Origin of the sequence: Variovorax sucrosi (assembly GCF_051216635.1) — a bacterium.
Taxonomy (GTDB): Bacteria; Pseudomonadota; Gammaproteobacteria; order Burkholderiales; family Burkholderiaceae_C; genus Variovorax.
On the sequence record NZ_JBPJZU010000003.1, the window covers coordinates 436,200 to 550,103 of the forward strand.

General features: G+C 67.9%; 96 protein-coding genes and 1 pseudogene (2 of these 97 running past the window's edge). 55 read left to right on the forward strand and 42 right to left on the reverse strand.

Translation table 11 applies throughout. The features are described from left to right. From cysM to ACSFBE_RS08225, 4 genes are all read left to right on the forward strand, one after another. Positions 1-503, forward strand: the 3' portion of a protein-coding gene (cysM, locus tag ACSFBE_RS08210) for a cysteine synthase CysM (protein WP_435489884.1). The gene continues 400 nt to the left of window position 1, outside the view; only the last 503 of its 903 coding nucleotides appear in the window; its start codon lies off the left edge, out of view; it ends in the stop codon at positions 501-503. A gap of 22 nt (positions 504-525) precedes the next feature. Continuing rightward, entirely contained in the window at positions 526-1,065 is a 540-nt protein-coding gene (locus ACSFBE_RS08215) for an NUDIX domain-containing protein (RefSeq protein ID WP_435489885.1), read from the forward strand. Positions 1,066-1,091: 26 nt separating this feature from the next. Further along, positions 1,092-1,319: a sulfurtransferase TusA family protein gene (locus ACSFBE_RS08220; protein WP_435489886.1), complete on the forward strand. Its 228-nt coding sequence runs from the start codon at positions 1,092-1,094 to the stop codon at positions 1,317-1,319. A gap of 67 nt (positions 1,320-1,386) precedes the next feature. Next, entirely contained in the window at positions 1,387-2,505 is a 1,119-nt protein-coding gene (locus tag ACSFBE_RS08225; protein ID WP_435489887.1) for an SGNH/GDSL hydrolase family protein, read from the forward strand. On the opposite strand, the gene galU is transcribed toward ACSFBE_RS08225, so the two are convergent. Next, the gene (galU, locus tag ACSFBE_RS08230; RefSeq protein WP_435489888.1) at positions 2,486-3,373 is read right to left on the reverse strand and encodes a UTP--glucose-1-phosphate uridylyltransferase GalU; all 888 of its coding nucleotides are present in this window, start codon (positions 3,371-3,373) and stop codon (positions 2,486-2,488) included. The two genes, ACSFBE_RS08225 and galU, sit on opposite strands and share 20 nt — an antisense overlap. Before the next feature lie 56 nt (positions 3,374-3,429). Beyond that, positions 3,430-6,318, reverse strand: coding sequence for a valine--tRNA ligase (locus tag ACSFBE_RS08235; protein WP_435489889.1), 2,889 nt, complete (start codon positions 6,316-6,318; stop codon positions 3,430-3,432). Positions 6,319-6,437: 119 nt separating this feature from the next. On the opposite strand from ACSFBE_RS08235, the gene yaaA reads away from it, so the two are divergent. The 6 genes from yaaA (at position 6,438) to ACSFBE_RS08265 (ending at position 10,963) form a co-directional block, all read left to right on the forward strand. Then, complete coding sequence (yaaA, locus tag ACSFBE_RS08240) at positions 6,438-7,223, forward strand: peroxide stress protein YaaA (protein WP_435489890.1); 786 nt, start codon at positions 6,438-6,440, stop codon at positions 7,221-7,223. Beyond that, positions 7,220-8,068, forward strand: a complete 849-nt coding sequence (locus tag ACSFBE_RS08245) for a 2OG-Fe(II) oxygenase (protein ID WP_435489891.1) — start codon at positions 7,220-7,222, stop codon at positions 8,066-8,068. Before yaaA ends, ACSFBE_RS08245 begins: the two co-directional genes overlap by 4 nt. A gap of 10 nt (positions 8,069-8,078) precedes the next feature. Next, entirely contained in the window at positions 8,079-8,978 is a 900-nt protein-coding gene (locus tag ACSFBE_RS08250; RefSeq protein WP_435489892.1) for an alpha/beta fold hydrolase, read from the forward strand. A gap of 9 nt (positions 8,979-8,987) precedes the next feature. Continuing rightward, on the forward strand, positions 8,988-9,845 hold the full coding sequence (gene queF / locus ACSFBE_RS08255) for an NADPH-dependent 7-cyano-7-deazaguanine reductase QueF (protein WP_435489893.1): 858 nt from the start codon (positions 8,988-8,990) through the stop codon (positions 9,843-9,845). A 69-nt stretch (positions 9,846-9,914) separates the two neighbouring features. Next, positions 9,915-10,283, forward strand: a complete 369-nt coding sequence (locus tag ACSFBE_RS08260) for a response regulator (protein WP_435489894.1) — start codon at positions 9,915-9,917, stop codon at positions 10,281-10,283. Further along, a complete protein-coding gene (locus tag ACSFBE_RS08265; protein ID WP_435489895.1) occupies positions 10,280-10,963 on the forward strand; it encodes a hypothetical protein in 684 nt (227 codons plus the stop codon). Before ACSFBE_RS08260 ends, ACSFBE_RS08265 begins: the two co-directional genes overlap by 4 nt. On the opposite strand, the pseudogene ACSFBE_RS08270 reads toward ACSFBE_RS08265, so the two are convergent. Next, positions 10,909-11,418: pseudogene (locus ACSFBE_RS08270) on the reverse strand (DNA topoisomerase IB); the annotation flags it as partial. The gene ACSFBE_RS08265 and the pseudogene ACSFBE_RS08270 overlap by 55 nt on opposite strands. A gap of 184 nt (positions 11,419-11,602) precedes the next feature. On the opposite strand from ACSFBE_RS08270, the gene ACSFBE_RS08275 reads away from it, so the two are divergent. Further along, positions 11,603-12,676, forward strand: a complete 1,074-nt coding sequence (locus ACSFBE_RS08275; RefSeq protein ID WP_435489896.1) for a purine-nucleoside phosphorylase — start codon at positions 11,603-11,605, stop codon at positions 12,674-12,676. Positions 12,677-12,715: 39 nt separating this feature from the next. On the opposite strand, the gene ACSFBE_RS08280 is transcribed toward ACSFBE_RS08275, so the two are convergent. Then, on the reverse strand, positions 12,716-13,174 hold the full coding sequence (locus tag ACSFBE_RS08280) for an Lrp/AsnC family transcriptional regulator (protein WP_435489897.1): 459 nt from the start codon (positions 13,172-13,174) through the stop codon (positions 12,716-12,718). Between the two features lie 105 nt (positions 13,175-13,279). On the opposite strand from ACSFBE_RS08280, the gene ACSFBE_RS08285 reads away from it, so the two are divergent. Together ACSFBE_RS08285 and ACSFBE_RS08290 are read left to right on the forward strand one after the other, a co-directional pair. Further along, a complete protein-coding gene (locus ACSFBE_RS08285) occupies positions 13,280-13,906 on the forward strand; it encodes a LysE family translocator (RefSeq protein ID WP_435489898.1) in 627 nt (208 codons plus the stop codon). Positions 13,907-13,969: 63 nt separating this feature from the next. Beyond that, a complete protein-coding gene (locus tag ACSFBE_RS08290; protein WP_435489899.1) occupies positions 13,970-15,262 on the forward strand; it encodes an aspartate carbamoyltransferase in 1,293 nt (430 codons plus the stop codon). A 16-nt stretch (positions 15,263-15,278) separates the two neighbouring features. Here ACSFBE_RS08290 and ACSFBE_RS08295 read toward each other — a convergent pair whose 3' ends face one another. Both ACSFBE_RS08295 and ACSFBE_RS08300 read right to left on the reverse strand, forming a co-directional pair. Next, the gene (locus ACSFBE_RS08295; RefSeq protein WP_435489900.1) at positions 15,279-15,956 is read right to left on the reverse strand and encodes a TIGR02117 family protein; all 678 of its coding nucleotides are present in this window, start codon (positions 15,954-15,956) and stop codon (positions 15,279-15,281) included. 7 nt (positions 15,957-15,963) lie between these two features. Continuing rightward, the gene (locus ACSFBE_RS08300) at positions 15,964-17,163 is read right to left on the reverse strand and encodes a Y-family DNA polymerase (protein ID WP_435490005.1); all 1,200 of its coding nucleotides are present in this window, start codon (positions 17,161-17,163) and stop codon (positions 15,964-15,966) included. A gap of 226 nt (positions 17,164-17,389) precedes the next feature. Here ACSFBE_RS08300 and ACSFBE_RS08305 point away from each other — a divergent pair, with 226 nt between their 5' ends. Further along, positions 17,390-18,748: a dicarboxylate/amino acid:cation symporter gene (locus ACSFBE_RS08305; protein ID WP_435489901.1), complete on the forward strand. Its 1,359-nt coding sequence runs from the start codon at positions 17,390-17,392 to the stop codon at positions 18,746-18,748. A gap of 141 nt (positions 18,749-18,889) precedes the next feature. Here the strand turns inward: ACSFBE_RS08305 and ACSFBE_RS08310 are convergent, their stop codons facing one another. Then, positions 18,890-20,215: an MFS family transporter gene (locus ACSFBE_RS08310; RefSeq protein ID WP_435489902.1), complete on the reverse strand. Its 1,326-nt coding sequence runs from the start codon at positions 20,213-20,215 to the stop codon at positions 18,890-18,892. A gap of 132 nt (positions 20,216-20,347) precedes the next feature. Next, the gene (pbpC, locus tag ACSFBE_RS08315; protein WP_435489903.1) at positions 20,348-22,564 is read right to left on the reverse strand and encodes a penicillin-binding protein 1C; all 2,217 of its coding nucleotides are present in this window, start codon (positions 22,562-22,564) and stop codon (positions 20,348-20,350) included. A 134-nt stretch (positions 22,565-22,698) separates the two neighbouring features. On the opposite strand from pbpC, the gene ACSFBE_RS08320 reads away from it, so the two are divergent. Then, entirely contained in the window at positions 22,699-22,914 is a 216-nt protein-coding gene (locus tag ACSFBE_RS08320) for a hypothetical protein (RefSeq protein ID WP_435489904.1), read from the forward strand. Between the two features lie 9 nt (positions 22,915-22,923). On the opposite strand, the gene ACSFBE_RS08325 is transcribed toward ACSFBE_RS08320, so the two are convergent. Together ACSFBE_RS08325 and ACSFBE_RS08330 are read right to left on the reverse strand one after the other, a co-directional pair. Further along, positions 22,924-23,205 (reverse strand): DUF2164 domain-containing protein, encoded by a 282-nt coding sequence (locus tag ACSFBE_RS08325; RefSeq protein WP_435489905.1) that lies wholly within the window; start codon positions 23,203-23,205, stop codon positions 22,924-22,926. A gap of 25 nt (positions 23,206-23,230) precedes the next feature. Beyond that, on the reverse strand, positions 23,231-29,251 hold the full coding sequence (locus ACSFBE_RS08330) for an alpha-2-macroglobulin family protein (protein ID WP_435489906.1): 6,021 nt from the start codon (positions 29,249-29,251) through the stop codon (positions 23,231-23,233). 133 nt (positions 29,252-29,384) lie between these two features. Between ACSFBE_RS08330 and ACSFBE_RS08335 the strand changes: the two genes are divergently transcribed. Continuing rightward, entirely contained in the window at positions 29,385-30,629 is a 1,245-nt protein-coding gene (locus tag ACSFBE_RS08335) for a glycosyltransferase family 4 protein (protein WP_435489907.1), read from the forward strand. Between the two features lie 19 nt (positions 30,630-30,648). Beyond that, complete coding sequence (gene opgC / locus ACSFBE_RS08340) at positions 30,649-31,818, forward strand: OpgC domain-containing protein (RefSeq protein WP_435489908.1); 1,170 nt, start codon at positions 30,649-30,651, stop codon at positions 31,816-31,818. Here the strand turns inward: opgC and ACSFBE_RS08345 are convergent. After that, positions 31,802-32,602, reverse strand: coding sequence for an SGNH/GDSL hydrolase family protein (locus ACSFBE_RS08345; protein WP_435489909.1), 801 nt, complete (start codon positions 32,600-32,602; stop codon positions 31,802-31,804). The genes opgC and ACSFBE_RS08345 overlap by 17 nt on opposite strands. Positions 32,603-32,782: 180 nt before the next feature. Between ACSFBE_RS08345 and ACSFBE_RS08350 the strand changes: the two genes are divergently transcribed. Further along, positions 32,783-34,117 (forward strand): hypothetical protein, encoded by a 1,335-nt coding sequence (locus tag ACSFBE_RS08350; protein ID WP_435489910.1) that lies wholly within the window; start codon positions 32,783-32,785, stop codon positions 34,115-34,117. 38 nt (positions 34,118-34,155) lie between these two features. Here the strand turns inward: ACSFBE_RS08350 and ACSFBE_RS08355 are convergent, their stop codons facing one another. The 5 genes from ACSFBE_RS08355 to argH all read right to left on the reverse strand — a co-directional run bounded on the left by ACSFBE_RS08355 (position 34,156) and on the right by argH (position 40,533). Continuing rightward, entirely contained in the window at positions 34,156-35,643 is a 1,488-nt protein-coding gene (locus ACSFBE_RS08355; RefSeq protein ID WP_435489911.1) for a rhomboid family intramembrane serine protease, read from the reverse strand. 18 nt (positions 35,644-35,661) lie between these two features. Beyond that, positions 35,662-37,038, reverse strand: a complete 1,377-nt coding sequence (locus tag ACSFBE_RS08360) for a UDP-glucose dehydrogenase family protein (RefSeq protein WP_435489912.1) — start codon at positions 37,036-37,038, stop codon at positions 35,662-35,664. Between the two features lie 7 nt (positions 37,039-37,045). Then, positions 37,046-38,017, reverse strand: a complete 972-nt coding sequence (locus tag ACSFBE_RS08365) for a UDP-glucuronic acid decarboxylase family protein (protein ID WP_435489913.1) — start codon at positions 38,015-38,017, stop codon at positions 37,046-37,048. 29 nt (positions 38,018-38,046) lie between these two features. After that, positions 38,047-38,886, reverse strand: a complete 840-nt coding sequence (locus tag ACSFBE_RS08370; RefSeq protein WP_435489914.1) for a glycosyltransferase family 2 protein — start codon at positions 38,884-38,886, stop codon at positions 38,047-38,049. A gap of 231 nt (positions 38,887-39,117) precedes the next feature. Then, a complete protein-coding gene (gene argH / locus ACSFBE_RS08375) occupies positions 39,118-40,533 on the reverse strand; it encodes an argininosuccinate lyase (protein WP_435489915.1) in 1,416 nt (471 codons plus the stop codon). 49 nt (positions 40,534-40,582) lie between these two features. Between argH and ACSFBE_RS08380 the strand changes: the two genes are divergently transcribed. The 3 genes from ACSFBE_RS08380 to ACSFBE_RS08390 are packed head-to-tail and all read left to right on the forward strand — an operon-like array spanning position 40,583 to position 43,666. Further along, positions 40,583-41,650 carry a sensor histidine kinase gene (locus tag ACSFBE_RS08380; protein WP_435489916.1) on the forward strand — a complete coding sequence of 356 codons (1,068 nt, stop codon included), beginning with the start codon at positions 40,583-40,585 and terminating at the stop codon, positions 41,648-41,650. A gap of 31 nt (positions 41,651-41,681) precedes the next feature. Continuing rightward, positions 41,682-42,431, forward strand: a complete 750-nt coding sequence (locus tag ACSFBE_RS08385; protein ID WP_435489917.1) for a LytR/AlgR family response regulator transcription factor — start codon at positions 41,682-41,684, stop codon at positions 42,429-42,431. Further along, the gene (locus tag ACSFBE_RS08390; RefSeq protein ID WP_435489918.1) at positions 42,428-43,666 is read left to right on the forward strand and encodes an AI-2E family transporter; all 1,239 of its coding nucleotides are present in this window, start codon (positions 42,428-42,430) and stop codon (positions 43,664-43,666) included. The genes ACSFBE_RS08385 and ACSFBE_RS08390 overlap by 4 nt, the downstream gene beginning before the upstream one ends. 12 nt (positions 43,667-43,678) lie before the next feature. Here the strand turns inward: ACSFBE_RS08390 and ACSFBE_RS08395 are convergent, their stop codons facing one another. The 3 genes from ACSFBE_RS08395 to ppc form a co-directional block, all read right to left on the reverse strand. Then, positions 43,679-51,856 carry a glycoside hydrolase family 94 protein gene (locus ACSFBE_RS08395; protein ID WP_435489919.1) on the reverse strand — a complete coding sequence of 2,726 codons (8,178 nt, stop codon included), beginning with the start codon at positions 51,854-51,856 and terminating at the stop codon, positions 43,679-43,681. 3 nt (positions 51,857-51,859) lie between these two features. Next, a complete protein-coding gene (locus tag ACSFBE_RS08400; RefSeq protein WP_435489920.1) occupies positions 51,860-52,078 on the reverse strand; it encodes a hypothetical protein in 219 nt (72 codons plus the stop codon). Between the two features lie 168 nt (positions 52,079-52,246). Further along, a complete protein-coding gene (gene ppc / locus ACSFBE_RS08405; protein ID WP_435489921.1) occupies positions 52,247-55,123 on the reverse strand; it encodes a phosphoenolpyruvate carboxylase in 2,877 nt (958 codons plus the stop codon). A 98-nt stretch (positions 55,124-55,221) separates the two neighbouring features. Between ppc and hemC the strand changes: the two genes are divergently transcribed. The 7 genes from hemC to ACSFBE_RS08440 are packed head-to-tail and all read left to right on the forward strand — an operon-like array spanning position 55,222 to position 63,360. Continuing rightward, on the forward strand, positions 55,222-56,127 hold the full coding sequence (hemC, locus tag ACSFBE_RS08410; protein ID WP_435489922.1) for a hydroxymethylbilane synthase: 906 nt from the start codon (positions 55,222-55,224) through the stop codon (positions 56,125-56,127). A 13-nt stretch (positions 56,128-56,140) separates the two neighbouring features. Next, on the forward strand, positions 56,141-56,914 hold the full coding sequence (locus ACSFBE_RS08415; RefSeq protein ID WP_435489923.1) for a uroporphyrinogen-III synthase: 774 nt from the start codon (positions 56,141-56,143) through the stop codon (positions 56,912-56,914). A 56-nt stretch (positions 56,915-56,970) separates the two neighbouring features. Further along, the gene (locus ACSFBE_RS08420; RefSeq protein ID WP_435490006.1) at positions 56,971-57,993 is read left to right on the forward strand and encodes a uroporphyrinogen-III C-methyltransferase; all 1,023 of its coding nucleotides are present in this window, start codon (positions 56,971-56,973) and stop codon (positions 57,991-57,993) included. 14 nt (positions 57,994-58,007) lie between these two features. Then, positions 58,008-59,288, forward strand: coding sequence for a heme biosynthesis protein HemY (locus ACSFBE_RS08425; RefSeq protein ID WP_435489924.1), 1,281 nt, complete (start codon positions 58,008-58,010; stop codon positions 59,286-59,288). Between the two features lie 56 nt (positions 59,289-59,344). Continuing rightward, positions 59,345-60,655, forward strand: a complete 1,311-nt coding sequence (locus ACSFBE_RS08430) for a polysaccharide biosynthesis/export family protein (protein ID WP_435489925.1) — start codon at positions 59,345-59,347, stop codon at positions 60,653-60,655. 12 nt (positions 60,656-60,667) lie between these two features. Next, complete coding sequence (locus tag ACSFBE_RS08435; RefSeq protein ID WP_435490007.1) at positions 60,668-61,105, forward strand: low molecular weight protein-tyrosine-phosphatase; 438 nt, start codon at positions 60,668-60,670, stop codon at positions 61,103-61,105. Continuing rightward, positions 61,105-63,360, forward strand: coding sequence for a polysaccharide biosynthesis tyrosine autokinase (locus tag ACSFBE_RS08440; RefSeq protein ID WP_435489926.1), 2,256 nt, complete (start codon positions 61,105-61,107; stop codon positions 63,358-63,360). Before ACSFBE_RS08435 ends, ACSFBE_RS08440 begins: the two co-directional genes overlap by 1 nt. A gap of 124 nt (positions 63,361-63,484) precedes the next feature. Here ACSFBE_RS08440 and ACSFBE_RS08445 read toward each other — a convergent pair whose 3' ends face one another. The 6 genes from ACSFBE_RS08445 to ACSFBE_RS08470 form a co-directional block, all read right to left on the reverse strand. Then, complete coding sequence (locus tag ACSFBE_RS08445; protein WP_435489927.1) at positions 63,485-64,717, reverse strand: glycosyltransferase WbuB; 1,233 nt, start codon at positions 64,715-64,717, stop codon at positions 63,485-63,487. 42 nt (positions 64,718-64,759) lie between these two features. After that, positions 64,760-66,124, reverse strand: coding sequence for an O-antigen ligase family protein (locus ACSFBE_RS08450; RefSeq protein WP_435489928.1), 1,365 nt, complete (start codon positions 66,122-66,124; stop codon positions 64,760-64,762). A gap of 10 nt (positions 66,125-66,134) precedes the next feature. Then, positions 66,135-67,163 carry a hypothetical protein gene (locus ACSFBE_RS08455; protein WP_435489929.1) on the reverse strand — a complete coding sequence of 343 codons (1,029 nt, stop codon included), beginning with the start codon at positions 67,161-67,163 and terminating at the stop codon, positions 66,135-66,137. A gap of 25 nt (positions 67,164-67,188) precedes the next feature. Continuing rightward, a complete protein-coding gene (fcl, locus tag ACSFBE_RS08460; RefSeq protein WP_435489930.1) occupies positions 67,189-68,157 on the reverse strand; it encodes a GDP-L-fucose synthase in 969 nt (322 codons plus the stop codon). Positions 68,158-68,316: 159 nt separating this feature from the next. After that, entirely contained in the window at positions 68,317-69,039 is a 723-nt protein-coding gene (locus tag ACSFBE_RS08465; RefSeq protein ID WP_435489931.1) for a sugar transferase, read from the reverse strand. 446 nt (positions 69,040-69,485) lie between these two features. Then, entirely contained in the window at positions 69,486-72,512 is a 3,027-nt protein-coding gene (locus ACSFBE_RS08470) for an Rne/Rng family ribonuclease (RefSeq protein WP_435489932.1), read from the reverse strand. A gap of 547 nt (positions 72,513-73,059) precedes the next feature. On the opposite strand from ACSFBE_RS08470, the gene ACSFBE_RS08475 reads away from it, so the two are divergent. The 4 genes from ACSFBE_RS08475 (at position 73,060) to ACSFBE_RS08490 (ending at position 76,254) form a co-directional block, all read left to right on the forward strand. Further along, a complete protein-coding gene (locus tag ACSFBE_RS08475) occupies positions 73,060-74,088 on the forward strand; it encodes an RluA family pseudouridine synthase (protein WP_435489933.1) in 1,029 nt (342 codons plus the stop codon). Further along, positions 74,085-74,753, forward strand: coding sequence for an HAD family hydrolase (locus tag ACSFBE_RS08480; protein ID WP_435489934.1), 669 nt, complete (start codon positions 74,085-74,087; stop codon positions 74,751-74,753). Before ACSFBE_RS08475 ends, ACSFBE_RS08480 begins: the two co-directional genes overlap by 4 nt. Positions 74,754-74,786: 33 nt before the next feature. Next, on the forward strand, positions 74,787-75,152 hold the full coding sequence (locus tag ACSFBE_RS08485; protein ID WP_435489935.1) for a Rieske (2Fe-2S) protein: 366 nt from the start codon (positions 74,787-74,789) through the stop codon (positions 75,150-75,152). 61 nt (positions 75,153-75,213) lie between these two features. After that, positions 75,214-76,254 (forward strand): S49 family peptidase, encoded by a 1,041-nt coding sequence (locus ACSFBE_RS08490; protein WP_435489936.1) that lies wholly within the window; start codon positions 75,214-75,216, stop codon positions 76,252-76,254. 11 nt (positions 76,255-76,265) lie between these two features. Here the strand turns inward: ACSFBE_RS08490 and ACSFBE_RS08495 are convergent, their stop codons facing one another. Both ACSFBE_RS08495 and ACSFBE_RS08500 read right to left on the reverse strand, forming a co-directional pair. Continuing rightward, positions 76,266-77,060 (reverse strand): SAM-dependent methyltransferase, encoded by a 795-nt coding sequence (locus ACSFBE_RS08495; RefSeq protein ID WP_435489937.1) that lies wholly within the window; start codon positions 77,058-77,060, stop codon positions 76,266-76,268. Continuing rightward, on the reverse strand, positions 77,057-77,638 hold the full coding sequence (locus ACSFBE_RS08500) for a Maf family nucleotide pyrophosphatase (RefSeq protein ID WP_435489938.1): 582 nt from the start codon (positions 77,636-77,638) through the stop codon (positions 77,057-77,059). Before ACSFBE_RS08500 ends, ACSFBE_RS08495 begins: the two co-directional genes overlap by 4 nt. A gap of 37 nt (positions 77,639-77,675) precedes the next feature. On the opposite strand from ACSFBE_RS08500, the gene ACSFBE_RS08505 reads away from it, so the two are divergent. From ACSFBE_RS08505 to nagZ, 22 genes are all read left to right on the forward strand, one after another. After that, positions 77,676-78,224 carry a YceD family protein gene (locus ACSFBE_RS08505; protein WP_435490008.1) on the forward strand — a complete coding sequence of 183 codons (549 nt, stop codon included), beginning with the start codon at positions 77,676-77,678 and terminating at the stop codon, positions 78,222-78,224. 144 nt (positions 78,225-78,368) lie between these two features. Next, positions 78,369-78,551, forward strand: a complete 183-nt coding sequence (gene rpmF / locus ACSFBE_RS08510) for a 50S ribosomal protein L32 (protein ID WP_435489939.1) — start codon at positions 78,369-78,371, stop codon at positions 78,549-78,551. Positions 78,552-78,612: 61 nt separating this feature from the next. Then, entirely contained in the window at positions 78,613-79,701 is a 1,089-nt protein-coding gene (plsX, locus tag ACSFBE_RS08515; RefSeq protein WP_435489940.1) for a phosphate acyltransferase PlsX, read from the forward strand. After that, positions 79,701-80,678: a beta-ketoacyl-ACP synthase III gene (locus ACSFBE_RS08520; RefSeq protein ID WP_435489941.1), complete on the forward strand. Its 978-nt coding sequence runs from the start codon at positions 79,701-79,703 to the stop codon at positions 80,676-80,678. Before plsX ends, ACSFBE_RS08520 begins: the two co-directional genes overlap by 1 nt. A gap of 59 nt (positions 80,679-80,737) precedes the next feature. Beyond that, entirely contained in the window at positions 80,738-81,694 is a 957-nt protein-coding gene (fabD, locus tag ACSFBE_RS08525) for an ACP S-malonyltransferase (protein WP_435489942.1), read from the forward strand. Further along, on the forward strand, positions 81,691-82,434 hold the full coding sequence (gene fabG, locus ACSFBE_RS08530; RefSeq protein ID WP_435489943.1) for a 3-oxoacyl-ACP reductase FabG: 744 nt from the start codon (positions 81,691-81,693) through the stop codon (positions 82,432-82,434). Before fabD ends, fabG begins: the two co-directional genes overlap by 4 nt. 100 nt (positions 82,435-82,534) lie before the next feature. Next, positions 82,535-82,774: an acyl carrier protein gene (gene acpP / locus ACSFBE_RS08535; RefSeq protein ID WP_140843300.1), complete on the forward strand. Its 240-nt coding sequence runs from the start codon at positions 82,535-82,537 to the stop codon at positions 82,772-82,774. Positions 82,775-82,870: 96 nt separating this feature from the next. Beyond that, positions 82,871-84,115 (forward strand): beta-ketoacyl-ACP synthase II, encoded by a 1,245-nt coding sequence (gene fabF, locus ACSFBE_RS08540; protein WP_435489944.1) that lies wholly within the window; start codon positions 82,871-82,873, stop codon positions 84,113-84,115. Positions 84,116-84,128: 13 nt separating this feature from the next. Next, positions 84,129-84,608, forward strand: a complete 480-nt coding sequence (locus tag ACSFBE_RS08545; protein WP_435489945.1) for a hypothetical protein — start codon at positions 84,129-84,131, stop codon at positions 84,606-84,608. Then, the gene (gene rpoE, locus ACSFBE_RS08550) at positions 84,605-85,273 is read left to right on the forward strand and encodes an RNA polymerase sigma factor RpoE (RefSeq protein ID WP_435489946.1); all 669 of its coding nucleotides are present in this window, start codon (positions 84,605-84,607) and stop codon (positions 85,271-85,273) included. The genes ACSFBE_RS08545 and rpoE overlap by 4 nt, the downstream gene beginning before the upstream one ends. A gap of 13 nt (positions 85,274-85,286) precedes the next feature. Beyond that, positions 85,287-85,955 carry a sigma-E factor negative regulatory protein gene (locus ACSFBE_RS08555; protein ID WP_435489947.1) on the forward strand — a complete coding sequence of 223 codons (669 nt, stop codon included), beginning with the start codon at positions 85,287-85,289 and terminating at the stop codon, positions 85,953-85,955. Positions 85,956-85,997: 42 nt separating this feature from the next. Continuing rightward, positions 85,998-87,038 (forward strand): MucB/RseB C-terminal domain-containing protein, encoded by a 1,041-nt coding sequence (locus tag ACSFBE_RS08560; protein WP_435489948.1) that lies wholly within the window; start codon positions 85,998-86,000, stop codon positions 87,036-87,038. Between the two features lie 114 nt (positions 87,039-87,152). Then, positions 87,153-88,637: a DegQ family serine endoprotease gene (locus ACSFBE_RS08565; protein WP_435489949.1), complete on the forward strand. Its 1,485-nt coding sequence runs from the start codon at positions 87,153-87,155 to the stop codon at positions 88,635-88,637. 522 nt (positions 88,638-89,159) lie between these two features. Further along, positions 89,160-90,971, forward strand: coding sequence for a translation elongation factor 4 (lepA, locus tag ACSFBE_RS08570; RefSeq protein ID WP_435489950.1), 1,812 nt, complete (start codon positions 89,160-89,162; stop codon positions 90,969-90,971). A gap of 140 nt (positions 90,972-91,111) precedes the next feature. Beyond that, a complete protein-coding gene (gene lepB / locus ACSFBE_RS08575; RefSeq protein ID WP_435489951.1) occupies positions 91,112-92,083 on the forward strand; it encodes a signal peptidase I in 972 nt (323 codons plus the stop codon). Between the two features lie 25 nt (positions 92,084-92,108). Continuing rightward, positions 92,109-92,483: a DUF4845 domain-containing protein gene (locus ACSFBE_RS08580; protein WP_435489952.1), complete on the forward strand. Its 375-nt coding sequence runs from the start codon at positions 92,109-92,111 to the stop codon at positions 92,481-92,483. A 2-nt stretch (positions 92,484-92,485) separates the two neighbouring features. Further along, on the forward strand, positions 92,486-93,181 hold the full coding sequence (gene rnc, locus ACSFBE_RS08585) for a ribonuclease III (RefSeq protein WP_435489953.1): 696 nt from the start codon (positions 92,486-92,488) through the stop codon (positions 93,179-93,181). After that, positions 93,178-94,155 (forward strand): GTPase Era, encoded by a 978-nt coding sequence (era, locus tag ACSFBE_RS08590; RefSeq protein ID WP_435489954.1) that lies wholly within the window; start codon positions 93,178-93,180, stop codon positions 94,153-94,155. The genes rnc and era overlap by 4 nt, the downstream gene beginning before the upstream one ends. 7 nt (positions 94,156-94,162) lie before the next feature. Beyond that, on the forward strand, positions 94,163-94,933 hold the full coding sequence (recO, locus tag ACSFBE_RS08595) for a DNA repair protein RecO (protein WP_435489955.1): 771 nt from the start codon (positions 94,163-94,165) through the stop codon (positions 94,931-94,933). A gap of 5 nt (positions 94,934-94,938) precedes the next feature. Further along, positions 94,939-95,715 (forward strand): pyridoxine 5'-phosphate synthase, encoded by a 777-nt coding sequence (locus tag ACSFBE_RS08600; RefSeq protein WP_435489956.1) that lies wholly within the window; start codon positions 94,939-94,941, stop codon positions 95,713-95,715. Then, positions 95,712-96,119: a holo-ACP synthase gene (gene acpS, locus ACSFBE_RS08605; RefSeq protein WP_435489957.1), complete on the forward strand. Its 408-nt coding sequence runs from the start codon at positions 95,712-95,714 to the stop codon at positions 96,117-96,119. Before ACSFBE_RS08600 ends, acpS begins: the two co-directional genes overlap by 4 nt. Then, positions 96,116-97,186 (forward strand): beta-N-acetylhexosaminidase, encoded by a 1,071-nt coding sequence (gene nagZ, locus ACSFBE_RS08610; protein WP_435489958.1) that lies wholly within the window; start codon positions 96,116-96,118, stop codon positions 97,184-97,186. The genes acpS and nagZ overlap by 4 nt, the downstream gene beginning before the upstream one ends. On the opposite strand, the gene ACSFBE_RS08615 is transcribed toward nagZ, so the two are convergent. From ACSFBE_RS08615 to ACSFBE_RS08630, 4 genes are all read right to left on the reverse strand, one after another. Continuing rightward, positions 97,171-97,713, reverse strand: coding sequence for a YgjP-like metallopeptidase domain-containing protein (locus ACSFBE_RS08615; protein ID WP_435489959.1), 543 nt, complete (start codon positions 97,711-97,713; stop codon positions 97,171-97,173). The two genes, nagZ and ACSFBE_RS08615, sit on opposite strands and share 16 nt — an antisense overlap. Then, complete coding sequence (locus ACSFBE_RS08620) at positions 97,710-98,981, reverse strand: Hsp70 family protein (protein WP_435490009.1); 1,272 nt, start codon at positions 98,979-98,981, stop codon at positions 97,710-97,712. The genes ACSFBE_RS08615 and ACSFBE_RS08620 overlap by 4 nt, the downstream gene beginning before the upstream one ends. After that, on the reverse strand, positions 98,975-100,507 hold the full coding sequence (gene lysS / locus ACSFBE_RS08625; protein WP_435489960.1) for a lysine--tRNA ligase: 1,533 nt from the start codon (positions 100,505-100,507) through the stop codon (positions 98,975-98,977). Before lysS ends, ACSFBE_RS08620 begins: the two co-directional genes overlap by 7 nt. Before the next feature lie 94 nt (positions 100,508-100,601). Next, entirely contained in the window at positions 100,602-101,252 is a 651-nt protein-coding gene (locus ACSFBE_RS08630) for an LON peptidase substrate-binding domain-containing protein (RefSeq protein ID WP_435489961.1), read from the reverse strand. Between the two features lie 140 nt (positions 101,253-101,392). On the opposite strand from ACSFBE_RS08630, the gene ACSFBE_RS08635 reads away from it, so the two are divergent. After that, positions 101,393-101,953, forward strand: coding sequence for a YggT family protein (locus tag ACSFBE_RS08635; protein ID WP_435489962.1), 561 nt, complete (start codon positions 101,393-101,395; stop codon positions 101,951-101,953). Positions 101,954-101,968: 15 nt separating this feature from the next. Here the strand turns inward: ACSFBE_RS08635 and accD are convergent, their stop codons facing one another. From accD to ACSFBE_RS08690, 11 genes are all read right to left on the reverse strand, one after another. Continuing rightward, a complete protein-coding gene (gene accD, locus ACSFBE_RS08640; RefSeq protein ID WP_435489963.1) occupies positions 101,969-102,841 on the reverse strand; it encodes an acetyl-CoA carboxylase, carboxyltransferase subunit beta in 873 nt (290 codons plus the stop codon). A 22-nt stretch (positions 102,842-102,863) separates the two neighbouring features. Continuing rightward, positions 102,864-103,709: a tryptophan synthase subunit alpha gene (gene trpA, locus ACSFBE_RS08645; protein WP_435489964.1), complete on the reverse strand. Its 846-nt coding sequence runs from the start codon at positions 103,707-103,709 to the stop codon at positions 102,864-102,866. After that, a complete protein-coding gene (gene trpB, locus ACSFBE_RS08650) occupies positions 103,706-104,971 on the reverse strand; it encodes a tryptophan synthase subunit beta (RefSeq protein WP_435489965.1) in 1,266 nt (421 codons plus the stop codon). The genes trpA and trpB overlap by 4 nt, the downstream gene beginning before the upstream one ends. Positions 104,972-105,024: 53 nt before the next feature. Then, positions 105,025-105,717 carry a phosphoribosylanthranilate isomerase gene (locus ACSFBE_RS08655; protein ID WP_435489966.1) on the reverse strand — a complete coding sequence of 231 codons (693 nt, stop codon included), beginning with the start codon at positions 105,715-105,717 and terminating at the stop codon, positions 105,025-105,027. A 23-nt stretch (positions 105,718-105,740) separates the two neighbouring features. Further along, positions 105,741-106,535 carry a tRNA pseudouridine(38-40) synthase TruA gene (gene truA / locus ACSFBE_RS08660; protein WP_435489967.1) on the reverse strand — a complete coding sequence of 265 codons (795 nt, stop codon included), beginning with the start codon at positions 106,533-106,535 and terminating at the stop codon, positions 105,741-105,743. 43 nt (positions 106,536-106,578) lie between these two features. Beyond that, entirely contained in the window at positions 106,579-109,209 is a 2,631-nt protein-coding gene (locus ACSFBE_RS08665) for a FimV/HubP family polar landmark protein (RefSeq protein ID WP_435489968.1), read from the reverse strand. A 144-nt stretch (positions 109,210-109,353) separates the two neighbouring features. After that, positions 109,354-110,523: an aspartate-semialdehyde dehydrogenase gene (gene asd, locus ACSFBE_RS08670; protein WP_435489969.1), complete on the reverse strand. Its 1,170-nt coding sequence runs from the start codon at positions 110,521-110,523 to the stop codon at positions 109,354-109,356. 89 nt (positions 110,524-110,612) lie between these two features. Then, complete coding sequence (gene leuB / locus ACSFBE_RS08675; protein WP_435489970.1) at positions 110,613-111,701, reverse strand: 3-isopropylmalate dehydrogenase; 1,089 nt, start codon at positions 111,699-111,701, stop codon at positions 110,613-110,615. Positions 111,702-111,738: 37 nt separating this feature from the next. Further along, the gene (gene leuD / locus ACSFBE_RS08680; protein ID WP_435489971.1) at positions 111,739-112,395 is read right to left on the reverse strand and encodes a 3-isopropylmalate dehydratase small subunit; all 657 of its coding nucleotides are present in this window, start codon (positions 112,393-112,395) and stop codon (positions 111,739-111,741) included. 15 nt (positions 112,396-112,410) lie between these two features. Continuing rightward, positions 112,411-113,832, reverse strand: a complete 1,422-nt coding sequence (gene leuC / locus ACSFBE_RS08685) for a 3-isopropylmalate dehydratase large subunit (protein ID WP_435489972.1) — start codon at positions 113,830-113,832, stop codon at positions 112,411-112,413. Between the two features lie 41 nt (positions 113,833-113,873). Beyond that, positions 113,874-113,904 carry the end of a LysR family transcriptional regulator gene (locus ACSFBE_RS08690; RefSeq protein WP_435489973.1) on the reverse strand. Its footprint extends 926 nt past the window's final position, so only the last 31 of its 957 coding nucleotides appear in the window; the start codon falls outside the window, past its right edge; it ends in the stop codon at positions 113,874-113,876.

A 113,904-nucleotide genomic window follows, 5' to 3' on the forward strand; every position in this document is an offset into this window, starting at 1 on the left:
AGATGGTCGTGCAGGGCAAGGGCCGGGTGCTCGACCAGTTCGCCAACCCCGACAACCCGCGCATCCACTACGAGACGACCGGCCCGGAGATCTGGGACGACACGAAAGGCAAGGTCACCCATTTCGTGAGCGCCATGGGGACCACCGGCACCATCACCGGCGTGTCGCGCTTCCTGAAGGAAAAGAACCCTGCGATCCAGATCGTCGGTGCCCAGCCGGAAGAGGGTTCGCGCATTCCGGGCATCCGCAAGTGGCCGCAGGAATACCTGCCCAAGATCTACGATCCGAGCCGGGTCGACCAGGTAGTGAACGTCAGCCAGGACGATGCCGAGGAGATGGCGCGGCGCCTGGCGCGCGAGGAAGGCATCTTCGGCGGCATCTCGGCAGCCGGCGCACTGTGGGCGGCCCTGCAGATCGCGAAGACGGTGGAGAACGCGACCATCGTCTTCGTGGTGTGCGACCGCGGCGACCGATACCTCTCGACCGGCGTGTTCCCGGCCTGATGTCCCCCCACTGAGCTCGACCGTGTTCCAGCCCACCTTCTGCCCGGCCTGCGCCACACCGCTGGCGCACATCGAACGGGTCGAAGACAGCGGCCCGACGATGCGCCTGCGCTGTCCGTCCTGCGACTGGACGCACTGGAACAACCCGACGCCGGTGCTGGCGGCCATCGTTGAATACCGCGGCCAGGTCCTGCTGGCGCGCAACGCGGCCTGGCAGCACAAGATGTACGCGCTCATCACCGGCTTCATGGAGGCCGGCGAGACGCCGCAAGCCGGCATCGTCCGTGAGGTGAAGGAAGAGACGGACCTGGAGGCCAGCGCGGTGCACCTGGTCGGCGTCTACGATTTCCAGCGCATGAACCAGGTGATCATTGCCTACCATGTGGTGGCCGACGGCGAGGTGCGCCTGTCGCCGGAACTGGTCGATTACCGCCTTTACGATCTGCAGGACCTCCGATGCTGGCCGGCGGGCACCGGTTATGCATTGGCCGACTGGCTGCGCAGCCGCGGCCACGAACCCGAATTCGTCGAGTGGCCTCGACCGGCGCCCTCGGACGCATGACAATCTCAGCCGATTCCAGGAACGCCATGCACATCCACCAAGATCTCGACACGCGCGGCCTCAATTGCCCCTTGCCGATCCTCAAGGCCAAGCGCTCGCTCAACGAGATGCAGAGCGGCCAACTGCTGCGGGTGGTGTCGACCGACGCCGGCTCGCTGCGCGACTTCCAGGCCTTCGCGCGACAGACCGGCAACGACCTGGTCGAGCAGCAGACGGTCGGCACCGACTACATCCACGTCCTGCGTCGCCGGTGAGGCGACCCATGCCCCCGCCGCAACCGTCCGCGCTGCCCGTCGCTTCGTCGGCCGCGGAGGCCGTGCCATGCTGAGGATGACCCTCCAGATCGGCTTCGTCGTCCTCGGCATCGCGGCCGCGGCGGCTCTGATGCTGTGGGACAACGGCGTGCCCGATGCCGTCGACGAGCGCGTGGTGTCGCCCACGGCGATACCGCTCGCCGTCATGGGCGACTCGAACAGCCATTCCTACCAGGACCGCCTGAACTTCTCGGTCGAGTCCGGGCAGCGCGGCGGCCTCAACCAGGACCGCAGCTTCAGCTGGGTCGAGGTGCTCGCGCGCCTGCGGGGCGAGGAGATCGACGTCGGGCCCTGGGTCACCTGGGGCCGCTCCGGTGTGATCATCCGGCTGCTCGACCTGCTCCACCTGCCGGTCGGCCGTGCGCCCCGCAAGGAAGACTACCTCTACAACTTCGCTTTCTCGGCCATGGGCTGCGAACAGCTGATGCAGGGCAAGTTCAGGCAGGCGCCGCGGCTGGTGGCGCTGATGGACAAGGAGCCCGAGCGCTGGCGCCGGGGGGTGGTGGTGATCCGCACCGGGCTGGGCGAGTGGTCGCAGTTCATGGACGTGCAGGCGAAGGATCCGAACGCGCCGGAACTGCAGCCGGTGATCGACGGCTGCACGAAGCACATCGGCGATGCCATCCGGCTGATCCACGCATCGCATCCTGCAACGCGGGTCGTGGTGGTGGGCGTGGTGAACGAGGCGTCCGATCCGCTGTACCTCGACCGCTGGCAGAGTGGGGTCGAGTTCGGCAACATCGAGGCGGCACTGGCCCGCTTCAATGGTGCGCTCCGGCAGGTCGCGGCGGCGCAGCCGAACACGCTCTTCTTCGATGACCAGGCCTGGATGCTCGAACGCTGGGGGTCGCGCGACGCCACCGGTGCCCCGGCCTATCGGACCGTCACCCTCGGCGGGCGGCTGCAGGTGACGAACACCGCCGGCAACGACCCCATGCATGCCATGATGGAAGACCACCACGCCGGCCTGGCCTACAACGCGCTGTGGGCGCAGTCGCTGGTCGCGCGGCTCCATGCCGACTTCGGCCTGTCGATCACGCCGATTGGCGACGAGGAACTGGCGCGCTTCGTGTTGCCGCTGGCCGATGCCTCGCTCGGCGCCGCGCTCAGAGTTCCAGGGTCTTGAGGTATTCGCGGAACTGCGCACCGACCTCGGGGTGGGCCAGTGCGAGTTCCACGGTGGCCTGCAGGAAGCCTTCCTTGCTGCCGCAGTCGTAGCGGGTGCCCTTGTAGGCGTAGGCGTAGACCGCTTCCTTCTTCATCAGCGAGGCAATGCCGTCAGTGAGCTGGATCTCGCCACCGGCGCCCTTGGGCTGATTGCGGATCTCGGCGAACACGCCGGGCGTGAGCACGTAGCGGCCGGCCACGCCCAGGCGCGACGGCGCCGCTTCGGGCGAGGGCTTCTCGACCATCTTGTTGACCTTGACCAGACCTTCGTCGATGGTGTCGCCGGCCACGATGCCGTAGCGCTTCACCTGGTCGAGCGGGACTTCCTGCACGGCCAGCAGCGAGCGGCCCAGCTGGGCGAAGGCGGCGGTCATCTGGGCCATCACCGGCTGACCGTCGACCGGGCCGACCATCAGGTCGTCCGCCAGCAGCACGGCGAAAGGCTCGTTGCCCACCAAGTGCTCGGCGCACAGCACCGCATGGCCCAGGCCCAGCATGCGCGGCTGGCGCACGTAGGAAACGGTCATGTCATCGGGCATCACCGAGCGGGCAATGTTGAGCAGGGCGGTCTTGCCGCTGGCCTCGAGCTGGCTTTCCAGCTCGTAGGCGGTGTCGTAGTGGTCCTCGATGGCGCGCTTGTTGCGGCCGGTCACGAAGATCATGTCGCGGATGCCGGCCGCGTAGGCTTCCTCGACGGCGTACTGGATCAGCGGCTTGTCCACCACCGGCAGCATCTCCTTGGGTTGCGCCTTGGTGGCGGGAAGGAAACGGGTGCCGAAACCGGCCACGGGGAAAACGGCTTTGCGGATGCGCGTGGTATTGGACATTGGATAGGCAGGGAAGTGAATACGGAATAGTACGTTGTTCCCGAGGCGGGGCCGTGTCAGCCGAGGCGCACAAGCTGGTCCGCCAGGCGAGCCACCAGGGCGTTGAAGTCCGCCAGCCGTTGACGTTCCTGGGCGATCACGGCCGGCGGCGCCTTGGCCACGAAGGCCTCGTTGCCGAGCTTGCCGTTAACCTTTGTGATCTCGCCCTCGACCCGGGCAATCTCCTTGCCGATTCGGACTTTTTCCGCGGCCTTGTCGATTTCCATGTGCAGGCACAGGCGGGCGGCGCCGACGACCGCCACTGGGGCGGCCTCGGCGGCCGCGGCCCAGCTGGCTTCGTCGTCGAAGACGCGCACTTCCTTGAGTTTGGCCAGTGCCTGAAGCACCGGTGCCACGTCCCGCAGGAACTCGCCGTCGGCTGCGCTGTCGGCCACCGCGTAGAGCGGCAGCCGCGTCGCGGGCGACACGCTCATCTCGCCGCGCAGCGTGCGGCAGGCGTCGACCAAGGCCTTCAGACGCGCGACGTGGGCTTCGGCGGCCTCGTCGATCTTCTCCGGCTGGCTCTGCGGGTAGGCGGCGACCATGATCGATGCGCCTTCGCGCCCCGCCACGGGGGCGACCTTCTGCCACAGTTCTTCCGTGATGAACGGGATCACCGGATGCGCCAGACGCAGCAGCGTCTCGAGCGTGCGGATCAGCGTGCGGCGGGTGGCGCGCTGCTGTGCGTCGCTGCCGGTCTGGATCTGCACCTTGGCGATCTCCAGGTACCAGTCGCAGAACTCGTCCCAGGCGAACTGGTAGATCGAGGTGGCGACGTTGTCGAGCCGATAGTCCTCGAAGCCCTTGGCGACGTCGGCCTCGACGCGCTGCAGGCGCGAGGCGATCCAGCGGTCGGCCCGGCTGAACTGAAGGTATCCATGCGCCGAGCCGCCCGGCGCGCAGTCGGCCTTGGTGTGTTCCGCCAGGCCGCAATCCTGGCCCTCGCAGTTCATCAGCACGAAGCGCGTGGCATTCCAGAGCTTGTTGCAGAAGTTGCGGTAGCCCTCGCAGCGCTTGCTGTCGAAGTTGATGCTGCGGCCCAGCGAGGCGAGCGAGGCGAAGGTGAAGCGCAGCGCGTCGGCGCCGAAGGCCGGGATGCCCTCGGGAAATTCCTTCTGCGTGTTCTTGCGCACGGCCGGTGCCGTCTCGGGCTTGCGCAGGCCTTGACTGCGCTTGTCGAGCAGCTCGGGCAGCGCGATGCCGTCGATCAGGTCGACCGGATCGAGCACGTTGCCTTCGGACTTGCTCATCTTCTTGCCCTGCGCATCGCGCACCAGGCCGTGAATGTAGACGTCCTTGAACGGCACCTGGCCGGTGAAGTGCTTGGTCATCATGATCATCCGGGCCACCCAGAAGAAGATGATGTCGTAGCCGGTGACCAGCACGTTCGACGGCAGGTAGCGCGCCAGGTCGTCGGTCTTCTCGGGCCAGCCGAGGGACGAGAAGGGCACCAGCGCCGCCGAATACCAGGTGTCGAGCACGTCCTCGTCGCGGCGCAGCGTCTTGCCCGGTGCCTTGGCTTGGGCTTCGGCCTCGTCGTGCGCCACGTACACCTTGCCGTCCCCGTCGTACCAGGCCGGAATCTGGTGGCCCCACCAGAGCTGGCGCGAGATGGTCCAGTCCTGGATGTTCTCCATCCAGTGGTTGTAGGTGTTGACCCAGTTCTCGGGCACGAAGCGCACCTCGCCCGACTTCACGACGTCGATCGCCTTCTGCGCGATCGAGCTGCCGTCGGCGCCGGCCTTGGTCATGGCCACGTACCACTGGTCGGTCAGCATCGGCTCGACCACCGCGCCGCTGCGCGCGCAGCGCGGCACCATCAGCTTGTGCTTCTTCACCTCGACCAGCAGGCCGAGCGCGTCGAGGTCGGCGACGATGGCCTTGCGCGCCACGAAGCGGTCCATGCCGCGGTATTTCTCGGGCGCGTTCTCGTTGATGGTCGCGTCGAGCGTGAGCACGCCGATCATCTCGAGTTGGTGGCGCTGGCCGACGGCGTAGTCGTTGTAGTCGTGGGCCGGCGTGACCTTCACCACACCGGTGCCGAAGGCCTTGTCGACGTAGTCGTCCGCGATGATCGGGATGAGCCTGTCGACCAGCGGCAGCTTCACGCTCTGGCCGATCAGATGCTTGTAGCGCTCGTCCTCCGGATGGACCATCACGGCCGTGTCGCCCAGCATGGTTTCGGGGCGTGTGGTGGCCACGACCAGCGTGCCGCTGCCGTCTTCCAGCGGGTAGGCGATGTGCCAGAGCGAGCCGTCTTCCTCCTCGCTCTCGACTTCCAGGTCGCTCACCGAGGTCTTCAGCACCGGGTCCCAGTTGCCCAGGCGCTTGCCGCGGTAGATGAGGCCTTCGTCGTAGAGCTTGACGAAGGTGTCGGTGACGACGGCCGACAGGTCCTCGTCCATCGTGAAGTACTCGCGGCTCCAGTCGACCGTGTCGCCCATGCGGCGCATCTGGCCGGTGATGGTGTTGCCCGACTTCTCCTTCCACTCCCACACCTTGGCGACGAAGTTCTTGCGCGCCTCGGCGGGCGTCGGGCCCATGGCGTGGCGGCTGATCTTCTGTTCCTGCAGCTGGCGTTCCACCACGATCTGCGTGGCGATGCCGGCGTGGTCGGTGCCCGGCACCCACAGCGTGTTGTCGCCCTTCATGCGGTGGTAGCGCGCGAGGCTGTCCATGATCGTCTGGTTGAACGCATGGCCCATGTGCAGCGTGCCGGTCACGTTCGGCGGCGGCAGCTGGATGGCGAACGAATCGGCGCCGTCCTTGGGCTGCTGGGTGCCGCGGAAGCCGGCCTTGGCGTAGCCGCGCAGTTCCCATTCCGGCCCCCAGTGCGCCTCGATGGCGGCAGGTTCGAAGGATTTGGACAGGCTCTCGAGGCCGGGCTGGGAGATGGGTTCGCTCATGGCGTGGCAATGAAAAACGGCACGCGGGGTGCCGTCGGGTTACGGTTGTCGTTTGGGCTGACTACTAGGCTGGATTTTACCGGCGCACCCTGGTCATCGCCGCTGGCGATAATTGTTTGATGCTCTTCCTGCTCTCGCCCGCCAAGTCGCTCGACTACGACAGCCCCCTTCCCGAGGACCTGCCCGCCACCCAGCCCGTGTTCGAAGGTGCCAAGGGCCCGGCCGCCGCCCTGATCGCGCTGATGCGCCAGAAGTCGCCGCAGCAGATCGCCGAGCTCATGCACCTGTCGGACAAGCTGTCCGCGCTGAATTTCGCCCGCTATGCGGCCTGGTCGCCCAAGGGCACGGCGAAGAACGCCCGGCAGGCCGCGCTCGCCTTCGACGGCGACGTCTACGGCGGGCTCGACGCCAAGACCCTGAACGCCAAGCAACTGGAATGGGCGCAGGACCATGTCTGCATCCTCAGCGGCCTGTATGGCGTGCTGCGTCCGTTCGACCGCCTGCAGCCCTACCGCCTGGAGATGGGAACGCAACTGGTCAACCCGCACGGCAAGGACCTCTATGCCTTCTGGGGCAGCCGCATTGCCGAGCACCTGAACGAGCGCCTGGTTGCCGACCGCACGCCGGTGGTGATCAATCTGGCCTCGCAGGAATACTTCAAGGCCGTCGACCCACGCGTGCTCAAGGCGCGCGTGATCGAATGCGTGTTCCAGGAATGGAAGGGCGGCCAGTACAAGATCGTCAGCTTCTACGCGAAGCGGGCCCGTGGCCTGATGGCGCGCTGGGCGGTGCTGCACAAGGCCGCCACGCCCAAGGCGCTGGAGAAGTTCGACCTGGAAGGGTATGCCTTCGACGCAGCGGCTTCGCTGCCGGAAAGGCTGGTGTTTCGAAGGAGAATGGCATGACGCAACCGGTGACCCCCGAATTGCGGGAATGGATCGTGTCGCAGCTCGCCGCGGGGCATTCCGTGGCGGCGCTTCGCCAGTCGATGCGGGCTGCGGGGTGGCAGGATGCCGCCACCGAGGCGGCGCTGGCGGAACTCGAGCGGGGTGCCATCCCGACATCGCTGCCCGCTGCGGCACCCGCGCCGCTTCGGCCGATGCCGGGGCCCGACCTTGAAGGCTCGCCGCTCTATCTGGAGGCCGGCGACCGCCGCGTGCATGTGCTGCACACCGTGAAGCAGCCGCGCCTGGTGGTGTTCGGCGACCTGCTCGCCGACGACGAATGCGAAGCGCTGGTCGCGGCGGCAGCGAAGCGGCTCGCGCGTTCGCTCACCGTCGAGACCCAGACCGGCGGCGAGACGCTCAACATCGACCGCACCAGCGACGGCATGTTCTTCGAGCGAGGCGAGAACGAGATCGTCGGCCGCATCGAGCAGCGCATCGCGACGCTGCTGCGCTGGCCGCTCGCCTTCGGCGAAGGCCTGCAGGTCCTGCGCTATTCGCCGGGCGCCCAGTACCGACCGCACTACGACTACTTCGACCCCGCGGAGCCCGGCACGCCGACCATCCTGCGCCGCGGTGGGCAACGCGTCGGCACGCTGGTGATGTACCTGCAGGAGCCCGAGCGCGGCGGCGGCACCGTCTTCCCCGACATCGGTCTGGAGGTGGCGCCCAAGCGTGGCACGGCGGTCTTCTTCAGCTACGACCGGCCCGACCCCGGCACGCGCACGCTGCACGGCGGCTCGCCGGTGCTGGCCGGCGAGAAATGGGTCGCGACCAAATGGCTGCGCGAGCGAGAGTTCGTCTGATGCAGGGCCGATGAAAGTCCAGGCCAATGGCATCGACATCGAGGTCGAAGACTCCGGAGGCGACGGCCGCCCGGTGGTGCTGCTCGTCATGGGCCTCAACATGCAGCTCATCGCCTGGCCCGATAACTTCGTGAAGGGGTTGGTCGGTGCCGGGTTCCGGGTGGTGCGCTTCGACAACCGCGATGCCGGCCTGAGCACGCAGTTCGACGACGCCGGGACCCGCAGCCTGCTGTGGCAGGGTCTGCGCCACCGCTTCGGGCTGCCGGTGCAGTCGGCCTACACCCTGCAGGACATGGCCGAGGACGCCGTGGGCGTGCTCGATGCATTGGGCATCCGTCGCGCGCATGTCGTCGGCGCGTCGATGGGCGGCATGATCGCGCAGCGCGTCGCGGCCACCGCGCCCGAGCGCGTCGCCAGCCTCGTCAGCCTGATGAGCTCCAGCGGCGCGCGCGGCCTGCCCGGGCCCCGACGCGACGTGGTGGCGCTCATGATGCGGCGCCCTGTGAGGCAGGACGAAGCCTCGCTGGTGGCGCACAGCATGCGACTGGTGCGCCTGATCGCCGGCCCCTACTACCCCCCGGACCAGGCTGCACTGCGCGAGCGCCTCACCCATGCCTTTCGACGCGCCTACCGTCCACGCGGCCTGATGCGCCAGATCACCGCGGTCGCTGCCGACACCGACCGCGCCAAGCTGCTGGCGCGCATCCAGTGCCCGACGCTGGTGCTGCATGGCGACGTCGATCCGCTGGTGCCGATCGCCTGCGGGCAGGACACCGTGCGGCGCATTCCCGGCGCGCGCTTCAGTGCCATTCCCGGCATGGGTCACGACCTCACGCCGCAGATCACCGAAATCCTGCTGTCGCAAATGGTTCCTTTCCTGAAGACGGCAGAAAAGGGCTGCAGCGCTTAGAAAGAGCCGATGAGTCTCGACAACACCCCTGAACAATCGCAGCTCGGCCGCGCCTCTGCCTATGCCGACCAGTACGACCCGACCCTGCTGTTTCCGATCGCCCGCGCCACGCAGCGCGCGGCCATGGGCATCGCCGAGGGCGCCTTGCCCTTCTTCGGCGCCGATCTCTGGACCGCGTTCGAGCTGAGCTGGCTCAACCCGCGCGGCAAGCCGCAGGTCGCCATCGCGCAGTTCATCGTGCCCTGCGAAACGCCCAACATCATCGAGAGCAAGTCCTTCAAGCTCTATCTCAACAGCTTCAACAGCAGCGTCTTCGCCGACGCCGATGCGGTGCGCGAGCGGCTCAAGGCCGACCTTGCCGAAGCCGCCTGGCGCGGCGGCGACCGCAGCGGCGGCATCGGCGTGAAGCTGCTGGCACCGCAGGCCTTCGAGCGCGAGAAGGTGCAGGAGCTCGAAGGGCTCGACCTCGACCGGCTCGACATCGAATGCACGCACTACCAGCCGGCGCCCGAGCTGCTGCAGAGCGACGCCAGTCAACCGCCGGTCGAGGAGACGCTGAGCAGCCGGCTGCTCAAGAGCAACTGCCTCGTCACCGGCCAGCCCGACTGGGGGAGCGTGCAGATCCGCTATGCGGGCGCGCCGATCGACCAGGCCGGGCTGCTGGCCTACATCGTGAGTTTCCGCAACCACAACGAGTTCCACGAACCCTGCGCCGAGCGCATGTTCTGGGACATCTGGCAGCGCTGCAAGCCGACCCAGCTGAGCGTCTATGCGCGCTACACCCGCCGCGGGGGACTGGACATCAATCCACTGCGCGCCAGCTGGCCGCAGGCGCTGCCTTCCAACATCCGCACGGCACGACAGTAGGCTTGCGCCTACATCTTCGGCGTCGGCTCACATCGATACTCGTCACCTTTGTGGCCTGGGACTCCGAACGTGAACGTGTTGATCGTCGACGACAACGAAGCAGCAGCCGACCTGCTGCAGGAACTGCTCTCGCTGCAGGACCATACGGCCCGCTGTACCTATTCCGCGACCCAGGCGCTCGAAGCCTGCCTGGGCGAAACCTTCGACGTTGCCCTGGTGGACATCACGCTGCCGGATCTGCCCGGGACGGAAGTGGCGCGCCGCTTGCGGGCCCGCGGCCGACCGCCCCTGCTGGTGGCCGTGACCGGCCTGTCGGCGCAGGATGCCGGTGCCTCCGAGGCCGGCCTGTTCGACCACCATCTGCAGAAACCCATCGACTTCGATGCCCTCGACCGCATCCTGGAGCGGGCGGGCAACCGGTCTTCCGCGGCCTCATGAAGTCGTCGCCCGGCGCGCGCAGCTGGATTGCCGCCGGCGTGCGTCACGAACTGCTCACCCGCGCGCTTCCGGCCTTGCGCCACGACATGGCGGCACCGGTGTCGGTCATGCGCATGGGCCTGCTGATGCTCAAGCGCCAGGTCGCTGCGCCGACCATCGACCCGGCCGCCTGCGAGGAGCGGGTGGCGTTGATCGACCACCAGATCGTCGAACTGGTGGGCGCGGTGCGCTCGCTGCGCGACTGGGAACTCGCCACCGACAACGAAGGCATCAGCCGGCGCGATCTGGTGGTGCAGTGCGTCGGACTGATGCGCGCAGCCTTCGACCTCCATGGCATTCGCCTGCAGGTCGACGAAGCGCTGACCACCGATGCCGACCCGAGCGCCCCGACCTGGCCCTCGGGCGCATCGCTGCGCTACCTGTTGCTCGGCGTGCTCGGCTATCTTCACGACACGCCGCCCGAAGTCGCCGCCATCACGGTGGCTTCCGAGGGCCACGATGCCCTGGTGCTGCGTGCGGTGGCCGGCTCGCCCGACGCGGCTGATCCGGTGGCCGGCGCCCACCGCGCGCCGCGCAAGCTGGCCATCGATGCCATCGCTTTGCAGTCGCTGGCCGAAGACCTCGGCTATGCGCTCATCATCGAGCGCGACATGGTGCGCTTGCCCTTGACGCTCGGCTGAGCCGGCGGCAGCCGCCGGGCTGCGCTGGCGCCGATGGCGGCATTCATCTCGCGCGCCAGCCGATGGCGGTGCGTCTTCAGGAAGGCCAGCAGCCGGGCCTCCGCCGCATACAGGCGCCGCGTGCTCTTGGTACTGCCGGCGATCTTCTGCCACCGCTCGGCCATCGTTTCCGCGTCGCGCGCGAGCGTGGTGCCGAGCGCCAGCACGGCGGGATGCACATAGGCCTTCTTGCAGACGGCCGGCGTGTTGCCCAGCTGCCGCGCCACCGCCGCGATGATCTCCTTGGCGCTGTAGCGCGCCACCGGCGACGCGTCGCCGGGCGCATGGGCGCTGCAGGCCAGGCGTGTCAACTCGAGCGCCTGCACCGTGCCGTGCCAGGTCCGGAAGTCCTTGGCGGTGAAGTTGTCGCCGGCGGCCTCGCGCAGGTAGTCGTTCACGTCGGTGGACGACAGGGTTGACGTAGACGAGACCGTTGGCCAGGGCGCGTGGCGTGGCGTTTTTTTCGTGGGCATGGCGGACGGCAAAGTGCAGGCATCGACAATGCAAGGCCCGGTGCGCAGCGGGTGTAGGACGCCGCAAGCGCGCCGAGTGCGCACCGTGCGCTTCGTGTCGTTCATTCGCTTCTTTCGAAAGCTCCGCATGTTCTTCGCTTCCTCCTTCCGCCCCTTTTGGCTCGCACTCGGCGCGGCCGTCGTGCTCGCCACCGGCTGCGCCAGCGCACCGGCGCCGGTGGCAGCGCCCGCCACCGCCCCCGCCCCCGCCACCGCCACCGCAGCCGTTGCCTCACCCATCCGCGTCAAGGTCTTCGTCGCCGCCATGTTCGAGATCGGCCAGAACACCGGCGACCGCGCCGGCGAGTTCCAGCACTGGTACGAGCGCTACTGGAAGGGCGCCAAGCCGATGGCCGTGCCCGGCGCGCTGCAGCCGGTGTACTGCAACACCGACGGCGTGTGCGGCGCGGTGCTCGGCATGGGCAAGGTCAACGCGTCGTCGTCGATGCAGGCCATCCTGCTGAACCCGCAACTCGATTTCTCGCAGGCCTACTACGTGATCTCCGGCGTGGCCGGCACGCCGCCTTCGCGCGGCACCATTGGCGAGGTGAGCTGGGCCACCTGGCTGGTGGACTACGACCTTGGCCATCGCTGGGCGCCCGAAGAAAACAAGGCCGGCGAGCCCACCTTCATGCCGCGCAAGGGCTACGAGGACTACCGCCGCTTCAGGCTCAACCCCGACCTCGTGGGCTGGGCGATGAAGCTCTCGGCCGACACGCCGCTCAAGGATTCGGAGTCGGCCCGCCAATACCGCCTGCGCTACGCCGACGCCGCGGCCCGCCGTGCACCCTTCGTCGGCACCGGCACCCACATGACCGGCGACACCTTCTTCCACGGCCCCGGCATGTCGAAGCAGGCGCAGTACATCGCCAAGTTGTACGGTGCCGACGACTACGTCATCACCGAGATGGAAGCCGCCGCCATCACCCTCGTGATCAAGCGCAGCCACGGCACCGACCGCGTGATGAGCCTGCGCGGCGCGGTGAACTTCGACCAGGGCAGCCCCAAGGAAACCACGCTGCAGCACCTGGACCCGGCACCGGGCGAGACCGCGGGCGGCTTTGCCGAGACGGTGGAAAACATCGCGCTCGTGGGCACCCGGGTGGTCGACCACATCGTGGCGAACTGGCCGCAATGGCAGGGCGGTGCGCCCAAGCCCTGAGCGCCGCTTCGAGCGCATGCCGACCGACGTGTGTTGCCGCTACCGAGCGGGTCTGGCCACGCCGCGGCGCGGCACCGGTGTCGAGAAAACGATGGACGTGCGCGTTTCCCCGTACACGTTGATCGACGCGATCAGCGCTTCCAGGTGCGGTAGATCGATGGCGACGACGGTCATCAGGTAGGAGTCGGCACCGCTCACGTGGTGGCACTCCAGCACTTCCGGCATCGTCGTGAGCTTGTGGATGAGCTTCTTCTTGCCCGGTTGCGACACGTTGATGCCGATGATCGCCCGCACCGCATAGCCCACCGCTGCCGGAGGCACCTCGGCATGCACGCCACCGATCACGCCAGCTTCCTCCAGGCGCTTGAGCCGCTCGGCAGTCGCGGGCAGTGAAAGACCCGCTGCCTGGGCCAGCACCTTGAGCGATTGACGGCCGTCGGCCTGCAGGGCCTGGATCAGGCGCCACGCTTTGTCATCGAGAGCTGGGGCCGGTTTCATTTTTCTCCTTGAGGGCCGATTTACTCTGATTATTTCCCGTGAATCTGCCCGTTTACCTGAATTCCGGTATTCGGCAAACCCAAGCGGAAACCTAGCATCTGTCTCATGGACACGGATGCACTGACTCTCTTCTTCAAGGCGCTGGCGGTGGGGCTCCTGATTGCCGCACCGGTTGGCCCGATCGGCTTGCTGACCATCAAGCGCACGCTGGACCAGGGCATGGCCGCCGGTCTGGCCACCGGCCTGGGCGCAGCGTTTGCCGACGCGATCTACGGCGCCATCGGCGCCTTCGGGATCACCCAGGTCATCGGCTGGCTGGTGGGCGCGCGCGTGTGGCTGGCGTGGGTGGGCGGTGCGATGCTGTTGTGGATGGCATGGCGCATCTTCAGCCAGCCGCTCGCTTCGGATGCTGCGCCCTTGCCGTCTCGCGCGGACCTGGTGCGCTGCTTCGTGGGCACCTTCGTGCTGACGCTCTCCAACCCGGCCACCATCCTGTCGTTCATTGCCGTGTTCGCATCGATGGCCGGCACAGGCACGCAGGCGCTGTCCGCCATTCCGATGATCGCGGGTGTCCTGATCGGCTCCTCGGCCTGGTGGCTCACCCTGTCGTTCGGTGTCGGTCACTGGCGCCACCGGTTCGACACGACGTGGAGAAAGAGGATCAACCACCTGTCGGGCGTGTTCCTGGCCGGATTTGCCCTCTGGCAGTGGGGAGGCGTCCTAGGACGCTGAAAAATGTACGCAACGAGCGATCTCTTGTGAAGTACTTCTACGCATGGCGTATATTCTTCGCCCATGAGCCAGCAACAAGACATCCTGCGCGACGCCATGCGCCGCCTCAACCTCACCCGCGACGCGTTCTCCGAACGGCTGGGTGTTCGCCGCCGGGCGCTCGACACCTGGCTGCTGCCGGCCGACTCGGGCGAGTCGCGGGCCATGCCGGAGATGGTGGGCAAGTTCGTTGCCGAGATCCTGCAGCGCGAAGCCTCCAGCGCGGCGGCTGCCGGGTTGGCGGCGGACGAGCGGCCCCTCGGCCAGCGCATCGGCGCCGAGGGCAAGCCGCAGCTGCTTTCGGTGGCCCAGTTCGACCGCGGCAGCCTGGAGGACCTGTTCCAGGTCGCGGACATGATGCAGCCCATCGCGCGGCGCCAGAAGGTCACGCGCGTGCTCGAGGGCGCGGTGCTCGGCAGCCTGTTCTTCGAGGCCAGCACCCGCACCCGCGTGAGTTTCGGCGCGGCCTTCTGCCGACTCGGCGGCACGGTGTGCGACACCACGGGCTTCACCTTCTCGTCGATGGCCAAGGGCGAGTCGATCTACGACACCAGCCGCGTCATGAGCGGGTACGTCGATGCGCTGGTGGTGCGCCATCCCGAGCAGGGGTCGGTGGCCGAGTTCGCGCGGGCCACCAACATCCCGGTCATCAACGCCGGCGACGGGCCGGGCGAGCATCCGAGCCAGGCGATCCTCGACCTGTACACCATCCAGCGCGAGTTCTCGCGCATGGGCAAGCTGGTCGACGGCACGCATGTGGCGATGGTCGGCGACCTGAAGTACGGCCGCACCGTGCATTCGCTGATCCGGCTGCTGGCGCTTTACCGCGGGCTGAAGTTCACGCTCATCGCACCGCCGTCGCTGGAGATGCCGGCCTACCTGCTGGAGCTGGTGGCGCGCAATGGCCATGTGATCGAGCAGACGCAGTCGCTCGAAAGCGGGTTGCGCGGCGCCGATGTGGTCTACGCCACCCGCATCCAGAAGGAGCGCTTCGAGGGCGAGGCCATCGAGGGCTACACGCCCGAGTTCCAGATGCGCAAGGCGCTGGTGGACGCCGTCTGCAAGCCCGACACCATCCTGATGCACCCACTGCCGCGCGACGGCCGACCGGGTGCGAACGACCTGAGCGTAGACCTCAACCACGACCCGCGGCTGGCGATCTTCCGCCAGACGGACAACGGCATCCCGGTGCGCATGGCCCTGTTCGCGGTGCTGATGGGGGTGGAAAAGCAGGTGGCGCGCTCGATGCGCGACGCCGGCTGGCGCTCGCCGGCCCACATCGGGCCGGACGACGCCGATTTCGACGGGCTGGACTGATGGATGCCGGCGACGCTCAGGGCGTTGCCGGCTCCAGGTGCCACACCACGTTGAAGTCGAACGGCGTCCAGCGGCTCACGGTGACGCCCGCCTGCCGCAGGCCGCGGCCGGTCCAGGTGTTGCAGGTTTCGAAGAGGTGGTAGCCGCCTTCGGCTTCGTAGAAGGCATCGTCGTTGCCGTAGTGCGCGCCCGCAATCGGCGCCGCGCGTCCCGCAGGCAATGAAGCACGCACGTAGCCGACGAGTTGCGCGTACTGCGCCTGCGAGAGCGGCAGCTTGTAGGCGCCGCGTCTCAGTTGCGCGCGCTGCAGGTAGGTCACATGCATGAGCGCGCGGTTGCCGCCCAGCAGCGCACCGAAGGCGCGTGCGGCCGTCAGGTCGCCCCGGGTGGGTGTGTTCAGGTAGAACTCGCGGTCTCCCCAGCCGATGGCGATGAACTCGGCATCGGGCGGCACGGCCTTGAAGTCCGCGTGCGGAAAGAGCTGCAGCCAGTCGATCGTGGCCGAGCGGATCGGAAACACGAGGTCGGTGTGCACCCCGTTGCTCAGGACCCAGGCCTCCACGGCGGGCGCTTCCGCAGCCGGCCTCGCATTGGCAGGCCACAACATCAGCGCACAGGCCACGGCCACGTACAGCCCCACCGCAAGCACCAGGCCCAGCAACGTGAGTGCCAGGTGCCGCAGCCCGCGTTTCATCGCGGCTTCAGAAGAGCGACGCGGTGGTCGATGCCGGCACCACCGCCGACCCCGAGCGTGATCCGCCCGCAGCAGCCGGCGCCAGCGCCTCGGGGCTGCCCGCCTTCGCCAGCGCGCCCACGCGCACGCCGAGCAGGCGCAGCGGCCGCTCGAGCGGCACGCGCTTCAGGCACAGGCCGCCGACCTGCCGAAGGGTCCTGCCGTCGTCGGTGAAACGGTCGATGGTCTGGTCGCGCGTGGCGATCCTGAAGTCGTCGTAGCGCAGCTTGATGCCGATGGTCTTGCCCACATAGCCCTTGCGCTGCAGGTCCTCGGCGAGCTTCTCGCACAGGTGGGTGAAGATCGCGCCCAACTCGGCACGGTCGCGCACCGCGTGCAGGTCGCGGTCGAAGGTGGTCTCGCGGCTCATCGAGACCGGCTCGCTCTCGGTCACCACCGGGCGGTCGTCGCGGCCCCAGGACACCTCGTGCATCCAGGCGCCGGTGGCCTTGCCGAAGTGGGCGATCAGCCAGTCGCGCTCGCGCGCCGCAAGCTGGCCGACGGTCTCGATGCCGAAGCCCTTGAGCTTCTCGTCGGCCTTGGGGCCGATGCCGTTCACCTTCCGGCAGGGCAAGGGCCAGATGCGCGTCTGCAGGTCCCCTTCGTGCACGACCGAGATGCCGTTGGGCTTGTCGAACTCGCTCGCCATCTTGGCGATGAGCTTGTTGGGCGCCACGCCGATCGAGCAGGTGAGGCCGGTGGCGTCGAAGATGGATTTTTGGATCAGCCGCGCCAGCACGCGGCCGCCTTCGCGCTGGCCGCCGGGCACCTCGGTGAAGTCGATGTAGACCTCGTCCACGCCGTGGTCCTGCATGACCGGCGCGATGTCCAGGATGATCTGCTTGAACTGCCGCGAGTACTTGCGGTATTCGTCGAAATCCACCGGCAGGATGATCGCCTGCGGGCACAGCTTGGCGGCCTTCATGAGGCCCATGGCCGAGCCGATGCCGAACTGGCGCGCCGGGTAGGTCGCGGTGGTGATCACGCCGCGGCCGGCGTAGTCCTTCAGCAGCGGGAAGGCCGCCACCGGAATGTCGGCCAGCGTGCGGCCCTCGGGCAGGTCGCGGATGGCCTCGTCCACCTTGCGCCGACCGCCGCCGATCACGACCGGCAACCCCTTGAGCTGCGGGTAGCGCAGCAGCTCGACGGAGGCGTAGAACGCATCCATGTCGAGGTGGGCGATACGGCGCACGGGGGGGGTGGAAACGGTCACGCCGTGGATTTTCGCCTCGCGCTGGCTTTGCGGCGCGCCCTCCCGTTCCGGGGTTGCTGACCGGAGGGTGACTACGTACGTACTCCCACTTACACCGACGCTGCCCCATCGCATCGAGACGGCGTTAGCATGCGCCCCGCGCTTTCGCCATCATCCCTAAAACAACTCGCTGGCAGAGACCATGACAACCACATTGCCTACCCCTTCGAAGCGCCCGATCTACCGATCGCTCTACGTTCAGGTCATCGTCGCCGTCGTCATCGGCATCGCGCTCGGCCACTTCTATCCGCAGCTGGGCGAGTCGATGAAACCGCTGGGCGACGGTTTCATCAAGCTGATCAAGATGCTGATCGCGCCCATCATCTTCTGCACCGTCGTGGTCGGCATCGCCGGCATGGAGGACATGAAGAAGGTCGGCAAGACCGGCGGCCTGGCGCTGCTGTACTTCGAGGTCGTGAGCTCGATCGCGCTGGTGGTCGGCCTGGTGCTGGTCAATCTGCTCAAGCCCGGCGCCGGCATGAACATCGACCCCGCCACGCTCGACACCAAGGCGCTCGCCGCCTACACCGGCCCGGGCAAGATGCAGGGCACGGTCGACTTCCTGCTGAACGTCATCCCCAACACGGTGGTCGACGCCTTTGCCAAGGGCGAGATCCTGCAGGTGCTGCTGATCGCGGTGCTGTTCGGCTTCGCGCTGCACAAGTTCGGCGGCCGCGGCACGCTGGTGTTCGACGTGATCGAGAAGGGCTCGCACGTGCTGTTCACCATCGTCGGCTACGTGATGAAGCTGGCCCCCATCGGCGCCTTCGGCGCGATGGCCTTCACCATCGGCAAGTACGGCGTGGGCTCGCTCTTCTCGCTGGGCAAGCTGATGGCCGTGTTCTACATGACCTGCCTGCTCTTCATCTTCGTGGTGCTGGGGCTCATCGCGCGCTTCCACGGCTTCAGCATCTGGAAGTTCATCAAGTACATCAAGGAAGAACTGTTGATCGTGCTGGGCACCTCTTCGTCCGAATCGGTGCTGCCGCGCATGATGGAGAAGATGGAGAACCTCGGCGCCAAGAAGACCGTGGTGGGCTTGGTGATTCCCACCGGCTATTCCTTCAACCTCGACGGCACCTCGATCTACCTCACGATGGCGGCGGTGTTCATCGCGCAGGCCACCAACACCGACATGACGCTCACGCAGGAGCTCACGCTGCTGGGCGTGCTGCTGCTCACGTCGAAGGGCGCCGCCGGCGTGACCGGCAGCGGCTTCATCGTGCTGGCGGCCACGCTGTCGGCGGTCGGCCACGTGCCGGTCGCCGGCCTGGCGCTGATCCTCGGCATCGACCGCTTCATGTCCGAGGCGCGCGCGCTGACCAACCTGATCGGCAACGGTGTCGCCACCCTCGTGGTCGCGAAGTGGACCGACGAACTCGACGAGAAGCGCCTGCACGCGGGCCTGAACAACGAGAGCTGGGTCGAGTCCGACGAGCCCGAGGAACTCGTGAACGCGAAGACCGAACACATGGCGGGCGGCGCCTCACCTCGGCACTGAGCGTGTCGCCGGAAAACCGGCGCGGCAAATGCGAGGCAAATGCCAGGGCACCCGCGGAGCTGGCTCTGCCAGGCCGCTGGGTGCGCCCCCTTGAGGGGGAGGCGGCGACACGCAGTGCGCTGTTTCGGGGGTGGGCCTACTTCAGTGGTCGTGATGCAGGTAGCTGGCCTGCCGCGGCAGGCGCCAGCTCACTGCGAAGGCGATGACCATCATCGCCGTCACGTACCAGTAGAAGACCGACTCGTGGCCGATGGACTTCAGGCCCAGGGCGACGTATTCGGCCGAGCCGCCGAAGATGGCGTTGGCCACGGCGTAGGCCAGGCCCACGCCCAGCGCACGCACTTCGGGCGGGAACATCTCCGCCTTCACGATGCCGCTGATCGAGGTGTAGAAGCTGACGATGGCCAGCGCCAGGATGATCAGCAGAAAGGCCACCACCGGGTTCGTCACGTGCTGCAGCGCGGTGAGGATGGGCACGGTGGCGATCGCGCCCAGCGCGCCGAACAGCAGCATGTTGTTGCGCCGGCCGATGCGATCCGACAAGGCCCCGAACACCGGCTGCATCAGCATGTAGACGAACAGCGCGCCGGTCATGACGTAGCTGGTGGTCTTGATCGGCAGGTGCACCGTGTTCACCAGGTACTTCTGCATGTAGGTGGTGAAGGTGTAGAAGATCAGCGAGCCACCGGCGGTGTAGCCGAGCACCGTGAAGAAGGCCGCCTTGTGGTGTTTGAAAAGCCCGGCCATGCTGCCGGCTTCCTTGTTGGCCTTGGCTTCGGCCGTCTGCGTCTCGTGCAGCGTGCGGCGCAGCAGGAGCGCGACGACGGCAGCGACCGCGCCGATCGCGAAGGGAATGCGCCAGCCCCAGGCCTTCAGTTCGGCCTCGGACAGGAACAGCTCCATCACGACGATCACGAGCACGGCGAGCAGCTGGCCGCCGATCAGCGTGACGTACTGGAAGGACGAGAAGAAGCCGCGCTGGCCGCGCAGCGCGACCTCGCTCATGTAGGTGGCGGTGGTGCCGTACTCGCCGCCGACGGACAGGCCTTGAAACAGGCGGCACACCAGCAGCAGGAAGGGCGCCCAGGCGCCGATCTGCGCGTAGGTCGGCAGGCAGGCGATGACCAGCGAGCCGCCGCACATCATGGCGACCGAGATCAGCAGCGAGGTCTTGCGGCCCATCCGGTCGGCGATGCGGCCGAACAGCCAACCGCCGATGGGGCGCATCAGGAAGCCCGCTGCGAACACGCCGGCGGTGTTCAGCAACTGCGCGGTCGGGTCGGACTTGGGGAAGAACGCGGGCGCGAAGTAAAGCGCCGAGAAGGCGTAGACATAGAAGTCGAACCACTCGACCAGGTTGCCGGACGAGGCCGCCATGATGGCGAAGATGCGGTGGCGCTTTTCTTCGGTGGTGTAGGCGCGGGGCGCGCCCGATTCGCCCGAGACGGGAGGAGCAGTGACTGACATGAATCGCCTTGTTATGTGGATCTGGGCGTTCACTATTCTGCTGCGTTGCAGCAGCCCTTGCTGTCGGTCAAAAACGCATCCGACCCCGGGAAGGGGGTATGTCGCTACCGCGGGGTAGGTCCGCGGCGCCGGTCAGGGGTGCCGGGCGACAGGCGCCAGCACGCCCGCGCCGCGCACTTCGACGCGCACCCGGTCGAGCACCTCGCCGCGCGCGTCGGCCAGCTCGATCACATGGCGGCCGGGCCAGGGCATCCACTGCGCCTGGTTGCCGCGTGCGAACACCTTGCCGTCGATGCGCCACTGCAGGCCCTGGCCTTGCGCCTCGAAGCGCACGCGCTGGCGGTTGGGCGGGATGTCGGGGTCGATCGCGATGACCGAGCCGTCGGCCGGTGAGGTGATGCGGTTGCCCGTGTCTGCGGCCGCGGCGTCGGGTGCGAACACCTTCTGCTCGGTGCCGGCGAGGAACCATTCGCTGCGCGGTGCTTCCAGGTCATTGCCGAAGCGCACCGGCACTTGCACCACGCCAGGCGGCGTCGCCGGTGCACGGCTCGGCTCGCGCGCATGCAGGAAGCCCATCACTTCGGCCCACACCGGCGCGGCGCCGCTGGTGCCGCTCACGTCCCACATCGGCGCGCCACCCGCGTTGCCGACCCACACGCCGACCGTGTAGCGCTGCGACCAGCCGACGGCCCAGTTGTCGCGCATGTCCTTGCTGGTGCCGGTCTTTACCGCCGTCCAGAAGCGCGTGCCCAGCACGCTGTCGACGCCGAAGGTGCGGGTGCGCGCGTTGGCATCGGACAGGATGTCGCCGACGATGAACGCGGCGCGCGGGTCGATGGCGGGCAGCGTGTGCGGCGCGGGTGTTGCTGCGGTCGCCGGGAGCATGCGGCTCTCGCCGTAGCGCCCGCCGTTGGCCAGCGTGCGGTAGGCATTGGTCAGCGCCAGCAGCGACACCTCGGCACTGCCCAGTGCCAGGCTGTAGCCGTAGTAGCCGCCGCTCTCGCGCAGCGGCAGCCCGGCCGCCTGCAGTTGGCGCGCGAAGGATTCGGGCGAGACCATCACCAGCGTGCGCACCGCCGGCACATTGAGCGACGCGGCCAGCGCGGTGCGCACCGAGACCGGCCCCTTGAACTGGCGGTCGTAGTTCTGCGGGATGTAGAGGCCGCCGGCCGTGGCGATCTGCGCCGACGAGTCGTCGAGCAGCGACGCCGCGGTCAGGCGCCGCTCGGCGATGGCCTGCGCATAGAGCAGCGGCTTCAGCGTGGAGCCGGGCTGGCGCTGCGCGAGCACCGCATCGACCTCGCCGGCCCGGCTGAGCGCGCCCGACGAGCCGACCCAGGCAAGCACCTCGCCGCTGGCGTTGTCGAGCACCACCAGCGCAGCGTCTTCGACATTGCGGCCGCGCAGTTCGCGCAGATGGCGCTGCAGGGTGTTCACCGCGAAGCGCTGCAGCGGTGCGCGCAAGGTGGTGCGCAGCGTGGTGTCCGCCGTGTTCGCGCCGGGTGCCCTGGCGGCATCACGGCGCAACTGCAGCGCGCGGCGCGCGGCATGCGGCGCGATGCCCTCGCTCGGGTCGAAGGCGCGGCGCTGCAGGGCCGCGCTCGCGAACATGTCGACCGCGTCGCAGTCGATGCGGCGGCGTTCGGCCTCGGTGGCTTCCATCGCCTTCATCACCTCGCAGGCGCGCTGCGCGACGAGCGCGGGCTTGGCGTTCGGTGCGCGCACCAGCGCCGCGGCCACCGCCGCCTCGCGCGCATCGAGCCCGTGCGGCGCCTTGCCGAAGAGGGTGCGCGACAGCGCGTCGATGCCGACGATCTCGCCACGGAAGGGCACGGTGTTGAGGTACGCCTCCAGCACCTGGTCCTTGCGCCAATTCCGCTCCAGTTGCGTCGCCGTGATCGCTTGGCCGATCTTCTCGCTCACGCTGCGTCCACCGGTCCGGCGGCGCAGGTCTTCCTCGATCAGCCCGGCGAGCTGCATCGTGATGGTCGATGCGCCGCGCGTGCGCGTGTTCCACAGGTTGCCCCAGGCCGCGGACGACACGGCGCGCCAGTCGACGCCGCTGTGCTCGTAGAAGCGCCGGTCTTCGCTGAGCACCATGGCGGTCCGCAGGGCGGGCGAGACATCGGCCAGCGCGATCCATTGACCGCGGCGCACGGTGGCGTCGGTGCGCACGCGCTGCAGCAGGGCGCCGTCGCGGTCGAGCACCGCCGTGTCCGACGGGCGGAAGTCGCGCCGCACTTCGTCGAAGGAGGCCAGGGCGAAGGCCGGCCCTGCCCAGGCCACTGCGATCGCCAGCGCAAGAAGCGGCGGGCGAAAGGCGTGTCGGGACAGGGCGGCGAGCAGCATGGGTGAAAGACGGGCAACCTGCCTACTTTAAGTCGCGCGGACGGGCCGACGCAGGCGGTCTTGCACCGCACCGACCATGCGGTTCGGAACAGGCCCGAACCGTCGTGCCTGCCGAAAAACTGGAGGACATCACCATGAAATCACTTCTCGTCGTGCTTGCTGTGACCGCCACCCTGGCGGGCTGCGTGGTCGCTCCTTACGACAACCGCCCGCCGCCGCCGGGCCCGAGCATGCGGGGCGATCGCGATCGCGACCGCGACGGCGTGCCCAACCGCTACGACCGGGACCGCGACGGCGACGGCGTGCCGAACCGCTACGACAGCCGCCCGGGCGACCCGCGCCGCAACTGACCGGACGGGTCAGCGCCGCGGCTTCTGCTGCTGCTTGTCGTACTTGCGCCAGTAGTCGAACTCTTCCTCGTGCACTTCGATGTCGAGTTCCGACACGCGCCCCTGCATGCGCTCCTGCGCATCGGCCACGCCGCGGTTGTAGAGCGTCGGCCCGATCTCCTCGAGGAAGAAGCCCAGCAGCGCGCCGGCCGCGATGTTGCCGATCTTGGGGTCGTCCATGTGCTCGCGGAAATAGCGCTCGATGGACGCGATGGCTTGCTGGCGCACCTCGCGGGGCAGTTCGATGGTCATCGGATTCCTTTCCAGACGAAGGGGCTCAACGTCCCGCTTCGACCTTTACCCGCGCGTTCGGCATCTCGCCGAACATCTCGGGTGCATACATCGCCTCGACACGGCTCGGCGGCAGTGCGAAGTCGCCGACGTTGTTGAGGCGCACCGTGTACTCCATTTTCACCACGCCCTTGGGCAGGTACTCGTAGTAGCTGCGGAAGGACTCGAAGCTGCGCTCCTCGAAGGCCGGCCAGCCGGCACCGCTCTTCTTCTCGCCCTGCGTCGCGATCTGCGAATCGCGGCCCAGGCCGCTGCCGAGGATCGTGGCGCCGCCCGGGACCGGGTCGGTGATCGCCACCCAGGTCATGTCGGTGCTGGCGTTGACTTCGAGCGTGATGCGCAGCACGTCGCCGCGCGTGTACTTCCCCGCGGTGGCCTGCTCGACCGGCGTGATCGTCTTCTTGATCGCGTAGCCCGCCGCGAACGGCGCCTTGAGCTGGATCGCCGCCACCGACTGCAGCGTCAGCCAGGGCTTGCCCGCGCCGTCGTGCGTGACGGTCAGCGTTTCCTTTCGCGGCTGGCCCCAGGGCAGGAACATCGTGTTGTTGCGCAGGTTGCCCGGCGAGGCCGGCACACCGAACCAGGTCGTCTGGTTGGGGGCGCCCGCCGCGTCGCTGGTCTTCACGCGCTCGACGCGGCTCCAGTCGACGCTCTGCGCGCGCGCCGCCGCATCGGCGCCGCCGACCGGTGGCGCACGCAGCACCGAGGTCGTGGTGCCGGCCACCGGCACGCTTTCGAACACCTTCGAGAAGCGGTCGAGCGCCAGCCCGCCCCACAAATTGGCGGTGGTCGTGTGCCAGGCGCCGTTCTGCTGCCGGCCGATGAAGCCGTTGGCGAGTTTGCCGATGTCGTCCTTCCACGCCGGGTCGTCCATCACGGCCAGCAGCAGGCGCGCGGTGTTCACGTCGCCGTTGGTCATCAGCCACCACCAGTAGTCGTCCTGCTCGGTGCTGAAGAGCACCTTCGTGCCCTGGTAGCTCAACCGCGCCTTCAGCACGTTGCTGGCTTCGTCCAGGCGCTGCTGGCGCTGCGGCACGTCGTTCACGCGCTTCAAGATCTGCATCCAGTCGATCACCGCACTGGTGGGCCACTGGTTGGGCGCGATGGTGATGCTCGCCACCATGCTGCCGCGTGCCTTGCCGTAGCGCGAGAGCGCCTCGAGTGCGGCCAGCTTGCGCACGTCCAGGTCTTTGCGCGGGCTCCAGAACTCGCGCTGGATGCGGCCTTCGACGAAGGCGATCAGCCCCTGTTCCATCGGCGCACGCGCCTCGTCGGGCAGCGCGAAGGCCGGGTCGATGGCCGCCGCTTCGTTCGTCGCCGCGAGCAGGTACGACGTGAGGATGTCGCTGCCGCGGTTCGACTCGCCGTCGCGCGGCGGGAAGTAGCTGGCCAGCCCGTCGCTGTCGAGGTAGCTCGGCAGCTGCGCCACCACGCCTTGCCACAGCTTGCCGTCGCGCAGGCCGATCGACTTGCTGGTCTTCTGCTCCAGGCAGGCGAAGGGGTAGTTCGCGAACCAGTCGCGCACGCCCGGCATGCCCTCGGCCAACTTGGGCTGCAGCGACATTTTCAGGCCGCCCCGGCCAGGCAGCGCATCGGCCGGCGAGGCGACTTCGAGCGTGAAGCTGCCATCGACCTGCACCAGCGTCGCCTGCTGCACCGTGAGCGGCACGGCCGGCACGATGCGCTGGCGCACCTTGAGCGCGTCGCGTGCGCCGCTCACCGTGTCCTTCGCCTCGATCTCCCACAGGATGGCTTCGGCACGCGTCTGCGCGAGCTGCGCCGGGGCGGTGACGTTCCATGCCACCTCGCGGGCTTCGCCAGGCGGGATGTCGATGGTCTGCGTCTCGAGCGTGAGCAGGGTCGCGCGCGGCGTGGCCTCGACCTTCATCGCCTTCTGCGTCGTGTTGCGCAGCGTGATCTGCGCGCGGAACTGGTCGTCCTCGCGCACCAGCGGGGGCAGGCCACTGATGATCTGCAGGTCCTGCGTGGCCTGGATGCTGGCTTGGCCGGTGCCGAACAGGCCGGTGCCCATGTCGGCCACCGCGACGATCTTGAAGGTGGTCAGCGCGTCGTTCAGCGGCACCGTCACCACGGCCTGGCCGGTGGCGTCGAGCACGATGGACGGGTTCCACAGCAGCAGCGTCTCGAGCAGCTCGCGGGTCTGGCCCTTGCCGCCGCCACCGCCCGCGGGCACGGCCTTCTTGCCGTAGTGCCGGCGCCCGACGATCTCCATCTGCGCCGTCGAGGTGCTCACGCCCCAGCTGCGCCGCTGCAGCATGGCTTCGAGCAGGTTCCAGCTGTCGTTGGGCATCAGCTCCAGCAGCGCCTGGTCGACCGCGGCCAGCGCCACTTCGGCGCCCGCTGCCGGCTTGCCGTCGGGCAGCTTGCCGGTGATGGTGATCTGTGCCTTGCCGCGCACCGGGTAGCTCGGCTTGTCGCTCGCCACCTTCACGTCGATGCGGTGCGCCGCCGTGCCCACGCGGATCTCGGCCAGGCCGAAGCGGTAGGCCGGCTTGCTCAGGTCGACCAGCGCGGTCGGCGCGACGTATTCCTTGCCCTCGACCCAGAAGGCGGTCCACCATTCGCGCGGCGCCTTGAAGCCCCAGGTGAAGAAGCTGTACCAGGGCACGTCGCGCAGCCGGCCGCGCAGCGCCAGCACGCTCACGTACGCGTTCGGCCCCCAGTCGGCTTTGACCTGCAGGCTCACGGTCGGGTCCTGGCCGTTGAGCTGCACCACGTGCGTCTCGATCACGCCTTCGCGCTCGACGGCGATCAGCGCGGTCGAGAAGCGGAAGGGGCTGCGCACCTGGAACTTGGCGACCTCGCCCGGCTGGTAGTTCTTCTTTTCCGGCAGCACGTCGATGCGGTCGTGGTCTTCGCCGCCGAACCACAGCTCGCCCTGCTTGGTCACGTAGACCGAGCTGGCGGCCTGGCTTTCGCGGCCTTCCTTGTCGGTGGCGGTGGCGATGAGTTCGACCTGCCCGGCCTCCTTCAGCGCCGCTTCGCACAGCACCAGGCCGCGCGAGTCGCTGTTGCCGCTGCACACGGTGCCCAGTTCCTTCACCTCGGTCTTGTTGTCGTAGGTGTAGAAGCCGCCCACCATGCGCTTGCGGCTGGTGGTGGTGATGCGGGCGACGGCGTTCACCTTCACCTTGGCGTCGGCCACCGGCTTGCCGCCGAGGTCGAGCGCCAGCGCCTGGAACTTGAGCTTCTTGTCGGTCGAGATCCAGCCTTCGGTCTTGAGGCCGGCGACGACCGACGCGGGCCACAGCGTCTGCGTGCTGCGGATCGTCTGCACCTCGCCGTTCGGGTCGGAATAGGTGGCTTCGATCAGCAGTTCGCGCGGCGTCGCCTTGGCCAGCGGCACCTTGTCGATGGTGAGCTTGCCCGCACCGTTGCGGTCGAGCGTGAGCGGCAGCTTGTCGGCGATCACGCGGGTGTCGGTGGCCGACGAGGCTTCTTCGTCGGCGTCGGCCGCCGCCTGGTCGTCGCGCTTGCGCGGCGGCGAGAAGTTGAAGCTGTCGTAGTCGGCGAAGTCCAGGCGCTTGCCGCGCACCATGGCCGACACACGCACCGGCAGGTTGGCGGCGCCGCCGCCGGCCACGTAGTTGATCTGCACGTCGGTCGGCAGCGAGGTGATGGCGACCAGCGGCTTCTTGTCGCTCGGCGTCACACGGCCTTCGAGCACCGGCAGGCGGAACTCTTCCACGCGGAACAGGCCCGTGCCGTAGCTGCGGCGGCCGTCCTCGTCGTCTGCTTTGTCTTTGCCGCTGCGCAGTTCGACCTGGTAGACGCCGAGCTTGGCGGCCGGAGGAATCGCGAAGGTGTTGGCCGCGCTCTGGCCGCCGCTGCCGGTCTTGCGCCAGCCGATCACCTGCGTGAACTGCTGGCCGCTGCCGACGTGCGTGATGACCAGCGTGTCGGGCAGCGTGTCGGGCAGGCCGAAGCCCTTGCGGGTCTGCGTGCGGATCAGGTGCTTCATCGACACCGTCTCGCCGACGCGGAACAGCGTGCGGTCGAACACCGTGTGGGCCACGCGGTCGGGCTCGGGTTCCTGGCTGGTGGGCACGTTGAAGCGCCAGGGCTCGATGCCGCGCTGCCAGTCGCTCCAGGTGAAGGCCAGGTCTTCGACCGGCTTGGCCTTCTTGTCGGCGGCATCGGTCAGCGTGGCGCGGGCGCTCACGAAATAGGCATTGCCGCCGTCATCGCCGTCCTCGCCGCCGCCTTCACCGCAGGTGGGGGCGCTCGACGAGATGCCGGTGAGCGTGGCGATGCCGTTCGCATCGGTCTTGCCGGTGGCGACCTCGTGGCCGCGGCAGTCGGACACGCGCACCGCCGCGTTCGGCACCACCTGGCCCTTGTCGAGCGTGGTGACCCAGGCCACCGCGTTCTCGCGGCCCAGCTTGAAGTGGACCGCGAGGTTGGTGGCCAGCGCCGTGGTGCGCACGTACATCGTGCGGCCGTTGCCGTAGCGCTCGTCGAGCAGCGATTCGCCCAGCTTCTGCGAGGCGATCTCCAGCACGTGGAAGCCCGGCGTGAGCGGGATGCCGATCACCTCGAAGGGGCGAGGGTCGGCACGTTCGGCCTTCGGCATGTCGAGCGTCTTCACGCCGGCCTGGCCACCCAACAGCGACAGGGTGCGGGTCTCGACGTTGTCCCGGTTGTCCTTGTCGATGACGCGCGGCAGCGGGGCCTTGATGTCGCGCTTCGCGACAGCCCGGTCGACGACCGAGCTGCTCTCGTAGCGCCGCACCTTGCGGAACCACGCAATGATCTCCGCGTCGGTCGTCGGGTTCAGGTCGCTGACCTGGCCGGGCGTGAGCGCCTGCACCTGCAGGGCCGGCTCCACGCGGCGCACCGTCACCGGCATCATCGCGACGCCGCCGGGTTCGGCCAGGCGCTCGATCACGCCGAAAGGCGAGGCCGCGAACTTGGCCAGCGGCGGCATCGCGCCGGTGGCCGTGGCCAGCGGAAAGCTGTCGGGCGCGCCCAGCGGGCGGCCGGAGGCGTCCTGGAAGGCGGATGGCAGCGTCAGGCTGAACTTGGTGCTCTCGGGGAAGGGCGGCTGGAAGCTCAGGCCGTTCACGACGGCGTCGTCGTTGCCGCTGTCCTCGTCGATCTTCGGCTCGATCGCCTTGCCGCCGCCGGTGAGGCGGATCTGCGCGGCCACCTTGCGGGTGACGGGCGCGTTGAAGCGCAGCGCCATCGGGCGCAAGGGCAGGCAGGCGGCCTGCGCGTTCTCGCGTTCGCAGCTGAAGGTCGCGGCGAAGGGCTCGCGCACCTCGTAGCTGAAGCGTCGCTCGATCGTGTTGGCCACGCCCGATGGCGTGGCGACGCCCTTGCCGTAGACCAGCTGCATGCGGCTGCCGGCGGTCAGCGTGCGATTGCACTGCAGCGTGGCGAAGCGCAGCGGCTCTTTCTGGGCCTGGCGTTCGCGGCCGAAGGCCTTGAGCAACGCGTTGCGGTCGTCGCCGTCGAGCTGCTTCACCGGGATGCGCTCGCCCACGCCGTCGGCCACGCACCAGACGTTGTCGCGCACGCTCGCGAGCGTGGCCGGGCCGTTGAGTTCGAGCACGAAGGACTGCTGCTCGTCGATCTTCCCGTAGCTCGGCTGGATGTTGCGCACGAAGGGGCCGCCGGTGCTGAACTCGTGGCGCTGCGGCCCGCTGAGCTCGGCGCCGGCCGGCGACTTGAAGCCGGCCACGCGCGTCACCGTGCAGCGCACGCCGGGCGGCAGGTCGTTCTCGAAGTCGTAGACCCACTGCTTCTCGCCGGTCCAGCGGGGCGTGCCCTTGGCGGCCTGCGCGTCGTTGCAGCTGACGGTGTAGGGGGCCGGCGCCTTCGGGTCGCCGAAATTGACGGCCGCCTGGTCGAACTTGGCGACCACCTGCCGCACCCGCGACACCTCGCCCTGCGGGCTGACGCCGAGCGCCTGAAGCGCCATCGCCGGGAACGTCGCCAGGGCCGCCATCGCGGCCAGCGCGAATCTGCTTGTTGTTCTCTTCATGCCTGCTCCTCTGAGAAGGCGGGAGGGTAGCGCAAGTCTCTGACGGTTCTGCCTGGGCGTGCAAGGCAGAGGGCGTCGACGGTGTGAGTCCAATGCGCCGGGGCCGCCGAGTGCTCCACTATGATCGGCCGCCATGACCTTGCTGTTGAGCCACCCCGCTGGAAACCAGAATGTGCGGGCCATGCTCGACGCCCTCCAGACCGCCGGCATGCTGGGTCGCTTCGCGACCACGGTGGCGGCCGACGACAGCAGCCCACTGCTCCGGCTGATGCCCGAACGGTTGCGGCGCGACTGGCTGCGCCGGCGCTTCGACGTGCCACGAGACAAGCTGCTGCAGCATCCTTGGCGCGAACTGGCGCGGGTCGCGTGCGGCGCGATCGGCTGGCGCTCGGCGCTGCGGCACGAGCAGGGCTTTGCGTCGACCGACGCCATCATCCAGGACTTCGACCGCTTCGTGGCGCAGGCCCTGCCGCACCGCGTCTCGCGCGACGGCCTGCATGCCGTGTACGCCTATGAAGACGGCGCGCTCGACACCTTCCGCGCCGCCCGCACGCTGGGCCTGAAGCGCGTGTACGACCTGCCCATCGCCTATTGGGAACTGGGCCGCCGGCTGCAGCAGGAAGAGGCCGAGCGCCTGCCCGCCTGGGCGCCGACGCTGGGCGGCGGCCTGCTCGATTCGCCCGCCAAGCTGGAGCGCAAGACGCAGGAACTCGACCTGGCCGACCTGGTGGTCGTGGCCAGCCACTTCGTGCGCGATTCGCTGCCGGCCTCGGCGGCGCAGAAGGCCGTCGTCATGTCGCCCTTCGGCTCGCCGCCGGTCTGGACCGGCGGCTGGTCCGACGCGGCGCTCGACAGCGGCCGCCCGATGCGCGTGCTGTTCGCCGGCTCGATGGGCCAGCGCAAGGGCCTGGGTGACCTGCTGCAGGCCATGCGCCTGCTGGGTGGCGAGAACATCGAGCTGGTCGTCATGGGCTCGCCGATGGCCGATCTGGATTTCTACCGCCGCGAATACCCCGGCTTCACCCACGAGAAGGGCCGGCCCCACGCCGAGGTGCTGGCGCTGATGCGCAGCTGCGACGTGTTCTGCCTGCCGTCGATCGTCGAGGGGCGAGCGCTGGTCATGCAGGAGGCCATGAGCCAGGGCCTGCCGGTCGTCATCACGCCCAACACCGGCGGCGCCGACCTGGTGGTCGAGGGCGAGACCGGTTTCCTGGTGCCGATCCGCTCGCCCGAGCAGATCGCCGCCAAGCTGGCCTGGCTCAACCAGCACCGGCCCGAACTGGTCGCCATGAAGGACAAGGCGGCCCAGCATGCTGCCGGCTATTCGTGGAAGCGCTACGGCGAAGTCGTGGTCGACGCGATCCGCGCCATCGGCTGAGCCGACACACCGCCTGCCGATGACGGCCGCACCTCCCGCCGTCGCCGCGCGGTCTGCCTCGGCGCGTTACTGGGAGGTCGATGCCCTGCGCGGGCTGATGCTGGTGCTGATGACCTTGACGCACCTGCCGTCGCGTCTGACCGATCCGCTGGGCCAGCCCCTGGGCTTCGTCTCGGCCGCCGAGGGCTTCGTGCTGCTGTCGGCCTTCATGGCCGGGCTGGTCTACAGCCGGACCGCCTACCGCGACGGCGTCGACGCGATGCGGCGCGCCTTCTGGCTGCGGGCACTGAAGATCTACATGGCGCAGGCGGCCACGCTGCTGTTCCTGTTCACCATCATCGCGGCCGTCGGCCTGCGCATCGACCAGCCGGCAGTCAAGGACCTGATGTCCTACTACATGACGGCACCGCGCGAGGCTTTCGTCTACAGCCTGGCCCTGGTCTACGAGCCGCCGCTGCTGGACATCCTGCCGATGTACATCTTCTTCATGCTGCTGAGTCCGTGGGTGCTGGCCTTCTCGCTGCGCCACGGCTGGGCGGCGGTGGCGCTGGCCAGCACCGCGGTGTGGGCCGCGGCGCAGTTCGGCTTCAGCGAATGGGTCTACACCGAGGTGGTCCGCTGGACCGGGCTGCCGGTGCCCTTCCAGGAGATGGGCGCCTTCAATGCCTACGCCTGGCAGTTCCTGTGGTTCATGGGGCTCTGGCTGGGCGCCAGCCGCAGCGCCCCCGGGGCGCGGCCGCTGCGGCTGCCGCCCTGGCTGCTGCTGGCTGCGACGGCCCTGGCGCTCTACGGCTTCTATTGGCGCCACCACGGTCCCAACGGGCAGGCGGCCTTCGGCGCCAACGACCAGCTCAATCTGCTGTTCGACAAGTGGCTGCTCGGGCCGCTGCGGCTGGTCAACCTCGTGGCGTTGGGGGTGCTGGCGGTCGGCTTCGGGCCAGCCCTGATGCGCCACCTGCCGCGGATGCACTGGCTGGAGGCGATGGGCTCGGCCTCGCTGCCGGTGTTCTGCGCGCACCTGGTGGCGGTGCTGCTGGTGCTGGCCTTCTACGGCAGCAGCCAGATCGCGCGGCCGGCGTGGGGCGACGCGTTGCTGCTGGCGGTGGTCTTCGCAGCGCTCTACGCGGTGGCGCGCGCCACGCTGTGGGTCGACGCGCGCAAGGCCGCGCGGCTCAGGGCTTCGGTCTGAGCGCGGCGGTCGGCACCGCCAGCGCGCCCGGGGTGGCGGTGTCCGCCAGCACGGCCGGAGCCTCCACACGGGCGCTGATGATCGACTGCCACAGGCGGTAGCCGCTGTCGTTCATGTGCAGCCGGTCGGGCAGGAAGAGTTCGGCACGCGGACGGCCGTCCTCGCCGATCATCGGCGTGAACGTGTCGATGTAGTCGGCGTTGACCATGGTCGCGATGTACCCGCTGATCATGGCGTTGGTGCTGCGGACCTTCGGCAGCAGCGCCTCGCGCGACGGGCTCGGCTTGATCGAGATGTAGCTGATGCGCGTGCCCGGGAGTTCTTCCCGCACCGTGTTGGCGAAGCGGGCGAAGCTTTCCATCACCTGCATCGGGGTGCGGCCTTCGGCCAGGTCGTTGTCCCCCGCATAGACCAGCACGTGGCGCGGCTTGTAGCGCACCACCAGGTCGCGCGCGAACAGGCTGCAGTCGGCCATGGTCGAGCCGCCGAAGCCGCGGTTGATGACCACCGGCGACTGCCGGAAGTCCTGGGCCAGATGGGTCCAGAAGCGGATGGTCGAACTGCCGACGAAAAGCACCCCATCGGTGCCGGGCTGTTTTTCCTTGTCGGCATTGGCGAAGGCGGTGAGCGAACCTTGCCAGCGGGTCATCGCGGCCTGGTACTCGGGCGACGGTGCCACCGTCAGGGTGGCGGCCGGCACCATCCGGGGCTCGGCCTGGGCGGCGCCGCCGGGGCCGAGCGCAAGGGCCAGGCACAGCAGGGGGAGCGAGAAGGCTTCTTTCATGGGGGGCATGGAGTCCGGACAACGTACCGGGACGGCTTCCGGTTGGCAAGCGGCGCGCCGCAGCGCCTGAAATGTTAAACGGGTGGCGCTGCGCGCACGCAACACGGCGCCGGATGGCCTTCGGTTGCAAACGTGTCAAAACGTATACTGCACGGTCGTACCGGGAGGGACCCGTCCGCCATGTCTTCCACAGCGCCTGCGTCGCCGCGTCCTTTCTGGCACCGGCTCAACAGCTTCTTCGCCTTCCCGTTTCAGCCGCGGCCGCTGGCCTACGCCGTCGTGCTGGCGCTCTGCAGCCTGCTCGCGCAAGTGCTGTTCTTCCTGCCGCAGGTGATGGCGCTGGCGCTGGTCGAACTGGGCATTTTGCTGGCGGCGAGCCGTTACGGCTTTCGCGTGATCGCGCTCGGTTCGCGCGGCATCGTGCGCGCCGGCGACTTCCCGCGCGAACTCGACGAGGACTGGACGAACCTGCCCTGGAAGCTTTTCGCCGTATCGCTGGTGCAGGGCTTCGCCGTCGGCGCGCTGGGGCTGCTGAGCCCGGTGCTCGCCACCGTGGGGCTGTTCGCGCTGTCCTTCCTGTTCCCGGCGACGGTCATCGTGCTGGTGCAGTCGTGCAGCTTCTGGCAGTCGCTCAATCCGACCTTTCTCTGGCTCACGGTGCGCGCCATCGGCTGGCCCTATGCGCTGCTGTGCCTGTTTCTCTTCCTGCTCAGCACCGGCGCCCAGCTGGCGCTGGCGATGGTGCTGCCAGCCATCAGCCCCTGGCTGGCGCTGCCGATCTTCAATTTCCTGATGATCTACTTCAGCTGGGTCATGGCGAGCCTGCTGGGTTATGTGATGTACCAGAACCACGTCGAACTGGGCATCGACCTGCTGCCGGGCGCCGGGTCCGACGACCGCGAAGCCGACCGGCGGACGCCGGCCCAGATCGCACGCGACGCCGACGATGCCGAAGTCGCGCAGCGGGTCACCGAGGGCGACCTGATCGGCGCGCTGGCGCTGGCCTACGAGGCGCAGCGGCTGGCGTCCGACGACCTGGCGGCGCAGCGCCGCTACCACCGCGTGCTCCTGCTCCTGCCCGAGAAGACGCCCACGCTGCTCGACCATGCACGCCGCTTCATCGCGCTGTTGATGCGGCGCGACCTGGCCTCCGAGGCGCTGAAGGTGGCGCGCGCCTGCGAGGGCCGCGATGCGGCGTTCCAGATCGAGGACGGCGACACGGTGCTGGCGTTCGCGCGGCTCGAATGGCGTGGCGGCGATGCGCGGGCCGCGCTGGCCTGGGTCAAGGGTTTCGACAAGCGCTTTCGTGGACATGCCGCGATCCCCCAGGTCTACGAACTGGCCGCCCGGGTGCTGGTCGAGGGGCTGGACCGGGCCGACCTGGCGCGGCCGATCCTGGCGGTGCTCGAGGCACGCTTTGCCGAGGCGCCGCAGACGCAGGAAGTGCGCTGGCTGCTGCGCGACCGCGCCGCGCCGATCGACGCCGGCGCCGCTTCGGTCGCGCGCCCGGCCTGAGCGCCGAGCCGAGCCGAGCCGAGCCGACGCCGTGTCGCTCAACCGGGCCGGGCGGACCGGTCCTGCTGCTGCAGGGTTCGCGTGACCATCTCGTTGGGCGCCAGCCGCAGCAAATGGGGCAGCCAGTGCTTGGCCTGCGCCTGCCGACCGGCCTGCAGCAGGCCGTTGGCGCAGACGGTCAGCGTGTCGCCGAGTTCCGGATGCTCGGGCGCCGTCTTCGCCAGCGCCAGGCAAAGCCGATGGGCATCCTCGAACTGCTGCGCGCGGGTGAAGCGCCGGGCGAGCCGGGCCATGTCAGCCGCCGACAGCCGGGCGCCCGGCTTGGCCTGGTCGAGGTAGCTGCGGTAGCTGGCGTACTGCAGCTCCAGCGTGGCCGGGTCGTGCGCCCGGAGACGGAAGATGTGCTGAGCCGCACGGTGGAAATCGTCGCCGGCCGGCTGCAGGCGGGCCAGGTTGAACCATGCGCGCAGTGTCTCGCTGTCATCCGGGCGGCAGCGTGCGGCGGCCCGCCATTCGGCGGCTGCCGCATCGAACTTCATCTCGGCCGCCAGCTTGCGTGCGGCCGCGACGTGCCGCTCGAACGGGTCCGGCGCGGCCGCGGCCGGCAGCGCGACCGGGTGGGCCTTGCGCAGGTGCATCGCCGCTGCCATGAGCAGGGCGCCGGTCAGCAGCCCGCCCAGGTGTGCCATGTACGCGATGCCCTGGCCGCCCAGCAGGTGCTGCAGCAGCTCGTTCGCGATCCACGCCGGCAGCAGGATCAGGGCCGGCGCGGTGACGTAGTTGAAATAGAAGAACAGCTGGTAGAAGAAGCGGATGCGACGCAGCCGGTAGAGCACCGCATACATGCCCATCAGCGCCGACACCGCGCCCGACGCGCCGAGCCCGATGCTGCCCTTGCCGGCATAGGCCCAGCCCGCCAGCAACGCGGCGCCGACGGCGCCCAGCAGGTAGAAGGCGAGGTAGGTGCCGCGGCCCAGCGCCAGCTCGACCGAGAAGCCGAACAGGAAGAGGAACAGCATGTTGCCCAGCAGGTGGCCGGTGCTGCCGTGCAGGAAGGCTGCGGTGACCCAGGTCCAGGGCTTGAACGCGGCATCGGCGCTGTAGTCCTGCGCCCAGCGACGCGTGAAGGACGGCGGCAGCTTCTGTTCGTACTGTGCGCGGTCCTGCTGCCATTGCGCATGCTGCGGATGGGTGGGCGGGATGACCGCGCCCTCGTGCAGCAGCTTCAGGAAGCGGGGCTCGTTCTGCAGGCCGTCGAGCAGGGGCTCGACCGCCTTGAGCGTCAGCAGTCGCCGTGCGCGCTCCGCGTGGGGTGAACCGGTCTTGGCGAGCCAGTCGACGAAGGGCGGCAGTTCGAGTGCCGGCAGCGAACTCGTCACGTAGAACTGCGCGGCCCGTTCTTCCGCGCGCTCCTCGGCGCGCTGCGGGCCCCAGAACACCACCATGTTCAGGACGATCAGCAGGATCGTCGCCCAGGGTGGATTGCGCCAACTGGGCCGGCTTTCCAGCGGAATCGCGTAGAACACGGCGCGCCCGCGGGCCGGTCAGGCGGGGTGCAGGCTGTTGCGACCGATGCCGTGGTAAATCACGCCGGCGGCCGTCATGATGGCCGGCTCATACAGGTTGCGTCCGTCGAACACCACCGGCGACTTCATCGTCGCCTTCATGCGCTCGAGGTTCGGGCTGCGGTAGGCCTTCCACTCGGTCACGATGATGAGCGCATCGGCGCCCTCGACCGCCGCCATCGGCGACTTGGCGTAGCTGATGTTCTCCAGCAGCTGCGGCGCGTCGGCGAAGTCGAGCTGGAGCACGCGGCGCGTTTCCTCGACCGCGATCGGGTCGTGCGCGACGAGGCGTGCGCCGGCCCGCAGCAGCGTGCCGATCACGACGCGGCTGGGCGCCTCGCGCATGTCGTCGGTGTTGGGCTTGAAGGCCAGGCCCCACAGCGCGAAGCAGTGGCTGCTCAGGTCCTGGCCGAAGCGGGCGAACACCTTGTCGGTCAGCACGTTCTTCTGCTCGTCGTTGACGGCCTCGACCGATTCCAGCACCCGCAGGGTCTGGCCGTTCTCGCGTGCGATGCGGGTCAGCGCCTGGATGTCCTTCGGGAAGCAGCTGCCGCCGTAGCCGGTGCCGGCATACAGAAAGCTGTAGCCGATGCGCGGGTCGGAGCCGATGCCCTGGCGCACCGCCTCGATGTCGGCGCCCACGCGGTCGGCCAGGTTGGCCAGCTCGTTCATGAAGCTGATACGTGTCGCCAGCATCGCGTTGGCCGCGTACTTGGTGAACTCGGCCGAGCGCACGTCCATCACGCGGGTGCGTTCGTGGTTGCGATTGAAGGGCGAATAGAGCTCGCGCATGGATGCCAGCGCGCGGCGGCCGTTGGCGTCGCCGGACACGCCGATCACGATGCGGTCGGGCCGCATGAAGTCGTCGACGGCCGCGCCTTCCTTCAGGAATTCGGGGTTGCTCACGACCGAGAAGCCGAGGTCGCTGCGGCCGCGCTTGTCGAGCTCTTCCTGGATGGCGGCGCTCACCTTGTCGGCGGTGCCCACCGGCACGGTCGACTTGTCGACCACCACCTTGAAGTTCTCCATGTAGCGGCCGATGTTCCGCGCGGCCGCCAGCACGTACTGCAGGTCGGCGCTGCCGTCCTCGTCGGGGGGCGTGCCCACGGCGATGAACTGGATGTCGCCGTGCGCGACCGAGGCTTCGATGTCGGTCGAGAAGTCGAGCCGGCCGGCTTCGACGTTCGACTGGACCACGCCCTCGAGGCCGGGTTCGTAGATGGGAATGCCGCCTTCCTGGAGGATGGCGATCTTGCGCGGGTCGACGTCCAGGCAGAAGACGTGATTGCCGATGTCTGCCAGGCAGGCGCCCGTGACGAGGCCGACGTAGCCGGTGCCGATGATCGAGACGTTCATGGGGATGTCAGACGGTTGCGGGTTCGGAAAGGATCTGGTCGAAGTAGGCGATGGTCTTCTTCAGACCTTCGTCGAGCTGCGTCTGGGGCGTCCAGCCGCCGAGCTCTTTCTGTGCGATCGTGATGTCGGGCCGGCGCTGCTTCGGGTCGTCCGAGGGCAGCGGCAGGCGCACCAGCTTGCTCTTGGAGCCGGTCAGCTCGATCACCTTGTTGGCGAGTTCCAGCATCGAGAACTCGCCCGGGTTGCCGATGTTGACCGGGCCGGTGAAGTCGTCGCCGGTGGCCATCGTGCGCAGCATGGCTTCGATCAGGTCGTCGGCGTAGCAGAAGCTGCGCGTCTGGTGGCCGTCGCCGTAGATCGTGATGTCTTCGCCCTTGAGGGCCTGGACGATGAAGTTCGACACCACCCGGCCGTCGTTGGCATGCATGCGCGGGCCGTAGGTGTTGAAGATGCGCACGACCTTGATGCGCAGCTGGTGCTGGCGGTGGTAGTCGAAGAACAGGGTTTCCGCGCAGCGCTTGCCTTCGTCGTAGCAGCTGCGGATGCCGATCGGGTTGACGCGGCCCCAGTAGGCCTCGACCTGCGGATGGATCTCGGGGTCGCCGTAGACCTCGCTGGTCGACGCCTGCAGGATCTTCGCGCGCACCCGCTTGGCCAGGCCCAGCATGTTGATGGCACCGTGCACGCTGGTCTTGGTGGTCTGGACCGGGTCGTGCTGGTAGTGCACCGGGGAGGCGGGGCAGGCCAGGTTGAAGATCTCGTCGACCTCGACGTAGAGCGGGAAGGTCACGTCGTGCCGCATCAGCTCGAAGCGCGGATGGTCGAGCAGGTGCTCGACGTTCCGCTTGGTGCCGGTGAAGAAGTTGTCGACGCAGAGCACATCGTGGCCCTGTTCGATCAGGCGGTCGCACAGGTGGCTGCCGAGGAAACCGGCACCGCCGGTGACCAGGATTCGCTTCGAGGCGTTGTATTGGCGCATGGGCGAAGTCACTCCAAAGGAAAAGAAAATCAGGGGGCGCGCTGCACGCGCTGCTCGTACATCTTGGCGTCGACCAGCATGCGGAACCAGAGCGCCTGGAAGAAGGCGAAATAGAAGCCGATGACGCCGTCGAGGAAGCCGAGGCGGAACACATAGCGGTAGACGAAGTAGCTCAACGCACGGGTGCCCACCGGCAACCGGTAGTACAGCTCCTTGATGTAGCGGGTGCGCTCGCGCGAGTCGCCCAGCAGGCGCGGCTGCAGCACGCCGTCGCCGCCGACCGCCGGGCCGAGCTTTTCCTTCGCCTCGGCATCGCTCCAGCGGTTGTGGCTGGCGATCCAGTCGGCCAGCTTGGCGGAGTTCTTGTCGTGCATGAAGCCGGTCAGCCGGCCGGGCTTGGCAGGGCTGATGAAGTGCTGGTCGTAGAGGCGTGCTTCGCAGCGCCCCTGGCCGGAGCGGAAGAGCCGCAGGTGCCAGGGGTTGACGCCGCTGAAGCGCAGCATCTTGCCCATGAAATAGTCGCGGCGGCGCAGCAGGTAGGCGTCGCGGTCGGGCGTGCCGGCCATCAGCGCGCGAATCTCTTCGACCGCGCGGTCGTCGAGCACCTCGTCGGCATCGAGGTGCAATTGCCACTCGCTGTCCTGCTCGACCTGGGCGATGGCCCAGTTGCGCTGGTCGCTGTAGTTCGAAAAGGGCCGCTGGACGACGGTGCAGCCCAGCTCCTTCAGGAGTTCAGGGCTGCCGTCCTTGGAGAAAGAGTCCACCGCGAACACGCGGGGGCTGACCTTGAGCGCCTGGGAGACCGTCTCCCGAAGGATGGCTGCGGAGTTGAAGGTCAGCAGGACGACGACGCAACGAGATGGTTCCATGGATTCGAGGCATCGCGGGGAAGGCTCGCGCAAAAAGCCGCCGGCCACCGCGCGAGGGTTGAAGGAACGCCAAACTTTAGCACCAATTTCTTACATCGCTGCATCCGCCGGGCCACATAGTCCGATCGGAGGCGGACGTATATGCGAGTAAACACCAAAAAAAGTCACAAATGTGAAATCGTGGTGCCGTTGGTTGCCCGAGACGCACCTTGCCCCGTCGCCCGCCCTGTCTCAGCCCAGCCGGGCGCGGTGCCGCGCGATCTGCGCGCGCACCTGGGCCGGCGCCGTGCCGCCCAGCACGTTGCGTGCGTTCAGCGAGCCGCGCAGGCTCAGCACGTCGTACACGTCCTTCTCGATCTGCGGGTTGAACTGCTGCAACACCGCCAGCGGCAGTTCGGACAGGTCGACCTGGTGCGAGATGGCGGCCTTCACCGCGTGCGCCACCGTTTCGTGTGCGTCGCGGAAGGGCAGGCCCTTCTTGACCAAGTAGTCGGCCAGGTCGGTCGCGGTGGCATAGCCCTTGAGCGCCGCACGCTCCATGGCGTCTGGCTTGACGGTGATGCCGCCGACCATTTCCGCAAAGATCCGCAGCGTGTCCTTGAGCGTGTCGACGGTGTCGAACAGCGGCTCCTTGTCTTCCTGGTTGTCCTTGTTGTAGGCCAGCGGCTGGCCCTTCATGAGGGTGAGCAGCCCCATCAGGTGACCGACCACCCGGCCGGTCTTGCCGCGGGCCAGCTCGGGCACGTCCGGGTTTTTCTTCTGCGGCATGATCGAACTGCCGGTCGTGAAGCGGTCGGCGATCTGGATGAAGCCGAAGTTCTGACTCATCCACAGCACCAGTTCTTCGCTGAAACGGCTGATGTGCACCATGCACAGGCTGGCCGCCGCGCTGAACTCGATCGCGAAGTCGCGGTCGCTCACCGCGTCCAGGCTGTTCTGGCAGACCATCGGCGCACCGTGCTCGTCCACCATGCCGAGCGTCCTGGCCACCCGCTCGCGGTCCAGCGGGTAGCTGGTGCCGGCCAGGGCAGCGGCGCCCAGCGGCAGCCGGTTGACCCGCTTGCGCACGTCGAGCAGCCGTTCGGCGTCGCGCGCGAACATCTCGACGTAGGCCAGCAAGTGGTGGCCGAAGCTCACCGGCTGGGCCACCTGGAGATGGGTGAAGCCGGGCAGGATCACCTCGACGTTCCGGTCGGCGATCTCGACCAGCGCCTTCTGCAGATCGATCAACAGACCGCCGATCAGGTCGATCTCGGTGCGAAGCCAGAGCCGCACGTCGGTCGCGACCTGGTCGTTGCGGCTGCGCCCGGTGTGCAGGCGCTTGCCGGCGTCGCCGACCAGCTGGGTCAGGCGGGCCTCGATGTTGAGGTGCACGTCTTCCAGGTCGAGCTTCCATTCGAAGGCGCCCGACTCGATCTCGTTGCGAATCTGCGTCAGCCCGCCTTCGATCGCGGCCAAGTCCTGCGTGCCGATGATGTTCTGGGCCGCCAGCATGCCTGCATGCGCCAGCGAACCCTCGATGTCTGCCTGCCACAGCCGCTTGTCGAAGAAGACGCTGGCGGTGTAGCGCTTTACCAGGTCGCTCATGGGTTCGGAGAACAGGGCCGACCAGGCTTCGGATTTTTTGTCGAGTTGGTTTTGGGTCATGGGAGGCCTTGGCAAGGCAATAATGGTTCGGTTACCCGATGTATCTGTGATGCGCAACCCGTCGATTTTATCGGCCCCCCCTTCGTCGCCTTCGCGGTCTGCGGTCCGCGCGTCGTCGCGCGCCGGCATGGGCGGGCTGTTCGACGCCTGCCAGATCGGCGTCGTGCTGCGCACCGTGCTGCTGGTCGAGGCGGTGGTGGCGATCGCCACGCTCTTCGTCGGCACCACGCCCGGCGAGTGGCTGATGCTGGCGGCCACGGTGACCGGCGGTGCCTTGCCCGCCACGCTGCTGTGGCTGGTGGCGGCCTGCGCGCTCAAGAAGGTATTGGCGCGGCTTTCCCGGCCGGCCCAGTACGCGGCGGGCGCCACGCTCGGCGCGCTGTCCGCGCTCTATGGCTGCGCCTTGCTGTGGTTGACCGGCGTGGTGGCGACGGCGCCCTGGGTGGCCAGCGCGGCTGCGGGCGCCATGTTCGCTGCCGTGATCATGGCGGCGCTGGTGTTGCGGGCCCGCGGCCAGACGCCCGCCGCCATGACGGCCCGACTCGAGGAACTCCAGGCCCGCATCCGGCCACACTTTCTCTTCAACACCCTCAACAGCGCGATCGCCCTGGTGCGGGAGGAGCCCGCCAAGGCCGAAGCCATGCTGGAAGACCTGAGCGAGCTGTTCCGCCGCGCGCTGGCCGACCCGGACGAATCGGTCACGCTGGCCGACGAGATCGCGCTGGCCGAACGCTATCTGGCGATCGAGCAGGTGCGCTTTGGCGACCGGCTGCGCGTCCGCTGGGACATCGACCCGGCGGCCAACATGGCACGCCTGCCGCCGCTGCTGCTGCAACCGCTGGTGGAGAACGCGGTGAAGCACGGCGTCGAGCCCAGCCCCGAGGGCGCCAAGCTGCGCATTCGCACCGAGCGGCGTGGCGGCATGGTGGTGATCGAGGTGGTCAACAGCCTGCCGCCGCTGCGCTGGGCCGCCGAGCCGCTGCCGCGCGGCCATGGCATCGCACTGGCCAACGTGCGCGACCGCCTGCGCCTGCTGCACGACATGCAGGCCCAGTTCAGTGCCGGGCTCGAACAGAAGAACTACCGCGTGCGCATCGTGATTCCCGTGGGTTCATGAGCGCCACCGGTCCACGCGAGGAGGAGACTGCATGGCACTGAGGACCTTGATCGTCGACGACGAAACCCTCGCACGCTCGCGCCTGCGCACCCTGCTGGGCGACTGCCACGCACCCGCCGCCGAGGTGGTCGCCGAGGCCGCGCAGGCCGAGCAGGCGCTGCACCATCTGATCAGCATGCCGCTCGACCTCGTGCTGCTCGACATCCACATGCCGGGCATGGACGGCGTGGCGCTCGCGCGCACGCTGCACGGCAAGCCCGACGCGCCGGCGGTGGTCTTCGTCACCGCCCATGCGACGCACGCCGTGACCGCCTTTGAACTCGACGCGGTCGATTACCTCACCAAGCCGGTCCGGGTCGAGCGGCTTCAGCAGGCCTTGCAGAAGGTCGAGCGGCAGCTCAAGGACCGGCGCGGCGCGGCCGGCGACGGGGCACCGGTGGAGCATCTGCTCATCCAGGACCGCGGTCGCACCGAGCGGGTGCCGTTGGCCGAGGTGCGCTACCTGAAGTCCGAATTCAAGTACCTCACCGTGCGCACCGCGACCCGCAGCCACATCCTCGAGGGCTCGCTGACCGAATTCGAGGAGCGCTATCCGAAGCGCTTCGTGCGGGTGCATCGCAACGCCCTGGTCGCGCGCGTCGCCATTCGGGCGCTCGAGAAATACGACGACGGCGAAGACGCGGAGGGCTGGGCGCTGCGCCTGGACGGCGTGCCGGAGCCGGTGGTCGTGTCGAGGCGCCAGCTCGCCGCCGTTCGTGAAGCCCTGAAGGAGACACCATGACGACCATCGCCACCGCAGAGCCGACGACCGAGGCGGCGCCGACGCCGGCCGACCCGGAGATGCCACCGGATGCCCAGCCGGCCGAGCGCGACGCCTTGAAGGCCCTGGCGACGGCCCAGGCGGTGGAGGAGGAACGCGAGCGGGTGCTGCTGCACATGCCGGTGGACGTGCGCAGCGCCGCGCTGGTCCTCATCGCGGTGTTGGCCTGCGTCTTCGCGCTGCATTGGGCCCAGGCCGTGTTCATCCCGCTGATGCTGAGCCTGATCCTGACCTATGCCCTGGCGCCGGTCGTGGATCGCCTGGCGCAGTGGCACGTGCCGCGTGCGCTGGCGGCGGCGCTGATCCTGCTGGGCGTCGGCGGTGCCCTGGGCTGGACCGGCTACTCGCTGTCGGGCAGCGCGGCGCAACTGGTCGACTCGCTGCCGGTGGCGGCCCAGAAGCTGCGCCTGGCGATGACACCCGGTCCACGCGACAACGCCAGCGCGCTCGACACGGTGCAGAAGGCCGCGGCCCAGCTGGAACAGGCCGCCGCCGCGGCGCCCGCCGCCCGGCGCGGCGTGCAGCGCGTGATCGTCGAGCGCCCGCCCTTCAACGTGCGCGACTACCTGTGGAGCGGCACGCTCGGGCTGGTCACCGCGGCGGGGCAACTCACGCTGGTGGCCTTCCTGACCTTCTTCGCGCTGTGTTCGGGCGACACCTTCCGCCGCAAGCTGGTCAAGATCACCGGGCAAAGCCTGCACAAGAAGAAGATCACGGTGCATGTGCTGGACGACATCACCAGCCACATCGAGCGCTACCTGCTGGTGCAGATCGGCACCAGCGCGCTGGTGGGGTTCGCCACCGGGCTCGCGTTCTGGGCGCTGGGCCTGGAGAACGCAGCCGTGTGGGGCATCCTGGCGGCGGTGACCAACCTGATTCCCTACGTCGGATCGATCGTCATCATGGGCGCCTCGGCCCTGGTCGCCTTCCTGCAGTTCAACGGCGTCGAAATGGCGCTGCTGATCGGCGGCACCTCGCTCGTCATCCACACGATGGTGGGCAACCTGCTGGTGCCCTGGCTCACCAGCCGCACCAGCCGCATGAATCCGGTCGCGGTGTTCATCGGCGTGATCTTCTGGGGCTGGCTCTGGGGCGTCTGGGGCCTGCTGCTCGGCATCCCGATCATGATGATCGTGAAGTCGGTCTGCGAGCGCGTCGAAGACCTGCAGCCGATCGGAGAGCTGCTGGGGGATTGACTGTGCGCGGCGTCAGTCGACGTCGCTGACAGACAGCCAGACGGCATCGGACCGGTCCGCCGATGGCGCGCCCTCGGTGTCCTCGCTGCGCAGCGCGCGCCAGTCGACCCACGCGCCCGGCGCCAGCGCGATGCCCCGCGCTCGGGCCTCACCGTGCTGCAGCCGAAGCACGCGCCCGCCCAGCCGCAGCACCGTCTCGAAGCCCGGCCAGTGCGCCGGCACCCGCGGCGTGATCGACAACCGGTCGCCGCGCACCACCAGCCCCAGCAGCGTCTCGACCGCGGCGCGGTGCAGCCAGGCGGCCGAGCCGGTGTACCAGCTCCAGCCGCCACGGCCGACGTAGGGCGCGGCGCTGTAGATGTCGCCAGCCATCACATAGGGCTCCAGCTCGTAGGCGGGGCCGCGTTCGGGGTGGCAGGCGCGGTGCGCCGGGCTCAGTCCTTCGAAGCTCTGCCACGCGGCGTCGGTGTCGCCCGACAGCGCCTGCGCCATCAGCGCCCACACAGCGGCGTGCGAGTACTGGCCGCCGTTCTCGCGCACGCCCGGCGGATAGGCCTGGATGTAGCCCGGGTTGTTGACCGAATGCGCGAGGGGCGGATGCAGCAGGCGCAGCAGGCCGGCCCGCTCGTCGTGCAGCTGCGCCTTCATCGCCGCCAGCGCGGGCTGTGTGTGCGCCGCGTCGGAGGCCCCCGAGAGCACCGACCAGGCCTGCGCGATGAGGTCGATGCGGCATTCGTCGTTGGTCGCCGAGCCGAGCGGCGCGCCGTTGTCGAAGAAGGCGCGACGGAACCAGGCGCCGTCCCAGCCCGCCTCGTGCAGCGCCGCGATCCAGCCCTGCCGCGCGATGCGCCAGCGCTCGGCGCGTTCGGCATCGCCGCGCGCTTCGGCGATCGGCGCGTAGCGCTCGACCACGCTGCAGAGGAACCAGGCCAGCCACACCGATTCGCCACGGCCCTCGTGGCCGACGCGGTTCATGCCGTCGTTCCAGTCGCCGGTGCCCATCAGCGGCAGGCGGTGAATGCCAACCGCCAGGCTGCGGTCGATGGTGCGCGCGCCGTGCTCGTACACGCTGGCGGTCTGCGCGCTGGTGCGCGGTGCGTAATAGGCGTCCTCCGCGCCATCGGGGATGCCCGGTCCGTCGACGAAGGGCACGTTGTCGTCCAGCAGGCTGGCGTCGCCCAACACCTCGACGTAGTGCGCCACCGCATAGGGCAGCCACAGCAGGTCGTCGGAGAAATGGGTGCGCACGCCGGCACCGCCGGGTATGTGCCACCAGTGCTGCACGTCGCCTTCGGGGAACTGGCGCGCCGCGTTGACGACGATCTGCTCGCGCAGCCGCGCCGGGTCGGTCAGCGCGAAGGCCATCGCATCCTGCAGCTGGTCGCGAAAGCCGAAGGCGCCACCGGCCTGGTAGAAGCCGGCCTTCGACCAGAGCCGGCAGACCAGCGTCTGGTACATCAGCCAGCGGTTGACCAGCGCATCGAACAGCGGGTCGGGCGTGCGCACCTGCAGGTGCCCGAGCAGCTCGTCCCAGAAGCCGCGCGCCTGGGCCAGGGCATCGGCCACGTCGCGGGTCTGCCAGCGGCGTGCCAGCGCCACCGCAGCGTCGGCATCGTCGGCCTGGCCGAGCATGAAGCTGAAAGTCACGCTTTCGCCGATCTCCAGCGTGAACTCGCCGGCGATGGCCGCGCAGGCGTCGAGCCCGCTGCCGGTGCGCCGGCCCAGCGTGTCGGGCACCTCGATGCCGCCATGGCCGGCGAAGAACTCACTGCGCTCGCAGGTCCACTGCGACGGCGCAGCGATGCCGGCGAGGGCGACGAAGGCGGTGCTGCCGCCGAAGCCCGCGCTCGATTCGCGCTGCTGGCCGAAGACGGCCGGCAGGTCGTCGGCCTTCCAGCTATGGACCGTGCGGCGCTCGCCGCGCGCGGCGCCCATCTGCCACTCGACCATGGCCAGTGCGCGCAGGCGGCGCCGGCCAGTGCCTTCGTTGCGCACCTTGACGTGCACGAGCTTCATGCGCTCGTCGCGATCGGCGAAGAAGGTGGTCTCGAGCACCATGTGGCGGTAGAGGCATTCGAAGACGCTGTAGCCCTGGCCGTGGCGCACGCGGTGCCGGGCGGTGCTGGCGCCACGGCTGGCCGGCGTCAGCGGCAGCAGCTCGCGCGAGTCGAGGTCCTGCAGCAGGTAGTGCTCGAAAGCCGGGTCCTGCACCGGGTCGTTCGACCAGGGTGTGAGCTGATGCATGCGGCTGTTGACGGCCCAGGTGTAGCCGGTGCCCGACTCCGACACCTGGAAGCCGAAGCTGGCGTTGGCGATCACGTTGACCCATGGCTTGGGCGTGCGCCGGTTCAGGTCGACCTCGAAGCGGAACTCCCCGCTGGCGGCATCGAAACGGCCTTGCGGCGCCTGCGCCTTGTCGTCGATCGGGGCGGACGGCGGCGGCAGCGCGAGCGGCGTGTGGGGCACGGTGGGTACGGCCGGGGCGGCCGGCGCCGCGGCCTCGCGCAACGCAGCCACCTGCGCTTCGAGTGTGCGGCCGTCGGCACTGAACACGGCGCGCGCCAGGGTGGCGAGTGCGGCTTTTTCCGATGCCGCGACCTCTTCGTCGCGCAGCAGGTAGAAGCCGGCGGCGTCGTTGCGCGGAAAGCTGTTCTGCGTCTCGTGGCTCACCCGGCTGCGCAGCGCCTCGATCGCCCGCTGCAATGGCATCAGGTAGGAGCCGGGCTCGCCGTTGAGCACCACCAGGTCGCAGGCCACGCCGCCGAAACCCCACCACGGCTGTGCGCGCAGCAGCGTGTTGAGCAGGCCCATGCCGATGATCGAATGGATGCGCACCAGCACGATGGGCTTGTCGCCCGAGATGCCGAAGCGCCAGATCTGCCGCAGGTCGACCGGTCCGCGGTCGGTCATCAGCCGCGGCGTGGTGTAGGTGAGGATGGTCGTCAGATCCTGCAGCGCGCGCGTCTTGACCGGGTCGATCGCCAGGTCGCGCAAGCGCACCTGCGCCAGGGTGGCGGCCATGCGCATCGCGCGCTCGACATGCATCGGCTGCATGTAGCGGTCGATGCACGGCAGCAGCGTGTCGACGTCCACGTCGGCCGTGGTCGCGAAGGTCAGGCGCGCCGTCGCGCCCGGTGCGATCTGCAGGCGAACGCGCAGACAGGCGATCGGATCGAGGCCGTTGATCGGTGCGCCCGCGGCGTCGACCGGCTGCGCATCGAGCCGCGGCGTCGCCAGCGTGTGGTTGCGGCCGATGAAGGCGCGGCGGTCGACCAGGCAGTCGACGGACAGCACCTGCGCATCGGTCGAGGCCAGGAAGTGCGCCGCCGCCATCACCGCATCGCCGTGCAGCCGGGGCTTGCGCGACATCAGCAGGGCGCGCAGGGAAGGCTCCCAGCGCGTCTCGACGAAAAGGTTGGTGAAGGCCGGGTGCGCCTCGTCGGCCTTCGGATGGGAGAGCACCGGCTCGAAGTACGAGAGCAGTTCCAGCGTGCGAGCCGTGTCGCTGACGTTGTGCAGGGTGACGGTGCGCAGTTCGGTGTCGTCCTCGGGGCTGATGAGCACGGTGATGCGGCTTTGCAGGCCGGGGCCGCTGGCTTCGAACTGCGCCTGGTCGGCCAGAAAGCGGGTGCGGTACTGCCAGCCGCGACCCGGCGCCGGCAGCGAGGTGAGCGAGGTGAGCGGGCCTGGGTCCGCTTCGCGCACGAAGAAGAAGGTGCCGTGGCCGTCGCGCAGCGGGTCGTCGCGCCAGCGCGTGACATTGAAGGAACGCCAGCGGCTCACGCCGGCGCCGCTCGGGCGCAGCGCCACGGTGTAGCGCCCGTTCGAGAGCAGGTGTGTCGGTTGGAAGCCCGGCAGCATCGGGTCGACCAGGCGCGGCTGGTGCGCCGGTGCCACCTCTGTCGCACTCGGCTCCGGCGGCGGCCGCGGATCGGCACTGCCGATGATCTGGCGCGGCGTGCGCTCGTGCAGCAGCGCGGCATGCGCCTGCACCAGGGGCGCGCTGCCGAACCATCGCTTCGGAGCGCCGTCGCGCAGCACGTTGCAGAAGGCGACCAGCGACATGCCCTGGTGGTGGGCCATGAAGTTGCGCACCACGGTCAGCGGCTCGCCCTCGGGTTGGCGCGACACGGTGAAGTCGACCGCGTCGAAGAAGCCGAAGTCGCCCCGGGCGCCGAGCGCCTCCAGCCGGCGCAGGTTGGCCACTGCGTCCTCCGGCGCGACCAGCGATGCCATGGCGCTGGCATACGGCGCCACCACGCGGTCGGTCGGCGGCGTGCGGCGCAGCGCGAGCCGCGGCACGCCGAAGGGCGAGTACTGGTAGGCCAGCGAATGGTCGCGCGCGAAGTATGCGGATTCGGACACGCCCCAGGGCAGACCCTGCGCGTGCCCGAAGGCCTGCTGCTCCCGCACGGCCGCGCGGTTGGCGACCTGCAGCAGGCCGTCGTCGGGCTCGGCCATCACCAGCGCGGGCATCAGGTACTCGAACATCGAGCCCGACCACGATTTCAGCCCCGGCTGCGCCCCCACGGAAAGGAAGGGCCGGCCGAGCGCCATCCAGTGGCGGCGAGGCACGTCGCCCTTGGCGATCGCCAGGAAGCTCAGCAGACGCGATTCTGAGGCGAGCAGGTCGTAGTAGCTGGGGTCCAGCACGCCATCGTCCACGCGCAGGCCGATGTGGAAGAGATGGCGCTTGGGGTCGTAGAGACTGTGAAAGTCCATGCCGTGGCACAGCGCTTCGCACCGGGCCGCGAGCGCCTGGAGCGAACGGCATGGCGCTGCGTCCGCGGTCGGCGCGAAGCTGCGGCAGGCCTGCGCCACCGCCAGCAGGTGGCCGGCGAGGTTGCCGCTGTCCACGCTCGAGACGTAGGCTGGGTGCAGCGTCGCGAGCGTCTGCGTGTCGTACCAGTTGTAGAGATGGCCGCGGTGCTTGGGCAGGCGCTCGACGCTCTCGAGGGTGGCGCCCAGCCGCGCCACGAGCGCGGCGTCGTCGATCCATCCGAAGTCCCGTGCGCAGCAGCTGGCCAGCAGGTACATGCCGATGTTGGTCGGCGAGGTGCGGTGTGCCAGCGCAGCCTCCGGTTCGAGCTGCAGGTTGTCCGGCGGCAGATGGTGGTCGGCGGCGGTCACCACCTGCTCGAAGAAGCGCCAGGTGTCGCGCGCCAGCGTCTCGAGATAGGCGCGCTGATCCGCGGGCAGCGGCGCCTCGGCTGTCGGCACCCGGCTGGCCCACCACGCCGCTACCGGCGCGGCGGCCCAGAGACCGAAGAGCAGTCCGCCGGCGAGCGGGTGCGGGCTCCACTGCGCGGCGACGGCGAGGCCGGCGCACAGCGCGCTCACCGGCGCGGCGCCGCGCACGAAGGCGCCGAGCTGGTAGCGGGCCTGCGATTGCGCCTGCGCAGCGGTGGTCCATTCGAGCAGGCGGCGACGGCTTGCCAGGCGCCAGACGGCGCGCAGGGCTGCATCCACCAGCAGCCGCGTCTGTGACGCGAGCTGTGTGAACTGCCAGGCCGCGCCGGCCACCGCGCGCCCGAGCTCGGCGACGCCGACGCCGAAGAAGTGCCGCAGCGCCATCGAGCGGCGCGTCGGCACCAGGCCGGCGAGGGCGCCGAGCAACGGCCCGAGCGCCAGTGCCGCTGCCACCGCGGCGAAGGCCCAGGCCGGTGGCAGGGCCTCGGTGAACACCGTCACCGCCAGCAGGGCCGCCGAGGCCGGCGGCACCAGGGACCGGCGCAGGTTGTCGCTCATCTTCCAGAGCCCGAGCGCGTCGATGCCGAAGCGGCCCGCACGGCCCATCAGCGGCAGCAACTGCCAGTCGCCGCGGGTCCAGCGGTGGATGCGCGAGGCGGCCACGCCGGCGTGGTGCGGATGGTCCTCGATCAGCACCAGGTCGCTCACCACCGCGCAGCGCGCGACGCTGCCTTCGATCAGGTCGTGGCTGAGCACGGCGCCGTCGGGCAGGCGGCGGTCGAGCGTGGCATGCACCGCGCGCACGTTCAGCAGTCCCTTGCCGGTGAAGGAGCCGGTGCCGAACAGGTCCTGGTAGATGTCCGAAGCGCCGCTGCTGTAGGGGTCGAGCCCGCACTGGCCGGCGAACATCCAGTGGAAGGCCGAACGCTCCTCGCGCATCGGCAGGGGCGTGACGATGCGCGGCTGCAGGATGCCGAAACCGGCCACCACGCGGCGGCTGGCGCTGTCGACCTGCGGCGCGTTCAGCGGATGCGCCGCGACCGCGACCAGCTCGCGCAGCGCGCCCGGCGGCAGGCCGGTGTCGCTGTCGAGCGTGAGCACATAGGCGATGCCGTCGGCCAGTCGCAGCCCGGGTGCCAGCGGCAGGAAGCCGTCGGCGTCGCCGACGGCGAGCAGGCGCAGCAGCATCTCCAGCTTGCCGCGCTTGCGCTCCCAGCCGATCCAGCGCTGTTCGGAATCGCTCCAGCGGCGCGGGCGGTGCAGCAGCAGGAAGCGCGGTGGCATGCCTGCGGCCACCGGGTGGGCCGCGTTCAATGCGACGACCCGGGCCAGTGCGTCGGCGAGCAATGCCTCGTCGTCGGGTTGTGTCGCTTGCGGCGCATCGGCCCAATCGGTCAGCAGCGCGAATTGCGCCTGCGGTTCGCGGTTCGCGAGCCAGTGCAGCTCGAGGCGTTGCGCCAGCTGCGCATTCGCCTCCGCCGAGCCGAGCAGCGTGGGGATGACGACCAGGACGCGGTGCGCTGCGGGAATGCCCCTGGCGAAGTCGAGTCGGGGCAATGCCTGCACCCGGGTCGACTCGGCCGCGATGCGGTGCAGCAGCGAGATCACCGCTTCCGAGAGGGGCCAGGCCATCAGCAGCAGTGCGATGGCGCTGGCGGCGCCGAACGGGCCGTCTTGCACGCGGTGCAGCCCGTGGGTCACGAGTGCGAGCAGCAGCGCCGTGCCGAGGGCGATGCACCCCAGGTAGGTCGGCAGTCGCCAGGCGCGCGCTAGCGGCGAGCCGCCACGACGCCCTGCCGGTGCGCTGGTCGGCGGTGCAAGCGCCGCCAGCAGCAAGGGCCGGCCCGGCCCGAAGAGGTGATAGCCGGCCGTCTGCTCGGCGCCCGCGTTCGGACCCCGCGTCGATGCGCTGGCCAGGCGCAGCACGGTCTCGGCCACGCTGCGCTCGGTGCGTGCGCTGCTGCGCGCCACCTGCTCCATCGCATGGGTGATCTGCTGGCGGGTGAGTTCGCTTTCCTGCGCGAAGCTCGGCAGCTCGCGCAGCACGCGCAGCGAACGGCTGACCGGCTCGATCAGGTCGGCCCATTCGACCTGGCCGATCAGGCGCAGTGTGGTGATGATGTTGCCGACCGTCAGGTTGACGGCGGCCTGATCGGTCTGGGCCCGGTCGATCAGCGCCGGTCCGTGCGGGCAGTGCTGCTCGGTCCAGGCGACGAGCGCCGGCGGGCGCGCGGTGCGTTCGCCGTGCAGGCGTTGCCACAGCTGGGTGCAGTAGCTGTGCTCCAGCCCGCGCTCACGGATGGTGGCGAACAGCGCGTCGAGGTCGTCGATCGACAGCGTCTCGGCGCTGTCCCAGACGGCATGCGCCAGTTCGCGCGCCACCTTGTTCTGAGCGATGCGCTCCGCGACCCGGCGCAGGTTCTCCAGCAGCACCACGCGCAGGGTGGTGGGCAGCGCCCACAACTCGCCCAGCGTGAGTTCGTCGACGTCCTGGTAGGCGTCGAGAAAGGCGGTGAACAGCGCGCTGTTGAGCACGCTGTCGGTGTGCGCGACGTAGGCCCAGGCGATGCCGTACACGCGCGGCAGCCCGGCCAGCGGCGCTTCGGCCAACTTCGGCAACCGCGCGTAGTAGCCACGCGGAACGCCTTCGCGGATCTGCTGCAGTTGTGCCTCGACCAGGTGGAAGTTGTCGAGCAGCCATTCGGCAGCGGGCGAGACATAGCGCCCGCTTTGCGAGATCAGTGCGATGTAGTCGAAGGCGCCGCGCAGCGCGGCCAGGTTTTCGCCCACGCGCGGAAAGAAGGGCGCGCGTCGGTGGGTGCGTCCCGGCGCCTCGACCGGTTGCGCGCGTGCCAGGCTGCGGCCATGGTCGCCGAAGCGTTGCAGGCCGAACAGTTCGGCACGCAGGGGCGGCTCAACGGGAACGTGCGGCCGCTGGAGCAGCCGGCGTGCGTAGTCGCTGAGCGGCGCGAGGCGGTCGATCACCGCGGCGGCGCTCACCGATCAGGCAGCGATGGCGAACCCGATGCCGAGAAGGACTGCGATGCAGGCCAGGGTCACGATCCGGCCGGCGGCTATCGAACGCAGATGCTGAAGACCTGCGCGCGTGACTGCCCAGCGGCCGTGCGCCGTGGCGCAGTGCTGCATATGGGATGCCAGCGCTTCGATGTCGCTCCGGATGAAGCCAAGGGTCGAAGGGGCGAGCGGCTGCGGATAAGACATGACACGGTTCCTGTGAAGACGTTGTTTCAACCACCGCGCGAGAGAGCGAAAGCCACTGACGTGAACGACAGGGTACTCCCCGTGTCAAGTCGCCTCGGCACGTCAAGGTACAGGTCCGCGTGTAGGAGGCGGCGCACTGCGTGAACGCACGCCGCCCGAGTGTCGAATTCAGCCCGTGTTGCGCAGCCCGGCCGCCACCCCGTTGATCGAAATGTGGATGCCGCGCTGCAGCCGCTCGCCGCCTTCGCCCGCGCGGTAGCGCCGCATCAGCTCGACCTGCAGATGGTGCAGCGGGTCGATGTAGGGGAAGCGGTGCCGCACCGAGCGCTGCAGTTCGGCATTGCCCTCGAGGCGCTGGCGGCTGCCGGTGATGAGCGTGAGCGCGTCCGAGGTGCGGTGCCATTCGGCCTCGATCATCCCGAAGACTTTCTGACGCAGCTTGCGGTCAGCCACCAGTTCCGAATAGCGCGACGCGAGCGCCAGGTCGCTCTTGGCCAGCACCATGTCCATGTTCGACAGCAGCGTGCGGAAGAAGGGCCATTGCACGTACATGCGCTGCAGCAGCGCCTGGCGTTCCTTCTTCTCCGCCGCATGGGCGCCACCCGCGACGAACTGCTCGATGGCCGATCCAAAGCCGTACCAGCCCGGCAACGTGAGCCGACACTGGCCCCAGCTGAAGCTCCAGGGCACGGCGCGCAGGTCCTCGATGCTGCGGCTCGGATTGCGCGACGCCGGCCGTGAGCCGATGTTGAGCTCGGCGATCTCGCGGATCGGCGTCGCGCTGAAGAAGTAGTCGCCAAAGCCGGGTGTCTCGTAGACCAGATGCCGGTAGGCCGCCATGCTGGCCGACGACAGCTCGCCCGCGGCCGACAGGAAGGCGGTCGGCGGCGCCTTGGCCATGGGCAGCAGCGTGGCTTCGAGCGTGGCGGCGACCAGCGTTTCGAGGTTGCGCCGGCCGATCTCGCGGTTGGCGTACTTCGAGCCGATCACCTCGCCTTGCTCCGTCAAACGAATCTGCCCGCGCACCGTGCCGGGCGGCTGCGCGAGGATGGCCTGGTAGCTCGGGCCGCCGCCGCGCCCGACCGTGCCGCCGCGTCCGTGGAACATGCGAAGCCGGATCGGCGGCTCCCGCGACTTGTCCTTTTTCTTGCTGCTGTTCGCACCGTTCAGGTCGTCGAACAGCGCCACCAGGGCGAGCCCGGTGCGGTAGAGCTCCCAGTTGCTGGTGAAGATGCCGCCGTCCTTGTTGCTGTCGCTGTAGCCGAGCATCACGTCCTGCAGCGCACCCGAGCGCTGGATCAACGCCTTGATGCCGGGCAGCGCGTAGAAGGCCCGCATGATGGGCGCGGCGTTGCGCAGGTCTTCGATGGTTTCGAACAGCGGCACCACGATGAGGTCGTTGGTGGCGTTCTCGTCCAGCGTGCCGCGCAGCAGGCCGACCTCTTTCTGCAGCAGCAATGCCTCGAGCAGGTCGCTCACCGTCTCGGTGTGGCTGATGATGTAGTGGCGGATGGCGGCGGCACCGTAGCGCGCGCGCGAGGCGCGGGCGGCCGCGAAGATGGCGAGCTCGCTCTGCGTGAGCGGCGCGTACTCCACATCCGGTACACGCAGCGGGCGCGCTTCGTCGAGCAGGCGCAGCAGCAGCGTCTGCTTGGCGTCTTCGGCCAGCGCGGCGTAGTCGGGCTCGATGCGCGCCTTGGCCAGCAGCTCGGCCACCACCGCCTCGTGCTTGTCCGAGCTCTGGCGCAGGTCGACGGTGGCCAGGTGAAAACCGAACACCTCGACCGCGCGGATCAGCGGGCCCAGGCGCTGTGCGATCAGTGCGGCGCCGTGCTTGTCGGTCAGCGATTCGGCAATGGTGCGCAGGTCGGCGAGAAATTCCTCCGCGTTCGGATACGGGTTCTGCGGGGCGACCGCATGGCGCGCCGCCTCGCCGCCGGTCAGCTCGCGCAGCGTGGCGGCCAGGCGCGAATACACGCCGGTCAGCGCGCGGCGGTAGGGCTCGTCGACGCGGTGCTCGTTGTGGTCGGGCGAGCGCTCGGCCAGCGCCTGCATCTCGACCGACACGTCGACCAGCGTGGCCGACAGCGACAGCTCGCCGCCGAGGTAGTGCACTTCGGTCAGGTAGTGGCGCAGCACCAGCTCGGCCTGGCGGCGCAGCGCATATTCCAGCGTCTCGGCGGTCACGTTGGGGTTGCCGTCGCGGTCGCCGCCGATCCATTGGCCCATGCGCAGGAAGGGCGCGATGCCGTCGTGGCCGAGCGCGCGTTCGAGCTCGGCGTAGACGCGCGGGATTTCGCGCAGGAAGGTCGCTTCGTAGTAGCTCAGCGCGTTCTCGATCTCGTCGGCCACGGTGAGCTTGGAGAAGCGCAGCAAGCGGGTTTGCCACAGCTGGGTGACGCGGATGCGGATCTGGTTTTCGTTCTCGGCGTACTCCAGCGGCGTGAGCGCGTCCTTCTTGCCGGCGAAGGCCTGGCGGCGCCATCCGATCTCGTCGCGCGCGGTGAGCAGCTGCGCGATGGCGCGCTCGGCATCGAGGATGCTCTTGCGCTGCACCTCGGTCGGGTGCGCGGTGAGCACCGGCGAGACGTAGCTGTGGGCCAGCGACTCGACCACGGCGGCAGGCGACACGCCGGCCTTGCGGATGCGCGCGAGTGCGGTCGCGAGGCTGCCGTCGGCGCTTTCGCCGGCGCGTTCGTCCTCGGTGCGGCGGCGGATCTGGTGGCGGTCTTCCGCCAGGTTGGCCAGGTGGCTGAAGTAGGTGAAGGCGCGGATCACGCGCACCGTCTCGACCGCGCTCAGGCCCTTGAGCAGTTGCTTGAGTGCGCGGTCGGCGGCATGGTCGGCATCGCGCCGGAAGGCGACCGACAGCGTGCGGACCTTCTCGACCAGCTCGTAGGTGTCCTTGCCCTCCTGCTCGCGGATCACGTCGCCGAGGATCCGGCCGAGCAGCCGGATGTCGTCGATGAGCGGCTGGTCTTCGCTGCGGGCCCGCTTGGGTGCCTGCTTGGCGGCGGTAGCCAGCGCCTTCTTGCCTGTCGTCATTCGCGTCATCTCCTCGTTTTGGAAGGGTGCGCCGCCTGCGTTGTTGCGGCGCAACATGCTAGCATCCCATAGGTCTTCTTCACCACTGGAATCCGGCCTTGAGCAACATCGTGATCGCGACGCGCGAAAGCCGTCTGGCCCTGTGGCAAGCCGAGCACGTGCAACGGCTGCTGCAAGAACGAGGCCACTCGGTCAGCCTGCTCGGCATGACCACCCGCGGCGACCAGATCCTGGACCGTTCGCTCAGCAAGGTCGGCGGCAAGGGCCTGTTCGTCAAGGAACTCGAACTGGCGCTCGAAGAGGGGCGCGCCGACATCGCGGTGCATTCGCTCAAGGACGTGCCGATGGACCTGCCCGAGGGCTTCGTGCTGGCCTGCGTGCTCGAGCGCGAAGACCCGCGCGATGCCTTCGTCTCGCCCAACTACGCAACCCTCGACGCGCTGCCGCAGGGTGCCGTCGTCGGCACGTCAAGCCTGCGCCGTGTGGTGCTGTTGCGCGCGCTGCGGCCCGACCTGCGCATCGAACCGCTGCGCGGCAACCTCGACACCCGGCTGCGCAAGCTCGACGAGGGCCAGTACGACGGCATCATCCTGGCGGCTGCCGGCCTGAAGCGGCTCGGCCTCGAAAGCCGCATCCGCACCGCCTTCGAGCCCGAGACGATGCTGCCGGCGGCCGGGCAGGGCGCGCTGGGCATCGAGGTGCGCGCCGATCGGGCCGACCTGATCGCGCTGCTGGCGCCCCTGATGCATCGGCCCGATGCGCTGGCCACCGCCGCCGAACGCGCCGTCAGCCGCGCGATGGGGGGCAGCTGCTCGATGCCGCTGGCGGCGCATGCGCGTTGGCAGCCGGATGGCACGCTGCGCATCGAAGCGGCCTGGGGCGACCCGGAGGGCACCGGTGCGCTGGTGCACGTGGAGGCGCAGCAGCCCGTCGCCAATGCCACGCAGGCCCAGGCCCTGGGCGACCTTGCCGCTGCCCGCCTGCAGGCCGCCGGCGCACATTGAAGCCGCTGCGCGGATGAGCCGACGCGTCATCGTCACCCGACCGGCGCACGAAGCGTCGCGCTGGCTCGACGCGCTGCAGGCCGCCGGCTTCGCCGCCGTGGCGCTGCCGCTGATCGCGATCGAGGCGCTGGACGACCGGCAGGCACTGGAGGCGGCGCGCCGCCAGGCGGGCAACCAGCAGGCGCTGATGTTCGTGAGCGCGGCGGCGGTGTCGCATTTCATGGATGCCGGCGCGGCCCCGGCGCTGGCGCGCAGCGCGACGCGCTGCTGGGCCACCGGCCCCGGCACGGTGCGCGCCCTGCGCGAGGCCGGTGTGCCGGAAGACCGCATCGATGCGCCGCCCGAGGGCGCGGCCTCCTTCGATTCCGAAGCGCTCTGGTCGGTCGTGCATTCGCAGGTTGGCGCGGGCAGCCGCGTGATGATCGTGCGCGGCGGCGATGCCGACGGGCGGCCGACTGGACGCGACTGGCTGGTGCGCCAGATCGAAGCGGCTGGGGGCGAGCCCAGCGCCGTGGCGTCCTACCGCCGCTGCGTGCCGGCCTTCGGCGAGGACGAGCGCCGGTTGGCCGCGCAGGCCGCCGGCGATGGCTCGCTCTGGCTGTTCAGCAGTTCCGAAGGCATCGCGAACCTGTGCCGGGCCATGCCGGCGCTCGATTGGCACGGCGCCTTCGCCATCGCGACGCATCCCCGCATCGGCGAGGCGGCGCGGGCAGCCGGCTTCGGTCGGGTGACGCTCTCGCCGCCGGGGCTGGCGGCATTGGTCGCGTCGATAGAATCCTTCGCATGAGTTCCGTGTCCGCGACCCCCGATGAAACCGTGCCGGAGCCTGTCGCGCGCACCCCGATGCCGGTGGCGGTGAGCCCGCTCCCGTCGCTCGGTGTCGTGGTGCTGTCGCGCATCGTCCTCGGCCTGCTGGCGCTGATCGCGCTGCTGGCCCTGGTGCTGGTGATCGTGCTGTGGCAGAAGGTCGGCGGCATGCAGGAGCAGCTGGCGCGCCAGAGCGCCGACGCGGTGGCGCAGTCGCTCGAGGCCCGCACCCTGGCACGCCAGGCGCACGAGACCGTGCGCGACACCGCCGCCCGGCTGGCCCTGACCGAAACCCGCGTGGCCGAGGTGGCGCTGCAGCGCGCCCAGCTCGAGGAGTTGATGCAGAGCCTGTCGCGCTCGCGCGACGAAAACCTGGTGGTGGACATCGAATCGGCGGTGCGGCTGGCGCTGCAGCAGGCGCAGGTCACCGGCAACGTCGAACCGCTGCTGGCGGCGCTCAAGGCGGCCGACGTGCGCATTACGCGCGCCTCGCAACCGCGGCTCGCCCCGCTGCAACGCGCCGTCCAGCGCGACGCCGACCGCCTGCGGGCGACCGCCAGCGGTGACGGCGGCGAGGCGCTGCAGAAGCTGGACGAACTGATGCGCGGCGTCGACGACCTGCCGACCCTCAATGCGGTCGGTGTGCGCAGCGGCGGCCCCAGTGCCTGGCAGGCCGAGCCGATTCCGGCCGATGCGCCCTGGTGGAAACGCATCCTGATGACCGTGCAAGGAGAGGCACGGTCGCTGGTGCGCGTCGGCCGCATCGAACGGCCCGAGGCGGTGCTGCTGGCGCCCGACCAGACCTTCTTCCTGCGCGAGAACCTGAAGCTGAAGCTGCTCAACGCCCGGTTGGCGCTGCTGTCGCGCCAGGTCGACAGCGCACGCAGCGAGCTGGCGTTGGTGGCGGCCTCGCTCAACCGCTATTTCGATCCGGCCTCGCGCCGGGTACAGACCGCCGCGACCCTGCTGCAGCAGTTGCAGTTGCAGGTGCGCACGGCCGAGACGCCGCGCGTCGACGACACGCTCGCCGCGCTGGCCACCGCCGCGGCCGGCCGCTGAGCGTCGACCGTCCCATGCGCGCTGCTCTCTGGCTCCTTGCTCTCTTCGGCATCGCTGCGGCGGTGGCCCTGTTCGCCGGCAACAACCAGGGCACCATCACCGTGTTCTGGCCGCCCTGGCGGGTCGACCTGTCGCTCAATCTGGTGCTGTTGCTGCTGACGAGCCTGTTCGTCCTGGTGTACGGTGCCTTGCGCGCCTTGGCCGCGCTGTTCTCGCTGCCGCACCAGGCGCGGCAGTGGCGGGTGCAGCAGAAGGAGCGTGCGTTGCACGCGGCGCTGCTCGACGCCATGGTGCAGCTCATGGCCGGGCGCTTCTCGCGCGCGCGCCGCGCGGCGATGGCCGCGTTGGCGCAGGAACGCACGCTGGAGGCGCTGGACGTCGCGTTGCCGCAGGCGCGGCAGCTGCGTGTGCTGGCGCACCTCCTGGCGGCCGAGAGCGCCCAGGCGCTGCAGGACCGCCCGGCGCGCGATGCGCATCTGCAGCAGGCCCTCAACGAAAGCGCGGAGCGGGGTGTACTGAGTCCGGAGACGCGAGAAGGCGTGCAGTTGCGTTCGGCGCGCTGGGCGCTGGAAGACCACGATCCGTCGGCAGCGCTGACACGGCTGCAGGAGCTGCCGCAGGGCGTGCAACGCCGCACGTTGGCACTGCGGCTGCATCTGAAGGCAGCGCGGCAGGAACGCCGCACGCCCGAAGCACTTCAGACCGCCCGCCTGCTGGCCAAGCATCGCGCCTTCTCCGAATCGGCGGCACAGAGCATCGTGCGCGGCTTGGCGGTGGAATTGCTCTCGGGCGCTCATGACGCCACGCAACTGATGCGGGGCTGGGCCGATCTGGAGGCGGGCGAGCGCCAGATGCCCGAGGTTGCCATCCATGCGGCACAGCGCATGGTGGCGCTGCACGGCGACCTGGCGGTGGCGCGCGGATGGCTTCTGCCCGTCTGGGAGCGGATGGTGGCGCAGCCCGACAGCCTGGGGGCCGCGCTGCGGGTGAGATTGGTGCGCGCGCTCGAGGCCGGGCTGGCTTCCGTCGATGCCGAGTGGCTGGCGCGCATCGAATCGGCCCAACGGAACAATCCGCGCGATGCCAACCTGCAGTATCTTGCGGGCATGGCGTGCATGAAGCGTCAGCTCTGGGGCAAGGCGCAGCAACTGCTCCTGCAGGCCGGTATGGCGCTGCAGGACGCCATGTTGTATCGACGTGCCTGGCGCGCGCTGGCGGAACTGGCCGAAGCCCGCGAGGATGCAGCCGAAGCGATGGCAGCCTGGAAACGGGCCGCGCAGATCGAAGACTTGTGACTTTTCGGGGCGATCCAGGCGGTCGGTCGGCCCCCGGCGCCGTGTAGAGCGCGCAAATGCAGCGCGCCCTCCGTGACATTTTCACGGGTTTAGGTGAATGTCAAAAGATGTACGCCCAGAAACAATTTGAACGGGGGTCTGGAGCTGATGTACAGTATGAACTGTTTCCAAAAGTATTCATTTTGGTCAACGCGGAGCCAGGTTTGAAAAGTTTCTTAGTACATACCGCTTTGTTCGCTTCGGCAGCGCTGCTGCTGCAAGCCTGTGCCCCCTTGGCGCCGGGCTTCAGCTCGGCAAGCGGCGACGCCGATCAGGCCGTGTCGCCCACAGGCTTCTCGGGTCCCAATGACGATCCGCCGCCTGCGGGTGCTCTGACTGCGATCACGCCGGCCTTGATCAAGGCGCAGCGTGTCAACGCGGTGAAGCCGGTTCCCGCCGAGGTCCAGGCCCTGGTCGGCGAGGCGGAGGCCTACCGCATCGGCGCCGGCGACGTGGTCGGCATCGTGGTCTACGACCATCCCGAAATCGCCTTCAGCGCCACGCCGGCGACCACCGTCGCCGACGCTGCCAGCATTTCGCCGGCGCCTGGCTTCATCGTGTCGAACACCGGTCAGCTGACCTTTCCGTTTGCCGGGCCCGTCACTGCCGCAGGCATGACGGTGCAGGAGCTCGAGGACACGCTGGTCCGCCGTCTCTCGCGCGTGTTCAAGAATCCGCAGCTCAGCGTGCGCGTCACCGCATTCCGCAGCAAGCGCGCCTACATCGAGGGCGAGGTGCGCGCGCCGGGCCTCATGGTGTTCACCGACATTCCGATGACGCTGGCCGAGGCGATCAACCGGGCCGGTGGCTTCGCCGTCAACGGCGACCGTTCCTTCGTCACCCTGACACGCAACGGCAAAACCGTCCCGCTCGATCTGGTGGCCCTCTCGGATGCCGGGATCGACCCGACGCGCATCCCGCTCAAGAACGGCGATCTCGTGATGGTGCGCGGCCGCGACGAGCGGAAGGTGACCGTCATGGGCGAGGTGACTCAACAGGCCGCGATTCCGATGCGCAACGGCCGCCTGAGCCTCAACGACGCGCTCAGCGAGGTCGGCGGCGTGAACCTGACCCAGGCCAACCCGCGTCAGATCTATGTGGTGCGCAACGAGCCTCAGGGCGGGCAGTCACTGTTCCACCTGGATGCGCGCACGCCGATGGCGCTGGCGCTGGCCGATCAGTTCGCGCTGCGTCCCAAGGACGTGGTCTTCGTCGATCCGGTGCCGCTGGTGCGCTGGAACCGCGTGATCAACCTGATCCTGCCGTCCACGGCCACCGCCACCACGGTGCGTGATCTCAGCCGGCCCGTTGGCGGCGCCGCGAACTGAACCACCGTGTCCATCCGGAACATCCTCATCGTGTGCATCGGAAACATCTGCCGCAGTCCCATGGCCGAAGGCCTGGTGAAAGCGGCCATGCCCGATCGCCAGGTCGTCTCCGCGGGCCTGGGTGCGCTGGTCGGCCAGGGTGCCGACCCGATCGCCTGTGCGCTCATGAAGGAACGTGGATTGAGCATCGATGCCCACCGTGCCCAGCAGCTGCAGAGCGACATGTGCCGGCGTGCCGATCTCATCCTCGTGATGGACGGCGGGCAGCGGCGCGAGATCGAGCAGCGCTATCCCTTTGCCCTCGGCCGTGTGTTCCGCTTGGGCGAACGCTCGGGGCAGGACGTGCCCGATCCGTACCGTGCCGGTGACAGCGCCTTTCGCACATCCTTCGCGCTCATCGAAAACGGCGTGCAGCAGTGGGTCCAACGCATTTCAAGAGTGTCCAGTTGATGAATTCCTCCTTCCCCCATTCCACCAGCGCCGTGCCGGCCGTCAGCGATGACGACAACGATCTCGATGTCGGCCGCTATGTCGATGTGCTGCTGGCGCACAAGTGGCTGATCCTTGCCATCACGCTCGCCGTGCTGGCGATCGGGACGGCCTATGCACTCCTGGAGCGCCCGGTCTACCAGACGGAGGTGCTGATCCAGGTCGAGGACACCGAGGGCGGCAACAGCAAGGGCGTGCTGGGCGAGGCGGCTGGACTGTTCGACATCCGGACGCCAACGACTGCCGAGATGGAAATCATCCGCTCGCGCATGGTGGTGGCACCGGCGGTCGAGGCCACCAAGCTCTACATCTCGAGCAGCCCGCGCTACATCCCCTACATCGGCGGCTGGCTGGCGCGGCGTTCCAACGCCTTGTCCGACCCGGGTTTCCTGGGCATGCAGGGCTATGTGTCGGGCACCGAGCGTATCGTGGTGTCGCAGTTCGACGTGCCCGTGCCGCTCGAAGGCGCCTTGTTCCGGGTGACGGCCAAGGGCGGTGGGCAGTACACGCTCGAGCATCCGCGCCTGGCGGCACCGCTGACCGGCACTGTCGGCGCGCTGCTCAACGCACAGACCGAGGAGGGTCCGATCGCGCTGCAGGTGGACGTCCTCGCCGGCAAGGCGGGTGCCGAGTTCGACCTGGTGCGTTCCGGCAAGCTGCCGACCGTCGCCGGGGTGCAGTCGGGGATTGCGCTGGCCGAGCGCGGCAAGACCTCCGGCATCATCGCGGTGTCGATGATGGGCGTGGACCCCTACAAGATCACCCGCGTGCTGAACGCCGTCGGTGCCCAGTACGTGCGCCAGAACATCGAACGCAAGGCCGCCGAGGCTCAGAAGACATTGGCGTTCCTGGATGTGCAGCTGCCGCAGTTCAAGAAGCAGTTGGAGGCTTCGGAGGAGGTCTACAACCGTTTCCGCAACCAGAAGGCCACGGTGGCCTTCAATGAGGAGGCGACGGCCGTCCTCACGGAGTCGGTCGACCGCCAGACCCGCCTGCTTGATGCGCAGCAGCGTCGACGCGACCTTGAGAGCCGCTTCACCGCCGCGCACCCATCGGTGCAGACGCTGGACGCGCAGATCGCTGCGCTGCAGCGAGAGATCGGGAACATCCAGACGCGCATCAAGGGGCTCCCTGCGATTCAGCAGGAAGCGGTGCGCATGGAGCGTGACGTGAAGGTCAACACCGAGCTGTACCAGTCGCTGCTGAACAACGCGCTGCAGTTGCGCCTCGTCAAGGAGGGCAAGGTCGGCAACGTGCGTGTGCTCGATGAGGCGGTGGTGCCGGAGGTGCCGGTCAAGCCGAATCGCAAGGTGATCATCGGCGCGGCGCTGGCGCTCGGCCTCTTCCTGGGCGTGGTTGTCGCGTTCCTGCGCAATGCCTTCATCGAACAGCGCATCCGCGATCCGCACGAGGTCGAGACGCACACGGGCCTGCCGGTGTTCTCCACGATTCCGATGAGTGGCGCGCAAGATGCCATCGCCAAGCGACGGCTCACCGGTGCGACCGGCGTGCGGCTTCTGGCCATCGAGCACCCCGACGATCCGGCGGTCGAAAGCCTGCGCAGCCTGCGCACGGCGATGCAGTTCGCGATGCTCGAGTCGCCGAACAATCGCGTGCTGATCACCGGCGCGACGCCAGGGCTCGGCAAGAGCTTTGTCTCGGCCAACTTCGCCGCGCTCATGGCCGCCGCCGGCAAGCGCACACTGCTGATCGACGCCGACCTGCGGCGCGGCCACGCGCACCAGTACTTCGGGCTGCAACGCCATGGGGGCTTGTCGGAGCTGATCGCCGGCAGTCTGACCGTGCAGCAGACGGTGCATCGCCAGGTCGTGCCCGACCTCGACTTCCTGGCCACCGGCCAACTGCCACCGAACCCGTCCGAACTGCTGGTGTCGGATTCGTTCAAGGCCACCTTGGAGCGCCTGTCGGAGCTCTATGACCTGGTGGTCATCGACACGCCCCCGGTGCTGGTCGCTGCGGACACGATGACGGTCGCGATGCACGCCGGCACGGTGCTGCTGGTCGCGCGCGCCGATCAGTCGACCATGGGCGAGCTGAGGGAAAGCGTCCGTCGCCTGTCGCTGGGTGGACGGGCTGCGACGGGGGTGCTCCTGAATGCGATGAACGTCGACAAGCGGGCTTACAGCGCCTACAAGTACGGTCGCTATCGCTACACGAACTACAACTACGAGAGCATCCTGCCGGAAGAGCAGTAGCCGGAAGGGGATGCGATGCGTCCCGACTGCACCGCAAGGTGCGGATGCCAAAGAAAAAGACCGCCGAGGCGGTCTTTTTCTTTGGGCGCCATCGAGCCCCATCGAGAGACCTGACGGTCCGGCGTCAGCGTCGTCCTTGCGCGATGCAGTCCTGCAGGTCGCGCTCGAAGCGAGTCAACACCGCATCGCGGTCGAACTGCTCTTCCGCGAAGCGCCGTGCGCGTTCGCCCAGTTCGCGACGGAGTTCGAGATCGGAGGCCAGTGCATGCAGGGCGGTGGCGAATGCCGCGGCATCCTCGGGTGGCACGATGCGGCCGCACTGAGCGACCACCCGGCCCAGTTCGGTGTCGGGCCGTGTGCCCGCCAGCACCGGCCGGCCGCTGCTGAGCATGCCCGTCAGCTTCGACGGCATCACGAGGTCCGCGGCATCGGCACGTTGCGGCAGCAAGTGCACATCGGCCAGTCCCAGCAGATCACCGAGCCGGTCGACTGGCTGCAGGTCCAGGAAGCGAACGTTGCGCAGACCCGCGCAGCGGGCCATCAGGCCCTCGCGCCCGGCGCCGTTGCCGCAGAAAACGAAGACGATGTCGGGATGGTGCTGCGTCTGCAGTGCCAGATCGGCCAGCAGTTCCAGCCCCTGCTTGGCGCCCATGTTGCCTGAATAGAGCGCCACCACTGCATCGTCTGAAATGCCGAGTTCGCGTCGGTACGGGCTGGGCCCGAGAAGGGGGCGAATCGCCGACACATCGGCCCAGTTGGGAAAGGACAGCAGCCGGTCGGCTGCCACGCCCTTGCTGCGCGCGCGCTCCAGCATGCGTTGCGAAATCGTCGACACGCGGTCGAAGCACCGCAGCAGGCTGCGCTCGGCACGCGTTACCGCCGTTCGCAGGCGCGCGCCCTTGAGCAGGCCCAGTTCGAAGGCTGCATCGACCTCGTAGTCCTGGATGTGCAGCCAGCTGCGGGCCGATCGCAGGCGCGCGAAGAGCAGGCCTGCCGGTGTGCAGAAGAGCGGCGGCTCGGTCATCCAGACCACGTCGGGCTTCCAGCGCCACTGCGCCAGCAGTGCCGGCACGCTGGCGATCGCGAAGCTCGCCAGGTGCAGCAGGCGGCGTGTGCCGTTGACCTTGCGCGGTACCCACAGCGGCGTGCGAAAGACCTGGGCGCCAGCCCACGTCTCGCGGGTGTAGCGAACGGCGCTGTAGCCAGCGCGGACCTGCCAGTCCGGATAGTACGGTGGCGCAGTGACCACCCGCACGTCGTGGCCGCGGGCGACCAGCCAGGCAACCATTTCGCCGGTGTACTTGCCGATGCCGGTGAGCTCAGGGGCGAAATTGATGCCGTAGACGAGGAGTTTCATCGATGCGATGGTGCGTGAGACCCGGCATCTGGCCGGCCCGGCTCACGAGGACGAGGAACGCGCCGGGAAGAAGTCGCCCGACGGATATCGGAAGAGGAGGAGGAGGAAGCCGAGCACCACGCCGAGGAAGCCATTGGCCGTCAGCTGCCCGATGGCAGGCCAGGTCATGAGGGACAGGACGGTCGTGATCCACAGCACCATCGGAAAGGCGATGTGCTGCACGATGGCCAGGCGCAATGCATAGGCCAGACCAGCGGTCAGGGCCGCGAGCTTGAGCGCCATGAAAGCGAATCCCAGCAAGCCGCCTTCGAGCACGATGCGGCCGGTCTCCGACTCCGCCAGGGCGAAATTGGCGCCGCCTTGGTAGAGCGATGCCGCCAGGTTCGAGCCGGCCCCGATCCCCTTGCCGAGCCAACTCGCCTGGGTGTAGATCGCGGGCTCGCCGATGAAGACCGACGTCAGCCGCTCCAGGAAGTCTTCGTCGGAAGAGGCCTGTTCGAAGCGCTGCTGCGTGACCTGAATGGCGTCTGAGAAAAAGAGCAGGAAGCCGGCGGCCATGACCCCGGCGACCAAGACGGCGCCCAGCGCGGCGGGCTTGTCCCGCGTGCGGGCGAAAATCAGGCGGCCGAGAAGGTACGCCGCCATCATCGCACCGGCCGAAAGAACCGCGGTGCGGGAGCCGCTCACCACGCTGCCGATGATGAAGGCGCTGAATGCAACCAATGCGAACAGGCGTTGCCGCTGATTTCGCTTGCGAGCGCCCAGCACACCGAAGACAAGCGGCGCAACCAGGAGCAGAAAGTTCGCGTAGCCCGAGGTGAAGCTGAAGGTCCCGGTGGTGCGGACCACGCCGGCAACGGCCACGAAGACGCTTTCCTCGTCGCCGTCGAGTTGGCGGTTGATGAGGGCGCCGGTTGGCGAGTAATGCTGAAGCACGGCCAGGGGCGCGAGGATGAGCATGGTGAACACGACCAAGCGTACCGCGGCGCGGTAATCGGCCTCGGTCATCGTGGCGGCTGCGGCCACGGCAAACCAGATGTACAACAGCCAGAAGCGCAAGCCAATGACAAAGACGGCGGGCGAACTCTCACCACCGACCAGTTGCATCAAGCCCCACCCGATGACCAGCAAACTCCATGCGAGGAGGGCGGTCGATACCTTCTGGTAGCGCCGCAAGTGGCCGCTGCGCCAGGCGTGCAGCACCAAATAGACCGCCAGCAGGTCGCGCAACAGGATGAGCGGTACGGTGGCGGACGAGGCGACCCATTTCCGGATCGCACCTTCGAACAGGATGATCAGGAAGACGGCCATGAAGATGCGTCCCGCACGGCTGACCACTGCGGGGCGGCTCGTGGTGCGCGCGGCTGTGGCGAGGGGGGCGCGGTGGGTAGGGGCGTGGCTGCTCATGGAAGAACCTTCATGCGGACTGCCGGGCTGCCAGCGGACCTGGCGCCACGGGGCGCTGCGTGGCCGCCCGCGCCTCGCTGCACAACGCTTGCACTGCCTCGGCGTGCGCTGCGATGCAATGCGGTTCGTACCAGCGCCGCGCCGCGCGGCCGACCAGCCAGGGGTCCGGACCCTTGATGCCATCGAGCGACGCGAAACCCGCTGCGTATTGCACCCCGGGCTGCAAGCCATCATAAGGCGCCCACTCCTTCCAGAGCAGAATCGGGCAGGTGCCGTGTGCGGCATAGGCGGCGAACACACCGCTCTTGCCGACATGGTCGGGCGGATAGCACAGCGCGCCGTAGCGCGCACTCGCCAGTAGCTGGCTCACCTGCTCGGACGGCAACATGCCGTGCTTCACGACGCCGGCCTCGGCCAAGGTGTTCGCCAAGGCTGCATCCTGCATCGGCTTGCCGATGTCATGGATGCGCAGGTTGTTGCGCTTCGCGAAGCGGAAGATTTCGCCATTGTTCCAGGCATAAGACTGGGCCCGGATGGCTTCGCTGCCGAACACGGCAATGGCGGCTTCGCGCTCGTTCTCCAGTGCCTCGGGCTCGCCGACGTTGGAAAAAACGGGCAGCACCCGGCCGGGCGCCGACGGTGCCTGCACGCGAAGCCATTGAGCGGCGGTGTCGCGGTTGGTCAGCCAGAAGTCCGCCTGGCCTGCCAACTTGCGCGCGATACGCCGCTGAACACCACTCAGCCAAAAGGCCGAGCGCCAAGGCGGGCCGAAGGCGTAGAGCTCGTGAAACATCACGCCGAAGAGCGTGAAGCGTGAGCGCAGGCGTTCCGTCTCGGCCAGCAGCCAGGTAGGAACGCCACGCTTCTGGAAGCCGTAGCCGCTGAAATGAAGCAGCAGCATGTCGCCCGACCAGTCGCGTGTGTCGGTTTGGGCGGTGAGTTCCCGAAGCGGCGCGTGGAGCGGGCCGGCGATCATCGACGCATAGTCGCGAACCCCCCCGCCGCCTGGCGGGATCACGGAAAGCGAAGAGGCTTGCATGGGGAGGCGCGCGTCGGCGAAAAAATCAGGCCGCCACGGGGGAGCGCGACAGAAAGTCTTGGTAGGCGCGCTCGATCCCTTCGCGCAGGCCGACCTGCGGTGCCCAGCCCAGCGCGCGCATCCGCGTGATGTCCAGCAGCTTCCGAGGGGCGCCGTCGGGCTTGGTGGGGTCCATGCGGATCTCGCCCCGGAAGCCGATGACGTCGCCGACGAGCCGGGCCAGTTCGGCAATCGACAGATCCTCGCCGCTGCCGACGTTGATGTGGCTGTTCATCGGCTCTGTGCAAGCCGCATAGCGGGCCGGTTCGAGGTTCATGGCGTGGACACAGGCGGCTGCCATGTCGTCGACGTAAAGGAATTCGCGCTTCGCCGTGCCGGTGCCCCAGATGGTCACGTCGGACGCGTTGGACTCGCGCGCTTCGTGGAAGCGGCGGATCAGCGCCGGCAGCACATGGCTGTTGTCGGGATGGTAGTTGTCGCCGGGCCCGTAGAGGTTGGTCGGCATCACGCTGCGGTAGTCGGTGCCGTACTGGCGGTTGTAGCTCTCGCACAGCTTGATCCCGGCGATCTTGGCAATGGCGTAAGGCTCGTTCGTCGGCTCCAGCTTGCCGGTCAGCAATGCATCCTCGGCCATCGGTTGTGGCGCCAGACGAGGGTAGATGCAGCTCGAACCGAGGAACAGCAACCGCCGCACGCCACTGCGCCACGCCTGGTGAATCACGTTGGCCTCGAGCATCAGGTTCGCATAGAGGAACTCTGCCGGATAGGTGTTGTTTGCGTGGATGCCGCCCACCTTGGCGGCCGCCAGGTAGACCTGCTCTGGCTTCTCCTCGGCCAGGAAATCGCGGACGGCAGCCTGGTCGGTCAAATCGAGTTCGGCGCGCGTCCGCGTGATGATCCGGGTGTGGCCGCGTGCCTCGAGGCAGCGAACGATGGCGCTGCCGACCATGCCGCGGTGGCCAGCAACGTAGATGGGAGAGTCAAGTGAGTGCATGAGAGTCGGATTTCGGAGGCGAAGCATTTTCAAGGACGCCGTCCTCCGGCAGCTGAGCGGTCAAACGCTCAGCAGCGCTGAAGCCGGGGCGTCCGGACAGACCCGCATCATCCATTGTTTCGCAATGGGCCGGAAGTCTGCCGGGCCGTGCGGCAGGGCTCAGCGGGAACCTTCGCCGGAAATCACGGCGGTGGCCGTCTTGGCCAGAATCTTGATGTCCAACCAGAGCGACCAGTTGTTGACGTAGTGGGCGTCGAGTTCCACGCGCTGGGCGTAGGACAGGCGATTGCGGCCACTGACCTGCCAGAGACCGGTGATGCCGGGACGCATGGCGCAGTAGTGCTCCCAATGGCGGCCGTAGAGGCTGCGCTGACGTTCCATGCAAGGGCGCGGGCCGATCAAGCTCATGTCACCCTTCAGCACGTTCCAGAACTGGGGCAGTTCGTCGAGACTGATCTTGCGGATGATCCGACCCAGCGGCGTGATGCGTGGATCCTTCTCCAGCTTCTGGAAAGTATCCCACTGGGTGCGGGCGACGTCGTTTTTGCTGAGGTAGTCGTCCAGGATGGTTTCAGAGTCGCGCACCATCGAGCGAAACTTGTAGAAGCGGAAACGCTGGCCACCTTCGCCGATCCGGACCTGCCAGAAATGCACCGGTCGCCCCATGCTGATGGCGACGCCAAGGGCCACGGCGAGGTACAGCGGGCCGAACAGGGCAAAGAAGACCAGCGCAGCAATAATGTCGACGCCTCGCTTCACAGCCCGCTGCATGCGGGTGAGCTGCCTTGGCGTGGCGGTGACGGGATGCGGCGACGATGGCTCTCCGCCGCCCGGATGGCGCCGTATCAAATTGCCTTGCGCAGTCGAATCGGTACGAAACATGGTTTTCCCCTTGGGGGCTCCTTCACAGCGGAAGAAGCGTAACGCTTTAATACTAATGGCAATAATTTGAACACATTCGTTCTAGTTTGTCCCATCGTCAAAAGCCGTACGACTTTCCGCCAAACGTGAAACCGTGGATTACTTCACGCGCGCCATCACTGTGAATCAATTGTGCGGTGCAGCATTCTAGGCATAGAAGTAAGTCTTTCGCCTGACCGATACATGATGACACGCATTCGGGTAATCCCCTACAACTGTGTCAGCACGCACAAAGACTGAATCCGTCCCGGGGTGCGGTTTGCCGTGATCTGGGCGGTTCAGCCGGCAGCATGGCCTCGAATGGGGCTGCAGGTGAGGCGTGGCGTCTGGCACGCGAGCGGTGCCGACATAGCAGAAGCGAAGAGGCCGCCTTTGCGGCGGCCTCCCGAGGACTATCCGGCGGTCACTCAGCGACCGTCGCCCGCCTCGCGTTCAAACGGCAGGGTCGTCGCCGCCAGATTGCGCCGAGTCTCGACCAACACCAGGGGGCCCTCGTCGAGAACCACAGCTGGCGGTCGCTCGCGCGGCAGGTGAATCGGCCTGGGCTCGGCGGCAATCGCTGCCCGCACCTGCGCAACGCGCTCGGCATCGGAATTGACCCATTGCAAGCCGGAACCCTCGGCAACCTGGGCCAGGTCTGCCAGGGGCAGTTCGAACGGCTGCACCTTCGGCAGGGCACGCCGGCCATTGGCTGTCGGCGCGGTGTTCGTCGACGCCGTTGCGGCTTCTGCGGCGAACGGTTCGATCGCAGGGCGCGCGGCCCGCTCGGCGCGACGTGGTGCCGCTGGCAGGTCGATAGGCGTGTCCACTGGCACCTGGGCGGCAGCGGATTCGGCCTCGATGCTGGTTGCCGGCTGGGCCGCGTCAAGCTCTTCGCCTTCGCGCGGTGCACGTTCGCGGCGGTCGCGGCCGTAGCGGTCGCGCGAGCGGCCCCGTCGTTCCTCGCCTTCGCGCCGTGGCGAGAAGTCGGCCGCAGCCTCCTGGCTCGCCTCGATGCCTTCCGGTGCCGCATCGGCCGTTTGGCCGGCTTGGCTGTCTGCACGGGCGGTACCTTCGTTGCCGCGCCGATCGCGCCGACCCTCGCCACGCGGCGCCCGCTCTTCTCGGGGTGCGCGTTCGGGGGCTGCGTCTGCCGTAGCGTTGTCACCTTGGAGTGCCTGCATGGGCGCTTCGCCGTTGTTGCGTTCACGCGCCTCGCCGTTGCGATCGCCGCGGTCGCGACGTTCGCCCCGGCCGCGCGGCGCGCGCTCGACCGGCGCCTGCGCATCATCGGCGCCGGTGTTGGTTGCCAGCAACTGATCCGGCATTGCTTCGGCGCCTTCCACGGTCACCGGGCGTTCGGTTTCGCGGCGTTCGCCGCGTCCGTTGCGACGTTCGCCTTCACGCGGGGCGCGACCTTCGCGCGCTTCACGTGGCTCACGCGGCTCGCGTGCTTCGCGTACCTGCGCGTCGTTGCGTGTCTCGGTGCTGCGTTCGCCGGTGCGGCGTTCGCCACCGCGTCCACCGCGGCGTTGCTCGCCGTCGCGTGCGCCGCGGCCTTCGCCACGCTCACCACGGTTGCCGCGACGCTGCTCGCCGTCGCGTGGACCCCGTGCTTCGCCGTCGCGTCCACCGCGGCCATCCCGCCGTGTCGGCTTCGGGGCTTCGACAGGAATGGCACTGGCAGGGGTGGCCGAGGGCGCTGGCGCCACAACGCCGCCGCCGAACAGGCTCTTGATGAAGCCGAAGAAGCCGCGTTCCGCCGGGGCAGGGGCCGCCACCGGTGCTGCGACGGGTGCTGGTGCTGCGGGCCTCGGCACCGGTTCAGGCTTGGCAGCCGCGACGGGTGCCGGTGCGTCCGGCAGTACACCCTTGATCACTGGCGTCTGCTTGTTCGTCGGCTCTTGCGAGCGACGGGTGACCGAGGTGGGGTCCTCGATCTCGTCGGCCATCTTGTAGCTGGCTTCGATGTGGTCGAGACGCGGATCGTCGTGCTTCAGGCGTTCGAGCTTGTAGTTCGGCGTCTCGAGCGTCTTGTTCGGCACCATCAGTACGGTGACGCGCTGCTTGAGCTCGATCTTGGCGATTTCGGGGCGCTTTTCGTTCAGCAGGAACGAGGCGACCTCCACGGGCACCTGGACGTGCACGGCGGCCGTGTTGTCCTTGAGACACTCCTCCTGAATGATCCGCAGGATCTGCAGGGCGCTCGATTCGGTGTCGCGGATGTGGCCCGAGCCGCCGCAACGGGGGCAGGGGATCGACGAGCCTTCCGACAGGGCCGGCTTCAGGCGCTGGCGGCTCATCTCCATCAGGCCGAACTTGCTGATCGAGCCGAACTGCACACGGGCGCGGTCTTGCCGCAGCGCGTCGCGCAGGCGGCTTTCGACCTCCCGGCGGTTCTTCGACTCGTCCATGTCGATGAAGTCGATGACGATCAGGCCGCCCAGGTCGCGCAGGCGCATCTGGCGGGCCACTTCGTCGGCGGCTTCGAGGTTGGTGCGGGTGGCGGTCTCTTCGATGTCGCCGCCCTTGATGGCGCGGGCCGAGTTCACGTCGATGGACACCAGCGCCTCGGTGTGGTCGATCACGATCGCGCCGCCGGAGGGCAGTTGCACCGTGCGGGCGTAGGCCGATTCGATCTGGTGCTCGATCTGGAAGCGGCTGAACAGCGCCGCGTCGTCGCGGTAGCGCTTCACGCGGGCGGCATGCTCGGGCATGACGTGCGCCATGAACTGCTGCGCCTGTTCGTAGATGTCGTCGGTGTCGATCAGGATGTCGCCGATGTCGTGATTGAAGTAATCACGGATAGCGCGGATGACGAGCGACGATTCCTGGTAGATCAGGAACGCGCCCTTGCCGCCCTTGGCGGCGCCGTCGATGGCGGTCCAGAGCTTGAGCAGGTAGTTCAGGTCCCACTGGAGTTCGGGTGCCGCGCGGCCGATGCCGGCGGTGCGCGCGATGATGCTCATGCCCTTCGGGTATTCGAGCTGGTCCATCGCTTCCTTGAGCTCGGCCCGGTCGTCGCCCTCGATGCGGCGCGAAACACCACCGCCGCGCGGGTTGTTCGGCATCAGCACGACATAGCGGCCGGCCAGCGAGACGAAGGTGGTCAGCGCCGCCCCCTTGTTGCCGCGCTCTTCCTTCTCGACCTGCACGACCAGTTCCTGGCCCTCGCGGATCGCGTCCTGGATGCGGGCCTGGCTGGCCGACACGCCTTCGGCGAAGTACTGCTTGGAGATTTCCTTGAACGGCAGGAAGCCGTGGCGGTCTTCGCCGTAGTCGACGAAACAGGCTTCGAGCGAGGGCTCGACGCGGGTCACGACCGCCTTGTAGATGTTGCCCTTGCGCTGTTCGCGCCCTTCGATCTCGATTTCGTAGTCGAGGAGCTTTTGCCCGTCGACGATGGCCAGGCGGCGTTCTTCGGCCTGCGTGGCATTGATCAGCATCCGCTTCATGATGCGTTGTCCTTGTATGTATCGTTCTACCGGCCCATGACGGGCCAACGATGCACGGACGACGCCTGCGAAACCAGGGAATTGCCGCTATACCCACACTGTTTGCCGGACGCCGCGCAAGCGCAGACGACCGCCGAGCGTCAGCTCAGGGACAGTGGAGGCGGGGGCGCATGGATGGGTGCGAGCCCGATGTGGTGTTGACGCGCCACGTTGTGGGTGGCTGGCTGCGCGACAGGGGTCGCGCGGGCCGCTGGAGATCCGATGCCGCGGGCCGCTGGCAACAGCCAGGTGGGCCAGCGCAGGCACAGTTGAATCAGCAGCATCAACACAAGAGAACTCGCTTCGATCCGCCGGCAGCTTGGAGCCTGCCGGCTGGGTATTCCGTATCGGTGTTTCGTGGGCGTCGGCTTGACTTGTGCGCCTGGCCTGCCACTTTGCGCTCTAGCGCGGGGTTTGCAGGCTCGAGCGCCAAAGCGGCATCGACCATCCAGCGCTTCTGACTGTGCTCTAAACTTCTGTTTAATCAAGCACTTACAAGACCGCGCTGGTGAAAAACATTATAGGTGCGAAGCCGGAGCCCGGCGCGTCCGAAGTCCGTTTTATGACGGTCGATGAAGAATCGGCCGGGCAGCGGCTGGACAACTTCCTGTTCCGACAGCTCAAGGGCGTGCCGAAGACGCACGTCTACCGGATCATCCGATCGGGCGAGGTCCGCATCAACAAGGGCCGGGCCCAGGCCGACTCCCGCATCGCGGCCGGCGACGTGCTTCGGCTGCCGCCGGTGCGGGTGGCAGCGCGTTCGGAAGAGGGGGCCACGCCTCCCGCGCCCGCCCGCGAATTCCCCCTCATATATGAAGACGACGCGCTGCTCGCCATCGACAAGCCCGCCGGCGTGGCGGTTCATGGCGGCAGCGGCGTGAGTTTCGGCGTCATCGAGCAGCTGCGCACCGCCCGACCGCAGGCGCGATTTCTCGAACTGGTGCACCGGCTCGACCGCGAAACTTCCGGCATCCTCCTGGTCGCCAAGAAGCGCAGCGCGCTCACGGCACTGCAGGATCAGTTTCGCGAGCGCGAAACCGGCAAGACCTACCTGGCGCTGGTCGAGAGCGCTTGGCCCGCCAACAAGAAGGTGCTGGATGCGCCCTTGGCGAAGTACCTGCTACCCGACGGGGAGCGCCGCGTGCGCGTCGTCGCCAAGGACCATCCCGACGCGATGCATGCCATCACGCTGGTCCGGGTGCTGGCGTCGGTCACGCTGCCCGGCGACGCGACGCCGATGTCGCTGCTGGCCGTGACCATCAAGACCGGGCGGACGCACCAGATTCGAGTGCACCTGGCCTCCGCCGGGCACCCGATCGCCGGCGATGACAAGTACGGCCAGTTCGAACGCAACCGGACCTTGCAGAAGTGCGGGCTCAAGCGCATGTTCCTGCATGCGTGGCGGCTGCAGTTCAACCACCCCGCGACCGGCGAGCGCATGGCGCTTCAGGCCAATCTGCCGCCGGAACTCGCCGTCCTGATGCCGCAGGCTGCCACGGCCGCCTTGACTCTCCCGTTTTCGACACCCGCCCCATGACCGAATCTTCTCCGCGCCGCTTCGACCTGATCGTGTTCGATTGGGACGGCACCCTCTACGACTCCACGCGGCTCATTGCGCGCTGCATCCAGGCGGCAGTGGTCGACGTCGGCGGCGCCAAGCCGAACGAACGCGACGCTGCCTGGGTGATCGGGCTGGGCTTGGCCGAAGCGCTGGCACGCGCGGCCCCCGACGTGCCGCGCGAAAAATATTCCGAGCTGGGCGCGCGCTACCGTTACCACTACCTGCAGCACCAGGACGACGTCGTGCTGTTCGACGGCGTGCTGCCGATGCTCGACGCGCTCAAGGCGCGCGGCCATCTGCTGGCCGTCGCGACGGGCAAGTCGCGGCGCGGCTTGAACGAAGCCCTGGCCGGCGCACCGATGCGCCACCGCTTCGACGGCTCCCGCACGGCGGACGAGACCCACGGCAAGCCGCATCCACGCATGCTGCTCGAGTTGATGGAGGAACTGGACGTGACGCCCGAACGGACGCTGATGATCGGCGACACCACGCACGATCTCCAACTCGCGATCAACGCCGGCTGCGCCAGCGTGGGCGTGAGCTACGGCGCACACGAACCGGAGAGCTTTGGGGTCCTGACTCCCTTGCACATCGCCCATTCGGTCGACGACCTGGCCGCCTGGCTGCGCCTCAATGCCTGAGTCAGCCGGCGCCCGCAGTTGCAGACATTCGACATGACCGACACCATTGCCCTGTGCAACTCGTCCGACCTGATGGAAGGCGGCCTGGCCGTGCCTTTCGACGTCGTCCACGCGGGCGAAACCTGCCGTGCCTTTGCGATCCGCTTCGAGGGGCAGGCCCACGCATACCTCAACCGCTGCAGCCATGTCGCGATGGAGATGGACTATCAGCCGGACCGCTTCTTCGACGACACCGGCCAGTGGCTGTTGTGCGCCACCCACGGCGCCGTGTACCGCCCGGACACCGGTGCCTGCGAGGGCGGACCGTGCCGCGGCGGCCTGGTGAAAATCTCGCTGACCGAGAGAGACGGCGTCGTGCACTGGCATACTGACTGGAACCTCCAGCCGATCGCTTTCTAGGCACACCCCACCCTCCGAAACCCCGTCGGTCGCCTTGTGCAAGGCCGCCGCCCCGCCCGACATGACCGATCCCACCCGCACGGAACCCCAGGGTTTCGAGCCTTTCGAACGTCCCGCCCCGATTTCGGGTGCGCCATCTGCGACCACCATGTCCAAGAACGATCCGACCTCTCAGCCCGGCTGGGAGCGTGCCACGCTTGAAAAACTGGCGTTCGCGTCGCTGCGAGAGCAGCGCACGACACGCCGCTGGAAGACCTTCGTGAGGCTGTCATGGCTGGCCTTCTTCGTGTTTCTCGTCTGGCTCGCCCTGTCGCGGGGCGCGCCGAGCGCCGCCACCACCACCGCCCACACCGCCGTGGTCGAGATCAAGGGCGAGATCGCCAACGGGTCCGACGCCAGCGCCGAATTCGTGGTCGCGGCCATGAAGACCGCCTTCGAAGACGCTGGCGCCAAGGGCGTGGTCTTGCTCATCAACTCGCCCGGCGGCAGCCCGGTGCAGGCGGGCATCATCCACGACGAGATCCGCCGCCTGAAGGCCAAGCACAACAAGCCGGTGTACGCTGTGGTCGAGGAGACCTGCGCCTCCGCGGCCTACTACATCGCCGCCGCCACCGACAAGATCTATGTCGACAAGGCGAGCATCGTCGGCAGCATCGGCGTGCTGATGGACGGCTTCGGCTTCACCGGCACGATGGAGAAGCTCGGCGTGGAGCGCCGCTTGCTGACGGCCGGGGAAAACAAGGGTTTCCTCGACCCTTTCAGCCCGATGAGCGACGCCCAGCGGGCGCATGCACAGCAGATGCTCAACCAGATCCACGCCCAGTTCATCGACGTCGTGAAGAAGGGCCGGGGCGAGCGTCTCAAGTCCGATACGCCCGGCCTGTTCAGCGGCTTGTTCTGGGACGGCCAGCGCGCGGTCGAACTGGGCTTGGCCGATCAACTGGGCAATGTCGATTTCGTTGCCCGCGAAGTGATCAAGGCCGAAGAGGTTATCGACTACACCCGTCGCGACAACGTGGCCGAAAAGCTGGCCAAGAAGTTCGGCGCCGCGATGGGCGATGCGTCGATGCGCGCGCTGCGCAGCGTTCCGGCGCTGCGCTGAGGCGCGTCGCCTCAGCGCCCGATCGCAAAGACGGCTGGCAGGCGGTCGTCCGCCGTCGGTGCACGGGCTCGCCAGGCTTTCACGGTTTCGCTGCGCACTTCCGCTGTGGCCAGCGTCAGACCGCGCGCCACCGCCAGCCGTGTGTTGTGCTGCAGGGTTTGCGTGAGCGCCTGCAGCAGGGCGGCATTGCGATAGGGGGTTTCGATGAAAAGCTGCGTCTGGCCGCTGCGCAGCGCCAGCGCCTCGAGCTCCCGGATTCGCTGGCCGCGGGCGGCGGCTTCCTGCGGCAGGTAGCCGACGAAAGCGAAGTTCTGTCCGTTCAAGCCGCTCGCCGCCAGGGCTAGCAGCAGCGACACCGGCCCGGTCAGCGGCACCACGGCGATGCCGAGATCGTGCGCGGCCCGTGCAACGGACGAGCCCGGATCGGCCACGGCCGGCATGCCCGCTTCACTGAGCAGTCCGATGTCATGCCCCGCGAGTGCTGCCGCGAGCAAGGGGCGGGCATCGAACTGGCCGGTGTGGTCGCCCTTCTTGTGAACTTCGCGGGGCAGTTCCTGAATCTGCTGAGCCTGCAGCGGTTCGGCCAGGGGGACGATCGCGTCGATCCGCTTGAGGTAGGCGCGGGCCGACTTGGCGTTTTCGCAGATCCAGTGCGTGATGCGTGCTGCCGCTTGTAGCGTGCCGAGCGGCAGCGCGTCCTGCAACGGCGCCTGGAGCTCGCAGCCGAAATCCAGCGGGGCAGGCACCAAGTACAGCTTGCCGCGGGCGCCGTCCGGCGCAGCGTCGGCAAAAGTCCCGGCGCTCACAGCAAGTCCACGCCGGCGGCGCGCAGCATGCGGCAGGTGCGGATCAGGGGCAGCCCGATCAGTGCGGTCGGGTCGTCGCTGTCGATGGCGTCGAGCAGGGCAATGCCCAGGCCCTCGCTCTTGGCGCTTCCTGCGCAGTCGTAAGGCGCCTCGGCAAGCAGATAGCTTTCGATCGCCTCGTCGCTGAGGGGGCGGAACACCACGCGCACCGGCGCCACGTCGTGCGCGCTGAAGCCGGTCGCTGCGCACACGACGGCAACGGCGGTCTGGAACACCAAGGTCTGGCCCCGCATGCGCCGGAGTTGCGCAGTGGCGCGCGCATGGTCGCCCGGTTTGCCGAGCGGCTCGCCCTGCAGGTCGGCGACCTGGTCGGAACCGATCACCACCGCCTCGGGAAATTGCGCTGCCACGGCATGCGCCTTGGCCAGCGCCAGTCGCTGAGCGAGCGCCGGCGGCGTCTCTCCGGCCAGCGGCGTTTCGTCCACGTCCGGGGGCTGCACCTCGAAGGGCAGCCGCAGGCGTTCCAGGAGTTCGCGGCGGTAGCGGGAGGTCGAGGCAAGGATCAGCGTACGTGGCATGGGCGCAATTGTGCGCGAGCGGTTTAGACTGGCCGGAATGAACAGAGAATTTGTAACGTCACGGCTCGATGTGACCGCCTTTGCAACCGCCGCGGCCGCCTTGACCGGCAACGCGCCGGCGCCCGAGTTCCAGCGCTTGAGCGCCGAGCTGGCAGAGCCTGCACCGCAGGCCCACGTGTCGTGGGAAGTGCGCGGCGAACTCCGCGCTGGCAGCGAGGGCGTCATGGCGCCGTGGTTGCATCTGAAGGTCGATACGGTCCTTCCCTTCGTCTGCCAGCGTTGCCTGACGCCGGTGCAACTCCCGCTGACCGTCGACCGATCGTTCCGCTTCGCTGCCGACGAGGCAACGGCGGCCTTGGAGGACGAGTCGTCCGAGGAAGATGTTCTCGCTGCCGAGCGGGACTTCGACCTGCTGGGCCTGATCGAAGACGAATTGCTCATGGAGGTCCCGGTCACGCCGCGGCACGAGGTGTGCCCGGTTCCGGTTCAGCTGTCGGCGGTCGACCCCGACTTCGAGCAGGCCGAGGAGACGGCGGCAAAGCCCTTTGCCGTGCTCGGCGCGCTGCGTGGACGCAAGACCGACTGAGTGTTCGGCTCGGTGGTAGCGCCCGTGGATGGTCCGCGCTATAATCGTGGGCTTCGCGCGCGCCGCCATCGGTCAAGCAGCCTCCGGGCCTCGATTCGATGCCGCCCCGCATGCCCACCACCCAACCGAATTCCAGGAGCCATCATGGCCGTCCAGCAAAACAAGAAGTCGCCTTCCAAGCGCGGCATGCACCGTTCGCACAATGCGCTGACCGTGCCCGGCATCGCCGTCGAGCCCACGACGGGCGAGACGCACCTGCGTCACCACATCAGCCCCACCGGCTTCTACCGTGGCCGCAAGGTTCTGAAGACCAAGTCCGAGTCCTGATCTCCTGATTCAAGGCCGAGGCCCGAAGCTACTTCTGCCGTAGCGTCGGGCCTTTGTTTTGATGGTCATTTCTCCTTCTCTCGCTCCTGCCCCTTCCGCAATCACGCTGGCCGTGGATTGCATGGGTGGCGACCATGGCCCGCGCGTCACGCTGCCGGCCTGCTTGGCCTTTCTGGAGCGGCATCCCGAGGCTCGCTTGTGCCTGGTCGGCCAGCTTGAGGCGCTGAAGCACTTCTCGCACCCTCGCGCGACGGTGGTGGGTGCGACCGAGGTCGTCGCCATGGACGACCCGATCGAGATCGCCTTGCGCAAGAAGAAAGACTCTTCGATGCGTGTCGCGATCCAGCAGGTCAAGGATGACTGTGCCCAGGCGGCTATTTCTGCCGGCAACACGGGCGCTTTGATGGCGATCGCGCGCTATCTGTTGAAGACGCTGGAAGGCATCGATCGGCCGGCAATCGCGCCGCAACTGCCCAACAGCAAAGGCGGGGCGACAACGGTGCTGGACCTGGGCGCCAACGTCGACTGCGATGCCGAAGACCTCTTGCAGTTCGCCGTCCTCGGCTCTGCGCTCGTGTCCGCGCTCACGGGCAACGAGTCGCCCACCGTTGGCCTGCTCAACGTCGGTGAAGAGGCGATCAAGGGCAGCGAAACGATCAAGAAAGCAAGCCAACTGCTGCGAGCGGCCGCCAAGTCCAAGGATTTGAACTTCTACGGCAATGTCGAAGGCAACGACATTTTCAAAGGCACCACGGACATCGTCGTTTGTGACGGCTTTGTTGGTAACGTGACGCTGAAAGCGACCGAAGGTGTGGCGGCAATGATTGTCGACTTCCTGCGCTTCGAGTACTCGAATGGACTCTTCAGCAAATTTGCTGCGATCGTTTCCTATCCGGTTCTAAAAGCGCTCAAAAAGCGACTGGATCATCGCCGTTACAACGGGGCTGCACTTTTGGGGCTGCGCGGACTGGTCTTCAAGAGCCATGGGTCGGCGGACGAGGTGGCGTTCGGTTACGCCTTGGATCGCGCTTATGATGCCGCTCGCAACAACCTGCTCGACCGCGTGCGAGCCCGCATCGCCCACGCCGCGCCACTGCTCGCGCGGACGAATCCGGCGGCGCCGGCCGATGCGCCCTCGCTCCACGTCTGATGACCCCTTTCTCCCGTATCACCGGCACCGGCAGTTACCTGCCGCCGCGGCGCGTCACGAATGACGAACTCGCGCGCGACTTGGCAACGCGCGGCATTGAAACCTCCGATCAGTGGATCGTCGAACGGACCGGCATCCGGGCACGTCATTTCGCTGAACCCGACGTGACCAGCAGCGATCTGGCCCTCGAAGCCGCTCGGCGCGCCCTGGAAGCCTCCGGTCGCAAGGCGGAGGATGTCGACCTGATCGTGGTCGCGACCTCGACGCCGGACATGGTGTTCCCGTCGTCGGCTGCCATCCTGCAGCACAAGTTGGGCATCGCCGGCTGCCCGGCCTTCGATGTGCAGGCCGTCTGCAGCGGCTTCGTCTACGCACTCACGATCGCCGACGCGATGATCAAGACGGGCAGCGCGCGCTGCGCGCTGGTGGTGGGTGCCGAAGTGTTCTCGCGCATCCTCGACTTCAATGACCGCACCACCTGCGTGCTGTTCGGTGACGGCGCGGGGGCGGTGGTGCTCGAAGCCAGCGATACGCCCGGCATTCTGGCGAGCGACCTGCATGCCGACGGCAAGCACGTCGGCATCCTGTGCGTGCCCGGCCAGGTGTCGGGCGGCAAGGTGCTGGGCACCCCGCTGCTGCACATGGACGGGCAGGCTGTCTTCAAGCTGGCGGTCCGCGTGCTGGAGGATGCGGCCCGCGCGACGCTCGCCAAGGCGGGCAAGACCGAGGCCGACATCGACTGGCTCATTCCGCACCAGGCGAACATCCGCATCATGGAAGGCACTGCGAAGAAGCTGAAGCTGCCGCGCGAGAAACTGGTGGTGACGGTGCACGACCACGGCAACACCTCGGCGGCCTCGATCCCGCTGGCCCTCGACGACGCGGTGCGCAGCGGCAAGATCCGGCAAGGGGAAACCGTCATGCTCGAAGGTGTGGGCGGCGGATTCACCTGGGGCGCGGTGCTCCTGACCCTGTGAGCATCGGGGGCGCGCGGCAAGCGGCCCCGGAGATTCGCATTCCAGAGACAAGAGAGACCATGACTTCCTTCGCATTCGTATTTCCCGGCCAAGGCTCGCAGGCCGTCGGTATGCTCGACGCCTGGGCAGGCCATCCCGCGGTGGTGGAAACCCTGCGGGAGGCTTCGGCGGCGCTTGATGAAGACCTGACTGAACTGATTCACAGCGGGCCGAAAGAGGCGCTTGCGCTCACCACCAACACACAGCCGGTGATGTTGGTGGCGGGGGTGGCCGCCTGGCGTGCCTGGTTGGCCGAGGGCGGTGCGACACCCGACATCGTGGCCGGACATTCGCTCGGCGAATACTCTGCACTCGTGGCCGCAGGCGTGCTGACGCTGGCGCAAGCGGCGCCGCTGGTGCGTTTCCGGGCCCAGGCGATGCAGCAGGCCGTGCCGGTCGGCACCGGTGCCATGGCCGCGGTGCTGGGCATGGATGCCGCCAAGGTGATCGCCGGCTGCGCCGAGGTCACGGCGAGCTTCGGTGCAGACAGCCGCGAGTGCGTCGAAGCCGTCAATTTCAACGATCCCATGCAGACGGTGATCGCCGGGAGCAAGGCTGCGGTCGACAAGGCTTGCGAAGTGCTCAAGGCGAGCGGCGCGAAGCGGGCACTGCTGTTGCCGGTGTCGGCGCCTTTCCATTCGAGCCTGATGCGACCGGCGGCGGAGGCCCTGCGCGAGAAGCTCGCATCGGTCGATTTCGCGGCGCCACGCATTCCGGTGCTGAACAACATCGACGTCGCGGTGGAAACCGCCGCGGACCGCATCCGCGACGCGCTGGTGCGGCAGGCGGCGGGCCCGGTGCGCTGGGTCGAAAGCGTGGAAGCCTTGAAGGCCCGCGGCGTCGGCGCGATCGTGGAATGCGGGCCAGGCCGCATTCTCTCCGGCATGGTCAAGCGCATCGCGCCCGACATTGTCACGGCGACCGTCTACGATCCGGCGACGCTCGCCGATACCCGGCAACTGCTGAACACCCCATGAGCACCATCAAATTCGAAGGGCAGATCGCTCTCGTGACCGGCGCGTCGCGCGGCATCGGCGCGGCCATCGCGCTGGAACTCGCCCACCGCGGCCTGAAGGTCATCGGCACCGGAACCACGGAAGAGGGTGCCCAGAAGATCACCGCAGCACTCAGCGCCTTCGATGGCCGCGGCCGCGCACTGGACGTGAACGACGGCGCCGCGCTCGAGGCGCTGGTCGACGAGATCGTCAAGACCTATGGCGGACTGCACGTCGTGGTGAACAACGCCGGCATCACCCGCGACATGCTGGCCATGCGCCTGAAGGACGACGACTGGGATGCGGTGCTCGACACCAACCTCAAGGCCGTCTTCCGCCTGTCGCGCGCGGCCATCCGGCCGATGATGAAGCAGCGCTACGGCCGCATCGTCAGCATCACCAGCGTGGTGGGCGCTTCCGGCAATGCCGGGCAGGCCAACTACGCAGCCGCGAAGGCCGGCGTCGCCGGCATGACGCGAGCGCTCGCGCGCGAACTCGGCAGCCGGAACATCACCGTCAACTGCGTCGCGCCGGGCTTCATCGAGACCGACATGACCGCGAGCCTTCCGGAAGCGCAGCAGCAGGCGCTGTTGTCGCAGATTCCGCTCGGGCATCTGGGCAAACCGGCCGACATCGCCCATGCGGTGGCGTACCTTGCTTCGCCTCAGGCCGGCTACGTGACGGGGCAGGAACTGCACGTCAACGGCGGCATGCACATGTAAGCGGCCGACCCAATTCGTTTCTGTCCGGCCGGTGGGGCAAACGCCCATGGCCGGCCGGCTAAAATCCACCGATTCTTTACAAACCCTCAGAGGGAACCAAATGAGCGATATCGAAGCACGTGTCAAGAAAATCATCGCCGAGCAGCTCGGCGTGGAAGAGTCCCAAGTCACCAACGAAAAGGCCTTCGTGGCGGATCTGGGTGCCGACTCGCTCGACACGGTGGAACTGGTGATGGCGCTCGAAGACGAGTTTGGCATCGAGATCCCTGACGAAGACGCAGAGAAGATCACGACGGTGCAGAACGCCGTCGACTACGCCTCCAAGAATCAAAAGGCCTGATCGGCCGCGCATCGGACGCCGATCCCGGTCCGCGGCGCATTCGCGCCGCGTGCACCGCAAGACGGCTTCGGTGCTTCCCCAGAAAGGTTTGCCGGCATGACCAAACGCCGCGTCGTGGTGACCGGACTCGGTTGCATCGCTCCTGTCGGAAACACGGTGTCTGACGCCTGGTCCAACCTGTTGGCCGGGAAGTCGGGCATCGCTAACATCACCGCATTCGATGCAAGCGCCTTCGCCTGCAAGTTTGCTGGTGAGGTCAAGGGTTTCGACATCACCCAGTACATCTCGGAGAAGGAAGCGCGCCACATGGACCGCTTCATTCATCTGGGCTTTGCCGCCGCCATCCAGGCGGTGCAGGACAGCGGGCTGCCCATCGGCAGCGACCTGTCCTATGACGATGCCGTGCGCATCGGTTGCAATATCGGCTCGGGCATCGGCGGGCTGCCGATGATCGAAGAGACGCACGGTGAATACACGAACCGCGGCCCGCGCCGCATTTCGCCGTTCTTCGTGCCGGCCTCGATCATCAACATGATCTCGGGCCACGTGTCGATCAAGTTCGGCTTCAAGGGGCCGAACATCGCTGTCGTGACGGCGTGTACCACCGGGTTGCATGCCATCGGCACCTCGGCGCGCATGATCGAGTACGGCGACGCCGACGTGATGATCGCTGGCGGTGCGGAATCCACGATTTCGCCGCTCGGCATCGGCGGCTTCACCGCGCCGCGGGCGCTGAGCACCCGCAACGACGATCCAGCCACCGCGTCGCGGCCCTGGGACAAGGACCGCGACGGCTTCGTGCTGGGCGAGGGCGCCGGCGTGCTGGTGCTCGAGGAGTACGAACGTGCCAAGGCGCGCGGTGCCAAGATCTATGCGGAAGTCTCGGGCTTCGGCCTCACAGGCGACGCGTATCACATGACCGCGCCCGATGTCGACGGCCCTCGCCGTTCGATGGTGATGGCACTGGCCAACGCCGGTGTCAATGCCGATGAGGTGCAGTACCTCAACGCGCACGGCACCTCGACCCAGATCGGCGACGTCAACGAGACGAATGCCGTCAAGCTCGCCTTCGGCGATCACGCGAAGAAACTGGTCGTGAATTCGACCAAGTCGATGACCGGTCATCTTCTGGGGGGTGCTGGCGGGATCGAGTCGGTGTTCACCGTGCTCGCGCTGCACCATCAGAAGAGCCCGCCGACGATCAACATCTTCAATCAGGATCCGGAGTGCGATCTCGACTACTGCGCCAACGAGGCGCGGGACATGAAGATCGACGTTGCGGTGAAGAACAACTTCGGCTTCGGCGGCACCAACGGTACGCTGGTGTTCAAGCGCGCTTGACGCCAATCGCAGCATGCACAGCGCCCCGGCGGTGAGCTACCCGGTGGGGCATTCGCCCGGGGCGCAAGCGGTGCTGTCATCGATCTGGCTCGTCGGCGCGTTGGGCGCCTGCCAGGCCGCCGTCCGGCAGGGCTTCGACCTTCGGACAGGGGCGCTGCTAGCCAGCGTAGTGGCCGCCGGCCTTGCGGCGTGGCACTTCGGCCGCCATCGCCAGCGAGGGCAGCTGCGATTCGACGGCCAGCACTGGTCGTGGTCGGGGCCGCTGCCGCTGGGCGCTGCGCGCGCCGAAGTGGGACTCGACCTGCAGTTCCTGTTGCTGGTGCGGCTGACCGAACCAGGCCGTGCCCGGCCGTGGCTCTGGCTGGAGCGGCGTTCCGACCCCTCGCGCTGGCTGGACCTTCGCCGTGCGGTATATTCGCGCGCCCCGACAGCGCCACCGGCCGATGCGCCTGCGCAGGCGCCGACTCTCGGCGCGCCGCCTTCGTACCGATGACAACCTCCCCTCCGCCCGGTCCGCCCGACGCCGATTCCGCCGGCGCAGCGGAGCCGCGGCCGGGCGAAGTCGATTTCCAGCTCGTCCAACGCACCGTCGCGGGCGATCAGAAAGCCTTCGAAGTGCTGGTGATCAAGTACCAGCGCCGCATTGAGCGGCTCATCGGCCGGATGGTTCGCGATGTGGATCTGGTCGAGGACATCGCGCAGGAAACCTTCATCCGCGCCTACCGGGCGCTGCATCAATTTCGCGGTGAGGCCCAGTTCTACACCTGGCTCTACCGCATCGCGGTGAACACGGCCAAGAAGGCGCTGGTCGATATGAAGCGCGACCCCACGATCTCCGAAAGCGCCTTGCGGCCCTCTTCATCCGAAGACGATGAAACTTACCGGCCGGGAAACGAACCAATCAGCGACGAAACCCCCGAAACCGTGCTGGCGGCCAACGAGATCGCTGCGGCAGTGGAAGCTGCGATGGACGCTTTGCCTGCAGAACTGCGGCAGGCGGTCACGCTGCGCGAGATCGAGGGCATGAGTTACGAAGAGATTGCCGAGGTGATGAACTGTCCCATCGGCACGGTGCGCTCGCGCATATTCCGGGCGCGCGAAGCCATTTCGGCCCGGGTCAAACCCATGCTCGACAACCAGTCCGGCAAGCGTTGGTAAGCAGGTGAATGAGATGAAACATACCCCAGAGTCAGTGCGCGAAGAACTGTCGGCCTTGGCGGACGGCCAACTGCAGGGCGAGGCCTTCGCCCGGACGGTCGATCGCCTCTGCGCCGACAGCGAGCTGCAGGCCGCTTGGCGCACCTACCATGTGGTGGGCGAGGTGCTGCGCACCGGTCGTCCCTCGGCATGCACCGACGGCGACCAGTTCCTGGCCCGTTTCCAGGCTCGACTCGCCGCCGAACCGGCACCTCGCGTGCTGCCGGTGGTGCAACAACCGGTGCTCACGCCCCATGTCGAAGCGGCCAACGAGCCGGTCTTTCGGTGGAAGCTGGTCGCCGGTGTGGCGTCGCTCGCCGCAGCTGCGGCGATCGGTTGGAACTGGGTCGGCAACGGTGCCGGCGTGCCCGCGTCGGGCCCGCAATTGGCGCTCCAGCAAGCGCAGCCGGTGGCAGTGCCCACTGCCACCGAAGGTTCGGTGCTGGCGGCGATGCAGAATGCGCCGTCCGGCGGCGCCGGTGCGACCCGCGTGCTGGTCGGAAGCGGCAGCAACGCGCCACAGGTGATGTTGCGCGATCCGCGGCTGGACCGTCTGCTGGAGGCGCATCGTCAGGCCGCCGGTGGCGCGCAGATGCCCTCCGGCTTCTTGCGGAACGCCACCTTCGAGGGCGCCCCGCGTTGAGGCGCGCTGGGTGAAGCCTGTTTTCAGATCGATGCCACGCTGATGAACGTACGCCGCGCCTTGTTGGTGCTTTCCGCCCTCTGTCTCGCGCAGTGGGCCGTGGCGCAGACGCGAACCTCTCCGGTGCCGGCCAAGGTGTCCGGTGTCCCATCGGGTGAGCCGCAGCCGCTGAGTACGGTGGACTGGCTGCGCCGCATGCATGCGGCCTCGCGCCAGCGGACCTATGTCGGCACCTTCGTGGTCTCGGCGGCCACCGGCAACCTGTCGAGCTCGCGGATCTGGCATGTGGCCGACGGTGACGTCCTGATGGAGCGGATCGAGGCCCTGTCTGGCGCGCCGCGCTCCACCTTCCGCCGCAACGAGCATGTGATGACCTTCTTCCCCGAAGAGAAGGTCGTGAAAAGCGAGAAGCGCGAGAACCTCGACTTCTTCCCCAATCTGCCAGGCGCCCCGGATTCGGCCATTGGGGACTTCTACGACGCGCGGGCGCTCGGCAAGGGGCGGGTGGCGGGTTTCGACGCCGACGTGCTGCAGCTCGCGCCGCGCGACGGGCTGCGTTTCGGCTACCGCGTCTGGAGCGAGCGCCGCACGGGCCTGGTCGTCGCGCTGCAGACCGTCGACGGCGACGGTCGGGTGGTAGAGCAGTCGGCATTCTCCGAATTGCAGTTCGAAGCGCCGGTCAAGACGCAGGCCTTGGCCCAGATGATGGGCAACACGGCCGGCTATCGCATCGAGAAGTCGGCCCTCGAGCGCACCTCGGCGTCGGCCGAGGGCTGGGCGCTGCGCGAGCCGGTGCCGGGCTTCAAGCCCGTCAACTGCTACCGACGCGCAATCGACGGAGAATCCAAGGCCGAGCGCACGATGCAGTGGACCTTCTCCGATGGCCTTGCCTCCGTGTCGCTTTTCGTCGAGCCCTACGAACCGCAACGTCAGCCGCGCGAGGCGCTGATGGCACTGGGCGCCACTTACACGCTCACGCGTCGCCTGAGCGACAAAGGCGGAGACTGGTGGCTGACGGTGGTGGGCGAAGTGCCGCCGCAGACGCTGCAGGCCTTCGCCCAGGGGCTGATGCGCACACGCTGACGGTGTGGCTTCAGCAGAGGGCGCCGATGCCGGCGGAGGCGATGAACCAAACCACCGGGGCGGATTCATAGCTCGATGTTCGTTCGCAGTCTGTCCATGGAAAGAGATTTGAAAATGACGTTTCAAGCCGAGGGGAAGAAACTCCAGTCCTACGTTTTCGCCTGTGCGCTCGCGTTGTCTGTGGCTGGCAGTGCGCTGCCGATGGCAGCGGCGCAAGCGCAGGCCCGGGCATTGCCGGACTTCACCGACCTGGTCGATCAGGTGGGCCCGTCGGTCGTCAACATTCGGACCGTGGAGAAGGTCGCGCAGCGCGGCGGCAACGGCGAGATGGACGAGGAAATGCAGGAGTTCTTCCGCCGCTTCTTCGGCCAGCCGCTGCCGGGCCAACCACCGCGCCAGACGCCTCGGCCGAACCGGCCGCAGGAGCCGCAGGAGGAAAGCCGGCCGCGCGGTGTCGGCTCGGGCTTCATCCTGAGCACGGATGGCTTCGTGATGACCAATGCGCATGTGGTCGAGGATGCCTCCGAGGTGCTGGTCACACTGCCCGACAAGCGCGAGTTCAAGGCCAAGATCGTTGGGGCCGACAAGCGCACCGACGTGGCCGTGGTCAAGATCGACGCTACCGGCCTGCCGGCGTTGAAGATGGGCGACGTGTCGAAGCTGCGTGTGGGCGAGTGGGTGATGGCGATCGGCTCGCCCTTCGGCCTCGAGAACACCGTCACCGCGGGCATCGTGAGTGCCAAGCAGCGCGACACGGGTGACTACCTGCCCTTCATCCAAACCGATGTTGCCATCAATCCCGGCAACTCCGGCGGGCCGCTGATCAACATGCGCGGCGAGGTGGTCGGCATCAACAGCCAGATCTACTCACGCTCCGGCGGCTTCATGGGCATCTCCTTCTCGATCCCGATCGACGAGGCCATTCGCGTGAGCGAGCAACTGCGAAGCTCTGGTCGGGTGTCACGCGGACGGATCGGCGTCAGCATCGACCAGGTGACGAAGGACGTGGCCGAATCGATCGGCCTGGGCAAGCCTCAGGGCGCCCTGGTGCGCAGCGTCGAGGCTGGCTCGCCAGGTGAAAAAGCCGGCGTCGAGGCAGGCGACATCATCACCAAGTTCGATGGCAAGGCGATCGAACGGCCGAGCGACCTGCCTCGGCTGGTCGGCAACACCAAGCCCGGTACCAAGAGCACGCTCACCGTCTTCCGCCGCGGCAGCGCGCGCGACCTGACAGTCACTGTGGCCGAGATCGAGCCGGACAAGCCGGCCCGCACGGCGGCCGAGCGGGAGGAGCCGGCCCCGAAGCCGAGCGCATCTGCGGCCGCCAAGTCACTGGGTCTGGCGGTGAGCGATCTCACCGAGGCGCAGAAAAAAGAACTGAAGCTGCGTGGCGGCGTGAAGATCGATGCCGCTACCGAGAACGCGTCGCGTGCGGGGCTCAAGGAGGGCGATGTCATCCTGGCCGTCGGCAACATCGAGGTCGCCAACCTGCGTGAGTTCGACGCCGCCGTGGGCAAGGCAGACAAGTCCAAGCCCGTGAGCGTGCTGTTCCGGCGCGGCGAATGGGCACAGTACACGCTGATCCGGCCCGCTCGCTGATCCTGGCGGCGCGGTCAAGTGGCCCCACCCGGCAGTCGGGTTTGGGGCCTTTTTTTGGGATCGCGCCAACGTTTTTGCGAGCCCGAGCGAAGTTTTTTGCCCACCGCGATCAGCACTTTAAGTTAGTGAATGCAAACTTTTCTAATGGACTTATGACGCCTTTCAGTAGAATGCGTGGCGTGGGCGGCAGTCGTGGTGCATAAAGGACCAAGACCGCTCCACCATGCGGTATGCCAGATAACAGTCCACCGTCGCTCCACAGATCGCCCACAAGTTGTCCCATCGGTCATCCACCGACTTTGTTGATAAGTTGTTCATAACTTTCTTGTTGTTGACCTGCAACGAGCCCTCCCGACCCGGCGCCGACATGTACGCGTTCCCCTTTTTGCCTACAATGAAGTTCCAACTACTGCAGTTGCCATTGCTTGTTGGTTCAGGGCGCGTCTCTTTCGGACGCGCCCTTTTTTCTTGCCTGACGCGTTCTGCGTACGTGGCAATTCAAGTACTTAAGCGTTCCCGTTGATGAATCACATCAGAAATTTTTCGATCATCGCGCACATCGACCACGGCAAGTCGACGCTCGCAGACCGATTGATCCAGCGTTGCGGCGGCCTCGAAGAGCGCCAGATGGAAGCGCAGGTGCTCGACTCGATGGACATCGAAAAAGAGCGTGGGATAACCATCAAGGCGCAGACCGCTGCGCTGCACTACAAGGCGCGCGACGGACAGGTCTACAACCTCAATCTGATCGACACACCGGGCCACGTCGACTTCTCGTACGAAGTGAGTCGCTCGCTGTCCGCGTGTGAAGGCGCGCTGCTGGTCGTCGATGCATCGCAAGGCGTGGAAGCACAGACCGTCGCCAACTGCTACACCGCGCTCGACCTCGGCGTCGAGGTGATCCCGGTGCTCAACAAGATGGATCTGCCGAACGCCGATCCCGACAACGCGCGCACCGAGATCGAAGACGTGATCGGCATCGATGCGACGGATGCCATCCCCTGCTCCGCGAAGACGGGCATGGGCATCGACGAGATTCTTGAAGCGGTGGTCGCGAAGGTCCCGCCACCCCGCGGCAATCCCGACGGTGCGCTGCGCGCGATGATCGTCGACAGCTGGTTCGACGCGTACGTCGGCGTGGTGATGCTGGTGCGCGTGGTCGACGGCCGGCTCGGCAAGGGCGAGCGCATCAAGATGATGGCCTCGGGCGCGATGTACAACGCCGACAGCCTGGGCGTCTTCACGCCGGCCAACGAGCCGCGTGAATCGCTCGAGGCCGGCGAGGTGGGCTACATCATTGCGGGCATCAAGGAGTTGCAGGCGGCGAAGGTCGGCGACACCGTCACGCTGATCAAGACCGGTACCGGCGGTGCGGCCGCCACGGCAACGGAGGCGCTGCCGGGCTTCAAGGAAATCCAGCCGCAGGTGTTCGCAGGGCTCTACCCCACCGAGGCGAGCGAGTACGAGTCGCTGCGCGACGCGCTCGAAAAACTGAAGCTCAACGATTCGTCGCTGCGCTACGAGCCCGAAGTGAGCCAGGCGCTTGGCTTCGGCTTCCGCTGCGGCTTCCTGGGCCTGCTGCACATGGAGATCGTGCAGGAGCGGCTCGAGCGCGAGTTCGACCAAGACTTGATCACCACTGCGCCGAGCGTGGTCTACCAGGTGGTGCGCAACGACGGCGAAGTCATCATGGTCGAGAACCCGTCCAAGATGCCCGACGTCGGCCGGATGAGCGAAATTCGCGAGCCGATCGTCACGGTGCATCTCTACATGCCGCAGGAATACGTCGGTGCCGTCATGACGCTGGCCAACCAGAAGCGCGGCGTGCAGATGAACATGGCCTACCACGGGCGTCAGGTCATGCTGACCTACGAGATGCCGCTCGGCGAGATCGTCCTGGACTTCTTCGACAAGCTCAAGTCGCAGAGCCGCGGCTACGCGTCGATGGATTACGAATTCAAAGAATATCGCGCGTCGGACGTGGTCAAGGTCGACATCCTGCTCAACGGCGACCGGGTCGATGCGCTGTCGATCATCGTGCACCGCAGCCAGAGCCAATACCGCGGCCGGGCGGTCGTCTCGAAGATGCGCGAGATCATTTCGCGCCAGATGTACGACGTGGCGATCCAGGCAGCCATCGGCGTCACCATCATCGCGCGTGAGACAATCAAGGCGCTGCGCAAGAACGTGCTCGCCAAGTGCTACGGCGGCGACATCTCCCGCAAGAAGAAGCTGCTCGAGAAGCAGAAGGCGGGCAAGAAACGCATGAAGCAGATCGGCTCGGTCGAGGTTCCGCAAGAGGCCTTCCTCGCAATCCTGCAGGTCGAAGACTAGAGAATGAACCCCCCCCGTAGCGCCTGCGGCGCCTCCCCTTCGAGGGGGCGATACCGGCGGCCCGGCGAGGCCGGTTCCGCGGTATCTCTGGCATCGGTTTGCGCCGGTCGCTAGCGCGGCGTACCCACAAGAAGACGAAGATGGCATTCCTTACCTCTCTTATCCTCGCCGCGTTCGCCGGCTATGTCGGCGCCTGGTACTTCGGCGCGGTTGAAGGCAACTTCGCCTTGCTGCTGTTCCTGGCGACCGTGGTCACCGGCCTCTACTGGGTGGCCGAGCGCTTCTATTTCCTGCCGCGGCGCCGACGCGCAGCGGCGACGCTGGAGACCTCGCTGGCCCAGCGCCGCGAGGACCTGGCGCGCCAGGGCATCACCCAGGTCGACACCGTCGATGTGAAGGCCCGCGAGCGGCTGCTGATGCAGCCCTGGTGGCTGGACTGGACGGCCGGGCTGTTCCCGGTGATCGTGGTGGTCTTCCTGCTGCGCTCCTTTTTGTTCGAGCCCTTCAAGATTCCTTCGGGATCGATGATGCCGACGCTGCTCACCGGCGACCTGATCCTGGTGAACAAGTTCACCTATGGCCTGCGGCTGCCGGTGCTCAACACCAAGATCACCGACGGCCGGACACCGGCGCGGGGCGACGTGATGGTGTTCCGCTATCCGCCCAAGCCCAGCCTCGACTACATCAAGCGCGTGGTCGGCCTGCCCGGCGACGAGGTGGCCTACCTGAACAAGAAGCTGACGATCAACGGGCACCCGGTCAACAAGGACGCCATTCCCGACTACTTCGACGAGGAGACGATGCGCTACCTCAAGCAGTACACCGAGAACCTGGGCGACAAGACCCACAAGCTGCTCAACGACGACAGCCGCCGAGCCGGCATCTCGGAGGTGGAGGTCATGGCCTTCCCGAACCAGGTAAATTGTCGTTACAGTGTCGAAGGCGTGGTCTGCAAGGTGCCCGCGGGTCACTATTTCATGATGGGCGACAACCGCGACAACTCGCTGGATTCGCGCTACTGGGGCTTCGTGCCGGACCAGAACATCGTGGGGCGTGCGTTCTTCGTCTGGATGAACTTCGGCAATCTCGGACGCATCGGTTCGTTCCAATAAAAATCAATCCATCGAGGGGTATGCAATGGCACTGAGGGCACAGCGGTCGGTCTCGGCATCGAGGCAGCGCGGTATTTCGTTCATCGGCCTGCTGTTCGTCGCCATCGTGCTGGCGTGCGTCGGCGTGGTGGTGGCGCAGGTGATCCCGACGCTGATCGAATACCAGGCGATCCAGAAGGCGGCCACGAAGGCGGCCGAAGGCAGCACCGTGCCTGAAGTTCGCACTATCTTCGACCGCGCCCAGGCCATCGACGACTTCAAGTCGGTCAGCGGCAAGGATCTCGACGTGCAGAAGGTCGGCGACAAGGTGGTCGTCGGCTTCGCGTACGACCGCGAGATCCATCTCTTCGGCCCGGCCTACCTGGTACTCAAGTACAAGGGCCAGGGCCAATCCCGCTGACCGTGACGGAGGGCGCTCTTGCTGCGCTGCAGGCCCGCCTTCGGCATACCTTCGCCGACGCGCGGCTGCTCCAGCTCGCGCTGACGCACCGCAGCTTCTCGGCCGATCACAACGAGCGGCTCGAATTCCTCGGCGACTCCGTCCTGAATCTCGCGGTTTCGCACCTGCTGTACGTGCGGCTGTCCGAATTGCCCGAGGGCGATTTGTCGCGCGTGCGGGCCAACCTGGTCAAGCAGGACACCCTGCACCAACTCGCGGTCAAGCTCGCGCTGTCGCCGCTGTTGCGGCTGGGTGAGGGCGAAGCCCGTTCCGGCGGCCAGAACCGACCCTCCATCCTGGCCGACGCGCTGGAAGCGCTGATCGGCGCTGTCTATCTCGATGCCGGCTACGCCGCCGCGCAGGCGATGGTGCACCAGCTCTACGAGGCGGTCGAGATCACACCGCGCATGGACGCGGCCGCCAAGGACCCCAAGACCGAATTGCAGGAATGGCTGCAGGGGCACAAAATGAAGCTGCCCGTCTACCGCGTGGTCGGCACGCTCGGCGCAGCCCACAAACAGACCTTCGATGTCGAATGCGAGGTGCCCGAGATGGGGCTGACCGAGCGCGGCATCGGTGGCTCGCGCCGCGCTGGCGAGCAGGCCGCTGCGGCGGCAATGATGATCAAGCTCAAGGCGCGCGGTACGAAAGCAACATGACCACCACCCACGACGCCCCTGAGGCTCCCGAAGAAGACATCGCCCCTGCGGCGCCCGAGGCTACTGCGCAGGGGCCGCAGCACTGCGGCCTGATCGCCATCGTCGGCAAGCCGAACGTCGGCAAGTCGACGCTGCTCAATGCGCTGGTCGGCCAGAAGATCAGCATCACCTCCCGCAAGGCGCAGACCACGCGCCACCGCATCACCGGCATGCGCACCCTGGGTCCGACGCAGTTCGTCTTCGTCGACACGCCCGGCTTCCAGACGCTGCATGCCAACGCACTCAACAAGTCGCTCAACAAGACGGTGCAGGGTGCGGTCGGCGACGTCGACCTGATCCTGTTCGTGGTCGAGGCCGGCAGCTTCACCCCCGCCGACGAGCGGGTGCTCAAGTTGCTGGGCAAGGGCATCCCGACCGTGCTGCTGGCCAACAAGCTCGACAACGTACACCGCCGCGGCGACATCGCGCCCTGGTTGCAGACCATGCAGGCCAAGCACGCCTTCGCCGAGTTCGTGCCGATGTCGGCCAAGAACGCCAAGGACGTGGAGCGCCTGTTCGGCATCTGCGCCAAGTACCTGCCCGAACAGCCCTGGTTCTATGCGGAGGACGAACTCACCGACCGCAGCGAGAAATTCCTGGCCGGCGAGCTGGTGCGCGAGAAGCTGTTCCGCCTGACCGGCGACGAGTTGCCCTACACCTCGACCGTGATCATCGACAAGTTCGAGGAAGAGCCGCCGCAGAAGAAGGGCCAGAAGCGCCTGCTGCGCATCGCCGCCACCATCGTGGTCGAGCGCGACGGCCATAAGGCGATGGTGATCGGCGACAAGGGCGAGCGCATCAAGCGCATCGGCATGGAAACCCGCGTCGAGCTGGAGAAGCTGGCCGACGCCAAGGTGTTCCTCGAGCTGTGGGTCAAGGTGCGGTCCGGGTGGGCCGACGACGAGGCGCGCGTCCGCAGCTTCGGCTACGAATAGCCCGCAGGTGGCCACCCACCGCGTCTCCCACGAACCGGCCTACGTGCTGCACCGCTACGACTGGAGCGAGTCGAGCGTCATTCTGGAAGCCTTCACCCGCCACCATGGGCGCATCGCGCTGGTGGCCAAGGGCGCCAAGCGGCCGAGTTCCAACTTCCGCCCGGTGCTGCTGCCGTTGCAGCCGCTGCAACTCAACTACGGCGGCGACGCCGAGATCCGCACCCTGAAGGCCGCCGAGTGGATGGGCGGCCATGTGATGCCGACCGGCGAATCGCTGCTGTCGGGCTACTACGTCAACGAGTTGCTGCTGCGCCTGCTGGCCCGCGACGATGCGCACGAAGCGCTGTTCGACGCCTACGCCGGCGTGGTCGAGGTGCTGGCCGGTGAGCATGCCGGCGCGCAGGCGGCGACCCAGGCCGCCGCGATCCGCGCTTTCGAGTTGCTGCTGCTGCGCGAGGTCGGGCTGCTGCCGGTGCTCGATGCGGTGACGCTGACGCTCACGCCGCTTTCCGAATCCACGCGCTACACGCTGCTGCCCGAAGCCGGCCTTCGCGCGGCGACCGACGACGAGACGGCGCTGGCGGGTGCCGATTGGCAGGCGCTGCAGCGCGCGCTGGACGACCGTGCCCCGTTCACCGCCACGCTGCGCTGCGTCGCCACCTTGAGTGCCGGCAGCAACGGCGCCTTGCGCACCCAGCTGCGCATCCTGCTGAACTACCATTGCGGCGTCTCCACCCTGCGGACCCGTCAGATGATGCGGGACCTGCAAGCCCTCTGATGTCCATGACCACGCCTTCCTCGTCCACCGCCCTGTCGGTCAACCTCAACAAGGTTGCGCTGGTGCGCAACACGCGCCAGCTCGGTATTCCGAGCGTGCTGGTGGCGGCGACCGCCTGCCTCGAAGCCGGCGCCACGGGGATCACGGTGCATCCGCGGCCCGACGCTCGCCACATCCGCGCACAGGACGTACACGAGCTGTCGGCGCTGCTCGCGCGCGACTGGCCGGGCGTGGAGTTCAACATCGAGGGCAACCCCTTCCACAACCTGATGGATTTCGTGCGCCAGTGTCGGCCGCACCAGGCCACCTTCGTGCCCGACAGCGAAAGCCAGTCGACCAGCGACCACGGCTGGACCTTTCCCGACGATGCCGAGCGGCTGCGCCCGCTGATCGCCGAGGCGAAGGCGCTCGGCGTGCGGGTCAGCCTGTTCATGGATCCGCTGCCGGCGATGATGGCCGCGGTGAAAGCCGTCGGCGCCGACCGCGTCGAGCTCTACACCGAAGGCTACGCCGCCTCGCGCGGCACGCCGCAGGCGGACACCGTGCTGGCTGCCTATGCCGACACGGCGCGTGCGGCGCAGGCCGTCGGCCTGGAGGTCAATGCCGGCCACGACTTGAGCCAGGAGAACCTCGCCGACTTCCTGCGCGCGGTGCCCGGCGTGAAGGAGGTGTCGATCGGCCACGCCTTCGTGGCCGACGCGCTGGAACTGGGCTACGCCGCGACCACGCGCGCCTACCTGCGCTGCATCGACGACGCACCGCCTGCGTCGCGCACCGCGTGATCTACGGCATCGGCACCGACATCTGCGACGTCCGCCGCGTCGCCGCCACCTTCGAGCGCCAGGGTGAGCGCTTCGCGCGCAAGGTGCTGAGCGACGGTGAATTCGCCGTCTGGCAGGCGCGCAGCGCCCGCTGGCCCAAGCGTGGCCTGAGCTACCTCGCCACCCGTTTTTCTGCCAAGGAAGCCTTCAGCAAGGCGGTCGGCATGGGCATGCGCATGCCGATGAGCTGGCGCCTGTGCGAGATCGCCAACGAGCGCAGCGGCAAGCCGGTGATCGTGCTGCACGGCGCGCTCAAGGAATGGTTCGAGGCGCGCGGGCTCACGGCCCACGTCACCGTCACCGACGAAACCGATTACGCGGCAAGCTTCGTGGTCGTCGAACAGAACACGCCTCCCACCGCATGAGTGCTCCCGTCACGCAACGCCCGCTCGTCATCGACGTCGCCGGCATCGAACTCACGACCGACGACCGCCGCCGCCTTGCCCACCCGCAGGTCGGCGGCGTGATCCATTTCGCCCGCAACTGGCAGAGCCGTGCGCAGATGCAGGCCCTCAATGCCGAGATCAAGGCGATCCGGCCCGACCTTCTGATCTGCGTCGACCACGAGGGCGGGCGGGTGCAGCGCTTTCGCACCGACGGCTTCACCCGGCTGCCATCGATGCGCACGCTGGGCGCGCTGTGGATGGACGACGCGATGCGCGCCGTGCAGGCCGCCACGGCGGCCGGCTTCGTGCTGGCGAGCGAGCTGCGCGCCGTCGGCGTCGATTTCAGCTTCGCGCCGGTGCTCGACCTGGACCATGGCGAGAGTTCGGTGATCGGCGACCGCAGCTTCCACCGCGACCCGCGCGTCGCCGCGCTGCTGGCCAAGAGCCTGATGCACGGCTTGCTGCAAGCGGGCATGGCCAATTGCGGCAAGCACTTTCCGGGGCACGGCTTCGTCAAGGCCGATTCGCATGTCGCCATTCCGGTCGACCGGCGCAGCCTGAAGGCAATCCTGGCGGACGATGCGCGGCCCTTCGAATGGCTCACCGGCACGCTGGCGGCCGTCATGCCGGCGCATGTGATCTACCCCAAGGTCGATGCGCGGCCGGCGGGCTTCTCGTCGAAGTGGCTGCAGGACATCCTGCGCAGCCGGTTGGGCTTCGACGGCGCAATCTTCAGTGACGACCTCAGCATGGAAGCCGGCCGCTACATCGACGGCCGGCTGCTCAGCTACACCGATGCGGCGCTGGCAGCGCTCGACGCTGGCTGCGACCTGGCGATGCTCTGCAACCAGAGCGTCGGCGACGGCGCGCCGCTCGATGAACTGCTCGACGGTTTCAGAGCCGTTGCCAAGGCCGGACGCTGGCAGCCCGACGCGGCGGGCGAGGCGCGGCGACGGACGCTGCTGCCGCAGTCACCGGCACTGGCATGGGACGCGCTGGTCGTGTCGCCGGCCTATCGCCGGGCGCTGTCTCAGTTGCCGGCCTGACGCGCCGCCGCTTCGGTCGCGGCTTCCACGTCCCACAGCCGTGGCCCGCCGGCCTCGAGGTGTGTCAGATACAGCCGCAGGTCGAACTCGCGCTGGTGGTAGTCCGCCTCCATGTGCGTGCACAGCGCGTAGAAAGCCTTGTCATGCTCGCGCTCCTTCATGTGGGCGAGCTCGTGCACGACGATCATCCGCAGCCATTCGAGTGGCACGGCCTTGAACAGGCTGGCCACGCGGATTTCGCGCTTGGCCTTCAGCTTGCTGCCCTGCACGCGCGAGACGGTGGTGTGCGTGCCCAGCGCGTGGCGGATGACGTGCAGCTTGCTGTCGAACATCACCTTCGACAGCGGATCGGCGTTGCGCAGGAACTCGGACTTGAGCGCCATCACGTAGTCGTAGAGCGCGCGGTCGGTCCGCACCGCATGCGCCGCCGGGTAGCGCTTCCGCAGCATCGGCCCGAGGCCCTGCTCGGCCATCAGCGCGCGCACCTGCGCCTGCAGGGCAGGCGGGTAGTGCGCGATGTACTTCACACCGTCCGCGCGTCGCGGGCCGCGTAGGCGAGGCCGGCCGCGACGCCGCCGAACAGGTCGCCCTCGACCAGCTTCACGCCGGCAAAGCCGCGTCGCAGCGCCTGCTGGAAGGGCCGCAGCGCGGACGATCCGCCCGTCAGGTAGATCGCATCGAGGTCGTGGCTGCGCAGGCCGGCGCGCCGTACGCACTCGTGCGCGCTGGCGACCACCTTGCCGAGCGATTCGGCGAGTTGCTGCGCCATGTCGTCCGGGGTCATCGCGGCGCCAAGGCCGTGCTCGACAAAGGAAAGGTCGATGGTCACGGCCGCATCGCTGACCGAGCCGTCGATCTTGGCCTGCTCGACCTCGCTCGCGATGCGGTGGCCGTAACGTTCTTCCAGCACCGTCATGAGCCGGTCGTGCAGCTTCGTGTCGGCATAGCTGGTGCGCAGTTCCTGCGCCTGGCGCACGGCCTTGGGCGCGTACAGCCAGTTGATCAGGTGCCAGGACGAGAGCTCGAAGAAGACCTTGCTCGGCACTTCGCGGCCGCGCGCGTCGTGGTGGCGAAAGCCCAGCTGCGGCATCACGCGCTCGAGGTTCAGGCGTTGGTCGAAGTCGGTGCCGCCGATGTGCACGCCGCTGGTGGCCAGCACATCGCCGCTGCGGTCGGCCTGCGCGGCGCGCTCCGGCCCGAGGCGCACCACCGTGAAGTCGGACGTGCCGCCGCCGATGTCGACGATGAGAATCAGCGATTCCTTCGTGACGCGCTGTTCGTAGTCGAAGGCCGCGGCGATCGGCTCGAACTGGAAGCCGATGTCGCGAAAGCCCGCCGCGCGTGCGGCGTCGCGCAGGCTGTCTTCTGCCTGCCGATCGCGCTTGGCGTCGTCGTCGACGAAGTGCACCGGCCGGCCGATGACCACGCGCTGCGGTCGATGGCCCAACGTCTGCTCGGCGCGCGTGCCCAGCTCGTGCAGGAAGCGCGCGACGATGTCCTGGAAGCTCACCAGGCCGTCGTACACCGCCGTGGTCTCCTGCATCAGCGAACTGCCGAGCAGGCTCTTGAGCGAGCGCATCAGCCGACCTTCGACGCCCGCCAGGTACATGGCGACGGCGTCACGGCCGAAGTGCGTGCGGCGGTCTTCGGCGTTGTAGAAGAGGGCGGTCGGCATGGTCGTGGCCGCGCCCTCGAGCGGCAGCGCCTGGGCGATGCCGCCATCGACCGCCCAGGCGATCGCCGAATTGGAGGTGCCGAAATCGATGCCGATGCCGGCGTTCGACGTGCTCAAGATTCGCGACGCAGGGCGGGGAACAGGATCACGTCGCGAATGCTCGGCGAGTCGGTCAGCAGCATCATGAAGCGGTCGATGCCGATGCCGCAGCCACCGGTGGGCGGCATGCCGTACTCCAGCGCGCGCACGAAGTCGTGGTCGTAGAACATCGCTTCGTCGTCGCCCGAGTCCTTGGCCGCCACCTGCGCGTTGAAGCGCGCGGCCTGGTCCTCGGCGTCGTTCAGCTCACTGAAGCCGTTGCCGAACTCTCGGCCCGTGATGTAGAGCTCGAAACGCTCGGTGACCTCCGGCCGGTCGTCGTTGGCGCGCGCCAGCGGCGAGATCTCGGTCGGGTGTTCCATGATGAAGGTCGGCTGCCACAGCTTCTCTTCGACCGTCTCCTCGAAGTACATCACCTGCAGGCTGGCCAGGCTGCGCTGCGACAGCTTGTTCTTCTCTTCGCTGAGCCCGACCTTGCGCAAGGCGTTGATGAGCCAGGCGGTGTCGTCCACATTCGCGCCGGCCTCGGTGTGCTTGAGGATCGCCTCGCGGATCGTCAGCCGCTCGAAGGGCTGGCTCAGGTCGACGGCCTTGCCACCGTACGTGAGCTGCTCGCTGCCGACCGTCTTCTTTGCGATCGTGCGGATGATCATCTCGGTGAAGTCCATCAGGTCCTGGTAGTTCCAGTAGGCCGCGTAGAACTCCATCATCGTGAACTCGGGGTTGTGCCGCACCGAGATGCCTTCGTTGCGGTAGCTCCGGTTGATCTCGAACACGCGCTCGAAGCCGCCGACGATCAGGCGCTTGAGGTACAGCTCGGGCGCGATGCGCAGGAACATCTCCTGGTCGAGCGCGTTGTGGTGCGTCTTGAAGGGCTTGGCGTTGGCACCGCCGGGAATCGGGTGCAGCATCGGCGTCTCGACCTCGATGAAGTCGTTGGCCACCATGAATTCGCGCAGCGCGCTCACGGCCTTGCTGCGCGCCTTGAAGCGTTCACGCGCGGTCTCGTCGGTGATCAGGTCGACGTAGCGCTGTCGGTACTTCTGCTCCTGGTCGGCCATGCCGTGGAACTTGTCGGGCAGCGGGCGCAGGCTCTTGGTGAGCAGCCGCAGCTTGCTCACCTTGACCGACAGCTCGCCGGTCTTGGTCTTCATCAGCGTGCCTTCGGCGCCGAGGATGTCGCCCAGGTCGTAATGCTTGAAGGCCGCGTAGGCCTCTTCGCCGAGCGCGTCGCGCGTGACGTAGAGCTGGATGCGGCCGGTGGCGTCCTGCAGCGTCGCGAAACTGGCCTTGCCCATCACCCGCTTGAGCATCATGCGGCCGGCCACGCTGACCGTGACCGCCTGCGCCTCGAGCGGCTCGGCCTCGGTGCCGCCATGCGCCGTGACCAATGCCGCGGCACGGTGTGCGGGCTTGAAGTCGTTCGGGAAGGCGACCTCCTTGCCGCCGGCCTGCGCCGCACGCAGCGCCTTGAGTTTCTCGCGACGCTCCGCCATCAGCTGGTTGTCGTCGATCGCGGGCGCGGGGGAGGTCGTGGGTTCGGTCATGGGAAGGAGGCTGGATGGCACGAGCGGTGCCGCGCAAAACCCGCCATTTTAGCCCGCCGCCTCTCTGCGCCGTGCCGTGCCCCGGCCCGATGGCTCAGCCGGAAATGCCGTTGCGCGCCAGCAGATCGCTCACCAGTTCGAGCCGCATCAACGGGCTGTCGAGTTCCATCAGGCGCTGCTTCAGTTCCGTCTGCATCGGCAGCAATTCGCACCAGCGGTTCGCGACCCAGCCGCAGTCGTCGAAGCGGTAGGGCTCGGCGATCGGCAGGCGCAGCGCTTCCTGCTGTTCGGTCCGCCGGCGCTCCTCCAGCGTGTCGACCAGCCGGCGCAGCGCATCCGCCGCATGCTGGAGGTCGTCGGGAACGGGAAGCGCCAGGTCGTCGGCCAGGGCCTCGACCTCGGCGGTCCAGAGGCCATACTTCTGCAGCTCGCTGCTGCGCACCCGAAAGCGCTGAGTGCCGATGCATTCGATCTGCATCAGCCCGGATTGTGGCGTCTCGAAACTGCGGATCGTGGCCAGGGTGCCGATGGCGGCGAAGCGCTCGGCATCGGCACCGGCCACGCGCACTTCGTCGCCCTGGGTCAGGCTCACCACGCCGAAGGGCAGGCCGTGCTTGTGGCAGCGGCCGATCAGGTCGAGGTAGCGGACCTCGAAGATGCGCAGCGGCAGGAAGCCGTCCGGGAACAGCACCGACCCGAGGGGAAACAGCGCCAGCGGCGAGGGGATCGGAGGGGGCGTCTGCATGGTGGCGACTGGCAGTGTTTCTTTGGCCATCCACCCTAGCAGATCGAGGCCGGTGCAGAAAACCCTTGGGGCCTCGCGCCCGGTCGACGCGGGTGGCGGGCGCCTGACTATCATCGCCTTCCGTTCACGCCCACTGCGCCATGCTCTACCAGATCCCTTCTTTTCTGCTCGACGTCATCGTCGGCCTCCTGGGCGGCGCTTGCCTGCTTCGGCTCTACATGCAGTACCACCGCGTGCCTTTCGGCAACCCGCTGGGCCGCTTCATCTTCGCCGTGTCCGACTGGATCGTGATGCCGCTGCGGCGCATCGTGCCGGCGCTCAAGCGCTGGGACCTGGCCAGCCTGATTGCGGCGTGGCTGCTGGTGATGGTGAAGTTCCTGCTGCTGTGGCTCTTGATCGGCAACTTCAGCCGCATGGCCATCCTGCCGCTGGTGTCGCTCGTCGGCCTGGCCCAACTGGCCGTGTCGGGGCTGACGGCCCTGCTGGTGGTCTATGCGGTGCTGTCGTGGGTGCCGGGCGCGTCGTCGGTGCTGCTCGACCTGGTGTCGCGCCTGGCCGAACCCATCGTGCGGCCGCTGCGCCGCGTCATTCCGCTGGTCGGCGGCGTCGATCTGTCGCCGCTGGCCGCCATCGTGCTGCTGCAGGTCGTCGCGATCGCGCTGGGCAGCCTGATGGGGGCGGTTTGGGGGCTGGGCCGCTGAAGGGGCCCGCCGGCGTCAGGTCACCGCGTCGGCGGGCAGGCGCTGCAGCATTGCCAGGGTGCTGGCGATCGTCTTGCGCAGCGCGCGGCGATCGCTGATGAAGTCGACGGCGCCCTTGGTCTGCAGGAACTCGGCGCGCTGGAAGCCCTCGGGCAGCGTCACGCGCACGGTCGACTCGATCACGCGGGGGCCGGCGAAGCCGATCAGCGCCTTGGGCTCGGCGATGACCACGTCGCCGACGAAGGCGAAGCCGGCGCTCACGCCGCCCATGGTCGGGTCGGTCAGCACGCTGATGTAGGGCAGGCCCTTCTTCGCCAGCTTGGTGAGCGCCGAGTTGGTCTTGGCCATCTGCATCAGCGACAGCAGGCCTTCCTGCATGCGCGCACCGCCGGTGGCGGTGAAGCAGATGAAGGGCACTTTCTGCTCGATGGCGGTTTCGACGCCGCGCACGAAGCGCTCGCCGACCACGCTGCCCATGCTGCCGCCCATGAACTCGAATTCGAAGCAGGCGACCACCACGCTGATGCTGTGCACCGAGCCGCCCATGACGATCAGGGCATCGGTTTCGCCGGTGTTTTCCAGCGCCTCCTTGAGCCGCTCGGGGTACTTGCGGCTGTCCTTGAACTTCAGCGCGTCGACCGGCAGCACTTCCTGGCCGAGTTCGTAGCGCCCTTCGGCGTCCAGAAAGGCGTCGAGCCGGGCCCGCGCGCCGATGCGGTGGTGGTGCGCGCAGCTCGGGCAGACGTTCTGGTTGTGCTCGAGATCGGTCTTGTAGAGCACCGTCTCGCAACTGGGACATTTGATCCAGAGCCCTTCGGGCACCTGGCGGCGCTCGCTCGGGTCGGTTTGCGCGATCTTCGGGGGAAGCAGTTTTTCTAGCCAGCTCATGGGGTCTCCTGGAGAGCGGGGATTATCGACCAGACGCGTTCTTGGGCGTTGCGGCCGGCAAGGCGTCGAGTGCCTGGCGGATTTCGGTCAGGAATTCGCGCACCCGCGGCACCACTTCGTCGCGCGGCTGGCCGTCGATCAGCTGGATGATCTTGGTGCCGATCACCACCGCATCGGCCGCCGACCCGACCGCCTGTGCCGTGCCCGCGTCACGGATGCCGAAGCCCACGCCGACCGGCACGCTCACGTGCTCGCGGATGCGCGGGATCATCCGCCCGACCGCCTCGGTGTCGAGGTGGCCGGCGCCCGTCACGCCCTTGAGCGACACGTAATAGACGTAGCCGGTCGCGATCCGGCCGACTTGCGCCATGCGCGCGTCGGTGCTGGTGGGGGCCAGCAGGAAGATCAGGTCGATGCCGGCGGCGCGCAGGTCGGCGGCGAAATCCTCGCATTCCTCGGGCGGATAGTCGACGACGAGCAGGCCATCGACGCCGGCCGCTGCGGCGTCACGGATGAAGCTGCCCTTGCCGTGCACGCCGTCGTAACGCTCGACCGGGTTGGCGTAGCCCATCAGCACCACCGGCGTGCGGTCGTCCTTCTGGCGGAAGGCGGCCACCATCGCCAGCACCTGCTTCGTGCCGACGCCCAGCGCCAGCGCCGCTTCGCCGGCCTTCTGGATCACCGGGCCGTCGGCCATCGGGTCGGAGAATGGCACGCCGAGCTCGATCACGTCGGCGCCCGCGGCGACCATGCCGTGCATCAGCTCGGGCGTGATGTCGGCGTAAGGAAAGCCGGCTGTGACGTAAGGGATGAGCGCCTTGCGCCCATCTTTTTGAAGTGCCTCGAAGGCTGCTGCGATGCGGCTCATGCCTTGCCTCCCTTCACGCTCAGGCCGCGCATCGAGGGCCGGTCGTAGAAGTCGACACCCGAGAGATCGGCCACCGTGCCGATGTCCTTGTCGCCGCGCCCGGAGAGGTTCACCAGGATCGACTGGTCCGGCCGCATCGTCTTGGCCAACTTCATCGCATAGGCCACCGCGTGGCTCGATTCGAGCGCCGGGATGATGCCTTCGGTGCGGCACAGGTAGTGGAAGGCGTCCAGCGCTTCGGCATCGGTGATGCCGACGTATTCGGCGCGGCCGATGTCTGCCAGGTGGGCGTGCTCCGGGCCGACGCCGGGGTAGTCCAGCCCGGCGCTGATGCTGTGCGTTTCGGTCACCTGGCCGTCCTCGTTCTGCAGCAGGTAGGTGCGGTTGCCGTGCAGCACGCCGGCGCTGCCACGCAGAATCGAGGCCGAATGCTTGCCGCTGTCCAAGCCTTCGCCGGCCGCTTCGACGCCGATCAGGCGGGTGCCTTCGAAAGGGATGTACGGGTGGAAGATGCCCATCGCGTTGCTGCCACCGCCCACGCAGGCGACGACCACGTCGGGCTGCGGGTTCGCGATGCCGCCGTCGGCCAGCATGGCCGGCATCTGCGCGATGCATTCCGTACCGATCACGCTCTGGAAGTCGCGCACCATCATCGGGTAGGGATGCGGCCCGGCGACGGTGCCGATGATGTAGAAGGTGTTCTCCACGTTGGTGACCCAGTCGCGCATCGCCTCGTTGAGCGCGTCCTTCAGCGTCTTGCTGCCCGATTCGACCGGCACCACGGTGGCGCCCAGCAGGTTCATGCGGTAGACGTTGGGGCTCTGGCGCTTCACGTCCATGCTGCCCATGTAGACCACACATTCGAGGCCGTAGCGGGCGCAGATGGTGGCGGTCGCCACGCCGTGCTGGCCCGCGCCGGTCTCGGCGATCACGCGCGGCTTGCCCATACGCCTGGCGAGCATGGCCTGGCCAATCACGTTGTTGATCTTGTGGGCGCCGGTGTGGTTCAGGTCCTCGCGCTTCAGGTAGATCTGCGCGCCGCCCATCTCGCGGCTGGTGCGCGCTGCGTGGTAGACCGGCGAGGGCCGGCCGACGAAGTGCTTGAGCTCGTAGTGGAATTCGGCGAGGAAGGCCGGGTCATCCTTGAACTTGGCATACGCCTCGCGCAGTTCGGCGATGGCGTGGGTGAGCGTCTCGCTCGCGAAAGTACCGCCGTAGGGGCCGAAGTGGCCGGCGGCATCGGGTTGTTGGTAGGTCTGCATGATTCTCTCGATCGATGGGGTCGCGCCCGTCGACAAAGAGACGGTGCGGCCGGTCAAAGGGGTGCGAGGTCGGCTGCGCGCACGGCAGCGATGAAATCGCGGATCTTTCCGGCGTCCTTGATGCCCTTGTTGCCAGGGCCATCCATCTCGACGCCAGAACTCACGTCAACGGCCAGCGAGGGGCATCGCGGCCGGAGTTGGCGAATGCCATCGGCCACGTTTGCAGGTGTGAGTCCACCACTCAAGACGAGGTGAGCGTCGACGGCGGTTGGAAGAAGTGACCAATCGAATGCCTTGCCGCCACCGCCGAACCCGTCGACATGGGCGTCGAGCAGGATGGCGTTGGCGTGGGAGAAATCGGAAGCGTATTTTACGAGGTCGAAGTCTGCCCCCGCCACACCGAGTGGAATGCGGGCCGCACGCATGTAACGGTACGTTCCCCGGCCGCTGGCTTCCTGGCATTGCGCGGGGGTCTCGTCGCCGTGGAACTGGGCCATCGCACCGGGCACGGCGGCCAGCGCGCTCATCACCTGCGACGGCGCTTCGTTCACGAACAGGAGCACCGGTGTGACGAAGGGGGGCAGGCGCGCGGCGAGCGCTGCCGCACGCTGGGCGGTGACGGCCCGCGGGCTGGCCGGATAGAGCACGAAGCCCACCGCGTCGGCACCGGCGTCGACGGCAGCCTCGAGGTCGGCCTCACGGGTGAGGCCGCAGATCTTGATGCGGGTGCGTGCGGTGGCGCTCATGCCGGCCGATCATACGCAGCGCCTCAGGCAGGCAGGGTGGCCTCTGCCGGGAGCCCCCAGGCCGCGTCGTACAGCGGCCCGACGAAGTACAGCCCGGCCGGCGAGAAGGTCGGCGCCGCCACCTTGCGACTGCGCGCCGCCAGCACCTCGGCGATCCAAGCCGGCCGTTCGTCGCCCTGCCCGACGCGGACCAGGCAGCCCATGATGTTGCGGATCATGTGGTGCAGGAAGGCATCCGCCTCGAACTCGAAGTGCCACTGGCAGCGCTCGCCGTCCGGCGAAACGTCCTTCTGGGTGACGGCGATGCGCCGCATCGTTTTCACCGGCGATCGGGCCTGGCAGGCGGAGGCGCGGAAGGAGCTGAAGTCGTGCTCGCCGATCAGCAGGGCCGCGGCCGCGCGCATCGCGTCGCCGTCCAGCGCGCGCATCGACCAGCCCACCCGCCCTGCATCGAGGCTGGGGCGCACCGGTGACTGCGACAGCACATAGAGGTAGCGGCGGGCGAGGGCGCTGGCCCGGCAATGGAAGGCGTCGGGCACCGGATGCGCCCATTGGATGGCGATGTCGTCGGGCAGGTAGCGGTTGGTGCCACGCACCCAGGAGAAGGGCGTGCGCTCGACGTCGGTGTCGAAGTGGACCACCTGCATCAGCCCGTGCACACCGGCGTCGGTGCGGCCGGCGCACAGTGTGGAAATCGGCCGGTCGGCAAAGCGCCGCAAGGCGCTTTCAAGCTTGTCCTGCACCGTCTGGCCGGACAACTGGCTCTGCCAGCCCTGGTAGGCCTGGCCGTTGTAGCGAACGCCGAGGGCCAGCCTCACGGGTGTCGAACGGGCCGCCGGCGCATGCGTCGTGTCAGCCCTCTCAGGCCAGCTGGGCCAGCAGTTGCTTGGCCTGAACCTTCAGGTCGCCCGAGCTTTCGGCTTCGACTTCCTCGACCAGCGAGCGGGCACCTTCGGTGTCGCCGAGGGCCTGCAGTTCACGGGCCAGCGACAGCTTGATCGCATGCGGGTTGTCGTTGGCTTCGTCGAGCGGTTCGAGCCGGCCGGGTTCGGTGTCGTTCGATTCACGATGGTTCAGGCCCGCGAGCGCGCTCATGTCGAACTCGATGAAGCCGGAATCACCGGGCAGGCTGCCACGCAGCGTCTCAGGCTGGGTGTGCTCCTCGGCCCGCATTGACGAGGACATGCGCGGCATCTCCAGCGCCGCGGGCGCCGTGTTGAAGTCGGTGTCGAAGTCGGCGGGCGGTGGGCTCGGAGGCGCGATGTCGCGCGGTGCCTGCGTGAAGCGCTCCGGCGCGGGCGCCGGGAGCGGTGGCAGGCTGGCGCTGACCGGGGCCGGTTCGCTGATCGGTGGCGCCAGGGTGATCGGCGCGTCCGACGTCGGGCGGTTCAGGTCGAGGTCGAAGTCCAGCGGTGCCACGGACGGGACAAAGGCCGGCGGAGGTGGCACGGCGACCGGCGGTGCTGCGGGCGCTGGGGCCACTGCAGCGGCCATGGCCGTGGCTGCGACCGCCGCCGCTGCGGCACTGTCGCCGACCGGGCGCACGCCGGATTCATACAGCGGATTGCCGGGGTCGAGTTCCTTGCCCATCTCCACCACGCGGTTCCAGTCGTTGCCCTGGCCGCCGGTCAGCTTGTGGACATCCGAGGCCAGTGCCTCGTAGGCGCGCAGGTCGCGCCGCTTGGCATGGATCTCGAGCAGCTTGAGGTGGATGGCCACGCGCTCGGGATTGATGCGCAGCGCTTCCCGCAGGATTTCCTCGGCCTGAAGGTCGCGGCCGTAGGCCAGGTACACATCGGCCTCGGCCACCGGATCGACGTCGCCGGCGTCGAGCTGGCTGGGCGAATAGGACAGCGACGAGACGATCGACCGGTTCTTGGTGTCGACCGATTCGCCGCCGCTGGAGGCGAAGAACGAATCCTTCGGCAGGCGGCTTTCCAGGAACACGCTTTCACCGGCATCCTGCCGGCGGCGCTTTGCGGCCTTGTAGCCGAGGAAGCCCAGGAGCAGCAGGATGAGCGCGCCGCCGCCGAGCATCAGCGGGTTGTCGAGCAGTTCGTCGAAGAAGCTCGGCTCCGGTGATGTGGGCGCCGTGGCGGGTTTCGCTGCCGGCTTCGGCGTCGGCACCGGGGCGGCTGTCGGCGCAGAGGCCGCTGCGGAAGCCGGCGCTGGCGTCAAGGCGGCCGTCGCGGCGGCGGGCGCAACCACCGCGGGCCGCGGTGGGGTGGCCGCCGATGCGGCGACTGCCACCGGCGTAGCCGAGGGGCTCGCGGCGGCCGGTGGTGCCGCGGCGGGCGTGGTTGGCGAGGTGGGCGCTGCGCCCGCCGGTGCTGCGGCACCGGCCGACTGAAGCTTGTTCAGGTCGCTGATGTTCTTCGAGAGTTCCGCCACGCGGGCGTTGCTCTCCTGCGCCTGGCGGCTCTGCGCCAGCCGGTCTTCAGCGGCGCGGGCCTGGGCGATGGTGAGCTTGTCGGGGGCTGCTGCAGCCGCACTGCGGTCTTCCACGCTGGCCTGCAGCTTGCCTGCGCTCTGCCGGCCGGCTTCGGCCACGCGTGAACCCGGTGCGTTCTCGGCCAGACGGCGGCGGTAGTCGCCGAAGTCACGGCTCTGCGCCGTCACCGTGCGTCGCGCGTCGGCGGAGGGCGTCGCGGCGGCTTGCGAGGCGTCCGGCAGGTCGAGCACCGCGCCCGCCTTCATGCGGTTCATGTTGCCGCCGATGAAGGCATCCGGATTGGCGCGCAGCATGGCCACCAGCATCTGGTCGAGCGAGACGTCTGCGGGCTTGTAGGCGCCGGCGATCTTGCTGGCGGTGTCCCCGGGCTGGACCGTGACTTGTTGACCTGCCGCATTGCCGCTGGTCGTTCGCACCGGTGCCGGCGCTTCGGCCGGTGTCGGTGTGGCGGCGGCGACTGTAGGCCGGGCGGCCCGGCGCGCCGAGGGCGCCGAAGGCGTCGGAATGGAAGCCGGCCCGGTGCCGAGGCTGATCTGCGGCGCCACCGGTGCGGCGGGAGCGGCCGCCGACCGGCTGGCCGGCGGGTCCAGCAGGACCGTGTAGTCGCGAACGACGCGCCCGGTGTTCCAACTGGCTTCCAGCAGCAGATCGATGAAGGGGTCGGAGACGGAGCGGTTGCTGGTCAGCCGAATGACGTAGCGGCCGTCAGGGCGACGCTGGAGCGCGCTGCGCACGTCGGAAAGGGCGGCGTTGTAAGGCACACCGGCGGCGCGGAAGGCCTCCTGCGACGCGACGCTCACCCGCAGGCCGTCGGCCTCTGCGGCGCTCATTTCGGCGATCTCGATCTCCGCGCGCAAGGGTTCGCCGATCGACGACTGCACGTTCATCCGCCCGAGCGACAGGGCGTGGGCCTCGAAGAAGGCCGAGCCGAGGCCCACGGCAATGGCCACACTGAGCAGGGAGAGCCGGGCACGACCGCGTGCCCCCGGTTTCGGGCGGATGGCCGAATCGCGGGCCGCAGGCAACGGATGTCTTGTCATGCTGAAAAGGGGGCACCGCGGCCCAAAGTGTAAGAGGACGTTAACATCATCATTCGGCACTGACAAGGCGACAGGCCGTCCGACCCAGTGCGCGCCAACTTCGGCATGGCCAGCCCGTTGCAGCAGAGCAACGAGGGTGAGGCTTTACGCGTCCAGCAGGATGCGGAGCATCCGCCGCAGCGGCTCGGCAGCGCCCCAGAGCAACTGGTCGCCGATGGTGAAAGCGCCCAGGTACTCCGGTCCCATCGCCAGCTTGCGCAGCCGCCCGACCGGGATGTCCATGGTGCCGGTCACTGCGACCGGGGTCAAATCCTTCACCGTCGCTTCCCGGGTGTTCGGGATGACCTTGACCCAGGCGTTGTCCGCGGCGATCAGGGCTTCGATGTCGGCCATCGGCACGTTCTTCTTGAGCTTGAAGGTCAGCGCCTGGCTGTGGCAGCGCATGGCGCCGACGCGCACACAGAAGCCGTCGACCGGCGTCGCCGCGTTGCCGAAGCCGGCGCCCTGGCCGAGGATCTTGTTGGTTTCGGCGCCGCCCTTCCATTCTTCCTTGGACAGGCCCCACTCGGCATCGTCCGCGTTCTTGCCAAGGCCCAGGTCCTTGTCGATCCAGGGAATCAGCGAGCCGCCGAGCGGCGCGCCGAAATTGGCGGTTTCGGCGGCACTGAGGCTCTGCTGCTTGTGCAGCACCTTGCGGTCGATCTCCAGAATGGCCGACTTCGGGTCGTCCAGCAGGGCGCGGACCTCGGCGTTGAGCGTGCCGAACTGCGTCAGCAGTTCGCGCATGTGCTGGGCGCCGCCGCCCGATGCCGCCTGGTAGGTCATGCTGGTCATCCACTCGACCAGGCCGGCCTTGTAGAGTGCGCCCACCCCCATCAGCATGCAGCTCACGGTGCAATTGCCGCCAATCCAGTTCTTGCCGCCCTTGGCCAAGGCGTTCTGGATGACGGGCAAGTTGACCGGGTCGAGCACGATGATCGCGTCGTCCTTCATGCGCAGCGTGGAGGCGGCGTCGATCCAGTGGCCATTCCAGCCGGCGGCACGCAGCTTCGGGAACACGTCGCTGGTGTAGTCGCCGCCCTGGCAGGTGATGACGATGTCGCACTTCTTGAGCGACTCGATGTCGTGGGCGTCCTTCAGGACCGTCTCGTTCTTGGCCATCGCCGGGGCCTTGCCGCCGGCGTTGGAGGTCGAGAAGAACATCGGCTCGATGAGCCCGAAGTCGCCTTCGGCCTGCATGCGGTCCATCAGGACCGAGCCGACCATGCCACGCCAGCCCACGAGGCCGACCAGAGGTTGAGATGCGTTCGTCATTTCCATGTGCCCTATCAAGAAAGAAAAAGTGGTTTCTCTTGGCGCCCGGCTCGTCGAGCCGGGGAGGGGCGTGACGAAGCGGGCTGCGGTTAGCCGGTAATCGTCTTTTTGGTGATTGCTGCTACGACCGCGTCGCCCATTTCGCGGGTGCCGACGCGCTTCGTGCCTTCCGACCAGATGTCGCCCGTGCGCAGCCCGGCGGCGAGCACCGACTTGACCGCCGACTCGATTCGGTCGGCAGCTTCGGGTTGTTGGAGGGAGAAGCGGAGCATCATGGCAGCAGACAGGATTGTAGCCAATGGGTTGGCAACCCCCTTGCCGGCAATGTCGGGTGCACTGCCGTGGCTGGGTTCGTACAGGCCCTGGCTGCTCGCATTGAGCGAGGCCGACGGCAGCATGCCAATCGAGCCGGTGAGCATGGCCGCCTCGTCCGACAGGATGTCGCCGAACATGTTGCCAGTGACGATCACGTCGAACTTCTTCGGCGCCTTGACGAGCTGCATGGCGGCGTTGTCGACGTACATGTGGTCGAGTTCGACGTCCGGGTAGTCCTTGCCGACCTCGGTCACGATGTCCTTCCAGAACTGGAAGGTTTCGAGCACGTTGGCCTTGTCGACGCTGGTCACGCGTTTGCTGCGCTTGCGGGCGGCCTCGAAGGCGACGCGGGCGATGCGCTCGACCTCGGGGCGCGAATAGCGCATCGTGTCGAAGGCCTCTTCGGCGCCGGGGAAGTGGCCGTCCACCGCGGTGCGGCGCCCGCGCGGCTGGCCGAAGTAGATGTCGCCGGTCAGCTCGCGGATGATCAGGATGTCGAGGCCGGCGATCAGTTCGGGCTTGAGGCTCGATGCGTCCACCAGTTGCTCGTAGCAGATGGCCGGGCGGAAGTTGGCGAACAGGCCCAGGTTCTTGCGCAGCCCGAGGATGGCCTGCTCGGGGCGGAATTGGCGCTCGAGCGTGTCGTACTTCCAGTCGCCGACGGCGCCGAACAGCACCGCGTCGGCTTCCTTCGCGAGCTTGAGCGTGGCGTCGGGCAGCGGATGGCCGTGGGCGTCGTAGGCGGCACCGCCCACCAGCGCGGTTTCCATCTCGAAAGGGAGCTCGAGGGCGTCGAGCACGCGGATCGCTTCCGCGACGATTTCGGTCCCGATGCCATCTCCGGGGAGGACTGCGATTTTCATTCTGGTCGTGTGTTGAGGGTGAAGGGGTCGGCGGCGCTCAGGCGTTCGCGAGCATGGTGTGGGCGAGCCACGGCTTCTGCGCCAGCCGCTCGGCTTCGAAGGCCTTGATCTTGTCCTTGTGGCGCAGCGTGAGGCCGATGTCGTCCAGCCCGTTGAGCAGGCAGTACTTGCGGAAGCCCTGGACGTCGAACGCGAGCTCGGTGCCGTCGGGCTTCACCACCACCTGCCGTTCCAGGTCGATGGTGAGCTGGTAGCCCGGAAAGGCCAAGGCCTCGTCGAACAGCTGCGCCACCTGCGTCTCGGGCAGCACGATCGGCAGCAGGCCGTTCTTGAAGCTGTTGTTGAAGAAGATGTCGGCGTAGCTGGGCGCGATGATGGCGCGGAAGCCGTACTGGTCGAGCGCCCACGGCGCGTGTTCGCGCGAGGAGCCGCAGCCGAAGTTCTTGCGCGCCAGCAGCACCGAGGCCCCCGCATAGCGGGGCTGATTCAGCACGAAGTCGGGGTTCGGTTTGCGCGTGGCCGGGTCCTGGCCCGGCTCGCCGTGGTCGAGGTAACGCCATTCGTCGAACAGGTTGACGCCGAAGCCGGTCTTCTTGATCGACTTCAGGAACTGCTTCGGAATGATCGCGTCGGTGTCGACGTTCTCTCGGTCCATGGGGGCCACGAGGCCCTGGTGCACGGTGAATTTCTGCATGGTGTGTCTCCTCGGTCAGGCGAATTGGCGAACGTCGACGAAGTGGCCATGCACTGCAGCGGCCGCGGCCATGGCCGGGCTCACGAGGTGGGTGCGCCCACCGGCGCCCTGGCGGCCTTCGAAGTTGCGGTTGCTGGTGGATGCGCAGCGCTCGCCGGGCTCCAGCCGGTCGGCGTTCATCGCGAGGCACATCGAGCAGCCGGGTTCGCGCCATTCGAAGCCCGCGGCCTTGAAGATCACATCGAGCCCTTCGCGCTCAGCCTGTTCCTTCACCACGCCCGAGCCGGGCACGACCAGCGCGAGCTTGACGTTCTTCGCGACTTTCCGGCCGAGCTTCTTCACCACGGCGGCGGCTTCGCGCATGTCCTCGATGCGGCTGTTGGTACAGGAGCCGATGAACACCTTGTCGATGAAGATGTCGTTCATCGCCTTGTTGGGCTCCAGGCCCATGTAGACCAGCGCGCGCTCGATCGCACCGCGCTTGCTGGCGTCTTTTTCCTTGTCCGGATCGGGCACGCGGCCGTTGATGGCGACCACCATCTCGGGCGAGGTACCCCAGGTCACCTGCGGCTGGATCTGCGTCGCGTCGAGCTCGACCACCGCGTCGAAATGCGCGCCTGGGTCGGACTGCAGCGTGCGCCAGTAGGTCACGGCATGGTCCCACTCCACGCCCGTGGGCGCGAGCGGCCGGCCCTTCACATAGGCGATGGTCTTCTCGTCGACCGCCACCAGCCCGGCGCGCGCGCCGCCTTCGATGGCCATGTTGCAGACCGTCATGCGGCCTTCCATGCTCAGGTCGCGGATGGCCGAGCCGGCGAACTCGATGGTGTAGCCGGTGCCGCCGGCGGTGCCGATCCGGCCGATGATGGCGAGCACGATGTCCTTGGCCGTACAGCCCAAAGGCAGCTTGCCCTCGACCTTCACGAGCATGTTCTTCGCCTTCTTGCCCAGCAGCGTCTGCGTGGCCATCACATGCTCGACCTCGCTGGTGCCGATGCCGTGCGCCAGGGCACCGAAAGCGCCGTGCGTGGAGGTGTGCGAGTCGCCGCAGACCACCGTCATGCCTGGGAGCGTGGCGCCCGACTCGGGGCCGATCACGTGCACGATGCCCTGGCGCTTGCTCAGGAACGGGAAGAACGCGGCGGCGCCGAATTCGGCGATGTTCTTGTCCAGCGTGGTGACTTGCTCCTTGCTGGTCGGGTCGGCAATGCCTTCGTAGCCGCGCTCCCAGCCGGTGGTCGGCGTGTTGTGGTCGGCCGTGGCGACGACCGAGCTGATGCGCCACAGCTTGCGACCGGCTTCGCGCAGGCCTTCGAAAGCCTGCGGGCTGGTGACCTCGTGCACCAGATGGCGGTCGATGTAGAGGATCGCGGTGCCGTCGTCCTCGGTGTGGACGACGTGTTCGTCCCAGAGCTTGTCGTAGAGCGTGCGTGCCATGTCGGTCTCTTGTCTTTCGTGGGGAGGGTGATTGTCCGTGCTCAGGCGGCCAGGCCGAGCGCTTCTTGTTCG

Excerpts from the sequence above, each read along its gene's own strand:
- ACSFBE_RS08220 (WP_435489886.1), top strand. The coding sequence starts at position 1,092 with ATGCACATCCACCAAGATCTCGACACGCGCGGCCTCAATTGCCCCTTG.
- ACSFBE_RS08225 (WP_435489887.1), top strand. The coding sequence starts at position 1,387 with ATGCTGAGGATGACCCTCCAGATCGGCTTCGTCGTCCTCGGCATCGCG.
- galU (WP_435489888.1), bottom strand. The coding sequence starts at position 3,373 with ATGTCCAATACCACGCGCATCCGCAAAGCCGTTTTCCCCGTGGCCGGT.
- ACSFBE_RS08235 (WP_435489889.1), bottom strand. The coding sequence starts at position 6,318 with ATGAGCGAACCCATCTCCCAGCCCGGCCTCGAGAGCCTGTCCAAATCC.
- yaaA (WP_435489890.1), top strand. The coding sequence starts at position 6,438 with ATGCTCTTCCTGCTCTCGCCCGCCAAGTCGCTCGACTACGACAGCCCC.
- ACSFBE_RS08245 (WP_435489891.1), top strand. The coding sequence starts at position 7,220 with ATGACGCAACCGGTGACCCCCGAATTGCGGGAATGGATCGTGTCGCAG.
- ACSFBE_RS08250 (WP_435489892.1), top strand. The coding sequence starts at position 8,079 with ATGAAAGTCCAGGCCAATGGCATCGACATCGAGGTCGAAGACTCCGGA.
- queF (WP_435489893.1), top strand. The coding sequence starts at position 8,988 with ATGAGTCTCGACAACACCCCTGAACAATCGCAGCTCGGCCGCGCCTCT.
- ACSFBE_RS08265 (WP_435489895.1), top strand. The coding sequence starts at position 10,280 with ATGAAGTCGTCGCCCGGCGCGCGCAGCTGGATTGCCGCCGGCGTGCGT.
- ACSFBE_RS08275 (WP_435489896.1), top strand. The coding sequence starts at position 11,603 with ATGTTCTTCGCTTCCTCCTTCCGCCCCTTTTGGCTCGCACTCGGCGCG.
- ACSFBE_RS08280 (WP_435489897.1), bottom strand. The coding sequence starts at position 13,174 with ATGAAACCGGCCCCAGCTCTCGATGACAAAGCGTGGCGCCTGATCCAG.
- ACSFBE_RS08285 (WP_435489898.1), top strand. The coding sequence starts at position 13,280 with ATGGACACGGATGCACTGACTCTCTTCTTCAAGGCGCTGGCGGTGGGG.
- ACSFBE_RS08290 (WP_435489899.1), top strand. The coding sequence starts at position 13,970 with ATGAGCCAGCAACAAGACATCCTGCGCGACGCCATGCGCCGCCTCAAC.
- ACSFBE_RS08295 (WP_435489900.1), bottom strand. The coding sequence starts at position 15,956 with ATGAAACGCGGGCTGCGGCACCTGGCACTCACGTTGCTGGGCCTGGTG.
- ACSFBE_RS08300 (WP_435490005.1), bottom strand. The coding sequence starts at position 17,163 with ATGGATGCGTTCTACGCCTCCGTCGAGCTGCTGCGCTACCCGCAGCTC.
- ACSFBE_RS08305 (WP_435489901.1), top strand. The coding sequence starts at position 17,390 with ATGACAACCACATTGCCTACCCCTTCGAAGCGCCCGATCTACCGATCG.
- ACSFBE_RS08310 (WP_435489902.1), bottom strand. The coding sequence starts at position 20,215 with ATGTCAGTCACTGCTCCTCCCGTCTCGGGCGAATCGGGCGCGCCCCGC.
- pbpC (WP_435489903.1), bottom strand. The coding sequence starts at position 22,564 with ATGCTGCTCGCCGCCCTGTCCCGACACGCCTTTCGCCCGCCGCTTCTT.
- ACSFBE_RS08320 (WP_435489904.1), top strand. The coding sequence starts at position 22,699 with ATGAAATCACTTCTCGTCGTGCTTGCTGTGACCGCCACCCTGGCGGGC.
- ACSFBE_RS08325 (WP_435489905.1), bottom strand. The coding sequence starts at position 23,205 with ATGACCATCGAACTGCCCCGCGAGGTGCGCCAGCAAGCCATCGCGTCC.
- ACSFBE_RS08330 (WP_435489906.1), bottom strand. The coding sequence starts at position 29,251 with ATGAAGAGAACAACAAGCAGATTCGCGCTGGCCGCGATGGCGGCCCTG.
- ACSFBE_RS08335 (WP_435489907.1), top strand. The coding sequence starts at position 29,385 with ATGACCTTGCTGTTGAGCCACCCCGCTGGAAACCAGAATGTGCGGGCC.
- opgC (WP_435489908.1), top strand. The coding sequence starts at position 30,649 with ATGACGGCCGCACCTCCCGCCGTCGCCGCGCGGTCTGCCTCGGCGCGT.
- ACSFBE_RS08345 (WP_435489909.1), bottom strand. The coding sequence starts at position 32,602 with ATGAAAGAAGCCTTCTCGCTCCCCCTGCTGTGCCTGGCCCTTGCGCTC.
- ACSFBE_RS08350 (WP_435489910.1), top strand. The coding sequence starts at position 32,783 with ATGTCTTCCACAGCGCCTGCGTCGCCGCGTCCTTTCTGGCACCGGCTC.
- ACSFBE_RS08360 (WP_435489912.1), bottom strand. The coding sequence starts at position 37,038 with ATGAACGTCTCGATCATCGGCACCGGCTACGTCGGCCTCGTCACGGGC.
- ACSFBE_RS08365 (WP_435489913.1), bottom strand. The coding sequence starts at position 38,017 with ATGCGCCAATACAACGCCTCGAAGCGAATCCTGGTCACCGGCGGTGCC.
- ACSFBE_RS08370 (WP_435489914.1), bottom strand. The coding sequence starts at position 38,886 with ATGGAACCATCTCGTTGCGTCGTCGTCCTGCTGACCTTCAACTCCGCA.
- argH (WP_435489915.1), bottom strand. The coding sequence starts at position 40,533 with ATGACCCAAAACCAACTCGACAAAAAATCCGAAGCCTGGTCGGCCCTG.
- ACSFBE_RS08380 (WP_435489916.1), top strand. The coding sequence starts at position 40,583 with ATGCGCAACCCGTCGATTTTATCGGCCCCCCCTTCGTCGCCTTCGCGG.
- ACSFBE_RS08385 (WP_435489917.1), top strand. The coding sequence starts at position 41,682 with ATGGCACTGAGGACCTTGATCGTCGACGACGAAACCCTCGCACGCTCG.
- ACSFBE_RS08390 (WP_435489918.1), top strand. The coding sequence starts at position 42,428 with ATGACGACCATCGCCACCGCAGAGCCGACGACCGAGGCGGCGCCGACG.
- ACSFBE_RS08400 (WP_435489920.1), bottom strand. The coding sequence starts at position 52,078 with ATGTCTTATCCGCAGCCGCTCGCCCCTTCGACCCTTGGCTTCATCCGG.
- ppc (WP_435489921.1), bottom strand. The coding sequence starts at position 55,123 with ATGACGACAGGCAAGAAGGCGCTGGCTACCGCCGCCAAGCAGGCACCC.
- ACSFBE_RS08415 (WP_435489923.1), top strand. The coding sequence starts at position 56,141 with ATGAGCCGACGCGTCATCGTCACCCGACCGGCGCACGAAGCGTCGCGC.
- ACSFBE_RS08420 (WP_435490006.1), top strand. The coding sequence starts at position 56,971 with ATGCCGGTGGCGGTGAGCCCGCTCCCGTCGCTCGGTGTCGTGGTGCTG.
- ACSFBE_RS08425 (WP_435489924.1), top strand. The coding sequence starts at position 58,008 with ATGCGCGCTGCTCTCTGGCTCCTTGCTCTCTTCGGCATCGCTGCGGCG.
- ACSFBE_RS08430 (WP_435489925.1), top strand. The coding sequence starts at position 59,345 with ATGCAGCGCGCCCTCCGTGACATTTTCACGGGTTTAGGTGAATGTCAA.
- ACSFBE_RS08440 (WP_435489926.1), top strand. The coding sequence starts at position 61,105 with ATGAATTCCTCCTTCCCCCATTCCACCAGCGCCGTGCCGGCCGTCAGC.
- ACSFBE_RS08445 (WP_435489927.1), bottom strand. The coding sequence starts at position 64,717 with ATGAAACTCCTCGTCTACGGCATCAATTTCGCCCCTGAGCTCACCGGC.
- ACSFBE_RS08450 (WP_435489928.1), bottom strand. The coding sequence starts at position 66,124 with ATGAGCAGCCACGCCCCTACCCACCGCGCCCCCCTCGCCACAGCCGCG.
- ACSFBE_RS08455 (WP_435489929.1), bottom strand. The coding sequence starts at position 67,163 with ATGCAAGCCTCTTCGCTTTCCGTGATCCCGCCAGGCGGCGGGGGGGTT.
- fcl (WP_435489930.1), bottom strand. The coding sequence starts at position 68,157 with ATGCACTCACTTGACTCTCCCATCTACGTTGCTGGCCACCGCGGCATG.
- ACSFBE_RS08465 (WP_435489931.1), bottom strand. The coding sequence starts at position 69,039 with ATGTTTCGTACCGATTCGACTGCGCAAGGCAATTTGATACGGCGCCAT.
- ACSFBE_RS08470 (WP_435489932.1), bottom strand. The coding sequence starts at position 72,512 with ATGAAGCGGATGCTGATCAATGCCACGCAGGCCGAAGAACGCCGCCTG.
- ACSFBE_RS08480 (WP_435489934.1), top strand. The coding sequence starts at position 74,085 with ATGACCGAATCTTCTCCGCGCCGCTTCGACCTGATCGTGTTCGATTGG.
- ACSFBE_RS08485 (WP_435489935.1), top strand. The coding sequence starts at position 74,787 with ATGACCGACACCATTGCCCTGTGCAACTCGTCCGACCTGATGGAAGGC.
- ACSFBE_RS08490 (WP_435489936.1), top strand. The coding sequence starts at position 75,214 with ATGACCGATCCCACCCGCACGGAACCCCAGGGTTTCGAGCCTTTCGAA.
- ACSFBE_RS08500 (WP_435489938.1), bottom strand. The coding sequence starts at position 77,638 with ATGCCACGTACGCTGATCCTTGCCTCGACCTCCCGCTACCGCCGCGAA.
- ACSFBE_RS08505 (WP_435490008.1), top strand. The coding sequence starts at position 77,676 with ATGAACAGAGAATTTGTAACGTCACGGCTCGATGTGACCGCCTTTGCA.
- rpmF (WP_435489939.1), top strand. The coding sequence starts at position 78,369 with ATGGCCGTCCAGCAAAACAAGAAGTCGCCTTCCAAGCGCGGCATGCAC.
- plsX (WP_435489940.1), top strand. The coding sequence starts at position 78,613 with ATGGTCATTTCTCCTTCTCTCGCTCCTGCCCCTTCCGCAATCACGCTG.
- ACSFBE_RS08520 (WP_435489941.1), top strand. The coding sequence starts at position 79,701 with ATGACCCCTTTCTCCCGTATCACCGGCACCGGCAGTTACCTGCCGCCG.
- fabD (WP_435489942.1), top strand. The coding sequence starts at position 80,738 with ATGACTTCCTTCGCATTCGTATTTCCCGGCCAAGGCTCGCAGGCCGTC.
- fabG (WP_435489943.1), top strand. The coding sequence starts at position 81,691 with ATGAGCACCATCAAATTCGAAGGGCAGATCGCTCTCGTGACCGGCGCG.
- acpP (WP_140843300.1), top strand. The coding sequence starts at position 82,535 with ATGAGCGATATCGAAGCACGTGTCAAGAAAATCATCGCCGAGCAGCTC.
- fabF (WP_435489944.1), top strand. The coding sequence starts at position 82,871 with ATGACCAAACGCCGCGTCGTGGTGACCGGACTCGGTTGCATCGCTCCT.
- ACSFBE_RS08545 (WP_435489945.1), top strand. The coding sequence starts at position 84,129 with ATGCACAGCGCCCCGGCGGTGAGCTACCCGGTGGGGCATTCGCCCGGG.
- rpoE (WP_435489946.1), top strand. The coding sequence starts at position 84,605 with ATGACAACCTCCCCTCCGCCCGGTCCGCCCGACGCCGATTCCGCCGGC.
- ACSFBE_RS08555 (WP_435489947.1), top strand. The coding sequence starts at position 85,287 with ATGAAACATACCCCAGAGTCAGTGCGCGAAGAACTGTCGGCCTTGGCG.
- ACSFBE_RS08560 (WP_435489948.1), top strand. The coding sequence starts at position 85,998 with ATGAACGTACGCCGCGCCTTGTTGGTGCTTTCCGCCCTCTGTCTCGCG.
- ACSFBE_RS08565 (WP_435489949.1), top strand. The coding sequence starts at position 87,153 with ATGACGTTTCAAGCCGAGGGGAAGAAACTCCAGTCCTACGTTTTCGCC.
- lepA (WP_435489950.1), top strand. The coding sequence starts at position 89,160 with ATGAATCACATCAGAAATTTTTCGATCATCGCGCACATCGACCACGGC.
- lepB (WP_435489951.1), top strand. The coding sequence starts at position 91,112 with ATGGCATTCCTTACCTCTCTTATCCTCGCCGCGTTCGCCGGCTATGTC.
- ACSFBE_RS08580 (WP_435489952.1), top strand. The coding sequence starts at position 92,109 with ATGGCACTGAGGGCACAGCGGTCGGTCTCGGCATCGAGGCAGCGCGGT.
- era (WP_435489954.1), top strand. The coding sequence starts at position 93,178 with ATGACCACCACCCACGACGCCCCTGAGGCTCCCGAAGAAGACATCGCC.
- ACSFBE_RS08600 (WP_435489956.1), top strand. The coding sequence starts at position 94,939 with ATGACCACGCCTTCCTCGTCCACCGCCCTGTCGGTCAACCTCAACAAG.
- nagZ (WP_435489958.1), top strand. The coding sequence starts at position 96,116 with ATGAGTGCTCCCGTCACGCAACGCCCGCTCGTCATCGACGTCGCCGGC.
- lysS (WP_435489960.1), bottom strand. The coding sequence starts at position 100,507 with ATGACCGAACCCACGACCTCCCCCGCGCCCGCGATCGACGACAACCAG.
- ACSFBE_RS08630 (WP_435489961.1), bottom strand. The coding sequence starts at position 101,252 with ATGCAGACGCCCCCTCCGATCCCCTCGCCGCTGGCGCTGTTTCCCCTC.
- ACSFBE_RS08635 (WP_435489962.1), top strand. The coding sequence starts at position 101,393 with ATGCTCTACCAGATCCCTTCTTTTCTGCTCGACGTCATCGTCGGCCTC.
- accD (WP_435489963.1), bottom strand. The coding sequence starts at position 102,841 with ATGAGCTGGCTAGAAAAACTGCTTCCCCCGAAGATCGCGCAAACCGAC.
- trpA (WP_435489964.1), bottom strand. The coding sequence starts at position 103,709 with ATGAGCCGCATCGCAGCAGCCTTCGAGGCACTTCAAAAAGATGGGCGC.
- trpB (WP_435489965.1), bottom strand. The coding sequence starts at position 104,971 with ATGCAGACCTACCAACAACCCGATGCCGCCGGCCACTTCGGCCCCTAC.
- ACSFBE_RS08655 (WP_435489966.1), bottom strand. The coding sequence starts at position 105,717 with ATGAGCGCCACCGCACGCACCCGCATCAAGATCTGCGGCCTCACCCGT.
- ACSFBE_RS08665 (WP_435489968.1), bottom strand. The coding sequence starts at position 109,209 with ATGACAAGACATCCGTTGCCTGCGGCCCGCGATTCGGCCATCCGCCCG.
- asd (WP_435489969.1), bottom strand. The coding sequence starts at position 110,523 with ATGACGAACGCATCTCAACCTCTGGTCGGCCTCGTGGGCTGGCGTGGC.
- leuB (WP_435489970.1), bottom strand. The coding sequence starts at position 111,701 with ATGAAAATCGCAGTCCTCCCCGGAGATGGCATCGGGACCGAAATCGTC.
- leuD (WP_435489971.1), bottom strand. The coding sequence starts at position 112,395 with ATGCAGAAATTCACCGTGCACCAGGGCCTCGTGGCCCCCATGGACCGA.
- leuC (WP_435489972.1), bottom strand. The coding sequence starts at position 113,832 with ATGGCACGCACGCTCTACGACAAGCTCTGGGACGAACACGTCGTCCAC.